This window comes from Bradyrhizobium sp. T-1 (genome assembly GCF_053592855.1).
Genome location: NZ_CM132115.1, coordinates 5514265 through 5629607, shown reverse-complemented (window position 1 = coordinate 5629607; position 115343 = coordinate 5514265). Strand labels below are relative to the sequence as shown.

The window sequence follows — 115343 nt, the reverse complement described above, 5'->3', positions numbered from 1 at the left end:
GCGATGTTGGAGGATGCGCGCGAGGCGCCGCTCTCGATCTTCTTGACTGTGCCGAGCACGGTACCGGCGACCTCGGCCGAGCTGGAGACGGCCGGCGGCGATCTCACGCCCGACAAGATCGCCGGCCTGTTCGACCGCTGGCCCGAAGCCGTCGCGCTCGGCGAGAAGATGGACTTCGTGCCTGTCACGATGGGCGACGAGCGCAGCCATGCGATCCTCGCCGCGGCCTTGAAGCGGGGGCGGCCGGTCTCCGGTCATGTCTATGGTCGCGAATTCGTCGCAGCCTATGCGGCGAGCGGCGTCACCGATACCCATGAAGCGATCGACCGCGACATCGCCGACGATCTGCTCGATGCCGGCGTCTGGATCTTCCTGCGTGGCGGGCCGCCGACCACGCCCTGGCATTCGCTGCCGCAGGCAATCCGGACGATCACCGAGCTCGGTGCGTCGCACAAGCGCACCGCGGTGTGCACTGATGATCGCGATGCCGACGATCTGCTGTTGTTCGGCCTCGACTGGGTGGTGCGCGAAGCCGTGAAGGCGGGCATGTCGCCGGAGCAGGCCTGGTCGATGGGCTCGCTGCATGGCGCCACGCGCTTCGGCATGGAAGGCGATATCGGCGGTCTCGGCGGCGGCCGCCGCGCCGATCTCGTGCTGATGGACGATCAGCTCAAGCCGCAATGCACCTGGTATGGCGGCGAGCTCGTGGTCGAGCACGGCAAGATCACGCCGCTTCTCGATCAGGCATTGTCACAGCGCTACCAATATCCCAAGGCGGCTTACGTGACCGTGAAGCTGCCGGAGACGATGAAGCTGACACCGGAGTTGCCGGCGAAAGCCTGCACCGTCAACGCGATCAAGACTGCGCTGCCCGGCATCACGCTGATCCATGAGAAGGTCAGGATCGAGCCGGCAAAGGATTGGCCATCGTTGTTTGAGCGTTACGGCCTTTGCTTTGTCGCGGTGGTCGAGCGCCACGGCAAGTCGGCCGGCAACGTTGCCCATGGCCTGCTCAAGGATTTTGGCCTGAAGCGGGGCGCGGTCGCCTCCAGCGTCGGGCATGATAGCCACAACATCATCGTCGCCGGAACCAATGAGCCGGATATGCTGGTCGCGATCTCGGCGATCAAGGAGCAGCAGGGGGGCGTCTGCGTCGTCGCAGACGGTAAGGTGAGGGCGCTGGTCCCGCTGCCCATCGCAGGCCTGCTCTCCGACAAGCGCGTCACCGAGGTGGCCGAGGAGGTCAAGGCACTGAAGAAGGAATGGGCCGAGGCCGGCTGCACCATCCCCTACATGGGTTTCAATTTGATTCCGCTATCGGTCATTCCGGAAATTCGCATCACCGACAAGGGCCTCGTGCTGGTCCCGCAGATGGAGCTGGCGCCGCTGTTCGAGTGAGGCGGCTTTCACGTTTTCCGCGATCTAACCGATTGAGACGACCACGGTTTTTCAACAGTTGCCGCATCGTGGAAAATAAAATCTGCTTCGTTGAGATCGGTCTCTGCGCACCCGATGATCTCGCTCGCTGATTTAACCAAGCGAGGTCCGATATGGCGAAGATGCGAGCTGTCGATGCAGCCGCGCGTATCCTGGAGAAGGAAGGCATCTCGACGGCCTTCGGCGTTCCCGGGGCGGCGATCAATCCGCTTTACTCGGCGCTGAAGAAGCGCGGCTCGATCCGTCACATCCTGGCGCGCCATGTCGAGGGTGCCTCGCACATGGCCGAGGGCTATACGCGGGCCAGGGCCGGCAATATCGGCGTCTGCATCGGCACCTCGGGGCCGGCCGGCACCGACATGATCACCGGGCTCTATTCGGCAATCGCCGATTCCATTCCGATCCTCTGCATCACCGGGCAGGCGCCGCGGGCGCGGCTCTACAAGGAGGATTTCCAGGCCGTCGACATCGAGTCGATTGCAAAGCCCGTAACCAAATGGGCGGTGACGGTGCGTGAGCCGGCGCTGGTGCCACGCGTGTTCAGCCAGGCTTTTCATCTGATGCGCTCGGGCCGGCCGGGGCCGGTCCTGATCGACATGCCGCTCGACGTGCAGCTCGCCGAGATCGAGTTCGACGACGAGACCTACGAGCCGCTGCCGGTCTACAAGCCGACCGCGACGCGCAAGCAAGTCGAGAGGGCGCTGGAGATGCTCAATGCCGCCGAGCGGCCGCTGATCGTGGCGGGCGGCGGAATTATCAACGCCGACGCTTCGGATCTGCTGGTGGAATTTGCCGAGATCGCCAACGTGCCGGTCGTGCCGACGCTGATGGGATGGGGCGCGATCCCCGACGATCACGTGTTGATGGCCGGCATGGTCGGACTTCAAACGAGCCATCGCTACGGCAACGCCACGCTGCTGGAGTCCGACTTCGTGCTCGGCATCGGCAATCGCTGGGCCAACAGGCACACCGGGTCGGTCGAGACCTACACCAAGGGCCGCACCTTCGTGCATGTCGATATCGAGCCGACCCAGATCGGCCGCGTGTTCAATCCCGATCTCGGCATCGTCTCGGACGCCAAGGCCGCGCTCGAGCTTTTCGTCACCGTCGCCAGGGAGTGGCGCCGTTCCGGCAGGCTCCGCGAGCGCCAGGCGTGGCCCGCGGCCTGCCGCGACCGCAAGAAGACCATGTTGCGCAAGAGTCATTTCGACAACGTTCCGATCAAGCCGCAGCGCGTCTATGAGGAGATGAACAAGGCGTTCGGCCGCGACACCACCTACGTCACCGTGATCGGCCTGTCGCAGATCGCCGGCGCGCAGTTTCTCGGCGTCTACAAGCCGCGCAACTGGATCAATGCCGGGCAGGCGGGGCCGCTCGGCTGGACACTGCCGGCGGCGCTCGGTGTGCGCGCCGCGTGTCCGGACCGCGACATCGTCGCGCTCTCAGGAGATTACGACTTCCAGTTCCTGATCGAGGAACTCGCGGTCGGCGCGCAGTTCAATCTGCCCTACATCCACGTCGTCGTGAACAATTCCTATCTTGGCCTGATCCGCCAGGCCCAGCGTGGTTTCGAGATGGACTATCACGTCCAGCTCTCGTTCGAGAACATCAACGCTCCGGAGATCGGCGTCTACGGCGTCGACCATGTCGCGGTCGCCGAAGGCCTCGGCTGCAAGGCGATCCGCGTCACCGATCCGAAGGATACCCAGGCTGCATTCGCGACGGCGCGCGAATTGATGAAGAAGCACCGCGTGCCCGTGGTGGTCGAGTTCATCCTCGAGCGCGTCACCAACATCGCGATGGGCACGGAGATCGACAACATCGTCGAGTTCGAGGAGGTGCTGGACCTGCCGCTCGACGAGGTCGGAACCGCGCGGCCCGGCGTGTTGCAGCCGGCAGAATAGGGGACCACATCATGCCGAAATTCGCCGCCAATCTCACCATGCTCTTCAACGAGATGCCGTTCATCGACCGCTTCGCTGCGGCGAAGGCGGCGGGCTTTGCCGGGGTCGAATATCTCTTTCCCTATGATTTCGACAAGGCGCAGTTGCGGGAGCAGCTGGAGGCCCACGGCCTGAAGCAGGTGCTGCATAATCTGCCGGCCGGAAACTGGGCCGGCGGCGAGCGCGGCATCGCGATCCTGCCCGATCGCACCACCGAATTCCGCGACGGAGTGTTCCGCGCCATCGACTATGCCAAGGCGCTCGATTGCGAGCAGCTCAATTGCCTCGTCGGCATCGCGCCTGTTGATGCCGATCCGCGGGAACTGCAGGAGACGCTGGTTGGAAACCTGCGCTTCGCGGCCTCGACGCTGGCGCGCGAGAACATCAAGCTGCTGGTCGAGCCGATCAACACGCTCGACATTCCCGGCTTTTTCCTCAACGGCACCGAGCAGGCGGTGCAACTGATCTCCGAGGTGCGGTCGAACAATCTGTTCGTCCAGTACGACATCTATCACATGCAGATCATGGAGGGCGATCTCGCCCGCACTATGCAGGAATACCTGCCGCAGATCGCGCACATCCAGCTCGCCGACAATCCCGGCCGCCACGAGCCGGGTACGGGTGAGATCAACTATCCGTTCCTGTTCCGCCATCTCGATGCGATCGGCTATCGCGGCTGGATCGGTTGCGAATACAAGCCGCGGACCACGACGCTGGAAGGCCTGTCCTGGCACGCCGCGCAGACTTTTGAGACCTGAGAAATCAGCCACGACGACGGCGCGCTCCCTCTCCCGCTTGCGGAGAGGGGTTGGGGAGAGGGTGTCTCCGCGACAGGATTCGGGAGATGCGGTGAAAATCCCTGGACGGATGAAGCCCTCACCCGGTGCTTCGCACCGACCTCTCCCGCAAGCGGGAGAGGCGCGCCGAGCGCGTGGATGAAACTTCGCCAACGCAACTGAGAGAAAATCAGACATGATCGACATCGGCTTCATCGGACTTGGCACCATGGGACGGCCGATGGCCGGCCATCTCTTGGCCGCGGGCCATCGCGTTCTCCTGCATGACGTCGCGCCGGTCCCGCCGGATCTGGTCACGGCGGGCGGCGTTGCCTGCAAGTCGGCCAAGGAGGTCGCGGAGGAGGCGGATGCCGTCATCATCATGGTGCCGGATACGCCGCATGTGGAAGCCGTGCTGTTCGGCAAGGATGGTGTCGCGAGCGGCATCTCCAAGGGCAAGATCGTCGTCGACATGAGCTCGATCTCGCCGCTTGCGACCAAGGAGTTCGCGAAGAAGATCGAGGCGCTGGGCGCGGACTATCTCGATGCGCCGGTGTCGGGTGGCGAGGTCGGCGCCAAGGCGGCGAGCCTCACCATCATGGTCGGCGGTCCCGAGCGGGCCTTCAACACCATGAAGCCGATCTTCGACAGGATGGGCAAGAACATCACCCATGTCGGCGCCAATGGCGACGGTCAGACGACGAAAGTCGCCAACCAGATCATCGTCGCGCTGACGATCGAGGCGGTGAGCGAGGCGCTGTTGTTCGCTTCCAAAGCGGGTGCCGATCCAGCGCTGGTGCGCAAGGCGCTGATGGGCGGCTTTGCCTCGTCGCGGATCCTCGAAGTGCATGGCGAGCGCATGGTGAAGCGCAATTTCGATCCCGGTTTCCGCATCGAGCTGCACCAGAAGGATCTCAACCTCGCGCTCGAAGGTGCGCGTTCGCTCGGCCTGTCGCTGCCGAGTACGGCGGTGGCGCAGCAATTGTTCTCGTCCTGCACTGCGCATGGCGGCAAAGGCTGGGATCATTCGGCGATGGTGCGTGCGCTGGAACTGATGGCCGGCCACGAGATCGCCGCGGCCTGAACTGTTACGCGGTAACAGTCCCCAGTGTTGATATGCGTTTCATCATGCGGAACCGGAACAATGCTCCCGCTCCGCGGTTGATGGCGCATAACAACACTGGAGAGTGTGGATATGAAGACTCGTCTTGTGATTTCGTTCGCTGCGGCGTCGCTGCTGGCGTCGAGCGCGGCCTTTGCCCAGTCGACAACCGAAGAGGGGGCGCGGAACGGCGCGCGTGCGGGCGGCGACATCGGTGGTCCTGTTGGCGCGATGGTCGGCGGCACGGTCGGTGCAGCCGTCGGCGCCGGGCTGGAGATTCCGAACGCTATTCTGGGTGGGATCCCGCGCGATGATTCCGTCGTGATCCATGAGCGTGTCGTCGTCGGCGAGCCGCTTCCTCCGACAGTGGTGCTGCGGCCTGTACCGAACTACACCGAGTACCGCTATGCGGTCGTGAACGATCGTCGCGTGATCGTCGAGCCGCGCACGCGTCGCGTCGTGAAGATCATCGACTGATCGGCGTACGAAAGCGACTGGAAACAAATGGCCCCGCGGAGCGACTCTCTGCGGGGCCATTGTCGTCAGTGACGGAGTTCAGAGTGGCTCGCGCACGCCGAGGCCGTGCATGAAGCGCTCGCGGATCTGCACGGGATCCCGGCGCGTGGTGCCGACCCCGGGCTTGTCGTCGATGCGCAGCGCGATCAGGCTGGGCTCGTCCGCTGCCATGGCTTGGTCGACCAGCCGCTCGAAATCCTCCTCGTCCGCAGCCCAGGCGCTGTTGGAGAGTCCCGAGCCCAAGGCAATCGCGACCAGATCGGCGACGCCAGATGCCGGCGTCGGCTGCGCGCCGGTGATCTGGTAGATGCCGTTGTCCATCACGATCATGATGAGGTTCTTCGGCTTCAACGCCGCAATCGTCGAGAGTGCGCCGAGCTGCATCAGCAGCGAGCCGTCGCCCTCCAGCGCGATGACGCGGCGGTCGGGCTGCGCCAGGGCGACGCCGAGCGCGATCGGGAAGGCCAGGCCCATGCTGCCGAGCATGTAAAAGTTCTGCGGGCGGTGGCCGGCGGCCCAGAGATCGAAATTGGTGTTGCCGATGCCGCCGATCACCGCTTCCTCGCGCTTGAGCTTGGCGATCAGGCGCGAGGTGACATCGAACCGGTTCATGACCTTGGTGTTACGGGCACTCATGGCGGGGCTCACTTGTCGAAGACCTTGCCGCCCGTGAGCAGCGGATTGAGGATCAGCGCCACCGGCGCCTGCGTCGTGACGGCCTGCTTGATCGAGCGGTCGGTGATGAATTCGAGTTCGTCGAGCCGGGTGATGGTGTGATGCTCGATCGCGAGCGAATCCAGCACCGGGCGCATGGTGCGGCAGACCAGCGACTGGCCATAGTTGAACTCGCCGAGCGTGCCGCGTTCGGAGACGAACATGATCAGCGGGATCTGATACGGCACCGCGAGCGAGGCGAGCGTGTTGGCGAGCGTTGCAAAGCCGGAAGTCTGCATCAGCACTGCGCCGCGTCGTCCGCCCATCCAGGCGCCCGAGATGATGCCGACAGCTTCTTCCTCGCGGGCGGTTGCAAAAGTCGTGAAGAAGGGATCTGCGTGCAAGCTCTTGATCAGCGGCGTGAGCACGCGGTCAGGCACGTAAGGGATGAGGCTGATCTCGTTCCGCTTCAGGGTTTGCAGTACGATGCTATGCCAGCTTCTGTCGCCCGACCCCGGTCCCGCCTGGGACGAGGTCTGCTGTTCCGCAATCGCCATCGCGTTCTCCCTTTGCCGCGCATGCTTCTTCTTTGTCCGTCGCGGCAGTCTGCCGAACTTGACGGAGCGGGCGGGATTGTCAACATGTCCCGGCCGGTGCCGTGATCTGCGCCAGACGGCCTGCCGTGGCCGGCACCGCCATGTCATAAGCGGGATAACGAGAAACGGGAGGGACGCTAGGTGTGGAGCGCGCATTGCGCTGACCTTGCGGGCCTCCGCGAGAGAGCCGGAAGGGTCCTGATGTCGGTCAACAGCAAGCGCGTCTTCTACGTCAAGTACCTGGCCAATCCGATCTATATCGATATCCTGAAGGCGCGGCCCGACGTCCGGCTCGACCGCATCGAGAACGAGAGTCCCGAGGATTTCTACGCGCCGATCCTGAGCGCAGCCCATGTCTACCAGATCGGCGCCGCCCGCGACGAGCTGGCACCGCATTTCCATGTCGATGCCGCCTTCCTGAAGCGCACGTCGAACCTGCTGCTGGTCTCCAGCAACGGCGCAGGCTTCGACCCCGTCGACGTCGAGGCGTGCACCGATGCGGGCGTGCTGGTCGTCAACCAGTCCGGCGGTAATGCCCATTCCGTCGCTGAGCACGCTCTCGCGATGATGCTGACGCTGTCCAAGCGCATCATCCAGTCTGACCGCCGCCTGCGCCGTGAGCCCAACGTCAACCGCAACGAGCCCGTCGGTAACGAGGTCGAGCACAAGACCGTCGGCATCGTTGGGCTCGGCAATGTCGGCCGCCGCATCGCCGCGCTGTGCAAGGGCCTGCTCGGCATGAAGGTGCTGGCCTACGATCCCTACCTCACAGCCGAGGTGATGGCCGAGCGGGGCGGCGAGAAGGTCGAGCTCGACGAGTTGCTGCGCCGTTCTGATTTCGTCTCGATCTCCTGCCCGCTCAACAAGGGCAGCCGCAACATGATCAGCATGCGCGAGTTCGGCGTGATGCAGCCGCACGCCTACTTCATCACCACGGCGCGCGGCTTCATCCACAATGAGGACGCGTTGCTCCAGGCCTTGCGCGACAAGCGCATCGCCGGTGCGGGCCTCGATGTCTGGTCCAAGGAGCCGCCGCTGCCCGAGCATCCGCTGCTGCAATTCGACAACGTGCTGGCGAGCCCGCACACCGCCGGCGTCACGATCGAGGCGCGCCAGAACATGGGCCGCATCGCCGCTGAGCAGGTGCTGGAGACGCTCGACGGCAAACGGCCACCGCGCATCATCAATCCCGAGGTCTGGCCTGTTTATGCCGAGCGCTTCAAGCAGGCTTTTGGCGTCACGCCGGGGTAGGGGTGTGCGAAGCCCTGATCGCGCGCCGATCGCTGGTTACGAGGATGAAAACAGAAAGCGGCGGATTTTACCGATGACGTGAGTGAACGCGTATCACTTGTCCTGTAGATGACGGCCCATGAGCATATATTCGATTGCGACGTCGGGACTTTCTGCGGCGAGTTTGCGCGTGAACGTGGCCGCGAGCAACATCGCCAATGTTCGCACGACCGGCCCGCTACCTGCGTCGGGCGGATCGGGCACATCGGCTGCTGCGGGCAGCTCGAGCATTGCTCCGACGTTTCCCGCGGCTTACGTGCCATTGCGGGTCGATCAGGTCGACCAATCGGGCGGGACGACGCCAGGTGGTACGATCGCGACCGTGTCGACAGTCTCGCCGAGCTATTCCGCGCAATCCGACCCAACCGCTCCCTTCGCGAACCAGGACGGCCTTGTCGCGGCGCCGAACGTCGATCTCGCCAGCGAATTCGCTGAATTGGCGACCGCAAAGTACAGCTTCATCGCCAACGCCAAGGTCATTCAAGCTTACTCCGAGACGGAAAAGTAGCTCCTCGACATAACGACGTGAAGGCGAGCCGCCGCCTGAATGGGCGGCGGGAACCTCGCCGGGCTTTGATCCGCGTCAAAATCTCCCTCCCTCGTCAGGCCTAAATGGGACTAGAGTGCTGCCGGCGCAGGAGAAGGTCCCATGTCAACTTATGTCGTCAGGTTCATGAAGGACGTGCTCGGCCAGTACGGCCGGCAGAGCGAGATCTGCCAGAGCACGCTTGAGATCGACGCCGCCGACGAGGACGAAGCGAGGGAACGGGCGAAGGCGAGGTTTTGCCAGGACCAGGCGTTGCATCACTGGTCGCTGCATGCCGACCGCATTCAGGTCAGACCGGCTGACTTTCCCTCCTAAGGCTTAACGTCCGGGTGCCGTGAGTAATGGCGGCGCGGTGACGCCGGCGCCGAGCGAACGCTGCACCATGGCGGTATCCGACCAGCGGCCGTGCCGATAGGCGACACCGCAGAGCAGGCCGACCCGCGAAAATCCAAACTTCTCGTGCAATGCTAGCGAGGGCGCGTTGTCGGCATCGATATAACCGATCATCTGGCGGAAGCCGGCCGCCGCACAGGCGTCGATCAACTCCTGGAGTAGCAGCTGTCCTATGCCGCGGCTGAGATGCTCGTGGTGGACGTAAATCGAGTGCTTGGCCGTATAGCGATAGGCCGGGCGCTTGCGAAACAGCACTGCATAGGCATAGCCGACGACCTCGCCGCGATAGGTCGCGACCAGATGCGGCAGGCGGGTTTGCTTCAAGTTCTTGCGCCGGTCGCGCAGATCGTCGGGCTCCGGTGCACCAGTTCCCTCGACATCGCGTGGCACGCCATTGCGGACGTGATGGCGGTAGATCGCCAGCATCGCCTCGATGTCGCTCTCGCGTGACGGCCGGACCAGGACCGGTTCGTCATCGGTGCGCGCAATCGCTGTTTCGGTCATCGGAGCTACTCGGCAACGACGTAGGTGTAGAGCCCGATGCGACCCTGTGCATCGACCTCTTTGTAGACGCCCTGGATTTCCACATCGAAGCCCGGGAACGTGTTGAAGCAGGTCTCGAACATCTTGAGATAGTCCACCATGGGCTTGGCCCGTTCTGTCAGCCGCTCACCCGGCACGATGGTGGCGATCCCTGGCGGATAGACCACGAAGGGCGTGGTGGCGATGCGACCGGCGATCGCCTCAATCGGCAGATAGTCGACGTCGTTCTTGAACAGGAAGCGCGCGGCATCGCGCGGCGACATCGCGATCTCAGGCATGTGCTCGGGCATGAACTGGCGGGCCTGGAGTGCTCTGACATCGGCGGCGCGGAAGAAGCGGTGCATCTCGCCGCAGAGATCGCGCAGCCGCACGCCGGCATAGCGCGCCTGCCGCCGTTGATAGAATTCCGGGATGGCGTCGGCGAGCAGCGCATTGTCGTCATGCAGTCTCTTGAAGGCGACGAGACCCGAGATCAGCGTGCCGGCCTTGCTCGCCTCCACCCCCGGCGTGAGCAGGAAGAGCAGGGAGTTGAGGTCGTTCTTTTCGGGCACGATTCGGTTTTCGCGTAAGTATTGCGCGACGACCGGGGCAGGGATGCCGTGCTCGGCGTAGCTGCCGGTGGCACGGTCGAAACCGGGGGTGAGCAGCGTCAACTTGTTTGGATCCGTCATGGCAAAGCCCTCGGCCATGCCGGGGAAGCCGTGCCAGTTGCTGTCGGGCCCGAGCTGCCAGAGCGCCGGATTGGTCGCGAGCTCGTCGGTCGACAGCGTCTCCCAAGCGACATTGTGCGCGGCGCCGGGGCGGCTGACGTCGGGGATGGCGACGCGATCGGGAACGAAGGGCTCGAAGAACCAGCGGCGGTCGGAGTTCTGTTCCTTCTCCTCGAATTCCCGGCGCATCGCGCGGATTTTCTTGCGCAACTCGATGCCGAGCCGGATCGTGTCATCCCACAGCACTTCTCCAGAGCGGCCTTTCATCATCTGTGCGCCAACGTCGAGTGAGGCGAACAACGGATAGAAAGGAGAGGTCGAGGCATGCTGCATGAAGCTCTCGTTGAAGCGACGGTGCTCGACGCGTCGCTTCTGGCCGCGGATGTGGCGGTCCTTGATGTGGATTTGGGATGCTTGCGAGAAGCTCGCGAGTTGCTTGTGGGTGGACTGCGTCGCGATGATGCCCGGCGCTTCCGGCGGAAGATTGGCGAGCCCCATCGCGAAACGGCCGGCATAGAGCGGGTGGAACTTCATGAAGCCGGCCCAGGCCTCATCGAACAGGATGTACTCGCAGAGATGGCCGATGCGCTTCAGGATCATCTCGGCATTGTGGATCGTGCCGTCATAGGTGCACTGCTCGACCACGGCGACGCGGAACGGCCGCTCCTTGCGCCAGGCGTCCTTGTCGGTGACCAGCGGATGGTTACGGATCGCCTCGCGCAGGGCCTTTTCGTCGAGGACGTCCCAGCGCATCGGGCCGATCAGCCCCCAGGCATTGCGGATCGTCGGCACGTAGACCGGGATGCCGCCATTGATCATCAGCGCGCCATGATGGGCGGCCTTGTGGTTGTTGCGGTCGAACAGCACGAGGTCGCCATCGGTGACGAGCGCGCCGAGCGCGACCTTGTTCGAGGTCGAGGTGCCGTTCAGCACGAAATAGGTCTTTTCCGCGCCGAAGATCTGCGCGGCTTCCTTCTGCGCCTTCAGCGCCGGGCCCTCGTGGGTGAGGAGGTCGCCGAGATCGAGCACGGAATTGTCGAGGTCGTCGCGGAACACGGATTCGCCGAGATGCTCGACGAAGACCCGGCCGATCGGGCTGCGGTTGTAGAATACGCCGCCATTGTGACCCGGGCAGGTCCAGAGCTGATTACCTTCCTCGGCATAATCGACCAGCGCACCGAAGAACGGCGTCTTCAGCGTCTCGGCATATTGCTTGAGCCGGCTGATCAAATTCTTGGCGATGAAGGTCGGCGTTTCCTCGGACAGGAAGACATAGCCGTCGATGAAGTCGAGCACCTCGACGGGCAAATCCTCGAAGCGCTTGCGCCGGATCAGCAGGATGATCGGGAAGTCGAGACCCCGGCGCCGCATCAGATTGATCAGCGCGGAGGTCTTTCCCTCGAGCCCCTTCTTGCCCCAGTCCACCACCATGCAACCGATCGCCGCATCGGTCTGCACCGCGATTTCGGCGTCCTCCAGCTTGCGAGCCCGGACCACCTCGAAGCCGGAGCGCTGGATCTCCTCGATGATCTGGTTGAAGCGGACGCCCTCGAGGTCGTCGGCGTCGAACACAGGTGCGGCGAACAGGAAGTTGAAGCGCTTGAAATAATCCATGGCGTGTCCCGAATATGCAGAGACGGACAGGTCTCTGCACATTCGATGACAGTTCTATGACGGCACGTCGTGCCTGACGGAGCGCTCAGCTTGCGCTGGCGATGACCATCCGTTTCCGCCCGAAATTCGCCACCGCGGCCTCTGGGACACCAAAATTGTTGGCCAGCAGGTGCCGCGGCGCCTTGGCCAGCCAGTCGCCGAGGCTGCTTTCGTGATAGGCGCCGCTGTCGAGCACACCGATCACCTCGGCGTCCTCCTTGCCGATGTTCTGGATGGAATGTCCGCAATTGGCGGGAATGTAGGCGCATTCTCCGGCCGAGAGCTCTGCGACCGCGACCCGCTTGTCGAATGCGAACAGGGTCACGCGGGTGCGCCCCTTCAGCACGTAGTGCCACTCGTTGGCGTCGGTGTGCCAATGCGGCTCATGCATCGCGCCAGGTTTGAGCTTGAGCACCGTTCCGGTCATGGTGCTCGAAACCGGAAACTCCTTGGCGGAGGCGACGTAGAGCTGCCCGCCCGCCGTGCTTACGCGCGGTTTCTGCGCCATCAGCGCGAACCGGTGGGTGCGGTCGCGATCCAGCGCGCGAGCGACCTTTGCCTGTGGACCGTCGAGCGCAAGCACCTCGCCCTGCATGATGTAAGTTTCGGCTTTCGGGTTCGGGCTGAAGGTCTCCGTGGATACGCCCAACGCTTGCGATAAGGTCGGCGCGTCGTAGCGGCTCATCCAGTCGCTGATGCCGAACGTGCCGTGCTCGGAGTAGAGACCGTCGTCGAAGGCGAGGATGGCGTGGCAGGGCGCGGGCCCCAGCGTCTGGATGGCGTGGCTGTGGCCCTTCGGGAAGAACCAGAGATCGCCCGGACCGAGATTGACGACTTCAAGCTGGCCCTCGGGATCGACCACCGTCACCTGGCAATGGCCGTCGACGACATAGGCCCATTCGGCCGAATTATGCCAATGCATTTCCCGGGCGCCGCCGGCGTTGACGAAGAGATGCGCGCCGGCAATTCCGGTTGCGAGCGGGAGGGTGCGGGTCGTGACCTCGCGCGCCCAGCCGCCGGATGTGGCCTTGATAGGTCCCTTGTCGAGGGAAGTCGTGAACACCACGGGATCTCCGGACTTCCGCGGGATCGTCTTCAGGAACTCGGATGCGGGGGCAACGTCGTAGCCGGCGGCATGTCCGTCGGGCGCTGCGAGCGCAGACTTGGCGGCGCCGAGGACGCCGGCACTGAATGCAACGGATTGAATGAAGAGACGGCGGCTGGATTTGAACATCGAGAACCCCAAGAGCCAGAAGGTTGAATGAATTGGTTGCGTGAAACGGATCGCGGTCACGTCGCGGCCTATCAATTGGGTCTGATGAACAGGTCCAAAGTGCCTCAACCGTTCGGCTGAAAGGGCAGTTCAACTTTCTTTGATGGTGGAATGAAACCGCCGGTGAAGCGGTGTGCTTGACAGCTCGGCTCGCGGAGCCGCCGACTCGGCTACCGCTTCGCCTCGCCGAACACCACTGTCGGCACCGCGCGGTTGACCACTTCGCGCAGCGCGAAGCTTGATTGTACCCGCGCCACGCGCGGCAGCCGCGACAATTCGGTGCGATGGATGCGCTCAAAATCCTGGATGTCGCGGGCGAGCACGATCAGGATGTAGTCGTCGGTGCCCGACATCAGGAAGCAGCGCACGACGGAGGGGCACTTCACCACCTCCGCCTCGAACGCCTTCAGCGCCTCGTCGCTCTGGCTCTCCAGCGCAATGCGCACCAGCACCGTCGTGGTGAGGCCGAACTGCGCCAGATCGAGCGCGGCCTGGTAGGCCTGGATGTAGCCGTCATCCTCCAGCGCCTTTTGTCGCCTCGCCAGTGCCGTGCTGGAGAGGCCGACCTTGTTGGCGAGCTCGGTGTGGCTGGCGCGCGCATTGGTCGTGAGTTCCGCGAGAATGGCGAGATCTTTCCGGTCGAGGGCCAAGGTTTCGTTTCCAGCGTGAAAGGGCATTTCCGCGCCGGAAACCGGCGCGACGAGCGCGAAACTAGCGGATATTTGCACGAAACCAAACTGGCTGCGCCGCTACGATCACCCAAGTGAATCAAAAGGAGCCCAGGATGCGCGTCGGTGTGCCCAAGGAGATCAAGGTCCAGGAATATCGCGTCGGGCTCACCCCGGGCGCCGTCCGCGAATATGTTGCGGCCGGGCATCAGGTGATGGTCGAAACCGGCGCGGGCGACGGCATCGGCGCCTCGGACGAGGTATACGGGCGGGCAGGGGCCTCCATTGCGGCGAGCGCGCGCGACATCTTCGCCAAGTCCGACATGATTGTGAAGGTGAAGGAGCCGCAGAAGAGCGAATGGGCCCAGCTCCGCGAAAGCCAGATCCTATTTACTTACCTCCATCTTGCGCCGGATCCCGAACAGGCCAAGGGCCTGCTTGCGTCCGGCTGCACCGCGATTGCCTATGAAACCGTCACCGACGCGGCTGGCCACCTCCCCCTGCTTGCGCCGATGAGCGAAGTCGCCGGCCGCCTCGCCATCGAGGCCGCCGGCGCCGCGCTCAAGAGGTCTGCTGGTGGTCGCGGACTGTTGCTGGGCGGTGTTCCAGGCGTGCAGCCGGCACGCGTTGTCGTGCTCGGCGGCGGCGTCGTGGGAACGCAGGCCGCGCGCATGGCCGCGGGCCTTGGCGCCGAGGTTACCGTGATCGACCGCTCGCTTCCGCGCCTGCGCGAACTCGACGATCTCTTCGTCGGACGCATTCGCACGCGCTTCTCGACCATCGAGTCGGTCGAGGAGGAGGTGTTTGCCGCTGACGTCGTGATCGGCGCGGTTCTGGTGCCCGGCGCCAGCGCACCGAAGCTCGTCACGCGCGCGATGCTCAAATCGATGCGGCCGGGAGCCGTGCTGGTCGACGTCGCGATCGACCAGGGCGGCTGCTTTGAGACCTCGCATGCGACGACGCATGCGGAGCCGACCTATGAGATCGATCGTGTCGTGCATTATTGCGTGGCCAACATGCCCGGCGCGGTGCCGGTGACATCCAGCGAGGCGCTGAACAATGCGACGCTGCCATTCGGCCTGATGCTCGCCAACAAGGGCTTTGCCGCAGTGCTGGAGAATCCACATCTGCGCAACGGGCTGAACGTCCATCGCGGCCGCATCACCAACAAGGCGGTGGCCGAGAGCCTCGGACTGGAATTCGCGCCGGTCGAGAGCGGGTTGGCGGCGTAGAATCGTCAGCCCTACGCTTTCGTCAGCCTGTACTGTCGCAGATCCGGATCGTGCGTCATGCGCCAATAGTCCACGAACCGCCACGGCATCGCTGAAAACACGCGGCCGCTGGCGTTGCGGTAGTAGGTGCTCATGCCCGGATGGGTCCAGATCATCGCCTCGTGCTCGGCGTCGACCTTGCGGACGTAATCGTCGAGCACCTCGCGGCGGACGTCGATGGCGGCGACGTCGTGCTCGATCATGCTGACGAGGCAAGCGGAGATGTAGCGGCTCTGGCATTCCGATTGGAAGATGACGCTGCCGCCATGCGCCGGGCCGGAATTCGGCCCGAGCATACAGAAGAAGTTGGGAAAATCGGGCACAGTGAGGCCGAGGAACGCGGTAGGATTATCGTTGGCCCAGGCCGCGCGCAAATTCTTGCCGTCGCGTCCGCTGATGTTGAGGCGGGCGGCCATCTCCGTGACCTTGAAACCGGTCGCGACCACGATGACGTCCGCGAGGCGGTGCTTGCCGTCGGTGGTGACGATGCCGCTCTGGTCAAAATGGTCGATCGCCTCGGTGACGAGCTCGACGTTGTCGCGCGTCAGCGTCTTGAACCAGTTGTTGTCGAGCAGGATGCGCTTGCCATAAGGCGGATAAGTCGGCACGCATTTTTCGATCAGGTCGGGCCGGTCCTTCAACTCGGTGAGGATGAAGTCGGTCAGCTCCTGGCGATGCCGGTCATTGCCCTTGTTGACGGCGCGCTCGGGATGCGGCCAGGCCGGGTCCTTGCGCAGGAAAGGAAGTAGTCCGTCGCCATAACGCCAGAACATGTTGAAGCGATACCACTGCGCATAGAACGGCAAATGTGCGAGCAGCCAGCGCGCGCCCTCGCTGATCGGATCCGCATAGCCCTGCACCGGCCGCGCCCATTGCGCGCTACGCTGATAGACCGTGACGGAGGCAACGCGACCGGCGATTGCCGGTACCAGCTGCATCGACGTCGCACCGGTGCCGATCACGGCGACGTGCTTGCCGTCGAACTTGATGTCGTCTGACCACAAGGCCGAATGCAGAATCGTGCCTTTGAAGTCTTCTTCACCCTTGAAGTGTGCGCGTGAGGGGTCATTGAGCTGGCCGATGGCCGACACCAGCGCGGTGGATTCGAAGATCTCTTCGCCCGCCTGCGTCTTCAGCGTGGAGATCCAGCGCCGCTTGCCCTCGTCCCAGCGCGATGACATGAGTTCGGTGTCGACACGCAAATGCTTGCGAATACCGTGTTCGTCGGCAACTTTCAGGAGATATCCGAGCAGCTCCTCGCGTTGGCAGAAATAGCGCGTCCACGCGTTGCCGGAGCCGAACGAGTACGAATAGGAATGGTTCGGCGTGTCGACCCCGCAGCCGGGATAGCGGTTGATCCACCAGGTGCCGCCGAGCTCGGCGTTCTTCTCGACGATCGTGTAGGGGATGCCGAGGTGACCGAGCGCGACGGCAAGCGCGATGGCGCAGACGCCGGCGCCGACAATGAGTACGTGTTGCTCAGCGAGCTTGTCGTCCGCAGGACGCACTGTCCAGCGCACCTCGCGCGACACAAAGCCCATCTCCTCGCGCATCAGCGGCGCATATTCCGGCGCGACGTTCTCGCCAAGGCAGGCTCGCATCATCTTGAGGAGCAGCTCTTCGCCGGGATCGGTGATGACTGGTTTGGGCGTGCCGTCGGCAAACAGCTTGACGACCGCGGCCCGGATCTCGTCCTGGATACCGCGGGGCACACCGGCTTCGGGATCGGGGATGAGGCGAATGTCGCGCTTGGGCAGGTAGGGCGGTTCGAGCCAGCGCGCGTCGCCGGTCATGTGCACCAGCACCATGAGCAGGCAGCGGATGTCGGCCTCCGCAATCGCGGAGGCAAGGTCGAGCCGCTGGTGGGGAGATGCGATGTTCATCGTCTTCTTCTGATCTCCGGCAATCCCATGCGTTCGATCTTCGAGGGAGCGAACGGAGGCCTTGCGGCATGGCACGGTAGTCGAGGAGCCCTGGATCGTCTACGCGGCCGGCATACGGCCGCCTTCCGGTGCCCGAATAGGGCGGAAGAAGAAAACTATTGCCCCGGGACCGTCCCACGGAAGGAGTTTCCCCTCCGGAGGGCAAAAACGCCAATCGCTTCCATTGCCGTTTGGGTCCGAAACGACGACATTCCATCCACAATTTGATGGAATTGACGGCCATGGAACGCACTGGATTTGAGCCCTTCGGCGAGCAGCTGGTGTCCGCAACGGACACCCAGCCGACGTCGCGTGCCTCAAAGCTCCTGCTGCGGGCCGGCACCATGCTGTTCTGGTCGCTGGTCGCAGGTATCGTGCTCGCGCGCGCGGCGTTCTTCGAGCCGGGCGTCTATGACGGCTTCAGCCGCGTCGCTTCGCTCGCCAAAAGCCTGATCTTCTGAGGCCGATTATTCCGGACCGAGGACAGAACTTCCCTCGGCCCTGATATGCCGAAAACTTATTCCCCAATCGGATCGTCGTGCGTATAAATCTTTCTCCTCTGGGAGAGATTTGTGTCGCAGAATCAAGCATCCAGCCCCGCCGACGCCAGGCCCACCACTGCCGTTAGCCGCGTCCTTGCGCTGATTCCCGGCATTCTCCTTTGCGTCCTCGTTGCCGGCGTCTCGGCCCTGCTCGAGCGGGCGGAACTCGGCGTTTTCGAGCATCCCTATGTCGAGGCACTGGTGATGGCGATCCTGCTGGGCATGGCGCTGCGCAGCTTCTGGAAACCGGCGCCCCGCTGGCAGGCTGGCATCGCCTTCAGCGCCAAGCAACTCCTCGAGGTCGCGGTCATGCTGCTCGGGGCCTCTATCAGCTTTGCCGCCATCGCAGCCTCGGGCATCGCACTGCTGGCCTCGATCGCCGCTGTGGTCGTGGTGGCCCTTTGCGTCTCCTTCGGTCTCAGCCGGATGCTCGGATTATCGACCCGGCTCTCGATCCTGATCGCCTGCGGCAACTCCATCTGCGGCAATTCCGCGATTGCGGCGGTCGCGCCGATCATCGGCGCCAACAGCGACGAGATCGCATCCTCGATCTCGTTTACGGCGATCCTCGGCGTGATGATGGTGCTGGGCCTGCCGCTGCTGATCCCGCTGTTGCAACTGTCGGCCACGCAATACGGCATCCTCGCAGGCCTCACCGTCTATGCGGTGCCGCAGGTGCTGGCGGCGACGGTGCCGGCGGGCCTGATCTCCACGCAGATCGGCACGCTGGTCAAGCTGATGCGCGTGCTGATGCTGGGGCCCGTGGTCGTCGGCCTCTCCCTGGTCGCCTCGCGCTGGCAGACCGGTGGCAAGAAGACCAATGTCGGCTTCTTCCGCCTGGTGCCGTGGTTCATCCTCGGCTTCCTCGCGCTGGCGACGTTGCGTTCGCTGGAGATCGTGCCGGGCACGGTGGTGGGGCCCGTGACGAAGATCACGAGCTTCCTCACGGTGGTGTCGATGGCCGCGCTCGGCCTCGGTGTCGACGTGCGCGTGCTAGCCAATGTTGGCGGCCGGGTGACGGCGGCGGTGACGCTGTCGCTGATGCTTCTGCTGGGGATCAGCATCGCGCTGGTGCACTGGTTCAAGTAAGGGACGCGAAGCGGCCGTAAGGGGCAAAGGCGCGAAAGCGCCGTGCCCACCAGTTCGGCTTGTAGTTAAGGTGGTGGGCACGCTTCCGCCTTCGCTCTTCGAGCTACGGCGGACAAGTCGCTTTGCCCACCCTGCGAGACCGTCATCAGCGTGAGCGGGACGGCTAGATCAGATCACATCCGCCAGCGAATGGCCGTGCAACTCGATGTTCAGCCCCTGCATGCCCATGTCGTTGATCTCGCCGCCCATCGCCTTCAGGCTTTCCTCGCGGATCAGCGACATCAGCCCGCGGCGCAGCGCCAGAAACTCCGACGACATCATCATCGCTTGCTGCCGTGGCCGTTCCAGCGGGATCGGGATCTCCGCCTTGATCGAGCCGGGACGCGCGGTCATGCAGTAGACCCGATCGGAGAGGAAGATCGCCTCGTCAATGTCATGGGTGACGAACAGCACCGAGATTTTCAGCCGTTGCCACATGTTGGTGAGGATCTGCTGCATGATGACGCGGGTCTGTGCGTCGAGCGCGCCGAACGGCTCGTCGAGTAGCAGTACCTTCGGCCCGGTCGCGAGCGCGCGGACGATGCCGACACGCTGCTTCATGCCGCCCGAGAGCTTTTCCGGATAATGCTTTTCGAATGCCTCCAGGCCAGCGAGGCCGAGCAGCGTACGCGCGGCGCGCTCGCGCTGCGAGCGCGGCATGCCGCGCATCTTCAGGCCGAACTCGACGTTCTCCCGCACCGTCTTCCAGGGAAACAGCGAATATTGCTGGAACACCATGCCGCGCTCGGCGCTCGGGCCGCTCACGCGCTCGCCGTCGACGGTGACGATGCCCGTGGTGGGTTTCAGGAAGCCCGCGACCGCGTTGAGCAGCGTCGACTTTCCGCAGCCGGACGGGCCGACGATCGAGACGAACTCTCCGGGCTTGACGTGGATCTGCGTGTCGGTGACGGCCTGAACCGGCCCCTCGATGCTGTCATAGCTCAGCGAGAAATTGCTGACCTCGATATGGCCTTTCGGCTCGCTCGCCAGACTTTCACTCATCTCGTCGACCTCCACGGCATTACCAGATGTCCCGCACCCCTGATCAGCAGGCTCGATCCGAGACCGAGGACGCCGATCGCGATCATGCCGAGCGCGATGTCGGCATACTGGACCAGCGAATAGGCTTCCCAGGTGAAGTAGCCGATGCCGTATTGGCCTGAGATCATTTCGGCCGCAATCAGCGACACCCAGGCGACGCCCATGCCGATGGTGAGGCCGGTGAAGATATGCGGCAGCGAGGCCGGAAAATACACTTCGCGGAAGATCGAGCGCTCGCGTGCGCCGAGGCATTGCGCGGCACGCACCAGCACGGGATCGACCAGCGACATGCCGTGCAGCGTATTGACCAGGATCGGGAAGAATGAGCCGAGGAAGGTAATGAAGACGATGCTCTGCTCGTTGGTTGGCCACAGCATGATCGCCATCGGCACCCAGGCGATCGCCGGAATCGGCCGCAGTACCTCCGCGACCGGGAAGATGATCTCGTGCACCAGCTTGAAGCGGCCCATGATCAGGCCGAGCGGCACGCCGACGATCGCGGCAAGCGAGAAGCCGATGAAGATGCGCCGGGAGCTCAGCACAATGTGCATCAGGAACTTGGGATCATGAATCGCCTTGGTGAAGCTCGCATAGACCGCAAGCGGCGAGGGCACGTTGGTGAAGCGCACGAAGAATACGACGCGGTAGCTCGTGAGCAGGTGCCAGACCAGCAGGAAGGCGAGCAGCGAGATGATGCCGATCGCAGTCGCGCGCAACCGGCCCTGGTTCAGGCGATACCAGCGCAGCGCGAGCGTTCCGAAGGAGGGTGGTGTTGCTGGCGGCGTGGCGGCGGGCACCGGGCCCGCTTCTGCAATTGCCGGCATGCTGTCCTCGGGATGTCTGAGGATGGCGGGACTGCTCACGTTTTGCCTCCGTTGACCGCCGCCTTCACCGCGTCGTCGAATCCGAGCACCTTGCCGCTGATCTTGGCGGCATAGGCCTCCGCGTCCTTCTTCAGCAGGAACGGTGCGACGTCGCCATTGCCGACCGCGAAGAAGGCCTGGTCGGCGAACAGCTTGATGCCGCGCGTGGTGTCGAAGACATAGGCGACGTTGATCTTCCTGCCCTTGGCCTTGAAGTCGGCGTAGGCGCCGAGGGTGCAGGCGGCCGACGAGAACGGCATGATGCCGGCATCATCGACCCAGACCTCGCCGGCCTTGCGCGGCTCGGTGATCGGCTTCTTGCAGAAGGCGTCTTCGCCCGAGATCTCGTAGTTCTTCGTGCTCGCAAGCTGCGCGTCATAGTCGAGCTTCATCTCGGCGTAGGCCTTGCGGATGTAGCTGTCGTCGACCCATTTCTTCGGATCGAACTCCTTCATGCGACCAAGATTTTGCAGCACCTTGACGTCGGCGGTAGCGGCATCGATCAGCGCCTGCTTGACGGTTGGATCGGTGGTCATGTTGCCGCTCGGGCCGAGGAAGATGTAGACGACCTCCTTGTTGATGCCGGTCCATTCCTGGATCTTCTCGGCCGCAAGCTTGGGATCGTCGCGCAGCCACTGGTTGGCGGCGATCAGCGCCTTCATGTAGGCGATGACAACCTCAGGATATTTCTCGGCGAAGTCGGTACGGACGACGATGCCGTGGAAAGTCGGTAGACCGGTTTCGACGCCGTCGAAGATCTTTCGAGCGAAGCCGCGGAAGGGCAGCAACTCGGCAAAGGGGACGAAGTCGGCGTGCGCGTCGATCTTTTTCTCCTGAAGATTGGTCGAGCCGACCTCAGGGCTCTGGCTGACGAGCTGGAAGAAATCGGATGCGTAGCCGCGGTCCTGCATCGCCTTCAGCACCATGCCGTGCGCGGCTGAGCCGAATGGCACGCTGACGAGTTTGCCCTTGAGATCGGCCAGATCGTAATAGGGTGAATCCTTATGGACGACGAGGCCGTTGCCAGAGCCGGACAGGCTGTAGGCGGCGATGCCGATCAGCCGGCTCTTGCTTTCGGGATTGCTGTCGAAGGTGAAGCCGTTCACGATCAGCGGGTAGTCGCCCATCATGCCGATCTGCAGCTTGTTCGCCATCATCGCGTTGGTGACGGGCGGGCCGGACGTGAAATTCTGCCACTCCAGCTCGAACTTGATGTTGGAATATTTGCCATCCTTTGGCAGGTATTTTTCGAGCAGATGCAACTGGCGGATGACGACGCCCGCGGTCACCGTGTTGGTCGTGGTGTCCTGCGTTCCGATGCCGAGCGTGACGGTTTCCGCCCAGGCTGGCTGCGCGAGGCTTAGCGCCAGTGACGTCACCGACATCGCGATGGAGAGCGTGGAAAGATGGCGGACCATTCTCATCCTCATTCGGTTGGATGTGCTGTGGTTGCCATGATTGGTGGAGGGCCCGGACAGGGCAAATCCGGAATGAGCGCCGCAGTCGATTAGTTGCCGGGAAAAGCTGATTGCATACTCCTTGGGCAGTCCTGCACTATAAAGCCGCTTGCCTGTGCACCGGCCTTACACGCAAATTCTCTCAGTCAGACGCGTGGCCACGCATCTCCTCCAGCACGTCGCTCCGGCAGACCACGATCTGCGAGCGCTTGGTCAGGACGATTCCCTTTTCCTGCATCCGCTTCAGGCTGATCGTGACCCATTGCCTGGTAGCGCCGACCATGTGGGCGATGTCGGCATGGGTGAAGGCTGCGGCAATCACGCGCCCGTCGGCGTCCTCGACGCCGTAGAGTTCGACGAGATGCAGGAGCAGATGCGCGAGGCGCTGCGTGATCGAGCGTGTTCCCAGCATTTGCGCCAGCGCCGAATAGCATTTGCCCTTGAAGGTGAGGCCTTCAATGAGGCCGATCGCGAGGTTCGGGATCTCTGCGGCAAGCGACCGCAATTCCTTTCCGGGCAGGTGCACGACGCTGCAATTGCTGGATGCTACACCGGACCATTGATGCACGGTGCCTTCGAACACTTCCGGTCCGCCGACGAAATTGCCGACATGCCAATAGGCCAGGGTGATCTCACGCCCGAGTGGCGAGGTGTAAAACACGCGGATGCGGCCGCTCTCGATCAGCCAGATGCCGTCATGCTTGCCGCCCTGGCTGAACAGCGTCTGGCCGCGGTTAAGCACTTTTCGCCGGCCCTGCTTCAGCACCAGCTCCCGCTCGCGCGGTGAAAGCTTATCCATCAACGGCGGTGGGCCGCCGATCCATTGCTGGTTCTCGGTGAGAAGCAGCGAGGAGCCGCCCGCAGGCCGCACTGCCGGGGGAACAGTCCCGCGAACCGCACTCGCCGCCTGCAACATCGTCTGCCTCCGGAACGTTCAAATCGTTCTAAAGAGGAGCAATGTCCGTGCCAGATGGGTAGGCAAGCGGGCGCTTTACCGTCCCGCCAAGCTCAACAAATACGGTTTCGGATAAATCCCCCTGTTATGCCCGTCCGAAAACGAGATGTTCAGCCCATAGCCGAGATCGCCGATCTCGGTGATGGCGATGCCCGGAAACCGTTCGGGAAAGCGGTCGTCGAAGCGGGCGCGGGTGCAGTGGGCGCATTTGCAGGAGAGGCGGAGTGTTTCCGCAGGGACGCTGAGCGCGTCGCCATCCGTGGTGCGGATGCGGAGCGTCGCGAGATCGGCGCTGGCTTCGCAAGCGGTCACGGTCGGTATCACCAAGGTCATGGTCATGACGAACCTCCAGCTCCTTTCTAGGTCGGCGCCGACGGGCGCGGATAGCAACTAATTGCCAGCGCGGGCGTGCAGCCGACGTGGCGATGTGCCTGCTCGTCAATCACAGCCCGCGAAATGTGAAACTAATCGACCGGGAATGTCACTTCCGCGTTGCCGGACTCTGCTCTCTCCGAAACCTTGTGCGCCATCGAGGGCCAAGGAGAGACCATGAGCGCATTTCAGAAGGAAACGGTTTTGTCGGTCAGGCACTGGACCGACTCCCTGTTCAGCTTCACCGCGACGCGCGATCCGGGCTTCCGCTTCCAGAATGGTCAATTCGCCATGATCGGGCTCGAAGTCGAAGGCAAGCCGCTGATGCGGGCCTACAGCATGGCGAGCGCCAATCATGAGGAAGCGCTCGAATTCTTCTCGATCAAGGTGCAGGACGGCCCGCTGACCACGCGGCTGCAGACGATCAGGGAAGGCGACATCATTCTGGTCGGCCGCAAGGCGACGGGCACGCTGATCACCGGTAACCTCATCCCGGGCAAGCGCCTGCTGCTGCTCTCGACTGGCACGGGCCTCGCGCCGTTCGCAAGCCTGATCAAGGATCCCGACGTCTACGAGAATTACGAGACCATCGTGCTCGCCCATGGCTGCCGCCAGGTCTCGGAGCTCGCCTATGGCGAGCACGTCGTCGACGGCCTGCGCAATCACGACCTCTTCGGCCCGCTGATCTGCGACAAGCTCATCTACTATCCGACCGTTACCCGCGAGCCATTCCGGAATCGCGGCCGCATCACCGATCTGATCGCGTCCAACCAGCTGTTCGACGACATCGGGCAACCGAGTCTCGATATCGAGACCGACCGCATCATGCTGTGCGGCAGCCCGGCGATGCTGGAGGAGCTGCACGCGATGTTACGCGCGCGCGGCTTCATCGAGGGTAACCACAGCCAGCCCGGCCATTTCGTCATCGAAAAGGCCTTCGTCGAGCGCTGAGGCGCAAATCGCGTTCCGGCGACAACTAATTGCTATCGCCGGAAGGTCACCTGAACAAATTTGATGCAAAGGCGCCGGGGATCGGCGAACCAGGAGCAAGCGATGGCACTAGATCAGATCGTCGACGGACTTTCGGAGGTTTCCTGCGATGTGCTGGTGATCGGCGGCGGCACGGCAGGCCCGATGGCGGCACTGAAAGCGAAGCTGAAGAACCCGAAGGCCAATGTCGTCCTGCTCGAAAAGGCCAACGTCAAGCGCTCCGGCGCGATCTCGATGGGCATGGACGGGCTGAACAACGCCGTCATCCCCGGTTACGCCACGCCGGAGCAGTACACCAAGGAAATTACCATCGCCAATGACGGCATCGTCGATCAGAAGGCCGTCTATAAATACGCCCAGAACTGCTACAAGATCATCGAGGAGCTCGACAGTTTTGGCATCCGCTTCCTGAAGAACGAGAACGGCGATTACGCCGTCAAGAAGGTGCACCATATCGGCACCTATGTGTTGCCGATGCCGAACGGCGAAACCGTGAAGAAGGCGCTGTACCGCCAGCTCCGCCGCGCCCGCATCCTGATCTCCAACCGCTACATGGCAACGCGGCTGCTGAAATCGTCCGACGGCCGTATCGCCGGCGCGATCAGCGTCAACACCCGCACGGCCGAGGTCCTGGTGATCAGGGCCAAGGCCGTGATCCTTTGCATGGGCGCCGCCGGCCGCCTCGGCCTGCCGACCTCAGGCTATATGTTCGGCACCTATGAGAACGCCGCCAATTCCGGCGACGGCTATGCAATGGCCTATCACGCCGGTGCCGCGCTCGCGAACCTCGAATGCTATCAGATCAATCCGCTGATCAAGGACTATAACGGCCCGGCCTGCGCCTATGTCGCCGGGCCCTTCGGCGCCTTCACGGCGAACAACGAAGGCTCGCGCTTCATCGAATGCGACTATTGGTCCGGTCAGATGATGCTGGAGTTCTACAATGAGCTTCTCTCCGGCAAGGGCCCGGTATTCCTCCAGCTCAAGCATCTGCATCCCGACACGATCTCGGAGATCGAGTCCACGCTCCACAAGGTGGAGCGGCCGACGCGCGGCTTGTTCCAGCAGGGACGCGGGGTCGACTACCGCAACGACTCGATCGAGATGCACATCTCCGAGATCGGCTTCTGCTCCGGCCACAGCGCTTCCGGTGTGTTCGTCGATGACAACGCACGCACCACCGTGCCAGGCCTCTACGCCGCCGGCGACATGGCGAGCGTGCCGCACAATTACATGCTCGGCGCCTTCACCAACGGCTCCGTTGCCGGCATCGATGCGATGGAATTTGCCGACAGCCACGATTTTGCGGAGTTCGATGCGCATGATGTGGCCAAGGAGCGCGACCGCGTGCTGGCGCCGACCAAGCGAGAGGACGGTATTCCGCCCAACCAGGTCGAGTACAAGACGCGCCGCCTCGTCAACGACTACCTTCAGCCACCGAAGGTCACGCGCAAATACGAGCTGGGCATGCGCCGTCTCGCCGAGGCGCGCGAGGACATGCAGGAGCGCATGATCGCCCGCAATGCGCACGAGCTGCTGCGCGCGCTCGAGGTGCAGTCGATCATGGACTGCGCCGACATGGCGGTGCACGCCTCGCTCTACCGCGAGGAAAGCCGCTGGGGCCTCTATCACTGGCGCACGGATTTCCCGGAGAAGGACAACGAGAACTGGTTCTGCCACACGCTGCTGTCCGAGCAGAACGGCAAGATGACCAGCGAGAAGCGCGCCGTCGAACCCTACGTCGTGCCGATCGCCGACGACGAGAAGGACCTCTACGACAAGCAGCGTATCCGCGCTTCCGCCTGATCCATCGCAACAGGAGACATCAAATGCCTCTCGCTTCCTATCAGACATCGGTTCCGGTGGTCGTCGACGACGCCAAGTGCATCGCGGACAAGGGCTGCACCGTTTGCGTCGACGTCTGCCCGCTCGACGTGCTCCGCATCAGCGACATGACCAACAAGGCCTACATGGCCTATGATGAATGCTGGTACTGCATGCCTTGCGAGGCCGATTGCCCGACCGGCGCCGTCACCGTCAACATTCCCTATCTGTTGAGGTGATCATGTCGAGCCCGTTCGAATCCTACGACGATCTCGAAGATGCCGACGAGCGGCTGCAGGCCGCCGATCCCGCCGAGCGCCGCGTTGCGATCATCGCACTCGGCCATTCCGGCGATCCGGCTGCTGTCGCGCATCTTGCCAACATGGTGGCCGACCCCGACGCCGGCGTACGCCAGCAGGTCGCGATGGCACTCGGCGAATTCGATGGGCTGGAAGCTGCGAGCGCGCTCGTGAAGCTCCTGGTCGATCCGGAGCGGATCGTGGCGGCGGCTGCGGCCGACAGCATGGCGGAGTTCAAGGATCCCGCCTGCGCCGGGATCATCCTGCCGCTGGTCAAGCATGCTCACGCCTTCGTCCGCATGGGGGCATTGCGTGCACTGAAGGAATTGCGTTGCAAGGACACGCTCAAGCCGGCGCTGGAGGCGTTGCAGGATCCCGATGCCGCCGTACGCGTGCAGGCGATCGGCGTGATCGGTTTTTTGAAGCTGGAGGAATCCATCCCGGCGCTGACCGCACTGATCAACGATCCCGATGCCCATGTGCGCCGGGCGGCGGTGAGTGCGCTAGCGTTCTCGCAGATGAAGCCTGCGGCCGAGACGATCATCCGCGCGCTGAAAGACAGCGACTGGATGGTTCGCGAGATGGCCGCGGAGACGCTCGGTCTCAACGTCAACGGCTTGCTCGCGGCTGACCAGCTCGTCAGCGCGCTCGGCGATGAGTTCTGGCAAGTACGGCTGAAGGCGATCCGCAGCCTGGGCAGGATGAAGATCGAGCGCGCGGTGCGGCCGATCGGCAATTGCGTCAATCATGATCAGGCGAACTTGAGGAAAGAGGCGGCTGCCGCCCTCGGCGAGATCGCCCATCCTGACGGCGAAGCGTTCTTGGCCGTCATCGCTGATGATGCCGATCCCGACGTCCGCAAGAACGCACGCTGGGCGCTGCAGCAGATCGCGGCCCGGAAGGCGCGGGCAGGGGCATAGAAGCGGGGCAACCTGCCGCTCTGGACTTCCCCCACCAGACGTTTATTGGTCTTCGCCAATGGGATCGGCCTCGCCAAGCGGCCGATCCGAGAACAAGCGAGGACGCCGCCATGACGACACTGACCGTGAAGGACCTTCTCCCCGAAGATGGAACGAAGGGGACGCTGGTCGGCCGGGTCTGGCTGCCGCAGGCGAACGGTCCGGCCGTCGTCGCCGTGCGCGCTGAAGGCGTCTTCGATGTCACCGCAAAGTTTCCGACCGTCAGCGCGCTTTGCGAAGAGGACAATCCGGCCAAGGCGCTTGGCTCGACCAAGGGCGAGCGTATCGGCGATCTCGAGGCCATCGTCGCCAATACGGCGCCGGATGGGCGTGATTCCGAGAAGCCATGGCTGCTGGCACCCGTCGATCTCCAGACCCTGAAGGCTGCGGGCGTCACCTTCGCGATCTCGATGCTGGAACGCGTGATCGAAGAGCGGGCCAAGGGCAATCCGGCGTCGGCCGAAGCGATCCGAAAGGAAGTCACGCGTCTGATTGGCGACGACCTGTCAAAGCTCAAGCCGGGTTCGGATCAGGCGATGCATCTGAAGCAGGTGCTGATCGACCAGAATGCCTGGAGCCAGTATCTCGAGGTCGGTATCGGGCCCGACGCCGAGGTCTTCACCAAGGCGCCGACCTTGTCTTCGGTCGGCACTGGCATGGACGCCGGCCTGCATCCGAAGTCGACCTGGAACAACCCCGAGCCTGAGCTCGTGCTATTCGTGTCGAGCCGCGGCAATATCGTCGGCGGCGCGCTCGGAAACGACGTCAACTTGCGCGACTTCGAGGGGCGCTCGGCGCTGCTGTTGTCGAAAGCCAAGGACAACAATGCGTCATGCGCGATCGGACCGCTGCTGCGGTTGTTCGACGAAACCTTCACGCTCGACGACGCGCGCAAACTCGATATCAGCCTGAACGTGAAGGGCGCCGATGGTTTTGTTCTCGACGGTCATTCCTCGATCAGCATGATCAGCCGCGATCCAACCGATCTTGTGGCGCAGACGATCGGGAAAGTGCATCAATACCCCGACGGTTTTGTGCTGTTTCTCGGCACGATGTTCGCACCCGTGAAGGATCGCGATGCGCCGGGGCAGGGGTTCACCCACAAGCGCGACGACATCGTCACGATCGCCGCACCTCAGCTGGGCAAGCTCGTCAACCGTATGCGCACCAGTGACGAGTGCGAGCCCTGGACGTTCGGCATCGGCGCGCTGATGAAGAACCTGGCGCAGCGAAAGCTGATCTAGTTTTTCTTCGCCCCTCGCCTCGTACGAAGAGATGCCTGCACCCGAGGCGTAGCGGGTGAGGTGGACTTTCCGCGAGTCCCGTTGTCATCGTCTCTGTCGACAGAGCCCTCTCACCCCAACGCTCTTCCCGCGAATAGCGGGGCGAGGGAGCGCGCCTGCGCTTGGCGGTCGTTGGCATCCGCAAAAAAAAATTCATCTAAAAATTGGATATGATAATACTATCTATCTATACGTGCCGTTTGCGCGGACGCCCTACGTGCCCCGATTTTTCGTCTGAATAGTCAAATAATATGACTATACAGCCCAGAACTTCCGTGAAATAGTCCCTCCCGCCGCCCAAAAGGCCGGCCTGAGGGTGCGATGATACCAATCGGCGCCCCGGATAACATCTTGGGAGACACGCCTGATGATCCTCAAAGCCCTTTTTGCGGCCAGTGCCACGGCCGCCTTGCTGCTCTCGCTCCCGGCCAATGCCGCCGAGCTGACGATCGGTTTCTCGCAGATCGGATCGGAATCCGGCTGGCGCGCAGCCGAAACTTCGGTCTCCAAGCAGGAAGCCGCCAAGCGTAAGGTCAATCTCAAGATCGCCGACGCGCAGCAGAAGCAGGAGAACCAGATCAAGGCGATCCGCTCCTTCATTGCGCAGAATGTCGATGCGATCTTCCTCGCGCCTGTCGTCTCGACCGGCTGGGATGCCGTGCTGAAGGAAGCCAAGGAAGCCAAGATCCCGGTGGTGCTGCTCGATCGCGACATCGACCCGTCGGGCAAAGACCTCTATCTCACCGCAGTGACGTCAGACAGCGTGCACGAAGGCGAAGTTGCCGGCGACTGGCTGGCCAAGACCGTCGGCGACAAGGCCTGCAACATCGTCGAATTGCAAGGCACGGTCGGCGCCAGCGTCGCCGCCAACCGCAAGAAAGGCTTTGATACAGCCGTCGCCAAGCACGCCAATCTGAAGGTGGTGCGCAGCCAGACCGGTGACTTCACCCGCGCCAAGGGCAAGGAAGTGATGGAGAGCTTCATCAAGGCCGAAGGCGGCGGCAAGACGATCTGCGCGGTCTATGCGCACAACGACGACATGATGGTCGGTGCGATCCAGGCGATGAAGGAAGCCGGCCTCAAGCCGGGCAAGGACATCCTCACGGTCTCCATCGACGCGGTTCCCGATATCTTCAAGGCGATGGCGGCGGGCGAGGCCAATGCGACGGTCGAGCTGACGCCGAACATGGCGGGTCCGGCTTTCGATGCCGTCGCGGCCTTCAAGAGCAAGGGTACCGTTCCGCCGAAATGGATCCAGACCGAATCCAAGCTCTACACCGCTGCCGACGATCCGCAGAAGATCTACGACAGCAAGAAGGGCCTAGGTTACTGAGGCGGGCGCATCGCCGGACCGCTTGCTGTGGTCCGGCGATTTCCCCTTCGAATCCGCCGCGCGAACGAATAGGCTGGGTGTCCGCGTCATAAGCGGGCACCGGTGGGAGTGACGTTGTCATGGAGAACGGCCTTGATCCTGCTCCTTTCCTGCTGGAGGTGCGCGGGATCAGCAAGAGCTTCGGTGCAGTGCGCGCGTTGCAGGAAGTCGACTTCACGCTTCGCGCCGGCGAGATCCATGCGCTGCTTGGCGAGAACGGCGCCGGCAAGTCGACGCTGATCAAGGTCGTCACCGGCGTGTTCCCGCGCGATGCCGGTGTTGTCCGTCTGGGCGGCGAGGAGGTCGAGCCGCGCTCGGCCAAGGCGGCGCTGCAGGCCGGCATTGCCACCGTCTACCAGGAGGTCAATCTGCTGCCGAACCTGTCGGTGGCACAAAACCTGTTCCTCGATCGCCAGCCGATGCGCTTCGGCATCGTGCGCGAAGGCGAGATGCGCCGCCGCGCCAAGGCGCTGCTCACGGAGTTCGGTCTCGATATCGACGTTGCCGCGCCGCTCGGCAATTATTCGGTGGCGATACAGCACGTTACCGCGATCGCGCGCGCCGTCGACCTGTCCGCTCGCGTGCTGATTCTGGACGAGCCGACCGCGAGCCTCGACCGTCACGAGGTCGAGATCCTCTTCGGCATCATGCGCCAGCTTGCCAAGCGCGGCATCGGCATCGTCTTCGTCAGCCATTTCCTCGACCAGGTCTACGAGATCTCCGACCGCATCACGGTCTTGCGCAATGGCCGTCTGGTCGGCGAGCGCGAGATCGCCTCGCTGCCGCGGCTCGAACTGATCCGGATGATGCTCGGGCGCGAGCTGGCCGAGACCACCAGCGCGCGGGCGGCGGCAAGCGAGCCCAGGGCGCGCGAGGTCTGCGCCAGTTTCGAGAATTACGGCAAGGCCGGCTATGTCGCGCCGTTCAATCTCGAGCTGCGCCATGGCGAGGTCGTCGGCCTCGCCGGATTGCTCGGCTCGGGTCGCACCGAGACGGCGCGGCTGGTGTTCGGCGCGGAGCGTGCCGATGGCGGGCAGGCGAAGGTGGAGGGCGCATCCGTGCGGCTCCAATCGCCGCGTGACGGCGTGCGCCACGGCTTTGGCTATTGTCCAGAGGAGCGCAAGACCGACGGCATCGTTGCCGAGCTCACCGTGCGCGAGAATATCGTGCTGGCACTTCAGGCCAAGCGCGGACTGCATCGGCCGCTGTCGCGCCGCGAGCAGGACGAGCTTGCAAGCCGTTACATCAAGATGCTCGACATCCGTCCGCCCGATCCGGAGCGGCCAGTCGGGCTGCTGTCCGGCGGCAATCAGCAAAAAGTGCTGCTGGCGCGCTGGCTCGCGACCTCGCCGCGGCTGCTGGTGCTGGACGAGCCGACCCGTGGCATCGACGTCGGTGCACATGCCGAAATCATTCGCCTGATCCGCGAGCTCTGCGACGACGGGTTGGCTTTGCTCGTGATCTCTTCGGAGCTCGATGAGATCGTGACCTATTCCGATCGGGTGGTCGTGCTCCGCGACCGCGCTCATGTCGAGGAGCTCGCGGGCGAAGCGATCGACGTCACCAACATTCTCGCGGCCATCGCCGCCGATGGTGCAGCGATGCAAGAGGCACGGGCATGACAGCGCTGTTGCCGCGCCGCGGCCTGGCCCAGATCCTTGCTTTGATCGTCATCCTCGCGGTCGACCGCGTGGTGTCGCCGCAATTCTTCGACCTGCGCCTCCAGGACGGCCGGCTGTTCGGTAGCATGATCGATGTGCTCAACCGCGGCACACCGGTGGCGCTGCTGTCACTCGGCATGGTGCTGGTGATCGCGACGCGCGGCATCGATCTCTCAGTCGGCGCGGTGATGGCGATCTGCGGCGCGATTGCCGCGAGCCTCGCCGACAGCCACGGCCTTCCGGTGGTGCTGGCGGCCGCGCTCGGCGCGGGGCTTGTCTGTGGGTTGTGGAACGGCTTCCTCGTCGCCGTTCTCGGCATGCAGCCGATCGTGGCGACGCTGATCCTGATGGTGGCGGGGCGGGGCATCGCCCAGCTCATCACGGAGGGGCGCATCGTGACCTTCACCTCGCCGGACCTGGTCTGGCTCGGTAACGGTGCCATTCTCGGCGTGCCGGTGCCGGTTGCGATTGCGCTCGGCATGCTGATCCTGACCGGCGCCGTCGTGCGTGGCTCGGCGCTTGGGCTCCTGATCGAGGCGACCGGTGGCAATGCGCGGGCAAGCGAGCTTGCCGGCGTCGGCACGCGCGCGATGATATTGGCGGTCTATGTCTGGTGCGGTGTCTGCGCCGCGCTCGCCGGCGTGATCGCCGCGGCCGACATCATGGGGGCGGATGCCAACAATTCCGGCCTCTGGCTCGAGCTCGACGCCATCCTTGCGGTGGTGATCGGCGGCACCTCGTTGTTCGGCGGGCGCTTCAGCCTGGTGCTCGCCGTGCTCGGTGCGTTGATCATCCAGACCATGAACACCGGCATTTTGCTGTCAGGCTATCCGCCGGAGTTCAACCTGCTGGTCAAGGCCGTGGTGGTGCTTGCGGTGCTGCTGCTGCAGTCGCCGAAACTATCCGGCTTTGCCGGAATCATGGCGCGGCTGCGGAGGACGAAACCATGAAAGGCCTGCCGCCGGTCCTGATCACGGCCATCGTTCTGGTCGCCGGCTTCGCGCTGTGCGCCATGCAATTTCCCAACATTGCATCCACCCGCGTGGTCGGCAACCTGCTGACCGACAACGCGTTCCTCGGCATCGTCGCAACCGGCATGACCTTCGTCATCATCTCCGGCGGCATTGATCTGTCGGTCGGCTCGGTGATCGGCTTCACAACCGTGTTCGTCGCGCTGGCCATCGAGCGTTGGGGCGTGCCGCCTCTGGTCGCCTTCGTCGCCATCCTCGCGCTATCGGCGGCTTTTGGCGCCGCGATGGGCGCCGTCATCCACGTCTTCGACCTGCCGCCTTTCATCGTCACGCTCGCCGGCATGTTCCTCGCGCGCGGCGCCGGCTTCCTGCTCTCGACGGAATCGGTGCCGATCACCGCGCCGGTCTATTCGACCGTGTCCGATTTTGCGCTGCGCATGCCCGGCGGCGGGAGGCTGACCGCGATCGCCATCATCATGCTCGTCATCGTGATCGGCGGTGCGTTGCTGCTGCAACTCACCCGGTTTGGCGCCAATGTCTATGCGCTCGGCGGCAGCCGGGCGACCGCGAGCCTGATGGGTGTCGCCGTCGGCAAGATGACGGTGAAGATCTACATGCTGTCGAGCCTGCTCGCGGGCATCGCCGGCATCGTGTTCTCGTTTTACACCAGCGCCGGCTATTCGCTCTCCGCCGTCGGCGTCGAGCTCGATAGTATCGCCGCCGTCGTGATCGGCGGCACGCTGCTCACGGGCGGGCAGGGCTCGGTGATCGGTACCTTCCTGGGCGTGCTGATCCAGGGCCTGATCCAGACCTACATCAATTTCGACGGCACGCTGTCGAGCTGGTGGACCAAGATCGCGACCGGCGTCTTGCTGTTCGCCTTCATCGCCCTGCAACAAGGGCTGGTCGCGCTGGCGCGACGGCCGGTGGCGAAGCGCGCGGGAGCTGTCTCATGACCTCGCGGATCGTCGTCATCCCGACACGTCGGGCCCATTCCAACCATGCGGAAGTGTCCCGCTCGATCGGCGTCGACATCATCGCAGGCCGCTATGCGGAAGGGGCACGGCTGCCGGGCGATGCCGAGCTGACGGCGACGTTCGGCGTGTCGCGACCGGTGCTGCGCGAGAGCGTGAAGACGCTGGTCGCCAAGGGGCTTTTGACCACCAAGGCGCGGGTCGGCACCGTCGTGCGCGAGCGTGCTGCCTGGAACATGTTCGACGCCGACGTGCTGGCCTGGCATCTCGACGCCGGCATCGACAGGCGCTTTCTCAACGACCTCGCAGAGATACGACTTGCGGTCGAGCCGCGTGCGGCGGCGCTCGCTGCCAAGCGCCGTTCGGATGAGGACATCGCCGAGCTTCAGCGCGGCATGGACCGCATGCGGCGCGAGGCGTCCGAATCCGCCGACTTTGCCGAAGCCGACCTCGCTGTGCACCTTGCGGTGGCGCGAGCGTCCGGCAATCCGTTCATGCGCTCCATCGGTCACGTGATCGAGGCCGCCTTGCGCACGGCTTTCATGATCAGTGCGCCGGCCGGGTCGGAAGACCGCGAAACGACTTTGCTCTGGCACCAGAAGATCGCCGATTCGATCGCTGCCGGTGATGCCGACGCAGCGGCCGAGGCCATGGCCTTCGTCATCAACAACGGCATGCGCCGCCACAAGGGAATGGCGGCCGAAGCAGCGCCGGCGGCACCTACAGAATTTGGAGAAAGTTCGTGACAGCCCTTCGTATCGCCATCGTCGGCTTCGGCAAGATCGCGCGCGACCAGCATGTCGGCGCGATCGCCGCGACGCCGGGCGCGGTGCTCGCCGCCGTCGCCAGCCGCAACGCGTCGCTGCCGGGCCTGCCACATTTTGCGACCATCGAGGAATTGCTGGAGAAGGGCCCGGAGATCGATGCGGTGTCGCTCTGCACGCCGCCGCAGGTACGGCGTTCCCAGGCCGTTGCGGCGCTCGCCGCCGGCAAGCACGTCATGCTGGAGAAGCCGCCCGGCATCGGCGTGGCCGAGCTCGATCCCCTGGCAGCGATGGCGGCCGATGCAAAGCGCACTCTATTTGCAACCTGGCATTCACGCCATGCACCGGCAGTCGAGCCGGCCCGCGCATGGCTGGCGACGCGCCGGATCAAGTCGGTGCACATCAACTGGAAGGAAGACGTCCGCGTCTGGCATCCCGGTCAGGCCTGGATATGGGAACCGGGCGGGCTCGGCGTGTTCGATCCCGGCATCAACGCGCTCTCGATCCTGACCCGCATCTTGCCGCGTCAGGTGTTCGTCACGGCGGCGGAATTGGCATTTCCGGCCAATTGCCAGTCGCCGATCGCCGCCAAATTGACCTTGACCGATATCGACGGCCTGCCGGTCACAGCAGAATTTGACTTTCGCCAGACCGGGCCGCAGAGCTGGGATATTCTCGTCGAAACCGACGGGGGGCGGATGACATTGTCCAAAGGTGGCCGGATCATGGAGGTCGACGGCAAGGTTGTTGCGGACGCGCCCGATGAGGAATATCGCGAGCTGTACCGGCGCTTCGTCAAGCTCGCGGCGACCGGCGCGAGCGATGTCGACCTAGCGCCGCTTCGTCTTGTCGCCGACGCTTTCCTGCTCGGTAAGCGCAACATCGTCGAACCGTTTGTGGACTAGACATGGTCGGCTCTACAATAACGAAAGACGTTTTCGGAACGCTGCCTGACGGACGCGATGTCGAGCGTATCGCGCTGCGCGGGGAGGGCGGGTTTGAGGCCCGTATCATCACCCATGGCGCGGTGATCCAGGCGCTGGTCGCACCGGACGCCAAGGGGAGTTGCGACGACGTCGTGCTCGGCCATGACAGCTTTGCCGGCTATCTCGCCGAACGGAAGTTCTTTGGTGCGACTGTCGGCCGCTACGCCAACCGCATCGCCAACGGGCAGTTCTCGCTTGATGGCGAGACCTTCCAGCTCCCCGTCAACAATGGTCCGAATGCGCTGCATGGCGGGCTCGACGGCTTCGATCGCAAGCTCTGGGACATTGCCGAGATCGACGACGGTGCCAAGCCCGCAGTCACGCTGACTTACACGAGTCCGCATGGTGAGGAGAATTATCCCGGCAAGCTCGAGGTCCGTCTGACCTACCGCGTCACCGGCCCGGCCGAGCTGTCGCTGACGATGGAGGCGCGGACCGATCGTCCGACCATCGTCAACCTGACCAACCACAGTTTCTTCAATCTGGAAGGCGCCACGTCCGGCACGCCCACCCTCGACCACAAGCTGACGGTCGCGGCCGAGCATTTCCTGGCCATCGACCCCACCGCCATTCCGCTGCCTGAACCGCCGCGTGCGGTGGCCGGCACGCCGTTCGACTTCCGCGAGGCCCATGCCGTCGGTGCGCGCATCCGCGAAGGCGATCAGCAATTGCACAACGGCAGGGGCTACGATCACACCTATTGCCTCGCGCGGGACGGTAAGCTCGCGCTTGCGGCCCGGCTGGAGGCGCCGCGCTCGGGCCGGATCATGGAGCTGTTCACCAATCAGCCCGGCCTTCAGGTCTATTCCGGCAATTATCTTGACGGCACGATTTCGGGGAAGGGCGGCAAGCTGATCCGGCAGTCGGACGCCATATGCCTGGAGCCGCACATCTGGCCGGACGCGCCGAACCGGCCGGACTTTCCGAGCCCGCGCCTCGATCCGGGCGGAATTTATCGCCATCACACCGTCTATCGCTTCGCTGCGAGGGCGCTATGATGGAAGTGGTGCCGACCTCCGTTCTCTCCACCGAGCAATGTCACCTCGGCGAAGGCCCGACCTATGACGTCTCGACCGACACCGCCTGGTGGTTTGACATTCGCGAAGCGCGCCTGTTCGAGGCGCATCTCGGCAGCGGCGCGATCCGCATCCACACGCTCGGGCGGATGGCGAGCGCGCTCGGGCGGATCGATGCCGAGCGCCAGTTGGTCGTCGCGGAGGACGGTTGTTACATCCGCACAGTCGCCGATGGCGCAATGACGCTATTCTGCCCGCTCGAAGCGGATAATCCGGCCACACGTTCCAATGATTGCCGCGTGCATCAATCCGGCACGTTCTGGATCGGCACCATGGGGCGAAAGGCCGAGCGGGGGCTGGGGGCGATCTACGCGCTCCACCGCGGCAAGATTTCGACGTTATTTCCCGGCATCAGCATTCCCAACTCGATCTGTTTCTCGCCGGATGCCGCGACAGGCTATTTCACCGACACCGCGTGCGCCGTGCTCTATGCGGTGCCGCTCAATCCGGCCACCGGCCTGCCGCGCGGCGAGCCCGAGGTGCTGTTGCGCCATACCGGCATTGGCGGGCTCGACGGTTCGGTGTGCGATGCCGACGGGCGGATCTGGAACGCCTGCTGGGGCGCCGGCCGGGTCGATGTCTATTCTCCGCAAGGCGAGCGCGTGCGCTCGTTGCGCGTGCCGGCCAGGCAGGCGAGCTGCCCGGCTTTTGTCGGCCCGGATCTGTCGCGCCTGCTCGTTACTTCTGCCTGGCAGGATATGGACGCTGAGGCGCGTGCCGCCGATCCGCAGGCCGGCTGCACTTTTCTGTTGGAGGCATCCGCACGTGGGCGTGCGGAGCCTGATGTCAAGCTTGCATAGGAGATCCGAAACCGACCTCTACTCTACCTCTGTACTCGACGACACGAAGAAACAGTCTGACACCCAAAGGGAGTGAAGCATGTTGAAATTGAAGACGACATTTCTCGCATTGGCGCTGGCCGGTGCCGCAACGATGGCTACGGGAGTCGCCGCCTCCGCGCAGGAGAAGGCCACTGTCGGCATCGCGATGCCGACGAAATCCTCGGCGCGCTGGATCGACGACGGCAACAACATGGTGAAGGTGCTGAAGGATCGCGGCTACAACACCGACCTGCAATATGCCGAGGACGACATTCCTAACCAGCTCTCGCAGGTCGAGAACATGGTGACCAAGGGCGCGAAGGCGCTGGTGATCGCCGCGATCGACGGCACCACGCTGTCCGACGTGCTCAAGCAGGCGAAAGCAAAAGGCATCACCGTGATCGCCTATGACCGCCTGATTCGCGGCACGCCGAACGTCGACTATTACGCGACCTTCGACAATTTCCAGGTCGGCGTGCTGCAGGCGGAATCGATCGAGAAGGGGCTTGGCCTGAAGGAGGGCAAGGGTCCGTTCAACATCGAGCTGTTCGGCGGTTCGCCCGACGACAACAATGCCTATTTCTTCTACAACGGCGCGATGAGCGTGCTGAAGCCGTATATCGACAGCGGCAAGCTCGTCGTCGTCTCCGGCCAGATGGGTATGGACAAGGTCGCGACCTTGCGCTGGGACGGCGCCACCGCCCAGGCCCGCATGGACAACCTGCTCAGCGCCTACTACGGCAACAAGAAGGTCAACGCGGTGCTGTCGCCCTATGACGGCCTCTCGATCGGCATCATCTCCTCGCTGAAGGGCGTGGGCTACGGCAGCGCCGACCAGCCGATGCCGATCATCTCCGGTCAGGACGCAGAAGTGCCCTCGATCAAGGCCATGCTGCGCGGCGATCAGTACTCGACCATTTTCAAGGACACCCGCGATCTCGCCAAGGTGACCGCCGACATGGTCGACGCTGCGCTTGCCGGCAAGCAGGTCACCGTCAACGACACCAAGACCTACGAGAACGGCGCCAAGACCGTGCCGTCCTACCTCCTGAAGCCGGTTGTGGTGTACAAGGACAATTGGGAGAAGGTCCTGGTTGAGAGCGGCTATTACAAGAAGTCGCAGTTCCAGTAGGACTCTCTCTATCCTTTCCCTCTCCCCGTTCTTGCGGGGGGAGGGTCGGGGTTCCCACACGGGCACTAGAGGACGTAACGACGATGACCGCCATGCTCGAGATGCGCAACGTCAGCAAGAGCTTTGCCGGTGTGCAGGCGCTGCGCGACGTCAATTTTTCAGTCGAGGCCGGTCAGATTCACGCCCTGGTCGGCGAGAACGGCGCCGGCAAGTCGACGCTGATGAAGGTGCTGAGCGGCGTCTACCCTGCAGGCAGCTACGAGGGCACCATTGTTTTTGATGGCGAGGAGCGCCGCTTCCGCGACATCAACGATTCCGAGGCGCTGGGCATCATCATCATCCACCAGGAACTGGCGCTGATCCCGCTGATGTCGATCGCGGAGAACATCTTTCTGTCGCACCCGCCGTCAAAATTCGGCGTGATCGATCGCGATGAGGTCTATCGGCGCACCCGCGAACTGCTGGCGCAGGTCGGCCTGAAGGAATCGCCGGATACGCTGATTACCGATATCGGCGTCGGCAAGCAGCAGCTGGTCGAGATTGCCAAGGCGCTCTCGAAGCGAGTCCGGATGCTGATCCTGGACGAGCCGACCGCGAGCCTGAACGAGGCCGACAGCGCCGCCTTGCTGGAACGGCTGATGGCGTTCCGCGAGCAGGGCATCGGCTCGATCCTGATCTCGCACAAGCTCAACGAGGTCGCCCGTGTCGCCGACCACATCACCGTGCTGCGCGACGGCCGCACCGTCGACGGCATCGACTGCCGCGCCGAACCGATCCAGGAAGACCGCATCATCCGCAGCATGGTCAACCGCGATCTCGCCCATCGCTTCCCCGAGCGCACCGCGAAGATTGGCGGATCCGTGCTCGAGGTCACGAACTGGTCGGTCTATCACCCTATCCATCCCGAGCGGCAGGTGATCAAGAACGTCAATTTCGGCGTCAAGCGCGGCGAGGTCGTCGGCATCGCCGGACTGATGGGCGCCGGCCGTACCGAATTCGCCATGAGCCTGTTCGGCCGGTCCTGGGGCACCAATATCAGTGGCCGCATCGCCCTGGAGGGCCATGAGATCGCTCTGCCGAGCGTCGCGGCCGCGATCGATGCCGGCCTTGCCTATGTCACCGAGGACCGCAAGCAGCTTGGCCTGATCCTGGCCGACGACGTCCGCAAGAACATTACCCTGGCAAGCCTCGACCAGGTTGCGCCGGGGCGGGTGATCGACGACATTGCCGAGCTGAAGGTCGCCAGCGACTACCGCAACCGCATGCGCATCCGCTGTTCCGACGTCTATCAGGAGACCGGCCAGCTCTCCGGCGGGAACCAGCAGAAGGTCGTGCTGTCGAAATGGCTGATGACCGACCCCAAGGTCCTGATCCTGGATGAGCCGACAAGGGGCATCGATGTCGGTGCCAAATACGAGATTTACTGTATCATCAACGAGCTTGCGGAGGCCGGCCGCGGTGTGGTGGTGATCTCCTCGGAGATGCCCGAACTGCTCGGTATCTGCGACCGCATCTGCGTCATGAACGACGGCGCCTTCGTGGGCGAGTTCCCGGGCGCTGAGGCGACACAGGAAAAGATCATGCGCGCCATCATGCGCAACGAACGAAGCAACGGAAACGGCGCGGGTGAGGCCGCGGAGATGGGAGGATCGCAGCCATGACCGACAAGACGGTGTCGCTGCCCGAGGAGCGCCGGCACGGCAGCTTCATCAAGAACAATCTGCGCAACTACGGCATGCTGATGTCGCTGATCGCGATCATGCTGTTCTTCCAGGTCATGACCGGCGGCACGCTGCTGCAGCCGCTCAATCTGACCAATCTGGTGCTCCAGAACAGCTACATCGTCATCATGGCGCTGGGCATGCTGCTGGTGATCGTCACCGGCCATATCGACCTCTCCGTCGGGTCGGTCGCGGGCTTCGTGGGCGCCGTCGCGGCTCTCCTCATGGTGACCTACAAGGTCGATTACACGCTCGCCTTCATCGCCTGCCTCGCGGTCGGCGCGGCCATCGGCGCTGCGCAGGGCTATTGGGTCGCTTATTTCAAGATTCCGTCCTTCATCGTGACGCTGGCCGGCATGCTCGTGTTCAAGGGCCTAGCGCTCGCAGTGTTGCAGGGCCAGTCGCTCGGGCCGTTCCCATCGACGTTCCAGAAGCTATCGTCGGGCTTCATTCCGGAGCTGTTGCCCGAATCCGGCACGCTACATCCGACGTCCATGCTGATCGGCGCGGTGCTGGCGCTGGGGCTGGTCTATGCCAGCGCCAGAGGCCGCGCGCGTGAGGTGTCGCACGGCATCGAGGTTGAGCCCTACGCGTTCTTCCTCGGCAAGAGCGTCGTGCTTGCCTGTGCTGTGCTCTACTTCACCTATCTGATCGCGACTTATCGCGGCCTGCCGAATGTGCTGGTGATCATGAGCGCCCTGATCGCGCTCTACGGCTTCGTCACCCGCCGCACCGTGATCGGCCGGCAGATCTATGCCGTTGGCGGCAACGCCAAGGCGGCGGGCTTGTCGGGCATCAAGACCGAACGGCTGACCTTCTTCACGTTCGTCAACATGGGCGTGCTCGCCGCGCTCGCGGGTCTCGTCTTTGCCGCGCGCCTCAATACCGCAACCCCGAAGGCGGGTCTCGGCTTCGAGCTTGACGTCATCGCGGCCTGCTTCATTGGCGGCGCCTCGGCCTATGGCGGCGTCGGGCGCGTCGGCGGCGCCGTGGTCGGCGCCATGATCATGGGCGTAATGAACAACGGCATGTCCATCCTCGGCATCGGCATCGACTATCAGCAGGTCATCAAGGGCTTGGTGCTGCTCGGCGCGGTGTGCATCGACGTGTACAATCAGCGGCGCTAGCCGCATCGGCAGTGCCGTAAGATGGGCAAAGGCGCGAAGCGCCGTGCCCACCTTGTTTCCACGATCATGATAGAGATGGTGGGCACGCGTCCGCTTGCGGCGGTCGCTTTGCCCCCTACGAATTACTGGGTCGTGAACAGCACCGTCGCGATGGCGACGGAGAGGCTGACCGCTGATACGGTCGCTACTGTCGACAGCACGCCCATGCGCCGCAGCGCGATGGCGAAGACGATGATGATTGGCGTGGCAGTCATCAGCCCGAGTTGTGCTTCGCTCATGTCGTCATTTGCCGTTGTCTGGAGCCGTTGGAATTGATCCACGGTATTGCGGAGAGGCCCGCGGGACGTTGCGTTAGCGCAAACGCCGCTCTGTCCGGTTGCACTATTTGTGCGGCGACAAAGTCGGAACCGCGCCGGTGAGATATCGATTCGGCGTCTTGATGCGGGAATCAGATGTCGGCGACGGATTGCGAGCAAGGAGAGACCGGCTGGGGCATCTTGGAAGATCTTCCCGGAGATCCCATGATCTGGGTGCTGATCTTCAGCGAGCTCGCCGCCTTCGGCCTGTTTCTTGGCGCCTTCATGGTTGCCCGGGCGATCCATCCCGCGGTGTTCGCGTCAGGGCAGGCTACTCTTGATTCGCATCTTGCCGGGCTCAACACTCTTGTTCTGGTGACCAGCGGCTGGGCCGCGGCGCGCGCCACGGCCTCCGCGCGCGCTTCCCAAAGGCAGACTGCGCGCCGTTGGCTGTTCGGAGCGATGGCGCTCGGCACTCTCTTCATCGCGATCAAGCTGTTCGAATATGCCGGCGAGATCGCTCTAGGAAATGGTCTCGAGACCAGCCCGTTCTTCACGCTGTATTTTCTCCTGACCGGCTTCCATCTTCTGCATGTCGGCCTCGGCATCGTGATTTTGGCGGTAGTTTCCCGGGGTGCCAACGTGACCGGTGTGGAGACGGGAGCCGCCTTCTGGCACATGGTCGATCTGCTGTGGGTCGTCATGTTCCCGATCATTTATCTGGTGCAGCAGTGATTCCGGATCGCATCGATATTACCTGGATCGCGCTGATCGGCCTCGCACTCGCAACCCTTCTGGTTCCACCTCTCGTCGCACGTCCATTGCTCGGGAATGCTCTTCTGCTGACCTTCGCTGCGCTCAAGGGCCGCCGTATCGTGCTCGACTTCCTCGATCTTCGCGCGGCACCGGCGCTCTGGCGCGGTCTCGTCAGCGCCTGGGTTCTCGTCGTCGTGCTGTTCGCCTGGCTCGCATCCGCGATCGTCGCGCTGGTTTGACGGCGGCGCTGCGCATCGTCGCTTTCCTTGCGCTTCGTCAAAGAGCGCCCCACGCCAATCGGCAATAAATCACAGCATCGTATTTCTCCACGGCTCAAACGGAAAGGACTGGCAATGGCTGAACGCCTGACCAAGTCGGCGGCTCGAAACGTCTTCTACGGCGGCTCGGCCTTCTTCTTCGCCATCTTCATCGGACTGACGGCGCACAGCCATTACTACATGGCCACGACCTCCACGGACGCGACGACGCTGACGTCGTCGGTCGCCCGTGGCAAGCATGTCTGGGAGCGCAACTCCTGCATCAACTGTCACACGCTGCTGGGCGAGGGCGCTTATTTCGCGCCTGAAGTCGGCAACGTCTGGGATCGTTGGGGTGGCAAGGAGGATCCGGCCGCTGCACGCGAGACGCTGAAGGCCTGGATGCAATCGCAGCCCTCGGGCGCGCCGGGCCGGCGGCAGATGCCGCAGTTCAACCTCACCGACCAGGAGCTCAATGATCTCGCCGACTTCCTACAATGGACCAGCACGATCAAGCGTCAGAGCTGGCCGCCGAACCAGGCCGGCTGAGCGCGCTGCTTTCTTCTTTCAAGACAGAGAGAACCCGAGATGAAATATCAGACCCAGAAAGTCGCGATGCTGTACTTCTACGGCGCGCTGACCTTGTTCATGGCCCAGGTCCTGTTCGGCCTGCTCGCCGGGACCATCTACGTCCTGCCCAACACGTTGTCGGTGCTGCTGCCGTTCAACATCGTCAGGATGATTCACACCAACGCGCTGATCGTGTGGTCGTTGATCGGCTTCATGGGCGCGACCTACTATCTGCTGCCGGAGGAGACCGAGACGGAGCTGTACAGCCCGCTGCTCGCAAAAATCCAGTTCTGGATGTTCTTCGGAGCCGCAGGCGTGGCGGTGGTCGGCTATCTCTTCCACTATCACGAGGGCCGCGAATTCCTCGAACAGCCTTTCATCATCAAGGTCGGCATCGTCGTCGTCTGCCTGATGTTCCTGTTCAACGTGACCATGACGGCGCTCAAGGGCCGCAAGACCACGGTGACCAACATCCTGCTGTTCGGTTTGTGGGGCGTCGCCATCTTCTTCCTGTTCGCCTTCTACAATCCGGCGAATCTCGCGGTCGACAAGATGTACTGGTGGTACGTCGTCCATCTCTGGGTCGAAGGCGTGTGGGAGCTGATCATGGCCTCCGTGCTCGCCTATCTGATGATCAAGCTCAACGGCATCGACCGCGAAGTCGTGGAGAAGTGGCTCTATGTCATCATCGGTCTTGCGCTGTTCTCCGGCATCCTCGGCACCGGCCATCACTTCTACTGGATCGGCGCACCCGGCTACTGGCAGTGGATCGGCTCGCTGTTCTCCACGCTTGAGGTCGCACCGTTCTTCACCATGGTGATCTTCACCGTGCAGATGACCTGGAAGGCCGGCCGCAAGCATCCGAACCGCGCTGCGCTATTGTGGTCGGTCGGCTGTTCGGTGATGGCGTTCCTGGGTGCGGGCGTCTGGGGTTTCCTGCACACGCTGTCGTCGGTGAACTACTACACCCACGGCACCCAGGTGACCGCCGCGCACGGGCATCTCGCTTTCTTCGGCGCCTATGTGATGCTGAACCTGTCGGTGATGGCGTACGCAATTCCCCAGATCAAGGGGCGTGCGCCCTATAACCAGTGGCTGTCCATGACGAGCTTCTGGATTATGTGCACGGCCATGATGGTGATGACGTTCGCGCTGACCTTCGCAGGAGTGGTCCAGGTCCACCTGCAGCGCGTGCTCGGCCAGGGCTATATGGACGTGCAGGACCAGCTCGCGATGTTCTATTGGGTCCGGCTCGGCTCCGGTGCGTTCGTCGCCATCTCCGCGCTGATGTTCGTCTGGGCGGTGCTCGTGCCCGGCCGCGAGAAGCAGGCGGTCATTCCGGCTGCGCTGCAACCGGCTGAGTAAACAAGAAATGGCGGCCGCGGTTCGCCGCGGCCGCCTGCTTCCTGGAACGTCCGGAGAGACATCATGAAACCTGCCCTTCACACCGTGACCTCGGCGCCCGCGCTCCCGGCCTATGTCGCAAGCGGCAACGAATGCGCGCTGTTCGAGCATGCGTGGCGGAATCAGCTTCCGGTGCTGCTGAAGGGGCCGACCGGCTGCGGCAAGACGCGGTTCGTCGCGCATATGGCCGCGCGGCTGGGCTTGCCGCTTCACACCGTCGCCTGCCACGACGACCTCACCGCGGCCGATCTCACCGGCCGCTACCTGCTGCGGGGCGGCGACACCGTATGGACCGACGGTCCGCTGACCCGCGCCGTGCGCGAGGGCGGTATCTGCTATCTCGACGAAGTCGTGGAGGCGCGCAAGGACGTCACCGTCGTGCTGCATCCGCTCACCGACGACCGTCGCATCCTGCCGCTGGAGCGCACCGGCGAGGAGCTCGTTGCGCCCAAGAGCTTCATGCTCGTGGTCTCCTACAATCCCGGCTATCAGACCTTGCTGAAAGCGCTGAAGCCGTCGACGCGGCAGCGTTTCGTCGCCATTGAGTTCGGCTTCCTGCCTGCCGAGCAGGAGATTGCTGTGGTATCCGCCGAGAGCGGGCTGCCGTTGGATCGCGTGCGGCCATTGGTCATGCTGGCCGGCCGGTTGCGTGCGCTCAAGGGGCACGATCTGGAGGAGGGCGTCTCGACCCGGCTCGTGGTCTATTGTGCGACCCTGATCGCCGCGGGTACGCCAATCGCCGACGCGGTCCTTGCCGGCATGATCGAGCCTTTGACCGATGACGCCGACGTCAAGACGGCGCTGCTGGATGTCGCGCACGCCGTGATCGGGTGAACCATGCTCGACTTCCTCGAACTGGAGGAGACGGTCGGCCGCGCCTGGCACCGGATGGTCGGCGGCACCGCGAGTTATCCGGTTCACGATGATCACGCGGTCTCGCTCACCGAGGTAAGGGGCCGGATTGCTGTCATGTTCCGCGCGCTCGGCGGTGAGACAGGCGTGCAGATCGCGAGCGCAGGCGCACGCAAGTCGGGCCACCGGCTCGGCTGGCGGCAACGCATCGGCCTCGGCGATGAGCGTCTCGAGCAGCCGGGCCGCGACGCCGCAAGCATCTTCCTGCCCGACCGCATCGCGATTTTCCCCGACCGCGCGCTGAACGCCGCGCTCTATCGCTGGCTCGCCGCGTGGTTTGCCGCCGCGCCGGTCGAGGCGATCACGGAAGACGACCCGCTGCGGCGGGATCTTCTTGTGCTGCGCCGGGCGAGCGAGACGGCGGTCTGGGTGCTCACGCAATTTCCCGGGCTCGTTACCGACTATGCGCAACTCGCCGCGGCAACCGCAGGAGCCCGGCCGCAACGCCCCTTGCCGCGCGTCGAGCAGGAGGTCGAGCAGATCGTGTTGGCCCTGCTCGGAGCCGGAAAGGCCCCCGCAGGCCGACTGTGGCCGGCGATGATGGGTACAGGCCCGCTGCCGGACAAGGCGCCACCGGGCTATCGTTCGATTCTGCCGTGTCCGCTCTGGGGCGATTGCTGGACGCGTGAGCTGTCGCCCGTGCATTCCGGAGACGACGAGTGCGCAGCCGGCTCGGAGGCTGTGGCCCAGGACAATCGCAAGCGCTTTGCCGTGCGCGAACGTGAAGACAACGCCAACCGCCGCGATCCCTTCGTGCTCAACCGTTTCGAGAAGATCCTGGCGATGGCCGAGATGGTCAATGTCGACCGCCCGGCCGACGACAGCGACGACGAGGACGCGCAGAAAGCCGCCGACGATCTCGAGGAAATCACGCTCAGCCGCCGTAGCGGCAAGCCGGCGAGCCGCTTCAAATTCGATCTCGACCTGCCGCCGGAAGCGCTCGATGCGTCACGATTGAACGCGGATCTGACCTATCCCGAATGGGATTATCGCAGCGGATCCTATCTGCCCGATCATTGCCGCGTGCTCGCGGGGGAGGCTTCCGAGCGAGGTGAAAGCTGGACGCCTGATGATGCCATGCGCCGTCGCATTCGCCAGGTGCGTCGGCGCTTCGAGGTGTTACGGCCACGTCATGAATTGTTGCGCGCCCAGGCCGACGGACACGACCTCGATCTCGATGCACTCGTGCGCGCGCGGTGCGATTTGCGCGCCGGTAGCAGCAATGGAGGCATGGATCGCGTCCACATGGCGATGCGGCCGCAGGGCCATGATCTGGCCGTCACGCTGCTTGTCGACGTCTCGCTCTCGACGGACGCCTGGGTCGATGGCTATCGCGTGCTCGACGTCGAGAAGGAGGCGCTGCTCGTGCTTGCGCACGGCCTTTCCGCCTGCGGCGACCACCACAACATTCTCACCTTCACCTCGCGCCGCCGAAACTGGGTGCGGCTCGAGACGGTCAAGGCGTTCGGTGAGCCGATGGGTGGAGCGGTGGAGCGTCGCATCGGCGCACTCAAGCCGGGCTATTACACCCGGATCGGCGCCGCGGTGCGACATGCCTCGGCTGAGCTTGCCCGCCAGCCGCAGCGCAAGAAGCTGCTGCTCGTTCTCACCGACGGCAAGCCGAACGATGTCGATCACTACGAGGGGCGCTTTGCGCTCGAGGACACCCGCAAATCCGTGCAGGAAGCGCGCCGGCTCGGCGTCGCCGTGTTCGGCGTGACGGTCGATGCCACCGCGCAGTCCTATTTCCCGACGCTGTTCGGCCGCGGCGGCTACGCCATCGTCGGCAATATCCAGCGGCTGCCGGCTGCGTTACCGGCGATCTATCGGCAGGTGGCCCATTGAACGAGCGGGCTAAAATCCCTTGGGGGCCGCGCCCCTTGTGAACTATTGCCCATCAGGTGGGTATATGATCGAATGACCGGATGGACCAGGGCCGGCCAAAACCCGATCTGATCATCTTTGATTGCGACGGCGTGCTCGTCGATAGCGAGCTGTTGAGCTGTCGTTGCCTGTCCGATGTGCTGGCGGAGTTCGGCTTTCAGCTCAGTGTGGTGCAAGCGCTCGAGCTTTTCCTCGGACGCAGTACGAAGGCGATCGAGCAGCATTATCGTGACCACGGGCAGGTACTGCCCGACGATTTCATTCCGCGCCTGAAGGGGCGCGTGCTGGAGACGTTTTCCGGAGCGCTCCAGCCGATTCCCGGCGTCGACACAGTGCTGTCCGAATTGAAGGCGCCGTGCTGCGTCGCATCGTCGAGCGACCTCGACCGCGTCTCGTTGTCACTTGATGTCACCGGCCTCGCACGGCATTTCGGTGACCGGCTCTACACCGCGCAGATGGTCCGGCATGGCAAGCCGGCGCCGGATCTCTTCCTCCACGCGGCTGAGAAGATGGGCGCCAAACCTGCGCGCACCCTGGTGATCGAGGACAGCGTCAGCGGCGTGCAGGCCGCCAGGGCGGCAGGGATGATGGTCTGGGGATTTGTCGGAGGTGGCCATTACCGTAGCCGCGATGGCCGCGCTATATTGTCCGCCGCCGGGGCCGATCGGGTCTTCGCGCAGATGAGCGATTTCTGGGGGGCGTGAGGCCGCATGGCCGCCGAGAACGAAAAATCGAGACTCGACGACGCCGCGCGTGCCGGCTGGCTCTATTTCATTGCTGGCCACACCCAGGACGAGATCGCAAAGATGCTCCAGGTGTCGCGCGCCTCGGCGCAGCGGCTGGTGTCGCTATGCCTTGCCGAGCGTCTCATCACCTTCCGGCTCGAACACCCGATCGCCGCCTGCATGGAACTGGCGGCGCAGTTGAAGGAGCGGTTTGACCTTAGCCATTGCGAGGTGGTCCCGGCCGATCCTGCAGCACCGCAGGCCACCGCCGGCATCGCCGAACGTTGCGCCAATCTGCTCGACGCGACGCTGCGCTCGGAGACGCCCGTGATCGTAGCGCTCGGCACGGGGCGCGCGGTGCGCGCCGCGGTCGAGCGCGTCACGCCGATCGACCGGCCGAACCATCAGATCGTCTCGTTGGTCGGCAACATCTCCGCGGACGGCTCGGCGAGCTTCTACGACACCGTCGGCCGGCTCGCCGACCGCACCGGCGCGCGGCATTATCCGATGCCGCTGCCGTTCCTGATGTCTTCGGAGGACGAGCGCAACAAGATGGTGCGGATCGAGCCGATCGCCAAGGTGAAGGCCGTGGCTGCCAAGGCCGATTTGCGCCTCGTCGGCATCGGGCAGATGGACCAGAAGGCGCAGATCCACGTCGACGGCTTCGTCACGCGCGATGAATTGTTCGAGATGATGCGGCAGGGCGCCATCGGCGAGATCACCGGCTGGGCCTATGATTCCAAGGGGCGCCTACTCAAGGCCGGCACCAACAAGCGCCTCACCAGCATTCCGCCGGAAGTGCCGGCGAGGACCACGACGATCGGTGCGGCCGTCGGCGCGGCCAAGGTGCCGGCGATCGCGGCGGCGCTGAACGGGGCGCTGATCAACGGCCTGATCACCGACGAGACGACCGCGCGGGCGATCCTGGAGCGCTGAGGCAGGCGGCCGTCCCTCGCCTACGACTGTCATCGTCCGCCTTGTGCGCAGCTGCGCACTGGGGCGAACGATCCAGTACGCCGCAGCCAAGCTTGGGGCAAACCAATAGACGACACGGAGTCCTGGATGCCCCGCTTTCGCGGAGCATGACAGTCGCGAGTGGGGCACGATCTCCCGCACCGCAGCACTCATAAGTTGCTGGAACGCTTGCGAGCCTGCTTGACAAGCGCTGGGCCTCGTCCGAACATACGCTCAACGCGTGGGCATATGCTCAAGAGCGCGGGCTAGGGAGGTCACCGTGAAACACGTTCTGGGCGCCGTCTGCGGCGCGTCCGTATTGCTTGCCGTCCCCGCGATGGCCGAAACGACCCTGACGATCGCCACCGTCAACAACGGCGACATGATCCGCATGCAGGGCCTGACCAGCGAATTCACCAAGGCGAATCCCGACATTTCGGTGAAATGGGTGACGCTCGAGGAGAACGTGCTGCGCCAGCGCGTTACCACCGACATCGCCACCAAAGGTGGCCAGTTCGACGTGCTGACCATCGGCACCTACGAGGTTCCGATCTGGGCCAAGAAGGGCTGGCTGGTGCCGCTCGCCAATCTCGGCGCCGATTACGACGTCGCCGACCTGCTGCCGAAGATCAGGGATGCGGTCTCGGCCGACGGCAAGCTCTATGCCGCGCCGTTCTACGGCGAGAGCTCGATGGTAATGTACCGCACCGATCTGTTCGACAAGGCCGGCCTGAAGATGCCGGAAAAGCCGACCTGGGATTTCGTCATCGACGCCGCCAAGAAGGTGACCGACAAGAGCACCGGCGTCTACGGCATCTGTCTGCGCGGCAAGGCCGGCTGGGGCGAGAACATGGCGTTCCTCTCGGCGATGGCCAATTCTTACGGCGCGCGCTGGTTTGACGAGAAATGGGAGCCGCAATTCAACACACCGGAATGGAAGACGACGCTCACCACCTACGTCAATCTGATGAAGGAGGCCGGACCTCCCGGCGCGAGCTCGAACGGCTTCAACGAGAATCTCGCGCTGTTCAACGCCGGCAAGTGCGGGATGTGGATCGACGCGACGGTCGCGGCTTCCTTTGTCACCAATCCGAAGGATTCCAAGGTCGCCGACAAGGTCGGCTTTGCGCTCGCGCCCAACACCGGGCTCGGCAAGAACGCCAACTGGCTGTGGGCCTGGAGTCTTGCGATCCCTGCCGGCTCGAAGAAAACCGAAGCGGCCGAGAAGTTCGTCGCCTGGGCAACCGGCAAGGATTACACCAAGCTCGTCGCGTCGAAGGAGGGTTGGGCCAACGTGCCGCCGGGCACGCGCACCTCGCTCTACCAGAACCCTGAGTATCTGAAGGCCGCGCCCTTCGCCAAGATGACGCTGGCCTCGATCGACGCGGCCGATCCGAACAAGCCGACCGTGAAGCCGGTGCCTTACGTCGGCGTGCAATATGCTGCGATCCCCGAATTCCAGGGCATCGGCACGCAGGTGGGGCAGCAATTCTCCGCAGCGCTTGCGGGCTCGATGACGGTCGATGCGGCGCTCGCCGCCGCGCAAACGGCGACCGAACGCGAAATGAAGCGCGCCGGTTACATCAAGTAGACCCGAGCTCTCCCTGAGCTCACACTTGCGGCCATCCTCCAACCCCGGATGGATGGCCGCCTTCTTCCTCCAAGCGGAGACGCCAAAGATGGCAACCCGGCAGACGCAATTCCTTGCGCGGTCGCTTCTGACCCCGGCCGTCGGGCTGCTGTTCATCTGGATGATCGTCCCGCTCGCGCTGACGCTCTATTTTTCGACGCTGCACTACAGCCTGCTCGATCCTGGATCGGAATCGTTCGTTGGTCTTGAGAATTTCCGCTACTTCCTCACCGATCCCGCCTTCCTCGCTTCACTCCAGAACACGCTGGTGCTGGTCGGCTCGGTGCTGGGGCTCACGATTCTGCTCGGCATTCCCCTGGCGCTGTTGCTCGATCAGCCCGTGATCGGCCGCAACTTCGTCCGGCTGATGGTGATCGCACCGTTCTTCGTGATGCCGACCGTGAGCGCGCTGGTCTGGAAGAACCTGCTGATGCACCCGGTGTCCGGACTGTTCGCCTGGCTCGCCAAGGTGGTCGGGTTGACGCCGGTCGACTGGTTCAACGACGTGCCACTATTCTCGGTGATCCTGATCGTGGCCTGGCAATGGCTGCCGTTCGCGACGCTGATTCTCCTCACCGCCCTGCAGTCCCTCGACGAGGAGCAGAAGGAGGCGGCCGAAATGGATGGCGCGAGCGCCGTCTCGACCTTCATTTACATCACGCTGCCGCACCTGGCGCGCCCGATCACCGTGGTGATCCTGATCGAGACCATCTTCCTGCTGACGGTGTTCGCGGAGATCTTCGTCACCACCGGCGGCGGGCCGGGCCTGCAAACCACCAACATCGCCTTCCTGATCTATTCACAGGCGCTGATCCAGTTCGACGTCGGCAGCGCTTCCGCAGGTGGTCTCGTCGCTGTGGTGATCGCCAACATCGTCGCCTTCTTCCTCGTCCGCATCGTCGGCCGCAACCTGGAAGCCTGAAATCATGGCGCGCAAGTCAACGACGCAGCGTGTGGTGGTCTCGACGATCGGAGCTTGGTTCTTCGGCTTCCTGATCTTCTTTCCGATCCTCTGGATGGTGCTGGCAAGCTTCAAGACCGAGCTCGAGGCCTTCGCCATTCCGCCATCGTTCCTGTTCTTCCATTGGACCACGGAGAACTACGCCACGGTGCAGGAGCGCAGCGATTACCTGCTGCATGCCATGAACTCGATCATCATCGCCGGCGGCTCAACGCTGATTGCGCTGCTGATTGCAATCCCTGCGGCCTGGTCGATGGCGTTCTCGCCGACCAAGCGCACCAAGGACATCCTGCTCTGGATGCTCTCGACCAAGATGATGCCGCCGGTCGGCGTGCTGGTGCCGATCTACCTGATCTACAAGACCTTCGGTCTGCTCGATTCCCGCATCGGGCTTGTCTTCATTCTCTGCCTCGGCAATCTGCCGATCGTGATCTGGATGCTCTTCACCTATTTCAAGGAGATCCCGCGCGACATCCTGGAAGCCGCGCGTATGGACGGCGCCACCATCGGCCGCGAGCTCGTCTATGTGCTGACGCCGATGGCGATCCCGGGCCTTGCGTCGACCTTGCTGCTCAATCTGATCCTGGCCTGGAACGAGGCGTTCTGGACGCTCAATTTGTCGACCTCGAATGCCGCGCCGCTCACCACTTTCATCGCGTCCTATTCCAGTCCGGAAGGACTGTTCTGGGCCAAGCTATCGGCGGCCTCGACGCTGGCGATCGCGCCCATTCTCGTCCTCGGTTGGTTCAGCCAGAAGCAGCTCGTGCGTGGGCTGACCTTCGGCGCGGTGAAGTAAAAGGGGCTGCCGGATCATGGGTCAGATCACACTTCAGGGCGTACAAAAATCCTTCGGCCCCGTGCACATCATCAAGGGCGCCGATCTCGAAATTGCCGACGGCTCCTTCGTCGTCTTCGTCGGTCCCTCCGGCTGCGGCAAGACCACGCTGCTACGATTGATCGCGGGGCTCGAGGACGTCACCGGCGGCAGCATCCTGATCGATGGCAAGAACGTCGTCGACACGCCGCCTGCCAAGCGCGGGCTGTCGATGGTGTTCCAGTCTTACGCGCTCTATCCGCATATGAGCGTGCGCGGCAATATCGGCTTCGGCCTGAAGATGGCGGGATTGCGCAAGGACGAGATCAACCGCAAGGTCGAGGCCGCCGCTGCAACGCTCAACCTCACGCCCTATCTCGAGCGCAAGCCACGCGAGCTCTCCGGCGGCCAGCGCCAGCGCGTCGCCATCGGCCGCGCCATCGTGCGCGAACCCAAGGCGTTCCTGTTCGACGAGCCGCTGTCCAATCTCGACGCTGCGCTGCGCGTGCAGATGCGCATCGAGGTGACACGGCTGCAGAAGCAGCTCGGCACCACCGCGATCTACGTCACCCATGACCAGGTCGAGGCCATGACCATGGCCGACAAGATCGTCGTGCTCAACGGCGGCAAGATCGAGCAATACGGTTCGCCGCTGGAGCTGTATGAGCGGCCCGCCAATCTCTTCGTCGCCGGCTTCATCGGCTCGCCCAAGATGAATCTCGTCACCGGCGACAGCGCTGCGCAGAAGGGTGCGGCCACGATCGGCGTGCGGCCGGAGCATCTCAAGATCGATCGTGACGGCACCGGCGGCTGGCAAGGCACGATCGCGGTTGCCGAGCATCTCGGTAGCGACACCTTTCTCTACGTCGATGCCGGGCCGCTCGGGATGCTGACCGCACGCTACATCGGCGAATTGAGCCTGCATGCCGGCGATCGTGTGTCGCTGGTGCCGGACCCCGCCCGCATTCACCGCTTTGACGCGAGCGGCAACGCGCTTCGGAACTAACAAGAAACGGCAAGACAACGGAAAGACGACCATGTACCTGGAAAAGTTCAAGCTGAGCGGCAAGACCGCGTTCATCACCGGCGGTGGCCAGGGCATTGGCCTGGCCTGCGCCGAAGCGCTGGCCGAAGCCGGTGCCAAGGTCATCATCGGCGACCGCGACAGCAAGGTCGCCGGCGATGCCAAGGCCAGCCTGAAGGCAAAGGGTTTTGACATCGAGACCGCGATCATGGACGTCACTGACACCAAGCGCGTGGGGGAGGTCGCGAACGACCTCATCGCCCGCCACGGCAAGGTCGATATCCTCGTCAACAATGCCGGCATTGCGCGCAGCGAGACGCCGGCCGAGACCGTCACCGACGAGCACTGGCTCAACGTCATCGACGTCAACCTCAACGGCACCTTCTGGTGCTGCCGCGAGTTCGGCAAGCACATGCTGAAGGCCAAGAGCGGCGCCATCGTCAATGTCGGCTCGATGTCCGGCTTCATCGTCAACAAGCCGCAGGAACAGTGCTTCTACAATGCCTCCAAGGCCGGCGTGCACCATCTGACCAAGTCGCTCGCCGCCGAATGGGGCGCGCGCGGCATCCGCGTCAATGCGGTAGCCCCGACTTATATCGAGACGCCGCTCAACGCATTCGTGAAGAGCAACGCCAAGATGTACGACGCCTGGATCGGTGGAACTCCGATGGCGCGGATGGGGCAGGTCGAGGAAATCGCCTCGGTGGTGCTGTTTCTGGCTTCCGAGGCCGCCAGCCTGATGACCGGCAGCATCGTGCTGGTGGATGGCGGCTACACTTGCTGGTAGGCTTGCGTCGAAATTGACGGAAGCGACCGGGAGCGACAATGCCGCGAGCGTATATCGGCGTCGACGTGGGGACCACGAGCACGCGGGCAGGGGTGTTTGACGGGGCGGGCACGCTGCTTGCGACCGCCAAGCATCCGATCCGGATCTGGCAGGAGGCCGGCGACATCGTCGAGCAGTCGTCGCAGGACATCTGGGAGGCCTGTGTCAAATCGGTGCGGGCAGCGATGGCCGAGGCGGCGATTGCGCCGGACAGCGTCGGCGGCATCGGCTTCGATGCGACCTGTTCCCTGGTGGTGCTCGATATCAAGGGTGAGCCGGTCACGGTCAGCGCCTCCGGCGACAAGCAGCGCAACGTCATCGTCTGGATGGATCATCGCGCCGTCGCGGAGGCCCGTCTCATCAACGAAACTTCCGACATTGTGCTGCGCTATGTCGGCGGTTCGATCTCGCCCGAGATGGAGATGCCAAAACTGTTGTGGCTGAAGCGGCATCTGCGCGCGAGCTTCGACGCGGCCGGACACTTTTTCGATCTGGCGGATTATCTGACCTGGCGCGCCACCGGCTCGCTCCAGCGCTCGACCTGCACCGTCACCTGCAAATGGAACTATCTCGCGCATGATGGCGGCGGCTGGAGTGCCCCGTTCTTCAAGCGCATCGGCCTGTCCGACTTCGTCAACGAGAACTACGCCCGCATCGGCACCAAGATCGTCGCGCCCGGCACGCGGCTCGGCTCGGGTCTCATCCGCACGGCCGCCGCCGATCTCGGTCTCTCTCCGGGAACGCCGGTGGGTGCGTCCTTGATCGACGCTCATGCCGGCGGCATCGGCGCGATCGGGGGGCGAGACGGATCGGGCGGAGCCGCCGATGTCAGCGATCGGCTCGCTTATATCATGGGTACGTCGGCCTGCATCATGGCGACGACGAAGGAGCCCTGCTTCGTGCCTGGCGTCTGGGGTCCCTATTATTCCGGCATGGTGCCGGACTTCTGGCTCAACGAGGGCGGCCAGTCAGCCGCGGGCGCGGCGATCGACCATCTCCTCAAGTCGCATCCCGGCCATGCGGAAGCGAGTGCCGCGGCGCGCAGCGAGGGCGTCGACCTCATCGAGTTTCTCGAGCGCCGCATCATCGCACGCGCCGGCGATGCCAGCCGCGCTGCGCTGCTGGCGCGCGATGTCCACGTGCTCCCTGAGTTCATCGGCAACCGCTCGCCCTATGCCGACCCCGATACCCGTGCGGTGATCGCGGGCCTCGATCTCGATACGGACGTCAGCTCGATGGAGCGGCTGTTCGTCGCGGGTCTGTGCGGGCTCGCCTATGGCCTCGCCGAGGTGATCGAAGCCTTTGCCGCACATGATGTGCATGCTGGCATCATGATCATGGGCGGCGGCGCGAGCCGTAGTCCCTTGGTGCGGCAGATCATGGCTGACACCACAGGCCTCACCGTCGCGCTGCCGCAGACCAAGGAGCCGGTACTGCTGGGGGGCGCGATGCTTGGCGCAGTCGCGGGCGGCGCCTATGCCTCGATCGGCGAGACCATGGCCAAGATGTCGGCGCTCGGACGCAAGAGCGAGCCGACCGCGCCCGACATGGCGGAATTTCACACCAGGAAGCGCGAGGTCTATAAGTTGTTGCGCGAGGTCGATCGCGGCAGTCGCGCGGCGATGCGCGACATCGTCAAGGGCTAAGAGATATGCTGATTTCCTGCGGCGATGCGCTGATCGATTTCGTGCCGACGAAGAACGTTGATGGACGCGAAGCCGTGATGCCGGCGGTCGGCGGCTCTTGTCTCAACGTCGCCATCGGCATCGCGCGGCTCGGCGCCCCGACCGGGTTTGTCGGCGGGATCTCGACCGACCTGTTCGGGCGCATGATCGCCGACCATGCCGCTGCCTCGAACGTCCAGCTGGGCCTCGCCACCCGCAGCGACTATCAGACCACGCTCGCCTTCGTCCGCATTGTCGCCGGCGAGTCACATTACGCCTTCTATGACGCCGAGACCGCGACGCGGAATTGGACTTTTCGGCGCGGCACCATCCCGTTCGGTGCAGTCGAAGCTGTCCATGTCGGCTCGACCACGCTGGTCAATGACCAGGGCGCCGCCGAAACAACGGCGCTGATCGCGGACGCGAAGGCCTCGTCTACGATATCCTTCGACCCGAACTGCCGCCCCAATCTCGTCAAGGACAAGCCGGCTTATCTCGCGCGCATGGCCGAATTCGCCGCCGGCGCCGATCTCATCAAGATGTCGGATGTCGACTTCGCTTATCTCTTCGGCGAGGAGCCGTATCAGCAGCGCGCAAGGGCGCTGCTGGGGCAGGGCACAAGTCTTGTCGTCATCACCCGCGGCAACGACGGCGCCATCGCTTGGCATCCAAAGGCAGGGCAGATCGAGGTTGAGGCGCCGAAAATAGAGGTCGCCGACACCATCGGCGCCGGTGACAGCTTTCAGGCGGCGTTGCTGTTTGCTCTGCACAAGCAGGGGCGTCTCGCCCGGCAGCAACTCAAGGACATCGGTACTGATGAACTCCGCCGCGCGCTGTCCTTTGCCGCCAATTGCGCTGGTCTGACCTGCACGCGACCGGGTGCTGATCCGCCCTGGAGCCGCGAGATCAGCTGGAGCTGGTAGGCGGCCTCACAGCCGCGCGACGACTTTCTCGGCGCATTTCAGAAATTTGGGGATCAGCGGGCTTTGGGAGTCCCGCCGCCAGCACACTGCGATGTCGATGCGATCGGCGGCCTCCCGCAGCGGCCGGAACACGATGCCGCGCGGGGCCCCGAGCTTGGCGCAGGCTGGCAGGATCGCAAGCCCTTCGCCGGCGAGAACCAAGCTCATCGCCGAATGCGCCGTCTCCACGCGGCTTGCGATCGGCATCACGATCTGATGCCGTCGCAGCAGGGCCGCGACGGCGGAAGAGGCTGGGTCCCGCTCCGGTGGCGGCAGCGCAATTAGCGGACGTCCCTGCAACCGTGTCATCGGCACGGCGCCGAGACGCGCGAGCGGCGAACGGTTCGGCATCGCCAGCATGAAGCGTTGCGCGCCGATCAGGGCCACCTGGATTTCAGGGTGGTGGATCGCCGGCATGCATAGCGCGACCGTGACGCTGCGGTCGAGCAGCCGCGCCTCGCGCGTCGATGCGCTGAGATCGACGAAATCGATATCGACGCCGGGAATGGATCGCCGCAGTTCGGGGATCAATCGCGGCAGCACGGCGTTCGCCAACACGAACATGTAGCCGACCGAGATCCGACCGCGCCGCCCGGCTGCGACCGCACGCGCGGCCTCGATGCCGTCGGCCGCCAGCGCCAGCGCCTCGCCGGCACGCGCCAACAGCGCCTGGCCCGCGTCCGTAAGCTCCATGCCGCGTGTGCCGCGGTGGAACAGCGGCGCGCCGACTTCGGCCTCGAGCTTGCGGATCTGGACCGAGAGCGGCGGTTGCGCCATCCGCAGCCGCTCGGCAGCCTTGCCGACGCTGCGAGCCTCGGCCACTGCGGCGAAATAGCGGAGACGGCGAAGATCTATAGGCATACCGAAACCGTATGGGTTTACGACCAAAATCGTATTGGACGGCGAGTTAACAAAACTGTCATTCTCGCTGTCAATGCATGAGGCCAATGAGGGCCGCTTCGGAGCACGATCTGACGATGAATGGCGATCCCTGCCTGCTGTCCGCGACCGAATTGCGTCCTCTGATTGCGAATAAGCAGATTTCCCCCGTCGAAATCACCCGCGCCGTGCTCGCGCGCGCCGAGGCGCTCCAGCCCGAGCTGAATTGCTTCATCACTCTCTGTGGCGACGAGGCGATGGAAGCGGCGCGCTCGGCCGAGCGCAAGGTGATGACGGGCGAGCCGCTCGGCCTGCTGCATGGGCTTCCCGTTACCGTCAAGGACATCGTCAACACCAAGGGTGTGAAGACCACATTCGGGGCCGTTCCCTACAAGGACAACGTCCCCACCGAGGACGCCGTCGCGGTCGCCAAACTGCGCAGCGAGGGCGCAATCCTGATCGGCAAGACCACGACGCCGGAATTTGGCAGCAAGTGCCTGACCGACTCGCCCTTGTTCGGCCGGACTCGTAATGCCTGGAGCGCAGAGCGTTCGTCCGGCGGCTCCAGCGGCGGAGCGGCGGTGGCCGTGGCGAGCGGCATCGCGCCGCTGGCGATCGCGACTGATGGTGGCGGCTCCACGCGCATTCCCGCTGCCTGCAACGGCGTGGTCGGGCTGAAGCAGAGCAGCGGCGTGATCGCGCACAGCCAGGCGCTGGACGCGTTCGGCAACCAGACCTATGTCACCCCGATGACGCGCACCGTCGCCGATACCGCCTTGATGATGCAGGCAATGGCCGGCGAGGATGCCTGCGATCCCTGGTCGATCGGCGTGCCCGTGCCCGATTTTATCGGCACTGCAGCTGCGCGCGGCGACCTGCGCGGGCAGAAAATCCTGTTCTGTGCTTCGCCGCCGGGACGCCCGGTGTCGTCAGACGTTGCCGCGGCCTTCAAGGCGAGTCTCGATCGGCTCGCCAATCTCGGCGCCGAGCTCGAAGAGTTCTCCGGCGAGGGCTACGATGTCGAGCCGATCTGGCGCGCCATCAACCATACCGTCTGGCGCTCGCGCTTTTCGAAGTTGGTGGCCGAACATGGCAGCGCCCTCAGCGAAGCCTTCGTCAAGCAGATCGCGCTGGCGACCAATGTCAGCGGCGTTGACTATCAGGAGGCGATGTTCGCGCGCACGGCGTTGTTCCGTCGCGTGCAATCCCTGCTTGTGCGCGGGCATCTGTTGGCGATGCCGACCATCACCCGCACCGCGCTGCCGGTCGACCAGGACCTGTTCGGCAAAATCGAGATCGATGGCCGGCAGTTCGACAGCGTCCGGCCGCATTGGTTCCCCTGGACCATGCCGTTCAACATGACCGGCCACCCCGCGATCAGTCTGCCCTGCGGCTTCGGCCGCGACGGTCTGCCGATCGGGCTCCAACTCGTCGGGCGCTTTCGCCGTGATGCGGAATTGCTGCGTGCCAGCGCGCTGTTCGAGGCCTCGCACGACCTTCTCGCCCGCCGGCCGGCTTGAGGGGATGACGATGGTCTGCAAAGGACTTGCGTCCGGCGTCCGGACATGTTGATCGTGCCGCTGATGAGCCCTGGGCCCGACCGCGCATGAGCGTATTTGTCCTCCGACGTGTCCTGACATTGCTGGCGACGCTGGTCGGCGCGTCGGTGATCATTTTCCTCGTGCTGGATGCGCTGCCGGGCAATGCTGCGCAGATGCTGATGGGTGCCGATGCGTCGGCCGACGCGGTTCGCGCGCTCACCGTCAAGCTCGGGCTCGATCAGCCGCTCGCGGTCCGCTACCTGCAATGGATCAAGGGCTTCGTGATCGGCGATCTCGGCAATTCCTATGTCTATGGCACGCCGGTCGCGAGTTTGATCGCGGAGCGGCTGGTGTTGACCATTCCGCTCGCGATCATGTCGATGCTGCTCACGGTGGTGCTGGCGCTCTCGGCCGGCATCTACACCGCGGCCAATCACAATAAGCTCGGCGACGTCGGCGTGATGTCGCTAACCCAGATTGGCATCGCACTGCCGAACTTCTGGTTCGCGATCCTGCTGGTCCTGCTGTTCGCCGTGCGGTTGCAGTGGCTCTCCGCCGGCGGCTTTGCCGGCTGGGACGACGGCATCTGGCCCGGCGTCAAATCGCTGCTGCTGCCATCGATTTCGCTCGCCGTGGTGCAGGCCGCGATTCTGGCCCGCGTCACTCGCTCGGCGGTCCTCGAGGTGCTGCGCGAAGACTTCGTCCGTACCGCGCGCGCAAAGGGGCTCGGCAAGCGAGAGGTGCTGTGGAGCCATGTGCTGCGCAACGCCATGATCCCCGTGATGACGGTCATGGGCCTGCAATTCGCCAATCTGCTCGCCGGCACCATCGTGATCGAGAACGTGTTTTATCTGCCGGGGCTCGGGCGGCTGATCTTCCAGTCGATTGCCAACCGCGACCTGATCGTGGTGCGCAATTGCGTGATGCTGCTCGCGGCCATGGTCGTCATCGTCAATTTCGTGGTCGACGTGCTCTATGCTTTCATCGATCCCCGCATCAAGGTGCACGACCTGTGAGCGCGCAGCTTTCCACTCCGGTTGACGCGCCGGCCGCAACGCGTCTCTTGCCGGCTCGGACCTTCTGGGGCCGCGCGCTGCGCCATCGCAGCTTCGTGTTGGGCGGCGCGCTCAGCCTGCTGGTGGTCGCCTCGGCGCTGCTGTCGCTGGTGTGGACGCCGTGGCCGCCTACCGAGATTGACATCGCATCGAAACTCAGGCCCCCCTCGGCGGCGCACTGGCTCGGCACTGACTCTTTCGGCCGCGACATCGTCTCGCTGCTGCTGGCGGGCGCGCGATCGACCATCCTGGTCGGCATCATCGCGGTCAGCATCGGGCTTACCTTCGGCGTCTGCCTCGGCCTGATCGCGTCGGCCAAGCGCGGCTGGACCGAAGAGATCATCATGCGCTTCTCCGATTTCACCTTCGCCTTTCCGGCGGTGCTCTCGGCGATCATGCTGGCCGCGGTCGCAGGGCCGGGCATGGTGACTTCGATCATCGCGATCGGCATTTTCCAGATCCCGACCTTGACGCGCCTGACGCGCGGCTCGGCCAATGCGATCTGGGCGCGCGAATTCGTGCTGGCTGCGCGGGCCTCGGGCAAGGGCGCCTTCCGCATCACCATCGAGCACGTCCTGCCGAACATCCTGTCGATCCTGATCGTGCAGGCGACCATCCAGTTCGCGCTCGCGATCCTCGCCGAAGCTGCGCTTTCTTATCTTGGCCTCGGCACGCAACCGCCGCAGCCGTCCTGGGGCCGCATGCTGAATGACGCGCAGACCATGCTGTTCCAGTCGCCGATGCTCGCGGTCTATCCGGGTGCGGCGATCGCGATCGCCGTACTCGGCCTCAATTTGCTCGGCGACGGACTGCGCGATTTGCTCGATCCCCGACTGGCGCGGGAGCGATGACGATGGTTGATGCCGTCCCCCTGATCGCTGTCGACAATCTCGGCATCCGCCTCAACACCAGCCGCGGCCCGGCGCACGCCGTGCGCGGCGTCAGCTTTGCGCTGAAGCGCGGCGAGACGCTCGGGCTCGTCGGCGAGTCCGGCTGCGGCAAGTCGATCACGGCGCTGTCGCTGATGGGATTGCTGCCGGACAGCGCGGTCGTCACCGGCAGCATCAAGCTCGATGGCAACGAGCTCGCGCGGCTGTCGGATGCGGACTATTGCAAGCTGCGCGGCAATCGCATCAGCATGATCTTCCAGGAGCCGATGACGGCGCTCAACCCGATGCACACGATCGGCCATCAGGTCGCCGAGCCGCTGCGGCGCCACAAGAAATACTCCGCCGCGCAGGCGCGCAGAGAAGCGATCGCCTTGCTCGACCGCGTCGGGTTGCCTGATCCGGCCAAGCGCATCGACGCCTATCCGCACCAGTTCTCCGGCGGCCAGCGCCAGCGCGTCACGATCGCGATGGCGCTTGCCTGTGAGCCGGATCTCTTGATCGCGGACGAGCCGACCACCGCACTCGACGTCACCATTCAGGGCCAGATCCTCGATCTCATCGCTGATCTCGTCGAGGAGCGCGGCATGTCGATGATTTTGATCTCGCATGATCTCGGCGTCATCGCCGAAAACGTGCAGCGCATGATGGTGATGTATGGCGGCACCGTCGTCGAAAGCGGGCCGACCGACGAGGTATTCCGCCGCATGGGCCATCCCTACACGCAAGGCCTGTTCCGCGCCCGTCCGCGGCTCGGCGCGCGCAAGGGGACGCGGCTGAAGACGATCTCGGGCACGGTGCCGGAGCTCGCCGATCTGCCGGCGGGCTGCGCCTTCGGCGATCGCTGTCCGCTGGTCCTGGAAAAATGCCGCGCGGCGCTGCCGCCGATGGTCGAAGTCGGCCCCGGTCATGTCGTGCGCTGCGTGCGCACCGATGTCTCGATCGCCGCGAATGTCGGGGCGCTGTCCGCATGAGCATGGCACCCCTTCTCGACGTCAAAGATCTCGAGCAGCGCTACACGCTGCCGCGCGAGAGCCTGTTTCGTCCGCCCGGTCAGGTACGCGCGCTCAACGGCGTCAGTGTGCAAGTTGCTGCCGGCAAGAGCCTCGGCATCGTCGGCGAATCCGGCTCAGGCAAGTCGACCTTTGCGCGAGTGGTGATGGCGCTGGAGCGGCCGACCGCGGGGCAGGTCACGCTGCTCGGCCGCGACCTCAACCGCATCTCCCCCGATGAATTGCGCCGCGCGCGGCGGGATTTCCAGATGGTCTTTCAGGACCCTTACGGATCGCTCGACCCGCGCCAGACCATCGAGCGGATCGTCGCCGAGCCGCTCACTGTGCTTGACGATGCCGACCGCAATACGTTCCGCGCCCGCGTCGCCGCGGTACTGAAGCAGGTCGGATTGCGCGAAGCGGACATGGACAAATATCCGCATGAGTTCTCGGGCGGCCAGCGCCAGCGCATCGCGATCGCGCGGGCGTTGATCACACAGCCGAAACTGATCGTCGCGGACGAACCGGTCTCCGCACTCGATGTCTCTGTGCAGGCCCAGGTGCTGAACCTGATGCAGGACCTGCAGGAGCAGTTCGGTCTCAGCTACATCCTGATCAGTCACGACCTCGCCGTGGTCGATTATCTCTGCGACGAGGTCGCGGTGATGTATCTCGGTCGTGTCGTCGAGCAGGGGCGTCCCCAAGATCTGTTCGAGCGCTGCGCCCATCCTTATACGCGCGCCCTGCTCGACGCGGTGCCGCGGGCCCGCGCCGGTGGCGGCCGGCGGCGGCGCGGGGCTCAGGCGATCGCCTCGCAATCGGCGGCCGCGACCGGATGCCCCTATGTGGCGCGTTGCCCGCTTGCCGACCAGCATTGCCGCGAGGTTCCGCCCTTGCTACGCAGGGTAGGCGAGGGGCACCTTGCCGCCTGCCACAAGGCGGAGGCCGTGATGGCATTGCCGCAGGTGGCCATGGAAGGTTAGTGTCGGCTGCAGAATTGGCGTAGTCTCAAGAAGACAGAAGAAGGCCGGGGAGTTGGGCATGTTGAAGAAGCTAACGATCGTCGCTTTCGCCGCAGCATTGGCCGCGGCGCCGCTGCCAGTGCTGGCGCAAAGCAAAAAGGACAGCGTCGTCATGGGCATGACGCTGGAGCCGCCGGGGCTCGATCCCACCAACGCCGCGGCTGCCGCGATCGCCGAGGTCACGCTCTACAACATCTACGAGACCCTGACCAAGATCAACGAGGACGGTTCGGTCTCGCCGCTGCTCGCCGAGAGCTGGACCGCCTCGCCCGACTTGAAGACCTATACGTTCAAGCTGCGCAAGGGCGTCAAATTCCAGAACGGCGAAGCCTTCGATTCCGCCGCGGTGAAGTTCTCGTTCGAGCGCAACGCGGCCGCGAACAGCACCAACAAGGACAAGAGCCTGTTCCAGGCCTTCGAGAAGGTCGATGCGCCCGACGCCGGCACGATCGTGATCAGCCTGAAATATCCCGAGCCGAACCTGCCGTTCCTGCTGGGGCAGGCGAGCGGCTCGATCGTGGAGCCGAAGAGCGCAGCGACCAATGTGACGCAGCCGGTCGGCACCGGGCCGTATCAGTTAGGGGCCTGGGTCAAGGGCTCCTCGCTCACGCTCAACAAATGGGCCGACTATCGCAACGCTTCCGCGATCAAGCTGTCCAGGGTGACGATCCGCTTCATCGGCGATCCCGCCGCGCAGATCGCCGCCCTGCTGTCCGGTGACGTCGATGCGTTCCCGCGCGTCACCACCCGCGGCGTTGCGCAGTTCAAGAACGATCCGCGCTTCACGGTGCTGGTCGGCGGCTCCAAGGCCAAGACCATCGTCGCCATCAACGAGAAGAAGAAGCCGCTCGACGACGTGCGGGTGCGCCGCGCGATCCTCGCCGCCATCGACCGCAAGGCATTGATCGACGGCGCGGTCGAAGGTTTTGGCACGCCGATCGGCAGCTTCTACACGCCGGGTTCGCTCGGCTATGTCGACACCACCGGCATCAACCCTTACGATCCCGAGAAGGCCAAGAAGCTGCTCGCCGAGGCCGGCGTTACCACGCCGCTCGAACTCAGCCTGAAGCTGCCGCCGCCCCCCTACGCGCGGCAGGGCGGCGAGATCGTCGCGGCCCAGCTCGCCAAGGTCGGCATCAACGCCAAGATCGAGAACGTCGAATGGGCGCAGTGGCTGTCGCAGGTGTTCGCTCCCAACGGGCCGCACAATTACGACCTCACCATCGTCAGCCATGTCGAGCCGTTCGACCTCGTCAAGGTGACTGAGCCGGACTACTACCTCGGCTACAACAATGAGGCGTTCAACGCGCTCTACAAGCAGATCGTGTCGACGCCTGATGAGGCCGGCCGCGCAAAGCTGCTTGGCGATGCCCAGCGCATGCTGGCCACCGACGCCGTCTCCGCCTACCTGTTCCAGCCGCAATGGCCGACCGTGATCAACAAGAAGCTGAAGGGCGTCTGGAAGGAAGTCCCGCAGTTCGAGAACGACTTCTCGGCCTGGTCCTGGGAATAGGGATCGCTCGATCAAGTCGACCTGGCGCTTCAAGATGGGCCTCTCTCCGTCGGAGAGAGGCCCGTTTTCTTGGGCAGGCCAAAACAAAAACCAGAAAACAACCCCATGCACAGTAGCCGGGGCCAGGTTTTTCAATGGCTTGCGCGATCCGCTCCAATGGCTTGCGCAAGTTCGCGGCGGCGTTGACCCGTCGGGCAAAACACCGGCATGATGCGATCGTTGCGGTCTCGTGGTTCAGGACGTGCCGTCAGGCAGTGCACGCCATGACGAAGCCATCCCGAGACGTCGATGGTTGGCCATACGCTTCGTCAAACGAAATTCACGCTCACAGGCCGAGATGAATCAGGACTGCCGGTCCGCGGCGCTGGCCAATCCGAACGCCGCTTTGGTCGTGATGGGCGGCATGGACTGGGTCTTGGTCCCGTTGCCGCCGGCGAGCCGATGGCGAAGTCGCTCCAGCGGCCTTTCTAGACCAACGACGATGAGACAAGACAGCAACAGGCTCATCGCGACCACGGCGGCATAATTGTCGCTGAGAAACTGAATGATCGGGACATGCACGAGGTAGACGGGATAGGAGAGCTCTCCGACAAACCGATCGATGGTGGCGTCCTTGAAGGCCGCGAAGGCAATCGGAACGACCGCCGCCGCCATGGTCGCCGCAACGAAGCTGTATTGTTCGGGAACGTTCAAGACAAAGCACTGTCCGAGCACGATCAAGCCTGCGATGGCGATCAGCGCCACGGGCCTTGATTTCGAGAGTGGTTGCATTTCGATTTGGTTGAATAAGCGGAAGCTCAGCATTCCCAACACAAAGAAAGGAAGCTCGAACGGGAAGAAGCGATAGAACCAGGGATCGTGATCCAGTCCGGCGCCATAGGCTGCGAGCCTTGCTCCGGTCAGGATGAGGGCGAGCGCACCCAATTGGAAGCTGCGAAGCCGCGCCAGAAAAGGCGCCAGCAGGTAAAAATACAGCTCCAGTGCCAGCGTCCACGACGGGCGCACGAGCAGATATGACGAAAGCTGAGGGGCAGTGGAATGAAAATTTGCGGTCAAGAATAGCTCGCCGCGATCCACTCCGAGGAACAGCAACGTGTCCTGAAAAAAGATCAGGGTGTTGGATGCGAACAGCAGAATGGCCGGCTGCCATCCCAGATTGGCGATGTCGTGGAAGCCGTTCGCGGGCCACAGCGCGAAAGCAAGACCAGCCACGAGCCAATAGGTCGGGAAAATTCGAAAGGCCCGGCTGAGGTAGAACGCTCCTGGCGACGCGTATCGCTGCGACAGGACCATCTGCATGTAGAAGCCGGAAACAACGAAGAAGACTTCAACTGCCATGATCCCCGTCGTGAGACGAAGCCAGGGGAATGGCGGCAGCACATGGTCGCCGACGACAGCCAGCGCCAGGAGCAATCGCAAGAGTCCCATCAGTTCACACGATCAGACGCAGCACAGCGTCAAGCGTGATGGACGAGTTGCGACTAGCCATTTGCGGCCACTCCCTGCATTGCGGGAATGTTCGTGCCACAACAACTCTTAATGGAATCACAACAAGGGCGTGTGTTCCTGGATTGGAACACGCCGATTGATACAGGTTATTGTGGAACTTTAGCCCGCTGGCGCACCGTTCGGAAACGATGCGCCGCCTGTTGGCTCATGCCGCTTTCGCCTCGACATTGCTGATCCAGTCACGAGCCAACGTCACGTCGGCCTGCGACAATTGGTGTCCTGCCGGCAGCACCTTGTGCTCGACACGCGCGCCTGCTTCCGACAACAGCTCCGCAAGCTTTGCCGAATTGCTCGCCGGCACGATCGGGTCAGCTTGCCCGGACAGCAGCAGCACCGGCTTGCCGTCGAGCTCAGCTTTGGGCGGATCCGACAGCGGCACCATGGCACGCAGCAGGATCGCGCCTGCGAGCACGTCCGGCTTCAGCAGCAACAGCGCGGCCGCGATGTTGGCGCCGTTGGAGAAGCCGACCGCGATTGGCGCGGCGATGCCGTAGCGCTGCCGTGAATCCGCGACAAAATCGCCGAGCTCGAGCGCGCGCCGTCGCACGTCCTGCTCGTCGAACACGCCTTCTGCAAGACGGCGGAAAAAGCGCGGCATGCCATGTTCGAGCACGCGGCCGCGCGGCGAGAGCAGGGCGGAGCCGGGCGAGACCATCTTGCCGAGCCCGAGCAGGTCGTTCTCGTCGCCGCCGGTGCCGTGCAAAAGCAGGAGCGGAGGGGAGCCCGCGCTGGTCGCGGGCTCGAAACGATGAATGAACGAATTCTCGATCATGATGCGGTCTCTTCCAGGCTCGGCAGCACGCTTTCGATCTGCTTGCGATGCTGTTCGAGGAAAACAGGCAGCTTCAGGTCGCGTCCGAGTGTCGCAACGGGCTCGTCCACGGCGAAGCCGGGGATGTCGGTCGCGATCTCGAACAGCACGCCGCCGGGCTCGCGGAAGTAGATCGAGCGGAAGTAGTTGCGATCCCTCTGCTCGGTCGGATGCAGGCCGTGATTGCTCACGAGCTTTTGCGCCATCTGGCCCTGCTCGGCATCGTCAGCCGCGCGGAAGGCGATGTGATGGACGGAGCCGCCACCCTGATGGCCGCGCAGAAAGCCCTTGGCCTCGTAGATGTCGACGACGCTGCCTTGGACATCCCCCGGCGCCTTGAAGCGGATCACCGAGCCCTCGCGCCCGGTCTCCTTGAAGCCGAACACGTCGGTGAGAACGGCAGCCGTCTTTGCCGCGCTGTCGAGCAGCAAGGTCACGCCGTGGAAGCCGCGGATCGCATGCTCGGCCGGCACGTCGCCATTGCTCCAGCCGGGCTCGTTCTCGGCGCCGGGAATGCCGACGAGCGCAAGCGCCATACCGTCCGGGTCGGTGAACGGCAGCACGGACTCGCCGAAGCGCTTTTCCAGCGCTTCGTAAGGAATGCCCTTCTCGGTGAAGCGCTGGGTCCAGTAGCCGAGCGAGCGCTGTGGCACGCGGAAGGCAGTCTGATGGGTTTCGCCGACGCCGCGGCGCCCGGGGGACACGCCGGCCCAGGGGAAGAAGGTGAGGATGGTGCCGGGGCGGCCGGTCTCGTCGCCATAATAGAAGTGATAGGTGCCGGGATCGTCGAAATTGACCGTCTTCTTGACGAAGCGCAGGCCGAGATCCCTGGTGTAAAGGCCGAAATTGCGGATGGGGTCGCCGGCAATCGCGGTGACATGGTGCAGTCCAGACATTGTCGTCCTCCAGAATTCGGGGAGCGGTCTTGCTCTGGCCGGAAATATTGTTCCGCTTTGGATTGGAGACAATCCATGCAAATATGACGGCTATGTCTACGATTTGGAAACAATCGACGAGGCGGGCTCTTGGATAAGGTCGCCAGCCTCCGGGCCTTCGTGAAAGTGGTCGAAAGCGGCAGCTTTGCCGAAGCGGGGCGGCAGCTGCGGCTGTCGCGCTCGGCGATCAGCAAATACGTCGCCGACCTCGAAGAGAGCCTCGGCGTCCAGCTTTTGAACCGGACCACCCGCCATGCCAGCCCGACCGAGAACGGCCAACGCTATTTCGAGCGGGCAGTCGTGATCCTCTCGGAGATCGAGGCCGCCGATCAGGCGGTGACGCAGGCCCAGTCGGCGCCGCGCGGACTGTTGCGCGTCAATGCGCCGATGTCGTTCGGCACGATGCGGCTCGGGCCCGTGCTCGCAGACTTCATGGAAGCGTACCCGGAGCTTCAGCTCCAGATGGTGCTCAGCGACGATCTGCTCGATCCCGTCCAGGACGGATTTGACGTGACGCTGCGGATTGCCGAGCTGGAATCCTCCAGCCTGATCGCGCGGAAGATCGTGCCGGTCCCGCGCATGATCTGCGTTGCGCCCGATTACCTCGCGCGCCACGGCACGCCAAAGCATCCGCAGGACCTGCGCGAGCATGCCTCGCTCACTTACGGCTTTTTGCTCACCGGCAATCAGTGGAAGCTCACCGGCCGCGACGGCGATCACTGGATCCAGCCGGCCTGGTCGCTCTGCGTCAACAATGCCGAGGTGCTGCGCGATGTCGCGATCAAGGGCAGGGGGCTCGCGCTGCTGCCCGAGTTCATCGCCGCGGAGGCTCTCCGGAAAGGCGAGTTGCGGACGGTGCTGGACGACTATTCGGCGCCGCCGCTCGCGCTCTATGCGGTCTATCCGCCGACGCGGCACCTGTCGGTGAAGGTGCGGCTGTTCATTGATTTTCTGGTCGAGCGGTTTGGGCGTGAGGAGGAGACGCGCGTGGGGACACGCCGAGACCAGGGCGTGGACTCGTCACACGGAAGCTCTGTCTGACTGCTCCGAACGGCCACCAAGAAGTGAGTTGCGGCAGGCAACGTCCATACGGTGTGAAGGTGATCGGGCAACACCACGATTGCGTCGATCGTGAATGGATGGCGTTGGCGTGTCTCACGAAACGCCGCACGCAACATCTCCACATGCTCTGTCAGCAACGATAGCTTCCGCTCCGCCAGATTGACGGTGAAGAAGAAGGATCCACCCGGAACGAAGTTGCGGCGGTACGCAGTCATGGCGCGACGTTATCACGAAACAAGTGCGATGGGTTTCGCAAGGGCTCAACCCATCCTACAGACTCGGGTTCGGAGGGGCGCCCCTGACAGGGAAGCCGTGAGGCGCGTTGCGCCAGCCCGGCTTGTCGTCTTATTTCTTCCCGTCGAGAAACTCGCGCACCGCCTTGATGGTCGCTGCCGGATCCTCTTCCATCAGCCAGTGCCCGGCACCCGGAATCACGACCTCGGTGACATCGCTCGCCGCGTTTCGCATCACGACCGCTTCCATCTTGCCGAACGACTTCTCACCGCCGATGGCCAGCACAGGCATGGCTAGTTTGGTCGCGATCGCTTTCTTGTTGTCCTCAGCGTCGGTGCGGATTGCCCTGAACTGGGCGAAGGCCGCATGCATCGCGCCCGGCCGCGCATAGAGCTCTGCGTAATGACGGCGCGTTGCTTCGGTGACTTTTGAGGGCGTGCCGGCAAATTCATTCCAGAAGCGATCGAGGTAGATGCGCTCGCGACCTTTGACCAGCCGTTCCATGTCAGGGCCGCCGAAATCGAAATGCCAGAGCTGCGGGCTGCGGACGACCTCATCCCACGGCGGGACCCCGGGCACCGGGGCATCCATGACCACCAGCTTTTCGGTCAGGTCGCGATACCGGGCCGCGTAAGCGTAGGCCACCATGGTGCCGATGTCGTGTCCGACGACGACGGCCTTCTCGATGCCGAGCGACTGCAGAACGGCGCGCATATCGGCGGCCTGGCTCCATTTGTCGTAGCCGTTCTCGGGCTTGCCTGAGAGACCCATGCCGCGCAGGTCAGGCACGACCACGGTGTGATCGCGCGAAAGGTCAGCCCCGAGCCTGGCCCACATATCGCCGGTATCGCCAAAGCCGTGGATCAGGATCACGGCGGGCCCCTTGCCGCCGACGCGCACATGAATTTGCGTGCCGTTGGCCGGGATCGTCCTGGTCTGGAAGGTGGAAGGGAAGTGTTCGACCTCGGCGTGGGCGGCGGGGGCGAGGAGCATGAGGAGAATGGCGAGATGTCGTGCGCGCACGGGCGCCCCCTATGATTCCAGATTTCAGTGCGTAACCGTACGTTCCTGGGCTGACGCGAGCATATTGTCCAGCGCGCTCATCGACACCTCGCGAAGCGCGGCCAGATCGCGGGCTGCCTCTTGGTGCTCGGCTGATGACATCGAGGCCGCTCCAGCTCGATCTCGCGGCTGCGCTCGGACATGCGGGTGAAACGCACTACGGTTTGTCGAGGCGCCACGTGATGAGTCTGCTGATGCCTGGCGGGCCATCGAACAGCCACCAAGAAGCGCAAAAGCGGCCGAGGCGCTGCATCAGGCCTTTATAATTGGGGTCGCGTCGTTGCGTGTATTCGGCTGCAGTCGCGATTGGTGCCGTCTCTGGCCGTCTTTCAAATCAGGAGGTCGTGGGATGAATGCGCCGTAGCATGATGCGAAGTATTATTGTCGTGGCCCGTTGCGTGATCCTGCAAGGCAGGTAGGCCCGCGTTGAGAATTGCCCCCGATTCGACGTCAAGGTTGAGCAGCGCGGGCGGAACGTTGGTCGCCGTCAGCTCAACGACCGCAGTGAGAGGAGAAGGGGAAGCCGGACTATCGAAGTTGAATACCAGTTCTTGGACAGCTCCGGTCTCGGACGTCGCTGCAGCGGGAGGGGCCGGGGCATTCGTTTCGATCGGATTGGCCGCTACCGTGGAGCTTGCAGAACCGGGGTCTAAGGGCTGCACCGTGACGCTTGGTTCGGTCGGCCCGTTGGCTGCGGCTGTTTCCGAACCCGCGTCGGGAGCGTGCGGCGAATTGCCGTGCTCTGCGCTCTTGCCAGGTGCGGCGTCTGGTTCGGTCGGCCCGTTGGCTGTAACTGTGTCCGAGGCCGTGTCGGCGGCGTGCGGTGAATTCCCATTCGCGGCGCTATTGCCAGATGCGGCCTCTGGTTCAGTCGACCCGCTGGCTACAACTGTGTCCGAGGCCGTGTCGGCGGCGAGCGGCGAATTGCCATGCTCTGCGCTGTTGCCAGGCGCGGTGTCTGGTTCGGTCGACCCGTTGGCTACAACCGTGTCCGAGGCCGTGTCGGCGGCGAGCGGCGAATTGCCATGCTCTGCGCTCTTGCCAGATGCGGCCTCTGGTTCAGTCGACCCGCTGGCTACAACTGTGTCCGAGGCCACGTCGGGAGCGTGCTGCGAATTGCCATGCTCTGCGCTGTTGCCAGGCGCGGTGTCTGGTTCGGTCGGCCCGTTGGCTACAACCGTGTCCGAGGCCGCGTCGGGAGCGTGCGGTGAATTGCTGTGCTCTGCGCTTTTGCCGGGCGTGGTGTCCGGTTCGGCCGTTCCGCCGGCTGCGGCTGCGTCCGCGGCCGTCGCGGCAGCGTGCTGCGAATGACCGTTGTCTGCGCTGTTGCCGGGCGCGGCGTCAGCTTCGGTCGGCCCACTGGCTGCGGCTGTGTCCGAGATCGCCGCGGCAGCGTGCTGCGAATGACCGTTGTCTGCGCTCTTGCCGGGTGTGGCGTCCGGTTCGGCCGTTCCGCTGGCTGCGGCTGTGTCCGAGATCGCCGCGGCAGCGTGCTGTGAATGACCGTTCTCTGCACTCTTGCCGGGTGTGGTGTCCGGTTCGGCCGTTCCGCTGGCTGCGGCTGTGTCCGCGGCCGCCGCGGCAGCGTGCTGTGAATGACCGTTCTCTGCACTCTTGCCGGGTGTGGCGTCCGGTTCGGCCGTTCCGCTGGCTGCGGCTGCGTCCGAGGCCGCCGCGGCAGCGTGCTGCGAATGACCGTTCGCTGCGCTCTTGCCGGGTGTGGTGTCCGGTTCGGCCGTTCCGCTGGCTGCGGCTGTGTCCGAGATCGCCGAGGCAGCGTGCTGCGAATGACCGTTGTCTGCGCTCTTGCCGGGTGTGGTGTCCGGTTCGGCCGTTCCGCTGGCTGCGGCTGCGTCCGAGGCCGCCGCGGCAGCGTGCTGTGAATGACCGTTGTCTGCGCTCTTGCCGGGCGCGGCGTCCGGTTCGGCCGTTCCGCTGGCTGCGGTTGTGTCCGCGGCCGTCGCGGCAGCGTGCTGCGAATGACCGTTGTCTGCGCTCTTGCCGGGCGTGGTGTCAGCTTCGGTCGGCCCACTGGCTGCGGCTGCGTCCGCGGCCGCCGCGGCAGCGTGCTGCGAATGACCGTTCGCTGCGCTCTTGCCGGGTGTGGTGTCCGGTTCGGCCGTTCCGCTGGCTGCGGCGGTGTCCGCGGCCGCTTCGGTAGCGTGCTGCGAATGACCGTTCTCTGCGCTCTTGCCGGGTGTGGTGTCTGGTTCGGCCGTTCCGCTGACTGCGGCTATATCTGAGGCCGCCGCGGCAGCGTGCTGCGAATGACCATTCTCCGCGCTCTTGCCGGGTGTGGTGTCCGGTTCGGCCGTTCCGCTGGCTGCGGCTGTGTCCGAGATCGCCGAGGCAGCGTGCTGCGAATGACCGTTCTCTGCGCTCTTGCCGGGTGTGGGGTCTGGTTCGGCCGGTTCGTTGGTTGCGGCTGGGTCCGAGGCCGCCGCGGCGGCGTGCTGCGAATGACCGTTCTCCGCGCTCTTGCCGGGTGTGGTGTCCGGTTCGGCCGTTCCGCCGGTTGGGTCTGTGACTAAGGCCGCCGCGGCAGCGTGCTGCGAATGACCATTCTCTGCGCTCTTGCCGGGTGCTGTGCCTGCTTCAGTCGATCCGCTGGCTGCGGCTGCGTCCGAGGCGGTCTCGGAAGCGTGCTCTGAATTGCGATGCTCTTCGCTCTTGCCGGGTGTGGGGTCTGGTTCGGCCGCTCCGCTGGCTGCGGCGGTGTCCGCGGCCGTCTCGTCAGCGTGTTGCGAATGACCATTCTCTGCGCTCTTGCCAGGTGCGGCGCTAGATTGGGCCGGCGCGGCAACTGCCGCTGCCGGGGCAAACGCCAAAACTGCAGGTTCAGCGGATGCCTGCGCTTTGCCATGATCCGTCGACGAACCGCTGTTGTTGGTATTGAGAGCTTCCTTCTTCGATGTGAGACTGTCTTCGAAAAGGCTTGTTATCTTGGTACCAGCAAGTCCGGTCGATGAAACGGGAACTGGGGCGCCAGCTGGGTCGTCGATGTCTTGCTGGGCCGCAGCAGAATCGTCACTTGAACTTATGCGCTTCGCCGAAACGTCGGAATCGCTGCGGTCGCGCCCGAAGTGAAATCTCAAGTCGTCGTCGGCAGGCATGCTCCAGACACCAGCCGCCCCGTCTGCGCTCTCGCTTGCCCCGGCTTGAATAGAGGCATGGGCGGTGTTCGTCGTCAGAAAGTCTGCGTCGCTTGCGATCGACGTGGCATCGATACCATGCAAGGCCGCAGCAACAGCCGTGGCTTGCGAACCGAAGATGGAATCCAAGTCTGCGGCGGAAACAAAACCCTGAATATGAACTTCCTGCAGGCCGGCATCCCCGATGTTCAGGCTGCGATCGGTTGAATTCACATACACGATGGTTTCGTTACGCGCGGGATCGTAAATCCACGCCAGGGTATGGGGCGGCACTGACTGGTTTGCTGACGTCAAGTGCAGGACCGCCAGAGGGCCAAAGGCTGCCAGGTTGATCGTGTTCGCCCACGACGTCGCTTTCGCGGCGCCATCTCTGGCCGCGACCATCGCAGTGTCGGCCAGCACTTCGCTCGAACCAGATGCGTGTGCCGCAGCGTGGGCGCTCTCCAGTCCATAGATCCACGCGCCGGCCAGCATCGTGAAAATACCAAAGCCGGCCTGGCCTTTTGTGGGATTGGAGCCGGGCGGCAGCAGAGCGGATTGCTGCTGCGCTGCGGGGCCTGCGATCGGGCCATTATCGATCGCTCGCAAGGATGGAGAAATAGAAGGTGGGGGAGTGCTGGATCCAATCGGACCGTCGCTTCTTTGGAGAATGGACGGGACGCTCTGCTGAGCCGCCCCAAACGTTTCCGCTGTTGCTGCCGAGGATGCCCCTTGGCCCGTCTCATCGGCAGGGCCTCTCGGGGAAGCCAGGATCTTCTCGCCGGCATCGGCGGTGTGCTGGACGATTGCTTGCTTCAGTTTGGACTCAGCGTGCTCGAGCCCAGCGTCGGCATTCCATGCGGTGCTGTCGTCATCCCCCGAGGAGTCCTTCCTGCTCGCTGCCTCGGCGTCGTCCAAGATTGCGAAGGCAAGTGCGGCGAGGAAGAGCGCGCCGAAGCCGGCCGATCGTTGCAACAACGCAATCGTCGCGAGCACGGTCCTGTTATTGACCGCAAGCTTCTGGAATATGTTGTGGAGGTGGACCTTTACCGTGCCGTGGGAAAGGTGCAGTTGCCGCGCAATCTCCTTGTTCGACAGGCCATCGGATACAAGTCGTACAATTTCGCGCTCCCGCTGAGTTAGCAATCCCAGCATCTTTTCCAGCTTGGCGCTGTCGGATTCCTTTCCGGTTGGCGATCGATCCGGGTGCGGTTCCGGCGCCGCAACACGCGCCGCTATCATCCTCAGAGATCCCAGCACGGCACCGGGATTCTCGGACTTGGAAATTGCACTGCAGGCGCCGGCTGCAACAGCCGATGCGAGCTCGTCGTCGTTTTCGTAATCGGTGAAGAACACCAGCCGCGTGGCCAGGCTTTCGGTTTTCGCAACTGCGAGGATTTCGGCGACGGTCAGGCGGGGCAGGGAGTCGGAAAGAAGCGCGACGTCCGGCGCGAAATTCCGAACTGCCTCGAGGAAACTTGTCCCATCGCTGCAGGACGCGACGATCTCGAAGTCATGCTGCGTCGCAAATAAAGATATGAGCCCCTGCAGGACGATCGGCTGCCGATCAGCGATCACTATCCGGATACAGTGCCGGAATGATCCTTCATCTTTGAACCGCTTGAGCATGAGCTAAACCTCGTCTCGGGGTTCTATGTCCTCCGGCATATGGCTGGGGCCGGGGCGTTCAATTAATATCTTTATAATGGATTAAAATAGAGGCCTTTTGGCCAATCCTTTTTAACCATTAACCGGGGAGCCGCCTAGTCCTCCATTAGTCATCGCAGGAGTATTATGATGATTTTCAATCGGGCCTTAGTTGCAGGTACGATCTTCGCAGGGGCCGTCTTTTTTGCTGGATGCGCCAACGCAGCGCCCATCGTCAATGTCACAGGCAATCTCGACGTTCAAATCGGCCCGAGCAGTGCGTTGACCGAGCAAAAGATCTATTTCGACGCCGCCCTCTCCACGGACATCACAGGCCATGTCGGTAGTCAGACCGGAACACCGTTGGTGTCCTTCACCAGTCCGTCCGTCGTCGACGCCAAGAACGGCTTCGCCTCCATTGATTTCTCCCAATCGCTGTACCACGATCTCACGATTACGATCGCGAAGGGCTTCACGTTTACCGATGTTGTTTTCGACATTCTGAGCCCTGACCCGTTCACGATCACTGCTTCGAACGGCGGCACTGCCAGCCTTAGCAACCTCAAGAATGGCCTGAACGAATTTACGGCATTCTCGATCAACGGCACCAACCTGACCTTCGTCACTCTTCACTCAACTACCGGCTTCTCGCAGATCAAGCAGTTCGAGCTGTCGGGCGTGAGTGCCGTTACCGCAGTTCCCGAGCCGACGACTTGGGCGATGATGATCCTGGGCTTCGCCGGCGTGGGCTTCCTGGCGTATCGCCGGCGCTCGGACGGAGCAACACTTCGCATCGTCTGAACGCAGTCCGGCAAGTTTTGGTCATCGGGAAGGCCGCCCTCAGGCGGCTTTCCATGCCAAGAACAGCGAGGGCGCACCGTGGATGAACGAAGCCTGATGGAAATGGCTGTCGATGAGCTTTGGGATCTGCATCAGAGCATCGTGGCCATACTAGCATCGAAACTGGAAAGTCAGAGAACCGAGCTCGACAGGCGGCTGGCTCAGTTGCAGGCAAATGCCGTGCGGGTCCAGGGAAGCGAATATTCCCGGCGTCCCTATCCTGCAGTGACACCAAAGTTCCGCAATCCGGCTCGACCCGACCAAACCTGGAGTGGCCGAGGCAAACGACCACGCTGGGTCACCGAGCTCTTGGATGCAGGCATGAGCATTCGCGATTTTCAGATCCGCGAAGTGGAAGTGACTGCGCCTCACGTCTAAACGGTCGACGTCGAATGGACGCAGGGGAATGGATCAAGATAATCGATCGCAGGAACTGGACCAAATCAGGCTGGCGCTGGCGGTGTTGTCCGTGCAGTTGGACGCATTGGCCGCTCGAAAAGACCGCAACGCCATCGCACCATCTGATGGAGCTGCTGAGGCTGATGAAGTTGCCGGGAAGGTCGACCAAAGCTTTGCTTTGCGAGCCGTGCTTGCCATGAGGCACTGCAGCACGCTGCAGAACGAATACTGATACTTCTGAAATGGCAAAGTCGTGGCGCTCGTCCTGTCTGGCGATGACGACATGTCGGTGAAGATCATGTCCTTCGACCCGTTGGCCGCCGCGGTCGATTGGCTCGATGCCTATCGCGCTGGCGATGTTGAAGCAATTCTGGAGATGTGCGCGGAAAATGCCGTGGTTCATTGTGACTGCGGCGGCGCGAAGACCTTGACCGGCAAGGAAGCCCTCCGCGCACATTGGGTTGACCGTCTCCGGGAAGATCCCGCCTCGGGTCTCGACGATCTTCGACCCTCGCACGACGGAGCAGCGATCTCGTACGTCACGAGCACCGGTGTCATAAGTGCGGTCCTCGTGTTCGACCATGCCGGCAAGATCAAGACCTTCAATTGCGGCCCTTCGCACTAGCGCTCGGGACAACCCAAGCCAAAGCGCTCGCGGCGTCTCGGGGGCTAGCTGACCGGGCGCGGCTCGGTGGGCGCAAGCAGTTCGTCCAGCGCGCCCATCGAGGCCTCGCGAAGCGCGGCGAGCTCGCGCGCTGCATCCTGGCATTCGTGGGGTGACATCGTCGGTGCCGTCAGCTCGATGTCACGGCAGCGTTCGAACAGCCGGACCAGGCCGAGCGCGCTCGCGGCGCTGCCGAGCTGGTGCGCGGATCGCGCAACCTGCTTGTGATCGCCGCTCGAGGCCGCCGCAGTGATGTCGGCGATCAGCCATTGGCCGGTCTGGTCCAGCAGATCATGAAGCTTGGTGATTTGCGCGGCGCCGAGCAACTCCTTCTGGTCGTCGAGGAAGTAGCGGTCGATCAACGCGCCGGTTTCGAGCGGCGCGTCGGCGGCGCCGTGTTCGGGCTCGTCCTCGATCGCCTCGCGAAGGGCACCGATCAGGATCGGCTTGCCGACGACCTTGGTGATGCCCGCGGCCGTGAGCCGTTCGCGGGTGCCGCGCGACACGTCGGCAGTCACGACGATGATCCGCGGCATCGGCTGCAGCGGGAGCCGTCGAATGCGCGCGGCCGCCTCCACACCATCCATGTCGGGCATGTGCAGATCCATCAGGATGATTTCGAACGCCTGGTCGCGGGCAAGCGCGACCGCCTCCGCGCCGTTCCTTGCGATCACGGCGCGGTGGCCGAGCCGTTGCAGGATCGCTTCGCCGACCTCGCAATTGATCGGATCGTCGTCGACCAGCAGCACGCGAAGCTGCCGCGATGGCAGCGGCAGCGCTCCTTGCGCGATGCCGTTGGCCGCTTGACCGAGCGGAACGAGCAGCGTGAACACGCTGCCTGCGCCCGGCGTGCTCTCCACCGTGAGCTCGCCGCGCATCAGCCGGGTGAGGCGGCGTGCGATCGCAAGTCCGAGGCCGGTGCCGCCGAACCGCCGCGCGATGCTGTCGTCGGCCTGCACGAAGTCCTCAAAAATCCGCTCGTGCATGTCGGGCGCGATGCCGATGCCGGTGTCACGCACGGTGATGCCGAGGCGCAAATGGTCGCCGTGCCGCTCGGCCGTCGCCTTCAGCGCGATCCCGCCGCTCGGCGTGAACTTGATGGCGTTGCCGATCAGGTTGAGCAGGATGCGATTGAGCCGCACGGGATCGCCGTGCACGGAGATGTTGACCGTCGCGTCGCGGTCGAGGTCGAAGGTCAGTCCCTTGCCGAAGGCCTGTGGACGCATCAGATCGGCAGCCGTCTCGATCAGCTGGCCGAGGCGGAAGTCGCGCGTCTCCAGCGCCTCAGTGCTGGCTTCCAGGCGCGCATATTCGAGAATGGCGTCGACCAGCGCGATCAGCGTTTCCCCCGACGCCGCCGCGGTCGCGAGGTGGCGGCGCTGCAGCTCACTGAGCTTGCCGTCGTCAAGCAGCTGCAGCACCCCCATGACGCCGTTGAGTGGCGTGCGCAGCTCGTGGCTGACGACGGCAAGGAAGCGCGATTTGGTTTCGTTGGCCGCAACTGCTGCGCTGCGCGCGCGCTCGGCGGCATCGTGCTCGGCAAAGGCGTGATCGCGCGCCTTCTCGAGCTCGGAGGTGCGCTCGATCACCTTGCGCTCGAGTGTCGCGTAGGATTCGCGCAAATGAGCGGCCATCCGGTTGAACTGGTCGCCGAGCGCTTCCAGCTCGTCGCCGGTCCGGATCGAAAGCCGCAATTCGAGGTCGCCGCTGCCGATCCGCCGTGCGCCCTGGCTCAACATCTGGATCGGCACCGTCATCCGGCGGCTGATCCAGAGCGACACCAGGGCAGCGAAAGCCAGGAGAAGGATCAGCAGCAGCGTCGACCGTCCGATCGAAGCGTAGATCGGTGCGTAGGCTTCGCTGAGCGGAAGCTCGACGAAGACCAGCCAGCCGAGCGAGGGAACCGTCGCATAGGTCGATAGCACCCGCTGACCCGAAAAATCCTCCTTGACGAGGCCGCCGGAGGGCGGCCCGACGCCGTCGAGCGCGGCGCGCACGTCCGGATGCCCGGAGAGATCGCTCCGTTGCAGCGCCGGCCACAAATCGGGATGCGCGATCAGCACGCCCATGCGATCGACCACATAGGCCTTGCCGGTGTTGCCGACCCTGATCCCGGCGACGAGGTCCCAGATGAACCGCAGATTGACCTCGGCAACGATCACGTTGGGCTCGCGGCCGGCCCCGCGGGTCGCGAGCGTCATGAAGGGCTCGGTGTCGCCGAAGAAGTAGACCGGTCCGTAATAGGCCCGGCTTTCATTGGCGCCGCGGAAGGCAGGCGAGGCGGACAGATCGGCGTTGCTGCCGATCCTGTCCGCGACGCGGCGCGACACGCGCACTCGCTCGCGGCCCTGTGCATCGAGCTCGGTCAGCTCGGCGATCGCGGGCGAGAGGCGCAGCAGGCGGATGGCGTTGAGACGATCGTCTTCGTTGGTCGACAGCTCCGCGGGCAGGCGCGAGAGCCATCTGATCTGGTTTTCGATCTGACCGATGAACTGGCCGATCTGAATGGCTGCGCTCGCGGCCTGCTCGCGCTGGGTCGCCGCGAGAAGCTGCTTCTGCTCGCGATAGGAGAACCAGACGTCGAAGGCAGTGTTGATCGCCAGCGCCGCGAAGGCGAGGGCGACGATCGAGTAGAGATACTTGCGGAACAGCCTGCCCGGAGGCGTCCGCAAATCTCCCTGGTCGGTCGTCTCGTTCACTCGCGGATCTCGTCGGCGCGGGCGAGCAGCGTGAACGGGATCGTCAATCCAAGCGCCTTGGCGACGGTGCGGTTGATCAACAGCTCGTATTTGCGCGGCGATTGCACCGGGAGATCGCCGGCCCTGGTGCCGCGCAGGATGAGATCGACGTAATCGGCCGATCTGACCTCCAACGTCGGCCCGTAGCTCATCAGCCCGCCCGCGTCGATGAAGTAGTGGAACGGATAGATCATGGGCACGCGATACTTCGCCGTTGCCGCGATGATCGCCTGGCGGTTCGCCACCAGGAAGCTGTCGACGAGCGAGATCATCGCCGCCTTGGGGGGCTTGGCGAAGCGGCCGATCGTGCCGTCGATTTCGGCGGCCGTGCCGACCGGCGCCTGGACGACGGTCAGGCCCGAAACGCCTGCCTCCTGCTCGATGGAGTCGAGGTAGTAGCGCCCGCCACGAGGGGTGCTCACCGGATTGAACAGGACGCCGATGCGTTCGATATCCGGCACGGCCTCCTTGATCAGCTGGAGCCATTTGCCGCCCATCTCGGCGGTGCTGCTGGTGAAGCCGGTGACGTTGCCGCCGGGGTGCGCGAGGCTTTGAACGAAGCCGTTGCCAATCGGATCGTTGGATGTCGCGAAAACGATCGGGATGGTCTTGGTGGCCGCTATGACGGCCGCAGTTTCGACAGTCGAGCCGGTCAGGATGACGTCCGGCTTGAGATCGATGAGCTCCTGCACCGCGATCTTTATCTTGTCCGGTCCGCCGAAACTGGAGCGGATCTCGAAACGGTAGTTCACCCCTTCGACCCAGCCGCGCTGCCGCAAGCCCGCGATGAGCCCGCCGAGCCGCGTGGTTGCAGCTTCGGTCATGCTCCGCTTGGTCAGCTCGTCGTCGAGCGAGAGGCTGGTGATCGTGGCGACGATTCGCATGCGATCCGGCGTTGAGCCCAGCGCAAGAAATCCCGCGGCGGTTGCGCCCGCAAGGCGAATGAAATCGCGGCGGGCGACCGCCGGCACAACGCGGGCAGAAGCTGGCCGTTCAATCATGAAATGTTTCGCAAAAATTGCCTCTGTCCCTGTGCATAACGCGAAAGCCTGGCGACCACAATTGAGGAAAAAACCCGGCCTGTGAATGTTCATTCGCAGCCATGCGCAGCCCGATACCGTATTGCTACGAGAATCGCTGTTTCGATCGATGTCTGCTCCGAGACGCTTTGCATGGCCTTCCGGCATCGCAACATTTTCCGTCTCGGTTGCGGTGACGGATCGGGGAGGCCGATCCAGTAACTGCCGATTTTTGAGCCGTTGTTTCAGGTTTGTTTCGAAGGTCTACGATGCGCAAAATCTACCTCGTCCCGGCCCTTGTCGGCCTTCTCACCAACGTTGCGGCCGGGCCGCTGGCGGCACAAGGCACCCAGCAGGGTGTAGCGCCCAAGCAGAAGGCCGCGCCGGCGCCGAAGGCGGTCGCGGCAGGGCCGTCGCCGGCCGCCGCCGCTCCGGCTGCTGCGGCACCCGCAGCAGCGGGCGAAGCAACCGCCGCTGACGACAAGACCAAGGCAATCGACGGCTTCCGCTCCGCCAGGTTCGGCATGAACGAGACCGACGTGCGCGCGGCGATCACCAAGGACTTCAACCCGAAGGCCGACGCGGTCAAGTCGCAGGACAACCCGTCCGAGCTGACCCACAGCGTGCTGCTCTCTGTTCCGGAACTGCTGCCGAACGGCGGCACCGCCGAGCTCTCCTATGTGTTCGGCTACAAGTCCAAGTCGCTGATCCAGATCGGCGCAGTCTGGTCCAAAGGCACGGATCCGGCACTGACGGCGGAGAAGCTGTTCTCCAACGCCAATATCCTGCGCGCGCACTTCCTCAGCGAAGGGTTCAAGCCCGACTCCATCGCGGTCAACATGCCCGTCAACGGCGGCATCGTGATGTTCCGTGGCAGCGACGCCAAGGATCGTTCGGTGATCCTGTTGCTCCAGGGCACGTTCGAGAACAAGGAGAACAACCAGCGCGTGCTCACGCCGACGAGCCTGCTGCTGTTCTACGTGGCCGATGCCAAGAGCCCCGACGTCTTCAAGCTTCCGCCGGGCCAGTTCTGATCACGGACGATCTCACGCCATTCTCCCACCCGGTTGTGGATCGGCGTCAATGCCGATGAAGAGGATCTGAAATGCGCGGACCATCTGCGAAGCGAGCCAACAACGAGCGGATGCTGCAGGGACTTGCAGGCTTCCGCTCGATGTCGCTGCTCTGCGCCATGCAGATGGTCTTCCTGCCGGTGTTCAGCGTCCGCCTTCAGGCGCAGACGACGAACGTCATCGTTCCTGACGGACGGACCGGTACGTCGTTGCAGACCTCGGGCAGCGTCACCAACGTTACGACGTCGACGGTCTCGGGCGTCAACGCTTTCAACTCGTTCTCGCAGTTCAGCGTCGGGCAGGGCAACACCGTCAATCTGCAACTGCCGACCGGCACGCAAAACCTCGTCAACATCGTTCGCGATGCGCCGGTCTACGTCAACGGCACGCTGAATTCCTACGTGAACGGCGCCATCGGCGGTAACGTCTATTTCGCCGATCCCAAGGGCTTCGTCGTCGGCCGTTCCGGCACGGTGAATGTCGGCAGCCTCAACGTCTCGACGCCGACGCGCGAGTTCACCGACAGCCTGATCGGCCCGGGCGGGGCGATCAACGGCACGGCGGTCGGCAATCTGATGGCGGGCTCATTCCCGGTCTCGCCGGACGGCAATGTCAGGATCTACGGCCGGATCAACGCCATCGACGGCGTCCGCCTCACCGGGCAGAACGTCCTCGTCGGCGGCGCGAGCCAGCGCGACATCGCCAATCTCGACCACGCTGCGAAGTTCGCCGCCTCCGTCAATTCGAAGGGCCTGCGCAGCGCCAGCGCCATCACCGTGAGCAACGGCTCGATCCATATCGGCGCCGTCAACAACGCCACGGTCAACGGACGTCTGACGGCGCGCAGCAAGACCACGACGCCGAGCACGATTGCGGTCGTGGCCGGCAACAACGCTGAGATCGGCAAGAATGCGAAACTGACGACTGCGAGCAGGACGGGTGATGCGGGTGGCATCCTCGTCAAGGCCGGCAACGACCTGACCGTGAAGAGCGGTGCGGCGATCAGTGCCAGCTCGAAGGCGGGCAATGCGGGCCTGGTCGAGCTCAGCGGAAACGGCGTCATCGATATCGGCAGCGGCGTCTCCATTAATCTCAGCGCGCCGATCGGCAAGGCGGGCACGCTGCTGATCGACCCGACCGATGTGGTCATCGGCGATGCGGGGCAGGGCGACACCGGCGTGACCCTGTCGAACACGTCCGTCGCCAACGCGATCGCGGCGCTGAGCGCCGGTGCGACCTATGTCGTGCAGGCGGACAATTCGATCACGCTCGCCGCGCACGCGCTGATCGATGCCCGCCGTCTCGACGTCAACGGTCATTCGACCGGTAACGCCAACAATGTCGAGCTTGACGCGAAAACGATCAACATCGTCAGCGGCGCGAAAATTCTGGCCCAGGCGGTCAATTCCGGAACAAGCTACACCGACGGCAGCGTCACCCTCGCTGCGACGGCAAGTCAGACCCTGGTGTCCGGCCACGCCTATGCGACCACCGGCATCACGGTTGACGGCATCATCACCGGCGGAAACATCAACATCGGCGCGACCTCGACGGCCGTGTCGAACATGTTGAGCTCGGTGGCCGGAGATTTCGCGATGCTCGGCGAGTCCGTTGCGGGGCTGAACCTCGGCGTCAATGCCGGCTATGTCGCCGCGAGCGCGACGGCCAACGTTGCCATCAACGGTCATGCCAACATTTCCGCGAGCGGTAACGTCCTGATCACCGCGACCGGGTCGGAAACGGCAGCGGATCCGGTGCTTGCCTCCACGATTGGCGGTGGTCTTCCGTTCGGCGCTTCGGCCGTGGTCGGCAACGTCATCGGTAACGTCTCCGCCAACGTCGCAAACGGTGCGACGATCAACGCCGGCGGGTACTTGAACATCACCTCCACCAACAACGCCACGGTGAACGTCGCTGCAATCGCAGCAACCACCAGCGCGGCCGTGGTGGCAACGTTCGCCTATTCCAACGCCTCGGTGACGACCAACGCCAATGTCGAGACCGGCGCCCATCTGAGTGCGGGAACGGCGAGCGGTTCGGCCGGCGGCCTCGCCATCTACGCGACCAACAACAACAGCTTCTCGACATCTGCGACATCTGTCGCGCTGGATAATCCCGCGCTCAACGGCAATGTCGGCGGCGCGATGGCGATGAGCAACATCAACACCTCGGCCAACGCCACGCTGGGATCATCGCTGGGAACCAGCGCCAATCCGATGACCGGTCCGGTGACGGTCAATGCCGTCTCGAACACCACGTCGAACTCGACCATGGCATCGACCATCACCGGCACGCCCACGCTGATCGCGGGCCTGCAGGGTGTCGCGGCCGTCGGCTCTGCACCGACCAGTATCATCGTGTCGCAGATGACCAGCACGTTGATCACGGCCGATTTGAACCTCAAGGCCTCCGGCGCCCTTACACTCGCCAACAGCACCGAAAACGCCACCGCGGCGATCGCGACCAATCCGAGCGGCGGCGCGCCCTCGATCTACACGACCGGCAACGTCGCCGTTGTCTCCGACGTGACCGATATCGGCGTGCGCAACAATTCGACGACGGCGGCGATCACCTCGAGCCCGATCAACGGCCAGTCCTACGCGATCAGCGCCGCCGTTGCGTGGGGCACCTACACCCACAATTCCAATGCCTATATCGGCGACGGCGTCACGATCAGCGCGCCGAACATCGGCGTCGCCGCAAACACGTCGATGCCGATCACCAACACCTGGACCCAATGGGCCGGGCTCACCGACGTGATCAGCCATCTCAACGGCAGCCTTGGCGTCAGCGGCAACATCATCACCAGCTACGCGAACGCAGGCGCGGATGCTGGCGATACGCTCGGAATTTCCGGTTCGCTGAACAATTTCATCGTCCACAACAACACCACGGCGTGGGTCGCGACCGCCGCAAACCTGACTGCGACCTGCACCGTCGCGTCGTGCGGCAGTGGCGCGTGGACGGCAAATCTCAACAACGGCACCCAGGCCTTCGACGCAACGCTCGCCGTCACGGCGAGCTCCTATACCGCCTCGATCGACGTCGCCGGCAACATCGGCACGTTCGGCTGGATCGGCAATACGTCCGGAGGCTCGTCGTTCGGCGGCTCGCTCAATCTGGTCCAGCTCTCCAACAACACGATCGCCGGTGTTGCCGCCAATGCGACGGTCTCAGCGAGCGACAACATCTCCGTCGAAGCGCTCACCACCGACCAGTTCTTCGGTGTCGCGCCGACGTCGGGCAAGGCGCAGGGTTCGCTGGCACTGAATGGCATTACGTCGATGGCGCTGGTCGACAACACGACCCATGCGTCGATCGGGGCGGGGGCCACGGTTTCGGCGCCGACCGTCAACGTCTATGCCGCGCAGGACCTGTCGATGTTGTCGATTGCCGGCGCGGTCTCGATCGGCGCCAATTCGGCGGTCGGTCTCGCCGTCGCCTATCTCGGCGCGACCGCCGACACGGCGGCCTATATCGGCGACAACAGCAACGATATCCGCGGCGGCGCGTTCAACGTCGATGATCCGTTCTCCGGAACCGGCGGGGGCACCGGCTCGGTCCATGCCGACAATCTGATCATTTCCGCGACGACGTCGGGGCGCATCACGGCGGCCTCGGTCGCGGCTGCGATCTCGGAGCCGGGCGTGTCCAGCTTCGCGACCAAGGCGCAGGCAGTCACGACGGCCGCAACCGGGGGGACTGCCGGCATTACAGCCGGTGCAAGCCAGGTCTCAGGGAAGTCCGGATCGAGCACCAGCGGTTTCAGCATCGATCTCGCCGGCAGTTCGTCGGTGAGCGACGTCTCGCTCGGCACCAGCGCTTACATCAAGAACGCCGGGACGATCGACAAATACACCACGACGAGCCTGGTCAGCACCAAGACCCTCGTCCAGGCGCTCAACGACACCATTCTTGACAACGGCTCCGGCTCGGCTGCGGCCAACATGGCCGGAAGCGAGGGATCGACCAGCGTGGCCGTCGGCGGCGCCATCGCGTCGGCGATGTCCAGCAACAACACGCTCGCTTACATCTACAACACCGCGCTGAACAATCAGGATACAGTGAAGGTTATGGCGCTCAACGGCGGCTCGGAGACCGTCGTCGCGCTCGGCATCTCGGGATCGAAGGCCAATTCCGCCTCGTTGTCGGCCTCGGTTGGCATCATCACCGACAGCGCCAATGCCTATATCGAGAACTCGACCGTCACGGGCCGGACAGGCGTTGTAAACCGCACCCTCGAGGTCGACGCCTACCAGACCACGAATATCGCGATCGGCGGCGGCGTCCTCTATTTCTCGGGTGGCAAGGCGGGTGTCGGTATCGCGCTGACCTATGCTTCGATCTCTGATCCCACGAGCGGGAAGGCAACCGACGCCCACATCCTCTCGAGCTCGATCTCCAATTACGACACGCTGCAGGTGCTCGCCGACAATGCCAGCGTGATCGCGGCCGGCGCGGCATCGGGCGGCGCATCGACGAACGGCAATTCGCTGACCGGTGCCATCGTGGTCGACGAGATCTCGCCGACCACGACGGCCTATATCGACAGCGGCGCGACGGTCAGCATCAATGTCGGGGGCGTCAGCGTTATCGCCGACAGCGGCGACGTGTCGGCGTTGGACACTGCACTCGGAAATCTGGTCAAGACGTCGAACAACGGGCTCCTCGCGTCGGACACCTGTACGACCCACGGCGGCACCGGAGGGCAGAACTGCGTCGACTTCAGCGGGGCTGCGCTCAATGGAGGTATTGGTCGCGGACCTGGCGGAGGAATCATCTCCGTTGCCGGCGTCATCGAGGCCGCCAAGAACGATATCGGCGCTTCGCTGGTCTACGATACCATCGCGACGACGCATTCGGCCTACATCGCCAACGTGCAGATGACGACGATCGGCCGCGTCAACGTGAGCGCAACTGACTCCTCGTCGATCCAGTCGGTCGCTCTCGGCATCGGCGGAGCCAGCGGGCAGTTCGCCGGTACTGCCTCCCTGACGATCAGCTCGATCACGAACACTGTCTCGGCCAACATCGGCAACAGCCTGTCGAATTCAGTGAATTCGACGGTGTCGGGCGGCAACGTGACGGTCAGCGCTGCCGACAATTCCAGCATCACCGGCTCGGCCGCGGTCGCCGCGATTGCGCCGAGCGGTGGCTCCGCTGCGGGCCTGTCGCTGGTCAACAGCAACATCGCAAACAATGTCAACGCCGGCATCACCGGCACGAAAGTGGCCTCGACCGGCACCGTTGCCGTCGACGCGAGCTCGAACGCCACCATCTCGACGGTTGCGGTCGGTATTGCTATCTCGTCGCAGGTCGGGCTTGCGGGTTCGGTTGCCACCAATTTGATGGGCACCAACGTCACCGCCAGCATCACCGGCAGCGCTGCGCTGGGCATCACCAGCGGCGCTGACGTCAAGGCGAACAACAACGTAGCGGTGATCGCTGGCAATAACGACAACGTGGTCGTGTCCGCCGGTGCGCTCTCGATCTCCAAGGGCCCGGCGGGCGGCGCCGGCTCGATGGTGACGAACCAGATCACCGGCAGCACCTCGGCCTATATCAGCGGACCCAACACCAAGGTCGATGCGCTCGGAACCAGCACCACCGACACGCTGTCGGTCAACAGCGGCACGCTGGCGCATGCGAGCGATCTCAGCGGCTTCCAGGCACCGACCGACAATACGCCCGACCTGAGCGAGACCCAGGATATTGTGAAGGGCCTCGCCGTGGTCGCGAGCTCGCACCAGGCGGTCGTCACCAACGTCATGACGGTTGCTGCGGGCACCGGCATCTCCATCATGATCAACCCGATCACTTCGGTGCTGAGCGGGTCGACCAAGGCCTACATCGACGGCGCCAGCATCGATACGCGCCTGACCAGTGCCGGTCTGTTGCCGCAGATCGACGTCGCGGCCTCGAGCTTCTCCTATTCCGGCGCGTTCGGCGCCGGCATCGTGCCGCCGACCGGCACCGGCGGCGGCGGCGCGACCGTCATCTCGACGACGATGTCGCGCACCACGATGGCCACAATCACCAACGCGACCGTGGGCAGCCTGTCGTCGACGACGACCGCAACGGCCGGCGCGGTCACGGTGAAGGCCAATGCCGAGCAGGATGCGTCCTCGATCGGCGTCGGCTTTAACACGGGCTCGGTCGCCCTGAACGTCTTCACGGCGACCACCGAGGCCTATGTCGACGGCGGAGGGATGACGGCGTCGTCGCTCACCGTGAATGCCTATGACACCACCGCGATCTACTCGGCCGGCGGCTCGGCGGCCTATGGCAGCCAGGCCGCGGTCTCCGCAGCCTTCCTGGTCCAGGTCTCGGCGAACCGGACCGAGGCTTATGTCGGCGACGAATTTGCCTATCACGGCGGCAGCTCGACCCACACGACCGCGCTCAATCTCAGCGGCGCGCTCGACGTCGAGGCCAACACGGTCGACCGTTTCCAGGCCTATTCGGTCGGGGGCTCGCTCGCGACCGGCTCGGCCGCGATCGCCGGCATGGCGAACATCGAGATCGCCAACAACACCACCATCGCCGGTGTCTACGACACCACGCTGCGCTCGCCGGCGGGTGGTTCGGCCGGCGCGGTTACCGTCGGCGCGAATGAGGACGTCGAGATCAAGGAGATCGCCGGCGCGATCGCGATCGGCGCCAGCGGCTCCGGCGTCGGTATCGGCGCGGCCGCCAACGTGCTCGTCTTCAAGAGCCAGACCACTGCGGAAATCAACAACAGCGACCTGAACTCCTCCGGCGCGATCAATGTCGGCGCGCTCAGCACCAAGGAAGTGTTGTCTTACGCGGTCACCGCGGGCGTTGGCGGCAGCGTCGGCATCGGCGCTGCGGTCGGCGTCATCATCATCGGCGCCAACACGGCCGATGCAGATACGCAGCAGCAGGAAACCGGGCAGCTCGACCAGCGCGACAGCAACGGCCACAACAACGGCACCATCACGGCCGTCAACAACAGCACCAGCAATTCGCACGGCGGCGATGCGGTCGCGAGCGGCACCGCCGGCGATCCGAACAACGCCCACGTCACGTCGACCTACGATGTCAGCACCGTGCTGGCCGGCGGCTCCGACGGTGTCACCGCGCAGATCGCGGGCGGCAGCGTCGCGACCACGCAGCAGGTCAATGTCGCCGCCACCAGCGCCAACGCGACCAAGATGTACCTGCTCGGCGCCGGTTTCGGCAAGAATGTCGGCATCGGTGCCGGCATCGGCTACACCAGTGTCAGCAGCAATGTGACGGCCAATCTGAGTTCGGCGGTCGCCGCGCCGTCCATCATGGTGGCGGCGGTGGTCAAGGACGCCAGCGGCGGTGCCTACGGCGGCCAGACCATCAACACCGAGGCGATCGCGGGCGGAGCCGGACTTTACTTCGGCGCGGATGCCGCGGTGGCGGTCGGCAATGTCTCCAATCACGTGAAGGCCGAGCTCGGCGGCTCCGTGACCGGAACGGGCGGCGCCGGCGTCGCCGTGATGGCGCAGGATTCCACGACCCAGATCGTCTTCACCGGCGGTGTCACCGCCGGCGCCGCGGCGGTCGGCGCCTCGGTCTCGACGGCAAGCCGGTCTAGCACGGTCTCGGCAGATGTGCTGCAGGGGGCCAACATCAACACCTCGACGCTCGGGGTCGGTGCGCAAGGTGCGGGCACCTTGACGACGACGGCAACGGCGCTCGGCGGCGGTATCGTCGCAGGCGTCGGTGCGGACGCCGAGGCCCACGAGAATTCGAGCGTGACCGCCGAGATCGGCGCGGGCGCCACGATCGCGACATCCGCGACCGGGGTTGGCACGCTGGTGTCGGCGTCGATCACGCCCAATTTGTCGAGCAGCGCGATCGGCGTTTCGGTCGGCGGCGGTGCGGTCGGCGTCGCCGTCGCTCAGTCGACGGTCGGGGCCCAGGTCACGGCCGATATCGGCAACGACACCATCTTCTCAGGCGGCGCGGTCTCCGTGGCCGCCATGGCGCTGGTCCCGACAGGCGGCACGACGACCTACGCCTGGGCACTCGCAGGCGGCGGCGGATCGCTGATCGGTGCCCAGGGCAGCTACGCCAAGGCTTCGGAGAACGCGACAGTCAATGCCTATGGCGGGACCGGAATTACGCTTCCCAACGCAAACGTGACCATTGCAGCCGAAAACGACAGCGCCCAGTACGCGGAGGCGACCGGCCTTTCGTCCGGCTTCCTGGCCTTGGGCGCGAGCGTCGCGCAGGTCTCGTCCAGCGCGCACACCTACGCCTATCTCGGGGCGGGCGCGATCACGTCGGCGACCAACACCGGTGTTCTCCGGATCGCCGCGACCGGCGTCGATGTCAACGCCGCAAATGCTGTCGTCGGCGCAGGCGGCACCTATGCTGGTGCCGCGGCGGTGGCGACCACCAGCTCGACTGCGACCACCCAGGCGCGGATGGATGGCAACGGGACAGACAACACGCTCTTTTTTGGTGGTCTCAACATCAGCGCCAAGCACACCGCGAATTATGGCGCCAGCGGCGATGCCTATCAGGCCTCCACCGCCGGCGTCTCCGGCGGCAGCGCGCAAAACACCGTCACCACGGATACGACCGCCGAGGTCGGTACGCACCTGATCATCAACTCCGCCGGCGGCAACATGGATGTCATCTCCAATGACATCGTCAATCAGGCCGGCGGCGGCGCGCGGTCGGGCTCAGGCGGCATGTTCGCGGGTGCCGCGGCGCTCAGCAATTCGACCGTCACCCAGACCGTCACCACCAATATCGACGCCGGGACCGTCCTGAGCCTCAACGACGATCCGCGGACATCGAGCGCGGTGATCAACATTGAGGCCTACAACACGCTGAATACGAACGACACGGTGAGCCTGGCTACGGCGAGCTTCTTTGCCGGCGGCGGCGCCGAGTCCGACATGATCGCGAACGCCACACTTCAGGTCAACATCAATGCCCGCGAGCTCTTCAGCGCCGGCAAGATCTATGTCGGCACGGCTGCGAAGATGGCGGCGGCCAACAATGCCAACGCCAGCCTCTACGGCGCGATCGCCGGCGTCGGCGCCAGCACCAACACCTGGGTCCACGCCACCCAGGCGGTCAACGTCGGCAACAACGCGAAGGTCGAGGCCTGGGGCGACATCACCATCTACGCCGGTCTCGCGGGCGACGGCAGCGCCTTCAGCAGCGTGCAGGCGACGGCGACCACCGTCGTCTACAACAACACCGTCGTTCCGATCTCCACGCTCTACCGCGGCACGGCCAATGCCGACGACACCACGAGCTTGACGCTCGCCAACACCTCGAGCGTGCTCGGCGTGCAGAACATTTACCTCGGTGCGACACAGGGGCAGGTCACGGCCGCCGGCAACGGCAGCAATTACAATCCGTATCTGGACATCTTCAGCGCCAAGAACAGCGACAACCACAGCCACACCAGCGGAACCGGTGATGTCGCACTCAATGGTCTGGTGGTGGCGGGCATCAACAACGACCTGACCGTCACGATCGAGCTCGGCGCGAGCGCGCCGACCCTGAGCACGACCAGCCCTTACTCCGAGCTGACCCTCGAGTCCGTTTCCGACGTCAATCACTTGAGCCCGGTGATGAGCTGGAACCACCAGGCGGTCCAGTACACCATCGTCGGCAACTTCAATCCCTACCAGCTGGTGGTCAACCAGCTGGCGACGCTGACCGGCCTGACCGCGGCGCAAGTTCGCTCCCAGCTCGCGGCGGCGACGCCCGCGGCGCCTGCCAGCATGTCGCCGTCCGGCACCGATCCGACCGGCGACATCCAGCGCCAGATCGACACGTTGATCAAGCAGGCGCCGTTCACCTCCGACGCGCCCGGCAACGCCTTCGCGTTCGGCGACATGCTGGTGTCCGCCGGCAACGTCTCGATCCTGGCGCAGAAGCTGACCGGAAACAGCGGCTCGAATCCCGCAGCGCCCGCCGTCATCGCGCGCAGCTCGCCCTTGATCAAGATCGAGAACAAGGGCCTCGATTTCATGAGCCTGGGCAACCTTACGGTCACCGATGTGACCGGAGGAAATATCACCTACCGCCAGATCGACCATGTCGACCCGGACTCGCATTCCAATGTGACCTTCACCGCGATGCCGAGCGCGACGCCGGTCATCGACGTCTCGGCCACCTACAACCGTTTGGATCCCGACAGCGGTCAAGGCATCGACCAGAACGGCAACGTGCTGACCCGCACGCCCGACATCTATTTCAACGGCGCCGTCAACAACGCGAACGGCCTGCTCAAGATCATCAATAATCTCGGCAGCGTCGTCGCGTCGGAGTCGCTCAGCGCGGCAACCGTCCAGATCGTGGTGCCCAAAGGCACGTTCACCTTCCTCGGGGGTATCGGGAGCTTCTACGACAGCAGCAGCGCGGTCACCTCGCAATGGGAAACGACCGAGGACCGTCCGACAGACGCGCTGACGGCGGTGATGACGGCGGCGACCTATCTCGGCGCCTACGGCGATTACGCGTCCGCTCCGCATATCGCCTCGGGCGGGGATCATCCGTATTTCTATTATTGCTGCGCCGACGGCGTCCACGGCGTGTATCAGCCGGTCGCCAACGCCGACGCCAGCACGATCTTCACCGCGCGCATGCTGATGACGTACTACGACGGCACCTCGCTCTATTCGTCGATCTTCCTGCCGGTGGGCCATGGCGCGCCCGGCAACGGCAATGAGAACGCCGGCAGCGTTCCTGACATCAATACGCTCAAGATCATCGAGGGGCAGTCGTCGACCTCGACCAATGTCGTGCTCGCGCAGTGGAAGAAAACGACTTATGACGGCCGCAACGTTTACACGGATAGCGGTCCCTACAAGACGCCGTTCAATTGTGCGTCAGCCTGCGACAGCTCGGGCTTCTTCCAGGTCATCAACATCCAGCCGGATGCGATCACGCCGAAGACCGCGGATGCGCCGGCCACCGCGACAGCCACCCGGACCATCACCGGCCAGGCGGTCATCATCTCGGCGTCGGTGATCAACATCAACGGCACCATCCAGGCCGGCTCGAGCAGCAATTACTCGGTCGACATCGGCGCCGCGGCGTATGATGCCATCTATGGCGCCAACGGCCTCAAGAACCGCAATAACGGAGCGGACTTTGCCGCGGCCCAGGCCAATGCGCGGAACGGCGTCTTTTACGACGTATCGGGCTCTGTGACGACGCAGGTCGGCGGCGACACCAAGATCGGGGTGAAGTACAACGCTCTCACTGACCAGCTCGTCATGAACAGCGTGGTGCAGGGCGCGGGCGGCTACGTCTATCTGAACGGCAAGATCATCTCGACCTCGACCGACAACACCCAGACCCAGGGCAACATCGAGATCAAGGGCGGCGCCGGCACGATCAAGGTCAACAACACCAGCGGACTCCAGCTCGTCACCAACACCATCAACACCGGCGCCAGCGCCCAGAGCGTGGTCGAGATCGTCGATCAGCTCCAGAGCAAGACGACGTGGTGGGTCTACGATCCCAAGGCTGCGAGCAACCAGCAAGTGTCGAAGTACGAGGTCAACAGCGTCACCGCGAACGCGTTCGACGCCTCGATGCTTGCAGCTCGGACCGGTACGGCAGGCATCCAGTACGCGACGCAGCAGAACATGCTCTATCAGTGGGTCGACACCGCGACAGTGGAGCGTTCGCCGACCAGCACGCAGTTCGACTACGGCTGGGCGTTCACGCCGGCGGGCTGGACCCGCGCGACCAGCCTGGTTTCGGGCACGCAGAGCAGCAACTACCAGAAGGTGACGACCGCCACCGGCAGCTATCACTGGGCGGCCGGCGTGGACGCGCAGGGCAACATCATTCCGCTCAACACCCACGCCGACAAGTGCTGCGGCGCGGACGCCCAGTTCAACTGGTACCAGGCGATCTATGATCACCTGACGCTCACGCTGACCAACACGGTCAAGGCGTCGAACCCGATCAACATCAAGTTCACCGGTGGCGGGAGCAGCGACGTCGTGGTCAATTCGACCTCCGGCATCGTCATCAACGGGTCGATCAACAACCTTCAGGGCACGACGACGTTCAACGCCACCGGCGCCAACTCGTCCATCACGGTCGCCGCGAACGCCAACAACCCGGTGATCTCGGGCACGAGCGTGACGCTGTCGGCCGATGGCGGCATCGGCACGCTCGGCACCAACAAGGCTCCCGTCCAGGTGCAGATCTATGGCGGCAGCCTGACGGCCAGTTCGATCGACCGCGACATCGCGATCTCTGCGATCGGCTCGCTGTCGATCAACCAGGTGAAGGTGAATTCGGCAGGTGCCACGCCGCAGGGCAGCGTCTTCCTGTCGGCGACCGGCGACATCAATTCGGCCTCCGCCTACAACGTCGCCAACCCCGTCGTGATCGGCAAGAACATCGAGATCAACTCCACCGCCGGGGCGATCGGCGCAACGAGCGCCGTCGTCAACGGCGCCTCCACCCTGACCAACATCAATCCGCTGGTGATCCAGGCGACGGGCACGGTGCAGGCGAGCGGCGCCGTCGACGGCGGCGTTCTCGACAGCAGTTCGGCGACCGGCACCTACATCGTCCAGTCGAAGGGTGATCTTCGCCTCGGCACGGTGCAGTCGACCGGCGGCCCGGTGTTCCTGGAGGCGGCCGGCTCCGACGGCAACCAGGCCAGCATCCTGAACGGCCGGGCGGCCGCCGGTATCACCGCGGCGGAGAGCGCGCATCTCCAGTCGGTCTGGGCCAATCTCGATCTGCTCAACGGCAACCCTGCCACCGCCGCCGTCAACAGCTACCAGTCGATGGTCACGTCGGCCTACAACGACTATTTCCAGCTCAAGAACATCGCCTTCGCGAACGGCAGCACCTACAACCCGACCTCGGTCGGCCTGACGGTGCTGCGGGCGCAGGTGGCGGCCAAGCTCGGCATCGATCCCGCCAACGTCACGACGACGCAGATGCAGGTCGAGGCGACGACGCGGTTCCTGCGGGACCAGTTCCTGCTCGGAAAGATCAACACCGACCAGCTCAAGAGCTCGCTGACGACCTTGCTCGGCACCGCGCCCGCGGATCCGCTGGCGACCGTGTTCGGCAGTTCGCTGTCGTCGACCCTGTTCGCAAAACTGTTCGACGGCGTGGCGACCTCCGATCAGCGCCTGCCGACCAATACGGCGCTGCAGACGGCGCTTGATGCCTACAACGCGCACTACAGCTACACGCTTGCGAGCACCGAGCGGGTCTACGGCGTCATCACCGCGGGCGCGCAGTGGACGCAGAGCCAGCTTGCCTACACGGTCTCGTCGTCGGCCGTCGGTGCGGCACCGCCGCCGATCGATCCGAACGTCGCCGCCAACATCAGCGCGAACCAGATCATGCTCTACGCGCCGCATGGTTCGGTCGGCAATTCGGCTGCACCGCAGACGTTCACCTTCACCAGCGTCGATTCCTCGCAGCTGACGACGGACCAGCGGGCATTGCTCTCATCGGCCGGTCCCGGCCAGCTCACCGTCGGCGCGGTCACGGACCCGACGACCCACGTCGTGACTTATACGGTCAGTCTGTCGCAGCAGAACCTCGTCGTGCTCGACAACCCGACCGCGATCTCGGCCAACGCGCTATCGAACGTCTATCTTGGCAGCAAGAACAGCCTCACGCTCGGCGGCGTCACCGCGAGCTATGGCCCGATCACGGCGGCGCAGGCCAACGGCATCCAGGTGACCGGCCGCGGCGACGTCAAGCTCGACGCGGTGACCGGCATCACCGCTGCCGCCGGCGTGACCGGCGTGCCCGTGATCTCGGGCGATATCGCCAACCTGACCCTCATTGCTGAGCACGGCAATATCGGCGCACCCGGTACCGCCGGCAGCAATCCTGCCAACAACGCGAATGCAATCCAGATCGCCTTTGCCAACCCGGGCAACGACCAACTCGACCAGGTCTCGTCCGGACAAGGCATCTATGTGAAGCAGACCACCGGCGACCTCATCCTCGGCAACATCTCGGCCGGCAACGAGATCCAGCTGGCCGCGACCGGCAGCATCTATGGCGAGGCCGGCTTTGCCGACCGCAGCGCGATCCACATTCTGGGCACCGACCTCGATCTGCGCGCCGCCGGCAACATCGGCTTCAACGGCTCGACCTTCCAGCCGCTGCAGGTGAATATCTCCGGCGCCGTCACCGGCTCCGCGGGCGGTGACTTCAGCCTTCTCGCCGTCACCGGCGATCTCGCGGTCGGCACCAGCGGTCCCTATGGCGCGCTGACGGCCGGCGGCGCGATGACGCTGAACGTGGCGCGCGGCGCGCTCACCATCAATGCCGATCTCACCAGCGGCGGCTTGATGCAACTCCTCGCCAACCGCGGCATGACCTTTGCGGCCGGCACCAGCGCGGCGCCTGTGGTTGCGACCAGCGCGTCTGACGGGGTGACCCTGGTGGCCGGGACGCTGTCGATGGGCGCCTATTCGGCTATCAACGCGGCCGGCGTGATTTCGGCGACTACCACAGGCGATGCGACGATCGGCCAGCTCAACTCGTCGCTGTCCTACGCCGCGGCCGGCAGCGCGCCGTCGATCATCGTCACCGCCGGTGGCGTCGCTTCGCTCGGCGCGATCATCGACAATGGTGACGGCCAGACCAAGTTCGTCGCGTCCGGCTCGGGCGCCGAAGTCTCGCTGAACGCATCGAACGGCATCGGCAGCACGACGAACCGGCTCGCCCTCAGCGCCGCGCGGCTGTCGGCAAGCACCGCCGACGGCGCAATCTACCTGAAGGCTCTCACCGACATCGAGGCGAGCCTGCTGTCGGCGGCGAAAGGCAACGTCGACATTCTCGGCACCGGCAACCTGACGCTCGACCAGGTGGTGGCGGGCACGGCGACGGGCGCGAGCGGCGGCTTCAGCGCCGTCACCGCCAATGGCGGCATCGTGATCGGGACGGCCAGCACCAGCGGCTCGCAGATGGTCCACGCGAGCCAAAACGTGACGTTCAACGCGCTCGCCGCCACCGGCAATGCCGGCGACGTCGGCAACATCAACGTCACCGCCGATAACGGCTTCATTCTGGCGCAAACGCTCTCGGCCAACGGCTCAGCGACGCTGCTTGCCGCCACGACCATCACCGGCAACACGCTTGCCGCGGCGACCGGCTCGGGCCTGCTGACCGCTGGCGGCCCGATCAACTGGAACGTCCTCAACGTCGCGACGACGCTGGGGATGACTGCGGGCCAGGGCAGCATCACCTTCCAGACCGCACAGAGCGGCGGCACGCAGACCATCCATGCCCACGACAACGTGATCTTCAACGCGCTGACGGCGACGGGCATCAATGGCGATGCCGGCAACATCAACGTCAATGCCGACAACGGCTTCATCCTGGCGCAAACGCTCTCGGCCAACGGCTCAGCGACGCTGCTTGCCGCCACGACCATCACCGGCAACACGCTTGCCGCGGCGACCGGCTCGGGCCTGCTGACCGCCGGCGGCCCGGTCAACTGGAACGTCCTCAACGTCGCGACGACGCTGGGGATGACTGCGGGCCAGGGCAGCATCACCTTCCAGACCGCACAGAGCGGCGGCACGCAGACCATCCATGCCCACGACAACGTGATCTTCAACGCGCTGACGGCGACGGGCATCAATGGCGATGCCGGCAACATCAACGTCAATGCCGACAACGGCTTCATCCTGGCGCAAACGCTCTCGGCCAACGGCTCAGCGACGCTGCTTGCCGCCACGACCATCACCGGCAACACGCTTGCCGCGGCGACCGGCTCGGGCCTGCTGACCGCCGGCGGCCCGGTCAACTGGAACGTCCTCAACGTCGCGACGACGCTGGGGATGACTGCGGGCCAGGGCAGCATCACCTTCCAGACCGCACAGAGCGGCGGCACGCAGACCATCCATGCCCACGACAACGTGACCTTCAACGTGCTGACGGCGACTGGCATCAATGGCGATGTCGGCAACATCAACGTCAATGCGGATAACGGTTTCATCCTCGCGCAGACCGTGATGGCCGGCGGCGTGGCGACGCTGGGCTCTGTCTCGGCCAATGGCTCGGCGAGCCTGATCGCCGCGGGCACCAACATGGGGCACAGCCTCACGGCCTCGACCGGCAATGCGCTTCTGAAGGGCACCGTCGTCACGTGGGACAATCTCAATGCCGGCGGCACGCTCGATATCACTGCGACGGCCGGAGGGATCACCCTCGGTACCGCCATCAGCGGCGGCACGCAGACCCTGCATGCGGTCAACGACATCGTCTTCAGCCAGCTCACCACGACCGGTATCCCGGGCGATGCGGGCAACCTGATCGTCAAGTCCGACACCGGCTCGCTTCGCGGCGGATCAATCTCGGCCAGTGGCGACACCCGTTTCGACGTGGCCGGACCGGTCTCGTTCGACCGGATCAGCGGCGACGTCGTCAGGATGACCTCGTCGGGCGACCTGACCATCAATTGGGTCAGCGTGGTCAGGGAGCTCGACCTCGCTGCCGACACCATCACCGTCCACGGCGAGCAAGTCCGCTCGAATCCGCAGATTCCGCTGGTCCTGAACATTACCGGCTACAATGGCGGTGTCGCGAAGTACGCCAATATCTCGATCGATCCGGACGCCATCATCGTCAACCAGTTCAAGGTGGTCGACGCGAACTTCCTGACCGACGCGCACTCCGTGACGATCCTGAACGGCTACGTGCCGGGCCAGCTCCTACTCACCACGGCGACCGAGCAGGTGCTGCTGAATAACCGCACGCCGGCGCCGAGCAATGGGCCGACGCTCCAGCTCTACCAGCCGGACGGCGTGTTCACGATGAGCCAGGTCGGCAACGCCAATGTCACCAACGCCTATGTGGTGTTCTACACCGGTGATATCTCGGCGAGCGTCACCAATTACGGTTCGAGCCACGACTGCTGCAGCGGCTACACCGGTGCCAGCATGACGCGCAACGTGGCCGTCGATGGCGAAGGCTATGAGAGGATCGACACCTGGCTGGCGCAGAAGAGCGGGGCAGGAACGTTCTACCAGCTCGGTCTCTCCGGCCACGCACGGCTCGACGCATTGCTGTCGCCGCGTCCGGTCGAGACTGTCGGGTCTGGTCCTGCCGTGAACGTTGAAGGGCTCAGCGACATCCGCAAGCTGCGCCGCCAGGGACAGCGCGCGGGTCGCCCGGGCTGGAAGGATGCGGCAATTGGCGCCATGACGAATCCGGCGATGAGTCGCCTCGCGGAGGCGTGGTAGGTCGAGATGCGTGTTCTAGGCGTAGCATTGACGATCGGGCTTGTTGCGTCGAGCATCGTAACCGCGCGCGCGCAGGTGCCCTCGATCAATCCCGGCGCGATCCAGAACGACGTCGACCGGCAGCGCCGCCAGTTCGAACAGCAGAGCGCGCCGCCCAAGCTGAACGGCCCGGCCGTGATCGGCGGAGCACGTGAGAAGTCGCCGCTCATGAAGCCGGGCGGGCCGAAATTTCACCTGCGCAAGCTCGAATTCGACTCATCCAAATTCATCACGCCGGCGGAGCTCGACGAGATCGCGAAGAAATATGTCGGCAAGAATGTCGACATCGCGGCACTGTTGCAGATCGTCGCCGACATCAATGCGATCTACACCGAGCGCGGCATCGTCACGGGCATTGCGACCCTGCCGGATCAGGATCCCAAGGACGGGACGGTCAAGATCAAGCTGACCGAGGGCCGGCTGCAGAAGACGACCGTCGAGGGTAACCAGCAGACGCGCACCGACTACATCCTCCAGCGCGTCAAGGAGCCGGAAGGCGAGGTTCTCGACGTTCCAAAGCTCAATCGCGACGTGACCTGGTTCAACCGGACCAACGACGTGCAGATCAAGGCGCTGCTCCAGCCCGGCGCGAGCTTCGGCCTGACCGACCTCCAGTTCGCGGTGATCGAGCCGCCGGTCGACACCTGGCAGCTCTTTGTCGACAATCAGGCTTCCGAAAACACCGGCCGCTGGGAAGGCGGCACTTTCTACAAGCGTCACGGCCTGTTCGGCGTTGACGACCGTCTGACTTTCTATGGCGTCCGCTCCGACGGCAATCTCAACGGCAACGTCGCCTACAGCATCCCGGTCAACCCCTGGGGTGGGCGCGCGGGCGTCAGCTATACCGAGGGCAAGATCAAGATCATCGACGGGCCGTTCGCTGCGCTCGACGTCACGGGGCGGTCGAGCCAGGCCGCTGTCAATTTCAGCCAGCCGGTCTGGGTGACGCAGAACTGGCTGATACTGCTCAACGCCGCGGAGACCGAAGGCAAGACGGTGAGCCGCTTCGCGACCGTCGCGGTGACCGACGACCATTACGACAAGGCCACGGCCGGCGTCTCCGTGACCAATTCCGGCAATACCTATTCGATCACGGTCTCGCCGGCGGTGAACTACATCGCGTGGCAAGACCACGTGCTCGGCAACAACCGTGCGTTCAACACCTATACCGGCACGCTGATCGCGAACAGTGCCGCGGGGCCGGCCAATTTCAGCGCCAACGTGCTGGCGAGCTGGCAGTACACGCAGGAGAAGCTGCTGCCGGGCGACCAGATATTCACGATCGGCGGCCCCAGCACCGTACGCGGCTACCCGACCAACGCAGCGTCCGGCGACAGCGGCTATTATTTCAACGCCGAGCTGCACTACAACTGGTCGCAATGGCTGAGGGGATTTGACACCTACGTCTTCACCGACTGGGGCGCGGTGTATTCGACATTCCCCGGCGTGACCGAAATGGCCTCGGTCGGCGTCGGGTTCTCCTGGACTTATGCGCAGTTCATGACATTGGAAGCCAATTATGCGACGCCGCTGAAGACGGCGGTCTCGACCCAGCATCATTACGAAGCCTATGGCCGTGTCATCGTCCGCCCGCTGCTGATGTTCGAGAAGCAGCCGACCACCACGCCTGTGGCGGCCGTTGCAGGCAAGACCAAGTCGTAGGCCGGCGGGCTTCTTCCTCTCCGTCATGGCCGGGCTTGGGGCTAGCGCCGCAACGTGAATTCCTCCGCACCACGCCGGTGTTCCCACTTCGCGCGTTCGAGCTCGGGCTGGTCGCACTCCGCCTCGGGGTAGCCGATGCAGAGATAGGCGATGAATTTCCAGGAGGTGGGCACGTCGAGCGTGCCATGGATACGGTCCGGATTGAGGATCGAGACCCAGCCGAGCCCGATCCCCTCGGCGCGCGCGGCGAGCCACATCGCGGTGATCGCTGCGACCACGGAATACTCCGTTGTCTCGGGCATCGTCGCGCGGCCGAGGCCATGGCCGATGTCGCTGGCTTTGTCGGCGAATATTGCGAGGTGGGCTGGCGCCTGTTCGAGGCCCGAGAGCTTGAGTGCGGCGTAGCGGCCGGCGCGCTCGCCGGAATAGCAATTCAGGGCATCGGCGTTGCAAGCTTTGAAATCATCGATCACGGCGCGCCGCCGTGCAGCATCATCGACGACGACGAAGCGCCACGGCTGACTCAGGCCGACCGACGGTGACAGACAGGCGGTCTCGATCAGCCGCTCCACGGCACCGTCGGGCAGCGCATCGGTGCGAAAGCGACGCACGTCGCGGCGCCATACGAACAGATCGCGCAGTTGCCGGCGGAAGGCGTCGTCGAATTCCACCATTGTCATCCTCCCGCGTGAAGGAAGGCTGCGGCGACCAGCATGATCAGGATTTCACCGACCTGCTCGAACGCGCCGAGGATATCGCCGGTCTGGCCGCCGATCTGACGGATGGCGAGCCGCGCCATGATCAGCCCGGCGAGTGACAGCAGGATCAGTCCGGCGAGGGCCTTGCCCGGTCCTAACGCAAGAGTGAGAACGAGCGTTCCAAGCGCGAAGGCCGCGGCCACGCTGCGTCCAGGCGGCGTTCCGGCGCTCGCCGACAGCCCGTCCGGCCGCGCCGGTGGGACCAGCGACATGAAAGCCGGCACGCCCGCGCGTGCGGCGGCATGCGCGGCGCACAGCGCGAGCGCGACGGCCCACGGATTGGCGATCGCGGCCAACGCGCTCCAGCGCAGGCCGAACGACAGGATCAGCGCGCAGACGCCATAGCTGCCGATCCGGCTGTCGCGCATGATCGCGAGCTTTCGCTCGCGCGTGCGCCCGCCGCCGAGCCCGTCGGCGGTGTCGGCAAGGCCGTCCTCATGCAGCGCGCCGGTGATGAGGGTGGTTGTGACGAGAGCGAGTAGCGCAGCCGTACCTGGCGCCAGTCCCAGTTTGCTCGCGAGCGCATGGGATGCTGCGCCAGCGAGGCCCACCAGCAATCCCGCGACCGGCAGCGCCCAGGTCGCGCGCGCGATGGCGCCGTCGCCGGCCGGTTTCGACGATGCCACCGGCACAATCGTGACGAAGGACGCTGCGATTCTGAAATCGGCGACGACGTCTTTCAGAATCTCGGTACGCGGCATCATTTCAGCTTCATCGGCAGGCCGGCGACGACGAACTCGACCTCGTCGGCGACATCAGCAATGATCTGGTTCATGATCCCCGCGGCATCGCGATAACTGCGCGCCAGCGCGTTGTCGGGGACGATGCCGAGACCGACCTCGTTGGTGACGAAGACGACGGGGCTTTTCAGGCGGGGCAGTGCGCCGGCGAGCTCGCTCACCTCGCGTTCCCAGTTGCGCTCGGCGTGCATCAGATTGGAGAGCCACAGCGTCAGGCAGTCCACCAGTCTCGCGCCGCCGCCATCGCTTGCGACCAGCGCGGGCACGAGGTCGAGCGGCACCTCGCGTTCGATCCAGTCGGTTCCGCGCCGCGCGCGGTGCTTTGCGATTCGTGCTTCCATTTCGGCATCGAGCGCCTCGGCCGTCGCGACATAGACGGGCTGCCCGGGAAAGGCGCGCGTACGTAGTTCTGCACGCTTGCTCTTGCCCGATCGCGCTCCACCCGTGATCAAGATGACGGCCATCAAAGTCTCCTATGAGCCTGACTAATCACCAAACGAGGCCAAAGACAAAGCCGAAATCAGGCGGGTAGGGGCTTGCGCTCGCCCCCGCTTTGCGCAACAGGGGCGGGACAGGAGGCGGGTGTGGGTTTTGCGGGCGCGATGGTGGTGGCAATGGCGGTGGATGCCCTCTCGGGCTGGCCGTCACCGCTGTTTGCCCGGATCGGCCACCCCGTGACCTGGCTCGGCCGGCTGATCGGCGCCATCGATGCCGGCTGGAATCGCGAGTCTGACGCGCCGGCGCTGCGCCGCGGCGCCGGCGTCGCCGGCGCGATTCTGGTGATTGCGCTCGCGGCTGCGCTTGGTTGGCTGCTGCAGTCCCTGCTTCAGTTCTTGCTTCCTTGGAGCTGGATCCAGATCACGCTGATCGGCGTCCTGGCCTGGCCGCTGGTCGCGCTACGCTCGTTGCATGATCATGTCGCGGCCGTCGCAAATCCTCTGCTGGGCGGCGACATCGCGGCTGCGCGCGTGGCGGTCTCGCGCATCGTCGGCCGCGATCCCACAGCGCTCGACGAATCCGGGATCGCGCGTGCCGCAATCGAGAGCCTCGCGGAGAACGCGTCCGACGGCATCGTCGCGCCGGTGTTCTGGGGCGCGCTGTTCGGTCTGCCCGGCATCCTCGGTTATAAGGCGATCAACACGCTGGACTCCATGATCGGCCATCGCAGCGAACGGCATGAAGCGTTTGGCTGGGCGGCTGCCCGCATCGATGATGTCGCAAACTTCATTCCGGCGCGCCTGACCGGATTTTTGTTCGTGCTGCTCGCGCCGCGGCAATCCCAAGCATTGTCGTGCATGACGCGCGATGCGCGCCGTCATCGCTCGCCCAATGCCGGCTGGCCGGAAGCGGCGATGGCCGGCGCGCTTGGCGTGCGGCTCAGCGGCCCCCGCATCTATCACGGCAGCGCGACCGACGAGCCTTGGCTCAACGAGGGCGCGCGCGATCCGCTCGCCGTGGACATTGTCGAGGGACTGACGATCTACCGCCGCGCCATGCTGTTGCTTGCCGGCCTGCTTGCGATCCTGGCTTTCGCGTGAAAGAACAGGGTATGCGCGAGCACGGTGGAAATCTCGATCTGGCCCAGCAGCGTTTCGGCGGACGCGCGGCGGACTGGATCGATCTGTCGACCGGCATCAACCGGCTGCCTTATCCCGTGGGCGAGATCGGCGCGCATCATTGGCAGGCGCTGCCATCGCGATCCGAGATCGAGGCGTTGCGTCAGGCCGCGCGGCACGCCTATGCGACAAGCGCACCGATCGTCGCGATGGGCGGCGCGCAGGCCGCCATTCAACTGTTGCCACAGCTCGCGCCGTGCGGCCGGGCGCGCATTTTGGCGCCGACCTACAATGAATATGCCGGCGTTCTCTCGGCTGCGGGCTGGGATGCAAAGGAGGTCCGCGAGCTCGATGCGCTGGCAGGCGCGGATCTTGCTGTGATCGTCAATCCTAACAATCCCGATGGCCGGAGTTTTCCGCCAAAGGATCTGCTCGCGCTGTTGCCGCGCGTCGGTCGTCTCGTCGTTGACGAGAGTTTTGCAGACGCGGTTCCACAGCTGTCGCTTGCGCCGGAGGCGGATCGGCCCGGGTTGCTGATCTTGCGCTCCTTCGGGAAGTTTTACGGTCTGGCCGGCCTGCGGCTCGGATTTGCGATCGGCAATGCGGCGGATATCGCCGGGCTCGCTGCGATGTCGGGTCCGTGGCCGGTCTCGGGAGCAGCGATCGCCATCGGCTGCCGCGCCTTGCGAGACGAGGCTTGGTCTGAGGCGACATCAGCACGGCTGGCGCGTGACGGGGCTCGTCTCGATGAAATGGCGCGGGGGCAGCGCTGGCGGCTCGTCGGCGGCGCTTCGCTGTTCCGTCTCTATGAGACGCCACATGCACTCGCTGCGCAAGAAAAGCTCGCGCGTGACCATATCTGGTCGCGCGTCTTCGTACAAAATCCAACTTGGCTCCGGCTCGGGCTTCCCGGCAGCGAAGCCGAATGGACGCGCCTCGCCGCGGTCCTAGCGCGCTAGCGCGAGCAGGCCGTCGACGTCGAGATGCTTCTCGATGTGATCGGCGAGCGCATCCAGTGCGCTCTCGACCCTGGCATGATAGGGCTCGTCGCCTGCGGCAATGTCGAGCTTTGCCAAAAACGCCTTGCGGAAATCATCCGACGTGAACAGGCCGTGCAAATAGCTGCCTTGCACGCGTCCGTCTGCTGAGATCGCGCCTTCCGGCTCGCCATCGAGCTTCGCAAACGGTCGCGCGCGATCGGGTCCGTCGGTACGGCCGATGTGGATCTCGTAGGCGGCGATCGGCTGATCCGTCGCCGCATGCACAGCCACAACACGCGTCAACGTTTTCTGCGGACTCATCACGGTCGTCACATCCAGCAGCCCGAGGCCCGGCGCGTCACCCGCGGGACCTTCGATGCCGTCGGGATCGGCGACGCTGCGCCCCAGCATCTGATAGCCGCCGCACAAGCCGAGCACATGGCCACCTCTGCGATGGTGCGCGAGCAGATCAATGTCCCAGCCCTGCGCGCGCAGAAAGGCGAGGTCGCCGCGGGTGGATTTTGAACCGGGGATGATGACGAGGCGCACATCGCCAGGGATCGCTTCGCCCGGGCGCACCATCACCAGATCGACGCCCGGTTCGAGCTTGAGCGGATCGAGATCGTCGAAATTGGCGATCCGCGACAGCGCAAGGCAGGCGATCTTGCACTGGCCGGGCCTACGCGCATCGCTGAGGCCCAGAGCGTCCTCGGCCGGCAACTCGCCGGCGCGCGAAAACCAGGGCAGCACGCCAAGGCCGCGCCAAGCTGTTTTTTGCGCGATCAGCCTGTAGCCGTCATCGAACAGCGTGGGGTCACCACGGAATTTGTTGATGACAAATCCCTGGATCATCGCGGCATCGTCAGGGTCGATCACCGTCTTGATGCCGACCAGCTGGGCGATGACGCCGCCGCGATCGATGTCACCCACCAGGACCACCGGCACGTCGGCCTTGCGGGCAAAACCCATATTGGCGATGTCGGCCTTGCGCAGATTTACCTCGGCCGGGCTGCCGGCGCCTTCCACCAGGACCAGATCGGCGCGCACCTTCAGCCGCTCAAAACTCTCCAGCACCGCGCCCATCAATGAGGGCTTCATCACCGCATAGTCGCGCGCCCGCGCGGTCGCGATGCGCCTGCCTTGCACGATCACCTGCGCACCGATATCGGTCTCGGGTTTCAGCAGCACCGGGTTCATATCGGTGTGCGGCTCGACGCCGGCGGCGAGCGCCTGCAACGCCTGGGCGCGGCCGATCTCGCCGCCGTCGACGGTGACGGCGGCATTGTTCGACATGTTCTGCGGCTTGAACGGAAGCACGCGCAAGGCCCGCCGCGTGAAGGCGCGCGCGAGGCCGGCGACGATGAGCGACTTGCCCACGTCCGAGCCGGCGCCCTGGATCATCAATGCGCGCGCCATCGTGTCTTCAGAACTCGACGCCGGCCTGCGCCTTGATACCGGAGCGGAACGGATGCTTCACCAGCGTCATCTCGGTGACGAGATCGGCGATCTCGATCAGCTCATCCTTGGCGTTGCGCCCGGTGAGCACGACATGCGTCATCGGCGGCTTCGAGGTCTTCAGGAAATCGACGACCTCCGCAATGTCGAGATAGTCGTAGCGCAGCGCGATGTTGATCTCGTCGAGCACGACCATGCGCAGGCTTTCATCTGCTATCAGCTCCTTCGCCTTCTCCCAGCCGGCGCGCGCGGCGGCGATGTCGCGGGCGCGGTCCTGCGTCTCCCAGGTGAAGCCTTCGCCCATCGCGTGGAACTGGCAGAGCTCGCCGAAATGGCCGGTGAGCAGGCGCCGCTCGCCGGTATCCCAGGCGCCCTTGATGAACTGCACCACGGCGCAGGGAAAGCCATGGGCGACGCAGCGCACGATCATGCCGAAGGCGGAAGACGACTTGCCCTTGCCGGCGCCGGTGTGGACGATGATGAGGCCCTTTTCGCCGCTCTTGGTCGTCATGATCTTGTCGCGGGCGACCTTGATCTTAGCCATTTTCGCGGCGTGCTTGGCGTCGGTCTTGGCGTCGGTTTCTTGGGCCGTTTGGGTATCCGGTTCAGGCGTCATCGGATGGGGTCCTTCGGCTTGACAAGAGGCGGCCGGGGGCAAATGGTGGCCCGGCGTTGGTTCCTGTCCTATGACAGGCGAAGAGGGAATGCGATAGGGTCCGAATCGGCAAGATTTGGGTCCAAAATGCAGCCGCCCCCGCGACCGTGACCGGAGAGATGCCCGAAGCCACTGATCCATCTTGCGGATCGGGAAGGCGGGGATCGAAGGGGAAACCCTGCTCCGCAAGCCGGGAGACCTGCCAACGCGGACGATTTTTGGACCGGCGGACGGGGTGTTCCGCGACGGGGAAACGGGCCTTCGCAAGAACGGTCCGTGGGCCTCTTCGCCTCCCGCTCAATATTCTGGAAGAGGCGATGACCGTCACACTGCACGTCTGCATCACCTGCCGCGCCGGCCAGACGCTCGGCGAGGGCGAGACGACGCCCGGCAAGCGCCTGCATGGGGCGATCCTCGAGGCCGGCGTACCCGACGGCGTTACTGTGGTTCCCGTGGAATGCCTGTCCGCATGCAACCAGGGCTGCTCGGTCGCCCTCAGTGCGCCCGGCCGCTGGTCCTACGTCTATGGCCGCCTCTCGGATGCCAACGCGCAGGACGTCGTCGCCGGCGCCGCCGCCTATGCCGCCGCGCCCGATGGCCTCGTGCCCTGGCGCAGTCGTCCCGAAATCTTCCGCAAGCAATCGCTTGCCCGCATTCCCCCCATTGCCACGTTGCCGGAGGCCGCTGAATGAACTCGCTCGCAAAAGTCCCGGTGACGGTGGTCACCGGCTTTCTCGGCTCCGGCAAGACGACGCTGATCCAGCACCTGCTCAGCAATGCGGGCGGCAAGAAGCTCGCCGTGCTCGTCAACGAGTTCGGCAGCGAGGGTGTCGACGGCGAGATCCTGAAATCGTGCGCAGACGCGAACTGCCCGGAGGAGAACATCGTCGAGCTCGCCAATGGCTGCATCTGCTGCACCGTCGCCGACGATTTCATTCCGACCATGGAGAAGCTTTTGGCGCGTCCGGTGCGGCCCGATCACATCCTGATCGAGACCTCGGGCCTCGCGCTGCCGAAGCCTTTGCTGAAGGCGTTCGACTGGCCGGAGATCCGCTCGCGCATCACGGTGGACGGCGTGATCGCGCTCGCCGATGCCGAGGCCGTCGCCGCCGGCCGCTTCGCGCCGGATCCGGATGCGGTGGAAGCACAGCGCGCGGCGGACGAGAATCTCGATCACGAGACGCCGCTGTCCGAAGTGTTCGAGGACCAGATCGCCTGCGCCGATATCGTGCTGCTGACCAAGGCCGATCTCGCCGGCGCCGCCGGCATCGAAGCCGCCAAGACCGCGATCAGCGCCGAGATGCCGCGCCGCGTGCCGATGCTGCCCATCACCGACGGCGCGATCGATGCGCGCGTCATCCTCGGCCTCGGCGCCGCCGCGGAGAATGATCTCGCCGCGCGTCCCTCGCATCATGATGGGGAGGAGGAGCACGAGCATGATGATTTCGCCTCCGTCGTGATCGATCTTCCTGAGGTCACCAATATCGATGCGCTGGTCGCATCGGTCCAGAAGCTGGCGCGCGAGCAGAACGTGCTGCGTGCCAAGGGCTATCTCGCGGTCGCGGGCAAGCCGATGCGCCTGTTGCTTCAGGCTGTCGGCGAACGCGTGCGCCACCAGTTCGACAAGCCGTGGGGTGCAGGCGGCAGGCAGTCGAAGCTCGTCGTGATCGGCGAGCACGGCGATATCGACGAGGCCGCGATCCGAGCGGGATTGGGAGTCTGATGCACGTCGTCTTCCGCGAGAGCCGCGGTCTGGAGGAGACCGCGACGCCAAGAGACATCGGCCAGGATCCGGCCGATCTCGTGGTGCTCTCGTTCTCGGACTCCGATCTCGCGGCGTTTGCCGCCGGCTGGCGGCGTGGCCGCGACAGTCTGCCGTCGCTGCGGCTCGCCAATCTTGCGGAGCTGCGTCATCCGCTGTCGGTCGATACCTATGTCGAACGCACGCTGACGCAGGCACGCGGCATTCTGGTGCGCCTGATCGGCGGAGAGTCCTATTGGCCTTACGGCCTCGCGGCGCTCCAGCAGCTCGCGAAGGATCGCGGCATCGTGCTCGCCGTCCTGCCGGCCGATGGCCGCGACGACATCAGGCTCGATGCGTACTCGACCCTGCCGGTCTCGACGCTGCGCCGGCTCAAGGTGCTGTGCGACACCGGCGGCCCGGTCGCCGCGCAAGCCGCGATCGCGCAGCTCGCGCTGGCCTCCGGTCTTTATGCAGGCCCGGTCGTTGGCGAGATGAACGTGCCCGAGATGGGCTTTTACGATCCGGCGCGTGGCGTCATTGCTGCGCCGGCGGCGAGCGAGGAGAAGCCGCGCGCTCTGGTGGCGTTCTATCGCTCCTATCTCACCGCCGCGGACACGAGGCCGGTCGATGCGTTGATCGCCGCGCTACGCGAGAAAGGCTTTGACGCGTATGGCGTGTTCGTGACGTCGCTGAAAGCCGCAGGCGTCGGGGATTGGTTGCGGGCACATCTCGTAGAGAAGCCTCCGGCCGCAATCGTCAACGCGACGGCGTTCTCTGCGATGGGCGAGGACGGCACCACACCGTTCGATGTCGCATCGTGTCCCGTGTTCCAGGTCGCGCTGTCGTCGGCGCGGCGCGAGGACTGGGCGGACTCGCTGCGCGGCCTGTCGCCCGGCGATCTCGCGATGCATGTGGTGCTGCCCGAGGTCGACGGCCGCCTGTTCGCGGGCGTGGTGAGTTTCAAGTCAGCGGCGGAGCGTGATCCCGATCTCCAGTTCTCGCACCTGGCGCATCGGCCGGATCAGGAGCGTGTGGAGGCCGTCGCTGCACGCGTTGCGGCCTGGCTTCGTATCGCTGAGACACCGGTCGCCGAGAAACGGCTGGCCATCGTGCTCTCGAACTATCCCGGCCGTCTGCACCAGATCGCGCATGCCGTTGGTCTCGATGCACTCGCTTCGGTCGAAGCATTGGTATCCGACCTCGGGGATGCCGGCTTCAATGTTGAACCAGTTGGGGCGCTCGGCGAGACGCTGCTCAAGCAGAACCTGACCTGGAGCGTCGCCGACTATGGTGCCGCACTCCCGCGTCTTCCGCAAAGTTTGCAAGACGATCTCGCGCAAGCCTGGGGCACGCCTGAGAGCGATCCGAACTGCCGTGATGGTGTGTTCCACTTCGCTGCGATCCAGTCCGGCCAGTCGATCATCGCAGTTCAGCCCGAGCGCGGCGACGCGATGACGCGCGATTCCGATTATCACGATCTCGCCCGCACGCCGCGCCACGCCTATGTCGCGTTCTATCTCTGGCTCCGCGAGCAGGGGATTGATGCCGTCGTCCACATGGGCGCGCATGGCACGCTGGAATGGCTGCCGGGGAAATCCGTCGCGCTGTCCTCGCAATGCTGGCCGGAAGCGCTGATCGGCGATTTACCCGTGGTCTATCCCTTCATCGTCAATGATCCCGGCGAGGCCGCACAGGCCAAGCGGCGCACCGGCGCCGTCACGATCGGCCATCTGCCGCCGCCGCTCGAACAATCCGCGGTGCCCGAAGGCCTCCGCCGGCTCGAACGCCTGCTTGACGAATATTCGACTGCCGACGGTCTCGACCCCGCCCGCCGCCAGCGCCTGATCGCCGCGATCCGCGACGAGGCGCGCGCTGCGGGCCTCGAAGACGATCTCGGCCTCGACGCGTCGGCGGCGCCCGCCGAAGCGATCCCGCGCATCGATCGCTTCGTCTGCGATCTCAAGGAAAGCCAGTTCGGCGACGGCCTGCACGTGTTCGGCCGTGGCGCTTGTGGCGAAGCGGAGCGGGATGCGCTGCGGGCCGGGCTTGCGGGCTTGCGCGTTGCGCCGGGGCCATCGGGCTCGCCCTATCGCGGGCGGCAAGACGTGCTGCCGACGGGACGCAACCTTTTCGCCGTCGATCCGCGTGCGGTGCCGACGCCGTCGGCGCATGCGCAAGGGATAAAACTCGCCGAAGAGCTGCTGCGTCGTCATTTGCAGGATCACGGCGACTGGCCGAAAGGCCTCATCGTCGATCTCTGGGGCTCGGCGACGATGCGCACCGCAGGCGAGGAGTTTGCGATGGCGCTGCATCTCGCCGGACTTTCGCCACGCTGGGATCACGCCTCCGGCCGCGTTACCGGCTATGACATCATCGCACCGGCCGAGCTTGGTCGTCCCCGCATCGACGTCACGCTGCGCGTGTCGGGCCTGTTCCGCGATGTCTTCGCAGGACTTGCGCAATTGTTCGAAGCCGCCACGGAAGCGCTTGCATCGTGCGACGATGAAGGCGACGAGAATCCTTATCGTCACCGTGCCTCGCGCGTGTTCGCACCGCGCCCCGGACAATATGGTGTTGGCCTCTCGGCGATCCCCGATGCTTTCACGCCAGAGACGCGCCATGCGGCCGGCGAGGCCTGGCTGTCGGCGTCGTCCTGGGCATTCTCCGCCGATGGCGCCATCAAGCCCGATCGCGCCGGGATCGAGCAGCGGCTCGCGTCGGCCGATGCTTTCGTCCACCTCCAGGATCTGCCGGAAACCGATCTTCTGCTCGCCGCCGACTATGCCGCGCATGAAGCCGGCGTCGCGGCGGCGGCCGCGCATCTCGGCGCGTCGGAGCCGTCGCTTTATCACCTCGACACGACGCGGCCCGACGAGCCGCATGCGCGTACGCTCACCGAAGAAATCGCGCGTGTCGTCCGTGCCCGCGCGGCCAACCCGGCCTGGATCGCCGGCATGATGCGCCACGGCTTTCGCGGGGCTGCCGAGATCACCGCGACGCTGGAGCACATGGCCGCCTTTGCGCATCTCGCCGGTGCGGTGCCGCCGCATCTGTTCGATCTCTATTATGACGCAACCCTCGGCGATGCCGACGTCCGCGCTTTCATGGCCCGCGAAAATCCGGCGGCGCTTGCCGCAATGGAGGCCAGTTTTGCGCGTCTGCACGAAGCCTCGCTCTGGCGAACGCGCCGCAATTCGATCGCGGCTGCGTTGAAGGAGGCATCATGAGCGCGTCCAAGGTCAAGGGCTGGTGCCCCGGCGCGTTGCGACCGATGCAATCGGGCGACGGGCTCGTGGTTCGAGTGCGTCCGTTCGGAGGCCGGCTCGATGCGGCGCAGGCCGCCGGGCTCGCGCATCTCGCCGAGCGCCATGGCAATGGTCTGATTGACGTGACCAGCCGCGCCAATTTTCAGATCAGGGGCGTCAGCGAGAGCAGCCACCGGCTGTTGCTTGACGGTCTTGCGCAACTGACGTTGCTCGATCCGGATGCCGACACCGAATCCCGGCGCAACATCCTGGTCACGCCGTTTTGGCGCGATGGCGACGAAACCCAGGCGCTTGCCGCCGAGCTAGAGGAGGCGCTGGCGGACTGCATGCTCGAGCTGCCCGCGAAGTTCGGCTTCGCCATTGACGACGGCAAGTCACGCGTGCTTGCCGGCAATTCCGCCGATGTGCGGATCGAGCGAGATGCTGCTGGCGGCCTTCTGGTGCGTGCGGACGGGGCCAGGCTCGGCCGCAGCGTCGCGCGCGGCGAGGCCGTGGCGACCGCACTTGCTGTCGCTCGCTGGTTCGTCGGGTCCGGCGTCAGGGATGGGCGAGGGCGGATGGCAACGCATCTTGCGGCCGGCGCGGAATTGCCGGCGGCCCTGCGCGGCGATGCAGAGCCTGCGCCCATCATGGCCGCCGCGCGTCCCGGTCTTTATCCACAAGGTGCCATGATCGGTGTCGCCTTCGGACAGATGCCACATGCGACACTCAATCAGCTCTCCGGTTACGGACATGCGCTGCGGACGACGCCGTGGCGGATGGTTTTGAGCGAGGGGAAGCGGACGATGCCGTCCGCATCCGACCTGATCACCGAGGCCTTCGATCCCGCGTTGCGCGTCATTGCCTGTAGCGGCGCGCCGCGCTGCCGCGAGGCCCATGCCGATACCCGCGCCCTGGCCGCGACGCTTGCGCCGAACATCGGCTCAGCGGCGCGGCTTCACGTCTCGGGCTGTGCCAAGGGGTGTGCCCATTCCGGCGCTGCCGCAATCACACTGGTCGCGACGGCTTCGGGCTTCGATCTCGTGCGCGGCGGATCGACGCGCGACGAGCCCGTCCTGCGCGGCCTGGATCGCGACGACATCGTCAAGAATCCCTCCATCCTGATGGGAGGGCACTGATGCCGCACACTTACGAGACCAATGGCGCGAAGATCTATCGCCAATCCTTTGCGACCATCCGCGCCGAGGCCGATCTGGTGCGTTTCACGCCCGACGAGGAGCCGGTCGTGGTGCGCATGATCCACGCCGCTGGCATGGTCGGTCTCGAAGCGCATATCCGCTTCACATCGGGCATGGCGACCGCCGCGCGGGCCGCGCTGCAGAAGGGCGCGCCCATCCTGTGCGACGCCCGCATGGTCTCGGAAGGGATTACGCGCGCGCGGCTGCCCGCGGCCAATGCCGTGATCTGCACGCTCGGCGACGAGGCCGTTCCCGCGCTGGCGCAATCCATGCACAACACGCGCTCGGCCGCGGCACTGGAATTGTGGCGGCCGCATCTCAATGGCGCGATCGTTGCAATCGGCAATGCGCCGACCGCGCTGTTTCATCTGCTTAACATGCTGGAGGATCGCGACTGTCCGCGGCCCGCGGCAATCATCGGCTGTCCCGTCGGCTTTGTCGGTGCCGCCGAATCCAAGGCCGCGCTGATGGCCGATCCGCCGACGCCGGCGTTGACGGTCGAAGGCCGCCTCGGCGGCTCCGCGATCACGGTTGCCGCCGTGAACGCGCTGGCGAGCCGGAGCGAGTAGCCATGGGGCACATCATCTGCTGCGGTCTCGGCCCCGGCGATCCTGACCTGATGAGTGTGCGCGCCGATCGCACGGTGCGCGGTGCGAAGCACGTAGCCTTTTTCCGCAAGAAGGGCAGGCCCGGCCAGGCACGTCGCATCGTCGAGGGCATGCTGGCGGCCGACGTCATCGAATACCCCATGGAATATCCGGTTACGACCGAGATTGCGTTCGACAGCGCTGAATACGTCGAGCTGCTGGCCGGCTTCTACGACGAATGGGCGGAGCGCCTGGCGCGACTGGCGCGCGCTGTCGATGTGGTCGTGCTCTGCGAAGGTGATCCTTATTTTTACGGCTCCTTCATGCATCTGCACACGCGCTTGCAAGGCCGTGTCGAGATCGAGGTGATCGCGGGAATTCCCGGCATGGTCGGCTGCTGGAATGGCGTCGGCCAGCCGATCGCGCTTGGCGACGACGTGACGACGGTGCTGATGGGCACGCTTCCCGAAGCCGAGCTCGAGCGCCGCATGCGCGATTCCGATGCACTCGTCATCATGAAGACCGGCCGCAATCTCGCAAAGGTGCGCCGTGCGCTTGCGTCCGCAGGCAGGCTCGACGATGCCTGGCTGGTCGAGCGCGGCACCATGCCGGGCGAACGCGTGGCGCGGCTTGCCGAGATCGACGCCGCCGACTGTCCTTACTTTGCGATCGTGCTCGTCCATGGCAAGGGCCGGCTTCCGGACGCCGCCGAATGACGGGCACGCTGACCATCGCAGGCCTCGGCCCCGGCAGTGAGACGCTGGTGACGCCGGAGGTTTCCGCCGCGCTCGCCGCCGCGACCGACGTTCTCGGCTATACGCCCTATGTCGCGCGCATCCCACAGCGATCGGGACTCACGCTGCATCCTTCGGACAATCGCGAAGAGCTGCAGCGCGCAGCCAAGGCCTTGCGGCTTGCTGCGGAGGGTGGGCAAGTGGTGGTCGTCTCATCCGGCGATCCCGGGGTCTTCGCGATGGCCTCGGCCGTGTTCGAGGCGCTCGAACAGGCGCCGCAATGGCAGGACCTGCCGATCCGCGTGCTGCCCGGCATCACCGCGATGCTGGCGGCGGCTGCGCGCGCCGGTGCGCCGCTCGGTCATGATTTCTGCGCGATCAATCTCTCGGATAATCTCAAGCCCTGGGCGGTGATCGAGAAGCGCTTGCGGCTCGCTGCGGAGGCTGATTTTTCGATTGCGATGTACAATCCGCGCTCGGCAAGCCGGCCGGAGGGATTTGGCCGC

Annotated in this window: 91 protein-coding genes, 1 pseudogene and 1 riboswitch (2 of these 93 only partly in view); of the genes and pseudogenes, 65 read left to right on the top strand and 27 right to left on the bottom strand. The window is 64.4% G+C overall.

Annotation, left to right across the window (positions count from 1 at the left end; translation table 11 throughout):
* From ACWAT4_RS27160 to ACWAT4_RS27140, 5 genes are all read left to right on the top strand, one after another.
* A protein-coding gene (locus ACWAT4_RS27160) for an adenine deaminase (RefSeq protein WP_449728525.1) crosses the window boundary here: on the top strand, positions 1-1398 show its 3' portion. The gene continues 405 nt to the left of window position 1, outside the view; the window shows 1398 of its 1803 coding nt (coding positions 406-1803); its start codon lies beyond the left edge, outside the window; its stop codon occupies positions 1396-1398.
* A 152-nt stretch (positions 1399-1550) separates the two neighbouring features.
* Positions 1551-3341: a glyoxylate carboligase gene (gcl, locus tag ACWAT4_RS27155; RefSeq protein ID WP_449728524.1), complete on the top strand. Its 1791-nt coding sequence runs from the start codon at positions 1551-1553 to the stop codon at positions 3339-3341.
* Positions 3342-3352: 11 nt separating this feature from the next.
* Positions 3353-4138, top strand: a complete 786-nt coding sequence (gene hyi, locus ACWAT4_RS27150) for a hydroxypyruvate isomerase (protein ID WP_449728523.1) — start codon at positions 3353-3355, stop codon at positions 4136-4138.
* Between the two features lie 214 nt (positions 4139-4352).
* Entirely contained in the window at positions 4353-5240 is an 888-nt protein-coding gene (locus tag ACWAT4_RS27145) for a 2-hydroxy-3-oxopropionate reductase (RefSeq protein ID WP_449728522.1), read from the top strand.
* Between the two features lie 111 nt (positions 5241-5351).
* Complete coding sequence (locus ACWAT4_RS27140) at positions 5352-5735, top strand: DUF1236 domain-containing protein (protein ID WP_212300472.1); 384 nt, start codon at positions 5352-5354, stop codon at positions 5733-5735.
* A gap of 78 nt (positions 5736-5813) precedes the next feature.
* On the opposite strand, the gene ACWAT4_RS27135 is transcribed toward ACWAT4_RS27140, so the two are convergent.
* Entirely contained in the window at positions 5814-6410 is a 597-nt protein-coding gene (locus ACWAT4_RS27135; protein WP_449728521.1) for a thiamine pyrophosphate-dependent enzyme, read from the bottom strand.
* Positions 6411-6418: 8 nt separating this feature from the next.
* Entirely contained in the window at positions 6419-6985 is a 567-nt protein-coding gene (locus ACWAT4_RS27130; RefSeq protein ID WP_449728520.1) for a thiamine pyrophosphate-binding protein, read from the bottom strand.
* A 240-nt stretch (positions 6986-7225) separates the two neighbouring features.
* Here ACWAT4_RS27130 and ACWAT4_RS27125 point away from each other — a divergent pair, with 240 nt between their 5' ends.
* The 3 genes from ACWAT4_RS27125 to ACWAT4_RS27115 all read left to right on the top strand — a co-directional run bounded on the left by ACWAT4_RS27125 (position 7226) and on the right by ACWAT4_RS27115 (position 9176).
* Positions 7226-8275, top strand: a complete 1050-nt coding sequence (locus ACWAT4_RS27125) for a hydroxyacid dehydrogenase (protein ID WP_449728519.1) — start codon at positions 7226-7228, stop codon at positions 8273-8275.
* Positions 8276-8393: 118 nt separating this feature from the next.
* Positions 8394-8822 carry a flagellar basal body rod protein FlgC gene (locus ACWAT4_RS27120; RefSeq protein WP_449728518.1) on the top strand — a complete coding sequence of 143 codons (429 nt, stop codon included), beginning with the start codon at positions 8394-8396 and terminating at the stop codon, positions 8820-8822.
* Positions 8823-8963: 141 nt separating this feature from the next.
* Complete coding sequence (locus ACWAT4_RS27115) at positions 8964-9176, top strand: hypothetical protein (RefSeq protein WP_212300477.1); 213 nt, start codon at positions 8964-8966, stop codon at positions 9174-9176.
* Positions 9177-9179: 3 nt separating this feature from the next.
* Here ACWAT4_RS27115 and ACWAT4_RS27110 read toward each other — a convergent pair whose 3' ends face one another.
* From ACWAT4_RS27110 to ACWAT4_RS27095, 4 genes are all read right to left on the bottom strand, one after another.
* On the bottom strand, positions 9180-9758 hold the full coding sequence (locus ACWAT4_RS27110) for a GNAT family N-acetyltransferase (protein ID WP_449728517.1): 579 nt from the start codon (positions 9756-9758) through the stop codon (positions 9180-9182).
* 5 nt (positions 9759-9763) lie between these two features.
* Entirely contained in the window at positions 9764-12121 is a 2358-nt protein-coding gene (locus ACWAT4_RS27105; RefSeq protein WP_212444089.1) for an Orn/Lys/Arg family decarboxylase, read from the bottom strand.
* Positions 12122-12206: 85 nt separating this feature from the next.
* Entirely contained in the window at positions 12207-13394 is a 1188-nt protein-coding gene (locus ACWAT4_RS27100) for a cupin domain-containing protein (RefSeq protein WP_212300480.1), read from the bottom strand.
* A gap of 209 nt (positions 13395-13603) precedes the next feature.
* Complete coding sequence (locus ACWAT4_RS27095) at positions 13604-14083, bottom strand: Lrp/AsnC family transcriptional regulator (RefSeq protein WP_212300481.1); 480 nt, start codon at positions 14081-14083, stop codon at positions 13604-13606.
* 134 nt (positions 14084-14217) lie between these two features.
* On the opposite strand from ACWAT4_RS27095, the gene ald reads away from it, so the two are divergent.
* Positions 14218-15333 (top strand): alanine dehydrogenase, encoded by a 1116-nt coding sequence (gene ald / locus ACWAT4_RS27090; protein WP_212300482.1) that lies wholly within the window; start codon positions 14218-14220, stop codon positions 15331-15333.
* Between the two features lie 11 nt (positions 15334-15344).
* On the opposite strand, the gene ACWAT4_RS27085 is transcribed toward ald, so the two are convergent.
* Positions 15345-17255 carry a flavin-containing monooxygenase gene (locus tag ACWAT4_RS27085; RefSeq protein ID WP_212300483.1) on the bottom strand — a complete coding sequence of 637 codons (1911 nt, stop codon included), beginning with the start codon at positions 17253-17255 and terminating at the stop codon, positions 15345-15347.
* Positions 17256-17536: 281 nt separating this feature from the next.
* Between ACWAT4_RS27085 and ACWAT4_RS27080 the strand changes: the two genes are divergently transcribed.
* Entirely contained in the window at positions 17537-17755 is a 219-nt protein-coding gene (locus ACWAT4_RS27080) for a hypothetical protein (RefSeq protein ID WP_212300484.1), read from the top strand.
* A 111-nt stretch (positions 17756-17866) separates the two neighbouring features.
* Complete coding sequence (locus ACWAT4_RS27075; protein ID WP_212300485.1) at positions 17867-18925, top strand: YeiH family protein; 1059 nt, start codon at positions 17867-17869, stop codon at positions 18923-18925.
* Between the two features lie 168 nt (positions 18926-19093).
* Here the strand turns inward: ACWAT4_RS27075 and ACWAT4_RS27070 are convergent, their stop codons facing one another.
* The 5 genes from ACWAT4_RS27070 to ACWAT4_RS27050 all read right to left on the bottom strand — a co-directional run bounded on the left by ACWAT4_RS27070 (position 19094) and on the right by ACWAT4_RS27050 (position 23613).
* Complete coding sequence (locus tag ACWAT4_RS27070; protein WP_212300486.1) at positions 19094-19966, bottom strand: ABC transporter ATP-binding protein; 873 nt, start codon at positions 19964-19966, stop codon at positions 19094-19096.
* A complete protein-coding gene (locus ACWAT4_RS27065) occupies positions 19963-20868 on the bottom strand; it encodes an ABC transporter permease (RefSeq protein ID WP_449728516.1) in 906 nt (301 codons plus the stop codon). Before ACWAT4_RS27065 ends, ACWAT4_RS27070 begins: the two co-directional genes overlap by 4 nt.
* Positions 20865-22286, bottom strand: a complete 1422-nt coding sequence (locus ACWAT4_RS27060; protein ID WP_449728515.1) for an ABC transporter substrate-binding protein — start codon at positions 22284-22286, stop codon at positions 20865-20867. The genes ACWAT4_RS27065 and ACWAT4_RS27060 overlap by 4 nt, the downstream gene beginning before the upstream one ends.
* Positions 22287-22467: 181 nt before the next feature.
* Positions 22468-23241 (bottom strand): Crp/Fnr family transcriptional regulator, encoded by a 774-nt coding sequence (locus tag ACWAT4_RS27055; protein WP_212300489.1) that lies wholly within the window; start codon positions 23239-23241, stop codon positions 22468-22470.
* A gap of 75 nt (positions 23242-23316) precedes the next feature.
* The gene (locus ACWAT4_RS27050) at positions 23317-23613 is read right to left on the bottom strand and encodes a DUF971 domain-containing protein (protein ID WP_212300719.1); all 297 of its coding nucleotides are present in this window, start codon (positions 23611-23613) and stop codon (positions 23317-23319) included.
* Between the two features lie 216 nt (positions 23614-23829).
* On the opposite strand from ACWAT4_RS27050, the gene ACWAT4_RS27045 reads away from it, so the two are divergent.
* The 16 genes from ACWAT4_RS27045 (at position 23830) to mmsB (ending at position 41612) form a co-directional block, all read left to right on the top strand.
* Positions 23830-24603 carry a ferredoxin--NADP reductase gene (locus ACWAT4_RS27045; RefSeq protein ID WP_449728514.1) on the top strand — a complete coding sequence of 258 codons (774 nt, stop codon included), beginning with the start codon at positions 23830-23832 and terminating at the stop codon, positions 24601-24603.
* A gap of 102 nt (positions 24604-24705) precedes the next feature.
* Positions 24706-26448, top strand: a complete 1743-nt coding sequence (locus tag ACWAT4_RS27040; protein ID WP_449728513.1) for a fumarate reductase/succinate dehydrogenase flavoprotein subunit — start codon at positions 24706-24708, stop codon at positions 26446-26448.
* 23 nt (positions 26449-26471) lie between these two features.
* Entirely contained in the window at positions 26472-26705 is a 234-nt protein-coding gene (locus tag ACWAT4_RS27035; protein ID WP_007593252.1) for a 4Fe-4S dicluster domain-containing protein, read from the top strand.
* A gap of 2 nt (positions 26706-26707) precedes the next feature.
* Entirely contained in the window at positions 26708-27685 is a 978-nt protein-coding gene (locus ACWAT4_RS27030) for a HEAT repeat domain-containing protein (protein WP_449728512.1), read from the top strand.
* Positions 27686-27795: 110 nt separating this feature from the next.
* On the top strand, positions 27796-28968 hold the full coding sequence (locus ACWAT4_RS27025) for a fumarylacetoacetate hydrolase family protein (RefSeq protein ID WP_449728511.1): 1173 nt from the start codon (positions 27796-27798) through the stop codon (positions 28966-28968).
* A gap of 406 nt (positions 28969-29374) precedes the next feature.
* Positions 29375-30340, top strand: coding sequence for a galactofuranose ABC transporter, galactofuranose-binding protein YtfQ (gene ytfQ / locus ACWAT4_RS27020; RefSeq protein WP_212300494.1), 966 nt, complete (start codon positions 29375-29377; stop codon positions 30338-30340).
* Positions 30341-30459: 119 nt separating this feature from the next.
* Entirely contained in the window at positions 30460-32001 is a 1542-nt protein-coding gene (locus tag ACWAT4_RS27015; RefSeq protein WP_212426870.1) for a sugar ABC transporter ATP-binding protein, read from the top strand.
* Complete coding sequence (locus ACWAT4_RS27010) at positions 31998-32990, top strand: ABC transporter permease (protein ID WP_212300496.1); 993 nt, start codon at positions 31998-32000, stop codon at positions 32988-32990. Before ACWAT4_RS27015 ends, ACWAT4_RS27010 begins: the two co-directional genes overlap by 4 nt.
* Positions 32987-33967: a galactofuranose ABC transporter, permease protein YjfF gene (gene yjfF / locus ACWAT4_RS27005; RefSeq protein WP_212300497.1), complete on the top strand. Its 981-nt coding sequence runs from the start codon at positions 32987-32989 to the stop codon at positions 33965-33967. The genes ACWAT4_RS27010 and yjfF overlap by 4 nt, the downstream gene beginning before the upstream one ends.
* A complete protein-coding gene (locus ACWAT4_RS27000) occupies positions 33964-34731 on the top strand; it encodes a FadR/GntR family transcriptional regulator (protein ID WP_212426871.1) in 768 nt (255 codons plus the stop codon). The genes yjfF and ACWAT4_RS27000 overlap by 4 nt, the downstream gene beginning before the upstream one ends.
* Positions 34728-35654, top strand: a complete 927-nt coding sequence (locus tag ACWAT4_RS26995) for a Gfo/Idh/MocA family protein (RefSeq protein ID WP_449728510.1) — start codon at positions 34728-34730, stop codon at positions 35652-35654. Before ACWAT4_RS27000 ends, ACWAT4_RS26995 begins: the two co-directional genes overlap by 4 nt.
* A 2-nt stretch (positions 35655-35656) precedes the next feature.
* Positions 35657-36733, top strand: a complete 1077-nt coding sequence (locus ACWAT4_RS26990) for an aldose epimerase family protein (RefSeq protein ID WP_449728509.1) — start codon at positions 35657-35659, stop codon at positions 36731-36733.
* On the top strand, positions 36733-37611 hold the full coding sequence (locus tag ACWAT4_RS26985; protein WP_449731270.1) for an SMP-30/gluconolactonase/LRE family protein: 879 nt from the start codon (positions 36733-36735) through the stop codon (positions 37609-37611). Before ACWAT4_RS26990 ends, ACWAT4_RS26985 begins: the two co-directional genes overlap by 1 nt.
* Before the next feature lie 79 nt (positions 37612-37690).
* Entirely contained in the window at positions 37691-38764 is a 1074-nt protein-coding gene (gene chvE, locus ACWAT4_RS26980) for a multiple monosaccharide ABC transporter substrate-binding protein (RefSeq protein WP_212300501.1), read from the top strand.
* A gap of 83 nt (positions 38765-38847) precedes the next feature.
* Positions 38848-40425 carry a multiple monosaccharide ABC transporter ATP-binding protein gene (mmsA, locus tag ACWAT4_RS26975; protein WP_449728508.1) on the top strand — a complete coding sequence of 526 codons (1578 nt, stop codon included), beginning with the start codon at positions 38848-38850 and terminating at the stop codon, positions 40423-40425.
* Positions 40422-41612 (top strand): multiple monosaccharide ABC transporter permease, encoded by a 1191-nt coding sequence (gene mmsB / locus ACWAT4_RS26970; protein WP_212300503.1) that lies wholly within the window; start codon positions 40422-40424, stop codon positions 41610-41612. Before mmsA ends, mmsB begins: the two co-directional genes overlap by 4 nt.
* Before the next feature lie 122 nt (positions 41613-41734).
* Here the strand turns inward: mmsB and ACWAT4_RS26965 are convergent, their stop codons facing one another.
* The gene (locus tag ACWAT4_RS26965; RefSeq protein ID WP_167561242.1) at positions 41735-41890 is read right to left on the bottom strand and encodes a hypothetical protein; all 156 of its coding nucleotides are present in this window, start codon (positions 41888-41890) and stop codon (positions 41735-41737) included.
* 174 nt (positions 41891-42064) lie between these two features.
* Between ACWAT4_RS26965 and ACWAT4_RS26960 the strand changes: the two genes are divergently transcribed.
* The 15 genes from ACWAT4_RS26960 (at position 42065) to ACWAT4_RS26890 (ending at position 57212) form a co-directional block, all read left to right on the top strand.
* A complete protein-coding gene (locus ACWAT4_RS26960; RefSeq protein WP_212300504.1) occupies positions 42065-42643 on the top strand; it encodes a cytochrome c oxidase subunit 3 family protein in 579 nt (192 codons plus the stop codon).
* The gene (locus tag ACWAT4_RS26955; protein WP_449731269.1) at positions 42643-42903 is read left to right on the top strand and encodes a cytochrome C oxidase subunit IV family protein; all 261 of its coding nucleotides are present in this window, start codon (positions 42643-42645) and stop codon (positions 42901-42903) included. The genes ACWAT4_RS26960 and ACWAT4_RS26955 overlap by 1 nt, the downstream gene beginning before the upstream one ends.
* 114 nt (positions 42904-43017) lie before the next feature.
* On the top strand, positions 43018-43470 hold the full coding sequence (locus ACWAT4_RS26950; RefSeq protein ID WP_212300505.1) for a c-type cytochrome: 453 nt from the start codon (positions 43018-43020) through the stop codon (positions 43468-43470).
* 39 nt (positions 43471-43509) lie between these two features.
* The gene (locus ACWAT4_RS26945; RefSeq protein WP_212300506.1) at positions 43510-44856 is read left to right on the top strand and encodes a cbb3-type cytochrome c oxidase subunit I; all 1347 of its coding nucleotides are present in this window, start codon (positions 43510-43512) and stop codon (positions 44854-44856) included.
* Positions 44857-44919: 63 nt separating this feature from the next.
* Positions 44920-45729: a CbbQ/NirQ/NorQ/GpvN family protein gene (locus ACWAT4_RS26940; protein WP_449728507.1), complete on the top strand. Its 810-nt coding sequence runs from the start codon at positions 44920-44922 to the stop codon at positions 45727-45729.
* 3 nt (positions 45730-45732) lie between these two features.
* On the top strand, positions 45733-47652 hold the full coding sequence (locus ACWAT4_RS26935) for a nitric oxide reductase activation protein NorD (protein ID WP_449728506.1): 1920 nt from the start codon (positions 45733-45735) through the stop codon (positions 47650-47652).
* A gap of 80 nt (positions 47653-47732) precedes the next feature.
* Positions 47733-48395, top strand: coding sequence for an HAD family hydrolase (locus ACWAT4_RS26930; protein WP_212300509.1), 663 nt, complete (start codon positions 47733-47735; stop codon positions 48393-48395).
* A 6-nt stretch (positions 48396-48401) separates the two neighbouring features.
* Entirely contained in the window at positions 48402-49352 is a 951-nt protein-coding gene (locus tag ACWAT4_RS26925; protein WP_212300510.1) for a sugar-binding transcriptional regulator, read from the top strand.
* A 355-nt stretch (positions 49353-49707) separates the two neighbouring features.
* Positions 49708-50961: an ABC transporter substrate-binding protein gene (locus tag ACWAT4_RS26920; protein ID WP_249148870.1), complete on the top strand. Its 1254-nt coding sequence runs from the start codon at positions 49708-49710 to the stop codon at positions 50959-50961.
* 88 nt (positions 50962-51049) lie between these two features.
* Positions 51050-51922 carry a carbohydrate ABC transporter permease gene (locus tag ACWAT4_RS26915; protein ID WP_212300512.1) on the top strand — a complete coding sequence of 291 codons (873 nt, stop codon included), beginning with the start codon at positions 51050-51052 and terminating at the stop codon, positions 51920-51922.
* Between the two features lie 4 nt (positions 51923-51926).
* A complete protein-coding gene (locus tag ACWAT4_RS26910) occupies positions 51927-52757 on the top strand; it encodes a carbohydrate ABC transporter permease (protein WP_212426879.1) in 831 nt (276 codons plus the stop codon).
* Between the two features lie 16 nt (positions 52758-52773).
* Positions 52774-53781, top strand: coding sequence for an ABC transporter ATP-binding protein (locus ACWAT4_RS26905; RefSeq protein ID WP_212300514.1), 1008 nt, complete (start codon positions 52774-52776; stop codon positions 53779-53781).
* Between the two features lie 31 nt (positions 53782-53812).
* Positions 53813-54586, top strand: coding sequence for an SDR family NAD(P)-dependent oxidoreductase (locus ACWAT4_RS26900; RefSeq protein WP_212300515.1), 774 nt, complete (start codon positions 53813-53815; stop codon positions 54584-54586).
* 38 nt (positions 54587-54624) lie between these two features.
* Positions 54625-56271, top strand: a complete 1647-nt coding sequence (locus tag ACWAT4_RS26895; RefSeq protein ID WP_449728505.1) for an FGGY-family carbohydrate kinase — start codon at positions 54625-54627, stop codon at positions 56269-56271.
* A gap of 5 nt (positions 56272-56276) precedes the next feature.
* The gene (locus ACWAT4_RS26890; RefSeq protein ID WP_449728504.1) at positions 56277-57212 is read left to right on the top strand and encodes a carbohydrate kinase family protein; all 936 of its coding nucleotides are present in this window, start codon (positions 56277-56279) and stop codon (positions 57210-57212) included.
* A 6-nt stretch (positions 57213-57218) separates the two neighbouring features.
* Here ACWAT4_RS26890 and ACWAT4_RS26885 read toward each other — a convergent pair whose 3' ends face one another.
* Positions 57219-58106: a LysR family transcriptional regulator gene (locus ACWAT4_RS26885; RefSeq protein WP_212426897.1), complete on the bottom strand. Its 888-nt coding sequence runs from the start codon at positions 58104-58106 to the stop codon at positions 57219-57221.
* 122 nt (positions 58107-58228) lie between these two features.
* Here ACWAT4_RS26885 and ACWAT4_RS26880 point away from each other — a divergent pair, with 122 nt between their 5' ends.
* The 6 genes from ACWAT4_RS26880 to ACWAT4_RS26855 all read left to right on the top strand — a co-directional run bounded on the left by ACWAT4_RS26880 (position 58229) and on the right by ACWAT4_RS26855 (position 65140).
* On the top strand, positions 58229-59650 hold the full coding sequence (locus tag ACWAT4_RS26880; protein ID WP_449731268.1) for an amidase: 1422 nt from the start codon (positions 58229-58231) through the stop codon (positions 59648-59650).
* Positions 59651-59736: 86 nt separating this feature from the next.
* Positions 59737-60687 (top strand): ABC transporter permease, encoded by a 951-nt coding sequence (locus ACWAT4_RS26875; RefSeq protein ID WP_212300518.1) that lies wholly within the window; start codon positions 59737-59739, stop codon positions 60685-60687.
* Positions 60684-61577: an ABC transporter permease gene (locus ACWAT4_RS26870; RefSeq protein ID WP_212444067.1), complete on the top strand. Its 894-nt coding sequence runs from the start codon at positions 60684-60686 to the stop codon at positions 61575-61577. The genes ACWAT4_RS26875 and ACWAT4_RS26870 overlap by 4 nt, the downstream gene beginning before the upstream one ends.
* A 2-nt stretch (positions 61578-61579) precedes the next feature.
* On the top strand, positions 61580-62587 hold the full coding sequence (locus tag ACWAT4_RS26865; RefSeq protein WP_449728503.1) for an ABC transporter ATP-binding protein: 1008 nt from the start codon (positions 61580-61582) through the stop codon (positions 62585-62587).
* The gene (locus ACWAT4_RS26860; RefSeq protein ID WP_212300520.1) at positions 62584-63588 is read left to right on the top strand and encodes an ABC transporter ATP-binding protein; all 1005 of its coding nucleotides are present in this window, start codon (positions 62584-62586) and stop codon (positions 63586-63588) included. The genes ACWAT4_RS26865 and ACWAT4_RS26860 overlap by 4 nt, the downstream gene beginning before the upstream one ends.
* A 58-nt stretch (positions 63589-63646) precedes the next feature.
* Positions 63647-65140 carry an ABC transporter substrate-binding protein gene (locus tag ACWAT4_RS26855; RefSeq protein WP_449728502.1) on the top strand — a complete coding sequence of 498 codons (1494 nt, stop codon included), beginning with the start codon at positions 63647-63649 and terminating at the stop codon, positions 65138-65140.
* Positions 65141-65482: 342 nt separating this feature from the next.
* Here the strand turns inward: ACWAT4_RS26855 and ACWAT4_RS26850 are convergent, their stop codons facing one another.
* From ACWAT4_RS26850 to ACWAT4_RS26840, 3 genes are all read right to left on the bottom strand, one after another.
* Positions 65483-66553 (bottom strand): acyltransferase family protein, encoded by a 1071-nt coding sequence (locus ACWAT4_RS26850; RefSeq protein ID WP_449728501.1) that lies wholly within the window; start codon positions 66551-66553, stop codon positions 65483-65485.
* Positions 66554-66794: 241 nt separating this feature from the next.
* On the bottom strand, positions 66795-67421 hold the full coding sequence (locus ACWAT4_RS26845) for an alpha/beta hydrolase (protein ID WP_449728500.1): 627 nt from the start codon (positions 67419-67421) through the stop codon (positions 66795-66797).
* Positions 67418-68356, bottom strand: a complete 939-nt coding sequence (locus ACWAT4_RS26840; protein ID WP_449728499.1) for a ring-cleaving dioxygenase — start codon at positions 68354-68356, stop codon at positions 67418-67420. Before ACWAT4_RS26840 ends, ACWAT4_RS26845 begins: the two co-directional genes overlap by 4 nt.
* 129 nt (positions 68357-68485) lie before the next feature.
* Between ACWAT4_RS26840 and ACWAT4_RS26835 the strand changes: the two genes are divergently transcribed.
* Positions 68486-69436, top strand: a complete 951-nt coding sequence (locus ACWAT4_RS26835; RefSeq protein WP_449728498.1) for a LysR family transcriptional regulator — start codon at positions 68486-68488, stop codon at positions 69434-69436.
* Positions 69437-69471: 35 nt separating this feature from the next.
* Here the strand turns inward: ACWAT4_RS26835 and ACWAT4_RS26830 are convergent.
* The 3 genes and pseudogenes from ACWAT4_RS26830 to ACWAT4_RS26820 form a co-directional block, all read right to left on the bottom strand.
* Positions 69472-69672 (bottom strand): annotated as a pseudogene (locus ACWAT4_RS26830) (transposase); the annotation flags it as partial.
* A gap of 130 nt (positions 69673-69802) precedes the next feature.
* Positions 69803-70684 (bottom strand): alpha/beta fold hydrolase, encoded by an 882-nt coding sequence (locus tag ACWAT4_RS26825; RefSeq protein ID WP_449731267.1) that lies wholly within the window; start codon positions 70682-70684, stop codon positions 69803-69805.
* A gap of 398 nt (positions 70685-71082) precedes the next feature.
* Positions 71083-75513 carry a LuxR C-terminal-related transcriptional regulator gene (locus ACWAT4_RS26820; protein ID WP_449728497.1) on the bottom strand — a complete coding sequence of 1477 codons (4431 nt, stop codon included), beginning with the start codon at positions 75511-75513 and terminating at the stop codon, positions 71083-71085.
* Positions 75514-75678: 165 nt separating this feature from the next.
* On the opposite strand from ACWAT4_RS26820, the gene ACWAT4_RS26815 reads away from it, so the two are divergent.
* From ACWAT4_RS26815 to ACWAT4_RS26800, 4 genes are all read left to right on the top strand, one after another.
* A complete protein-coding gene (locus ACWAT4_RS26815; RefSeq protein ID WP_212300528.1) occupies positions 75679-76332 on the top strand; it encodes a PEPxxWA-CTERM sorting domain-containing protein in 654 nt (217 codons plus the stop codon).
* 78 nt (positions 76333-76410) lie between these two features.
* Positions 76411-76749, top strand: a complete 339-nt coding sequence (locus ACWAT4_RS26810) for an H-NS histone family protein (RefSeq protein ID WP_212300529.1) — start codon at positions 76411-76413, stop codon at positions 76747-76749.
* A 28-nt stretch (positions 76750-76777) separates the two neighbouring features.
* The gene (locus tag ACWAT4_RS26805) at positions 76778-77002 is read left to right on the top strand and encodes a hypothetical protein (protein ID WP_212300530.1); all 225 of its coding nucleotides are present in this window, start codon (positions 76778-76780) and stop codon (positions 77000-77002) included.
* A 51-nt stretch (positions 77003-77053) separates the two neighbouring features.
* A complete protein-coding gene (locus tag ACWAT4_RS26800) occupies positions 77054-77395 on the top strand; it encodes a nuclear transport factor 2 family protein (RefSeq protein ID WP_249148787.1) in 342 nt (113 codons plus the stop codon).
* A 44-nt stretch (positions 77396-77439) separates the two neighbouring features.
* Here ACWAT4_RS26800 and ACWAT4_RS26795 read toward each other — a convergent pair whose 3' ends face one another.
* On the bottom strand, positions 77440-80133 hold the full coding sequence (locus tag ACWAT4_RS26795; RefSeq protein ID WP_449728496.1) for a hybrid sensor histidine kinase/response regulator: 2694 nt from the start codon (positions 80131-80133) through the stop codon (positions 77440-77442).
* Positions 80130-81173: an ABC transporter substrate-binding protein gene (locus tag ACWAT4_RS26790; RefSeq protein ID WP_212444056.1), complete on the bottom strand. Its 1044-nt coding sequence runs from the start codon at positions 81171-81173 to the stop codon at positions 80130-80132. Before ACWAT4_RS26790 ends, ACWAT4_RS26795 begins: the two co-directional genes overlap by 4 nt.
* Positions 81174-81460: 287 nt before the next feature.
* Between ACWAT4_RS26790 and ACWAT4_RS26785 the strand changes: the two genes are divergently transcribed.
* The 3 genes from ACWAT4_RS26785 (at position 81461) to ACWAT4_RS26775 (ending at position 101184) form a co-directional block, all read left to right on the top strand.
* Entirely contained in the window at positions 81461-82225 is a 765-nt protein-coding gene (locus ACWAT4_RS26785; RefSeq protein ID WP_212300533.1) for a hypothetical protein, read from the top strand.
* Between the two features lie 71 nt (positions 82226-82296).
* Positions 82297-99483, top strand: a complete 17187-nt coding sequence (locus ACWAT4_RS26780) for a leukotoxin LktA family filamentous adhesin (protein ID WP_449728495.1) — start codon at positions 82297-82299, stop codon at positions 99481-99483.
* Between the two features lie 6 nt (positions 99484-99489).
* Entirely contained in the window at positions 99490-101184 is a 1695-nt protein-coding gene (locus tag ACWAT4_RS26775) for a ShlB/FhaC/HecB family hemolysin secretion/activation protein (RefSeq protein WP_212426688.1), read from the top strand.
* A gap of 41 nt (positions 101185-101225) precedes the next feature.
* Here ACWAT4_RS26775 and bluB read toward each other — a convergent pair whose 3' ends face one another.
* From bluB to cobU, 3 genes are read right to left on the bottom strand one after another with little or no spacing between them, the layout of a single operon-like run.
* Complete coding sequence (gene bluB, locus ACWAT4_RS26770) at positions 101226-101858, bottom strand: 5,6-dimethylbenzimidazole synthase (RefSeq protein WP_212300536.1); 633 nt, start codon at positions 101856-101858, stop codon at positions 101226-101228.
* A gap of 2 nt (positions 101859-101860) precedes the next feature.
* Positions 101861-102646, bottom strand: a complete 786-nt coding sequence (gene cobS, locus ACWAT4_RS26765) for an adenosylcobinamide-GDP ribazoletransferase (protein ID WP_212426689.1) — start codon at positions 102644-102646, stop codon at positions 101861-101863.
* Positions 102643-103146: a bifunctional adenosylcobinamide kinase/adenosylcobinamide-phosphate guanylyltransferase gene (gene cobU, locus ACWAT4_RS26760; protein WP_212426690.1), complete on the bottom strand. Its 504-nt coding sequence runs from the start codon at positions 103144-103146 to the stop codon at positions 102643-102645. Before cobU ends, cobS begins: the two co-directional genes overlap by 4 nt.
* Before the next feature lie 120 nt (positions 103147-103266).
* Here cobU and cbiB point away from each other — a divergent pair, with 120 nt between their 5' ends.
* The gene (gene cbiB / locus ACWAT4_RS26755; protein ID WP_349629526.1) at positions 103267-104220 is read left to right on the top strand and encodes an adenosylcobinamide-phosphate synthase CbiB; all 954 of its coding nucleotides are present in this window, start codon (positions 103267-103269) and stop codon (positions 104218-104220) included.
* A gap of 11 nt (positions 104221-104231) precedes the next feature.
* The gene (gene cobD / locus ACWAT4_RS26750) at positions 104232-105197 is read left to right on the top strand and encodes a threonine-phosphate decarboxylase CobD (RefSeq protein WP_212426789.1); all 966 of its coding nucleotides are present in this window, start codon (positions 104232-104234) and stop codon (positions 105195-105197) included.
* Here cobD and ACWAT4_RS26745 read toward each other — a convergent pair.
* Positions 105186-106634 (bottom strand): cobyric acid synthase, encoded by a 1449-nt coding sequence (locus ACWAT4_RS26745; protein WP_212426691.1) that lies wholly within the window; start codon positions 106632-106634, stop codon positions 105186-105188. The two genes, cobD and ACWAT4_RS26745, sit on opposite strands and share 12 nt — an antisense overlap.
* Positions 106635-106641: 7 nt before the next feature.
* Positions 106642-107289, bottom strand: a complete 648-nt coding sequence (gene cobO / locus ACWAT4_RS26740) for a cob(I)yrinic acid a,c-diamide adenosyltransferase (RefSeq protein WP_449728494.1) — start codon at positions 107287-107289, stop codon at positions 106642-106644.
* 40 nt (positions 107290-107329) lie between these two features.
* Positions 107330-107549, top strand: a riboswitch (cobalamin riboswitch).
* Positions 107550-107645: 96 nt separating this feature from the next.
* On the opposite strand from cobO, the gene ACWAT4_RS26735 reads away from it, so the two are divergent.
* The 7 genes in view from ACWAT4_RS26735 to cobJ are tightly spaced (at most 2 nt apart) and all read left to right on the top strand, a layout consistent with a single transcriptional unit that may run on beyond the window.
* A complete protein-coding gene (locus ACWAT4_RS26735; protein WP_212444047.1) occupies positions 107646-108020 on the top strand; it encodes a DUF1636 family protein in 375 nt (124 codons plus the stop codon).
* A complete protein-coding gene (gene cobW, locus ACWAT4_RS26730; protein ID WP_449728493.1) occupies positions 108017-109051 on the top strand; it encodes a cobalamin biosynthesis protein CobW in 1035 nt (344 codons plus the stop codon). The genes ACWAT4_RS26735 and cobW overlap by 4 nt, the downstream gene beginning before the upstream one ends.
* Entirely contained in the window at positions 109051-112299 is a 3249-nt protein-coding gene (cobN, locus tag ACWAT4_RS26725; RefSeq protein ID WP_449728492.1) for a cobaltochelatase subunit CobN, read from the top strand. Before cobW ends, cobN begins: the two co-directional genes overlap by 1 nt.
* Positions 112296-113456, top strand: coding sequence for a precorrin-3B synthase (cobG, locus tag ACWAT4_RS26720; RefSeq protein ID WP_449728491.1), 1161 nt, complete (start codon positions 112296-112298; stop codon positions 113454-113456). The genes cobN and cobG overlap by 4 nt, the downstream gene beginning before the upstream one ends.
* Positions 113456-114085: a precorrin-8X methylmutase gene (locus ACWAT4_RS26715; protein WP_449728490.1), complete on the top strand. Its 630-nt coding sequence runs from the start codon at positions 113456-113458 to the stop codon at positions 114083-114085. The genes cobG and ACWAT4_RS26715 overlap by 1 nt, the downstream gene beginning before the upstream one ends.
* Positions 114086-114087: 2 nt before the next feature.
* Complete coding sequence (locus tag ACWAT4_RS26710; protein ID WP_449728489.1) at positions 114088-114819, top strand: precorrin-2 C(20)-methyltransferase; 732 nt, start codon at positions 114088-114090, stop codon at positions 114817-114819.
* On the top strand, positions 114816-115343 hold the 5' portion of the coding sequence (gene cobJ, locus ACWAT4_RS26705) for a precorrin-3B C(17)-methyltransferase (protein WP_449728488.1). Its footprint extends 207 nt past the window's final position; only the first 528 of its 735 coding nucleotides appear in the window; its start codon is at positions 114816-114818; the stop codon falls past the right edge of the window. The genes ACWAT4_RS26710 and cobJ overlap by 4 nt, the downstream gene beginning before the upstream one ends.

Excerpts from the sequence above, each read along its gene's own strand:
- gcl (WP_449728524.1), top strand. The coding sequence starts at position 1,551 with ATGGCGAAGATGCGAGCTGTCGATGCAGCCGCGCGTATCCTGGAGAAG.
- hyi (WP_449728523.1), top strand. The coding sequence starts at position 3,353 with ATGCCGAAATTCGCCGCCAATCTCACCATGCTCTTCAACGAGATGCCG.
- ACWAT4_RS27145 (WP_449728522.1), top strand. The coding sequence starts at position 4,353 with ATGATCGACATCGGCTTCATCGGACTTGGCACCATGGGACGGCCGATG.
- ACWAT4_RS27140 (WP_212300472.1), top strand. The coding sequence starts at position 5,352 with ATGAAGACTCGTCTTGTGATTTCGTTCGCTGCGGCGTCGCTGCTGGCG.
- ACWAT4_RS27135 (WP_449728521.1), bottom strand. The coding sequence starts at position 6,410 with ATGAGTGCCCGTAACACCAAGGTCATGAACCGGTTCGATGTCACCTCG.
- ACWAT4_RS27130 (WP_449728520.1), bottom strand. The coding sequence starts at position 6,985 with ATGGCGATTGCGGAACAGCAGACCTCGTCCCAGGCGGGACCGGGGTCG.
- ACWAT4_RS27125 (WP_449728519.1), top strand. The coding sequence starts at position 7,226 with ATGTCGGTCAACAGCAAGCGCGTCTTCTACGTCAAGTACCTGGCCAAT.
- ACWAT4_RS27120 (WP_449728518.1), top strand. The coding sequence starts at position 8,394 with ATGAGCATATATTCGATTGCGACGTCGGGACTTTCTGCGGCGAGTTTG.
- ACWAT4_RS27115 (WP_212300477.1), top strand. The coding sequence starts at position 8,964 with ATGTCAACTTATGTCGTCAGGTTCATGAAGGACGTGCTCGGCCAGTAC.
- ACWAT4_RS27110 (WP_449728517.1), bottom strand. The coding sequence starts at position 9,758 with ATGACCGAAACAGCGATTGCGCGCACCGATGACGAACCGGTCCTGGTC.
- ACWAT4_RS27105 (WP_212444089.1), bottom strand. The coding sequence starts at position 12,121 with ATGGATTATTTCAAGCGCTTCAACTTCCTGTTCGCCGCACCTGTGTTC.
- ACWAT4_RS27100 (WP_212300480.1), bottom strand. The coding sequence starts at position 13,394 with ATGTTCAAATCCAGCCGCCGTCTCTTCATTCAATCCGTTGCATTCAGT.
- ald (WP_212300482.1), top strand. The coding sequence starts at position 14,218 with ATGCGCGTCGGTGTGCCCAAGGAGATCAAGGTCCAGGAATATCGCGTC.
- ACWAT4_RS27085 (WP_212300483.1), bottom strand. The coding sequence starts at position 17,255 with ATGAACATCGCATCTCCCCACCAGCGGCTCGACCTTGCCTCCGCGATT.
- ACWAT4_RS27080 (WP_212300484.1), top strand. The coding sequence starts at position 17,537 with ATGGAACGCACTGGATTTGAGCCCTTCGGCGAGCAGCTGGTGTCCGCA.
- ACWAT4_RS27070 (WP_212300486.1), bottom strand. The coding sequence starts at position 19,966 with ATGAGTGAAAGTCTGGCGAGCGAGCCGAAAGGCCATATCGAGGTCAGC.
- ACWAT4_RS27060 (WP_449728515.1), bottom strand. The coding sequence starts at position 22,286 with ATGGTCCGCCATCTTTCCACGCTCTCCATCGCGATGTCGGTGACGTCA.
- ACWAT4_RS27055 (WP_212300489.1), bottom strand. The coding sequence starts at position 23,241 with ATGTTGCAGGCGGCGAGTGCGGTTCGCGGGACTGTTCCCCCGGCAGTG.
- ACWAT4_RS27050 (WP_212300719.1), bottom strand. The coding sequence starts at position 23,613 with ATGACCTTGGTGATACCGACCGTGACCGCTTGCGAAGCCAGCGCCGAT.
- ACWAT4_RS27045 (WP_449728514.1), top strand. The coding sequence starts at position 23,830 with ATGAGCGCATTTCAGAAGGAAACGGTTTTGTCGGTCAGGCACTGGACC.
- ACWAT4_RS27040 (WP_449728513.1), top strand. The coding sequence starts at position 24,706 with ATGGCACTAGATCAGATCGTCGACGGACTTTCGGAGGTTTCCTGCGAT.
- ACWAT4_RS27035 (WP_007593252.1), top strand. The coding sequence starts at position 26,472 with ATGCCTCTCGCTTCCTATCAGACATCGGTTCCGGTGGTCGTCGACGAC.
- ACWAT4_RS27030 (WP_449728512.1), top strand. The coding sequence starts at position 26,708 with ATGTCGAGCCCGTTCGAATCCTACGACGATCTCGAAGATGCCGACGAG.
- ACWAT4_RS27025 (WP_449728511.1), top strand. The coding sequence starts at position 27,796 with ATGACGACACTGACCGTGAAGGACCTTCTCCCCGAAGATGGAACGAAG.
- ytfQ (WP_212300494.1), top strand. The coding sequence starts at position 29,375 with ATGATCCTCAAAGCCCTTTTTGCGGCCAGTGCCACGGCCGCCTTGCTG.
- ACWAT4_RS27015 (WP_212426870.1), top strand. The coding sequence starts at position 30,460 with ATGGAGAACGGCCTTGATCCTGCTCCTTTCCTGCTGGAGGTGCGCGGG.
- ACWAT4_RS27010 (WP_212300496.1), top strand. The coding sequence starts at position 31,998 with ATGACAGCGCTGTTGCCGCGCCGCGGCCTGGCCCAGATCCTTGCTTTG.
- yjfF (WP_212300497.1), top strand. The coding sequence starts at position 32,987 with ATGAAAGGCCTGCCGCCGGTCCTGATCACGGCCATCGTTCTGGTCGCC.
- ACWAT4_RS27000 (WP_212426871.1), top strand. The coding sequence starts at position 33,964 with ATGACCTCGCGGATCGTCGTCATCCCGACACGTCGGGCCCATTCCAAC.
- ACWAT4_RS26990 (WP_449728509.1), top strand. The coding sequence starts at position 35,657 with ATGGTCGGCTCTACAATAACGAAAGACGTTTTCGGAACGCTGCCTGAC.
- ACWAT4_RS26985 (WP_449731270.1), top strand. The coding sequence starts at position 36,733 with ATGGAAGTGGTGCCGACCTCCGTTCTCTCCACCGAGCAATGTCACCTC.
- chvE (WP_212300501.1), top strand. The coding sequence starts at position 37,691 with ATGTTGAAATTGAAGACGACATTTCTCGCATTGGCGCTGGCCGGTGCC.
- mmsA (WP_449728508.1), top strand. The coding sequence starts at position 38,848 with ATGACCGCCATGCTCGAGATGCGCAACGTCAGCAAGAGCTTTGCCGGT.
- mmsB (WP_212300503.1), top strand. The coding sequence starts at position 40,422 with ATGACCGACAAGACGGTGTCGCTGCCCGAGGAGCGCCGGCACGGCAGC.
- ACWAT4_RS26965 (WP_167561242.1), bottom strand. The coding sequence starts at position 41,890 with ATGAGCGAAGCACAACTCGGGCTGATGACTGCCACGCCAATCATCATC.
- ACWAT4_RS26960 (WP_212300504.1), top strand. The coding sequence starts at position 42,065 with ATGTCGGCGACGGATTGCGAGCAAGGAGAGACCGGCTGGGGCATCTTG.
- ACWAT4_RS26950 (WP_212300505.1), top strand. The coding sequence starts at position 43,018 with ATGGCTGAACGCCTGACCAAGTCGGCGGCTCGAAACGTCTTCTACGGC.
- ACWAT4_RS26945 (WP_212300506.1), top strand. The coding sequence starts at position 43,510 with ATGAAATATCAGACCCAGAAAGTCGCGATGCTGTACTTCTACGGCGCG.
- ACWAT4_RS26940 (WP_449728507.1), top strand. The coding sequence starts at position 44,920 with ATGAAACCTGCCCTTCACACCGTGACCTCGGCGCCCGCGCTCCCGGCC.
- ACWAT4_RS26935 (WP_449728506.1), top strand. The coding sequence starts at position 45,733 with ATGCTCGACTTCCTCGAACTGGAGGAGACGGTCGGCCGCGCCTGGCAC.
- ACWAT4_RS26930 (WP_212300509.1), top strand. The coding sequence starts at position 47,733 with ATGGACCAGGGCCGGCCAAAACCCGATCTGATCATCTTTGATTGCGAC.
- ACWAT4_RS26925 (WP_212300510.1), top strand. The coding sequence starts at position 48,402 with ATGGCCGCCGAGAACGAAAAATCGAGACTCGACGACGCCGCGCGTGCC.
- ACWAT4_RS26920 (WP_249148870.1), top strand. The coding sequence starts at position 49,708 with ATGGCCGAAACGACCCTGACGATCGCCACCGTCAACAACGGCGACATG.
- ACWAT4_RS26915 (WP_212300512.1), top strand. The coding sequence starts at position 51,050 with ATGGCAACCCGGCAGACGCAATTCCTTGCGCGGTCGCTTCTGACCCCG.
- ACWAT4_RS26910 (WP_212426879.1), top strand. The coding sequence starts at position 51,927 with ATGGCGCGCAAGTCAACGACGCAGCGTGTGGTGGTCTCGACGATCGGA.
- ACWAT4_RS26905 (WP_212300514.1), top strand. The coding sequence starts at position 52,774 with ATGGGTCAGATCACACTTCAGGGCGTACAAAAATCCTTCGGCCCCGTG.
- ACWAT4_RS26900 (WP_212300515.1), top strand. The coding sequence starts at position 53,813 with ATGTACCTGGAAAAGTTCAAGCTGAGCGGCAAGACCGCGTTCATCACC.
- ACWAT4_RS26895 (WP_449728505.1), top strand. The coding sequence starts at position 54,625 with ATGCCGCGAGCGTATATCGGCGTCGACGTGGGGACCACGAGCACGCGG.
- ACWAT4_RS26890 (WP_449728504.1), top strand. The coding sequence starts at position 56,277 with ATGCTGATTTCCTGCGGCGATGCGCTGATCGATTTCGTGCCGACGAAG.
- ACWAT4_RS26880 (WP_449731268.1), top strand. The coding sequence starts at position 58,229 with ATGAATGGCGATCCCTGCCTGCTGTCCGCGACCGAATTGCGTCCTCTG.
- ACWAT4_RS26875 (WP_212300518.1), top strand. The coding sequence starts at position 59,737 with ATGAGCGTATTTGTCCTCCGACGTGTCCTGACATTGCTGGCGACGCTG.
- ACWAT4_RS26865 (WP_449728503.1), top strand. The coding sequence starts at position 61,580 with ATGGTTGATGCCGTCCCCCTGATCGCTGTCGACAATCTCGGCATCCGC.
- ACWAT4_RS26860 (WP_212300520.1), top strand. The coding sequence starts at position 62,584 with ATGAGCATGGCACCCCTTCTCGACGTCAAAGATCTCGAGCAGCGCTAC.
- ACWAT4_RS26855 (WP_449728502.1), top strand. The coding sequence starts at position 63,647 with ATGTTGAAGAAGCTAACGATCGTCGCTTTCGCCGCAGCATTGGCCGCG.
- ACWAT4_RS26845 (WP_449728500.1), bottom strand. The coding sequence starts at position 67,421 with ATGATCGAGAATTCGTTCATTCATCGTTTCGAGCCCGCGACCAGCGCG.
- ACWAT4_RS26840 (WP_449728499.1), bottom strand. The coding sequence starts at position 68,356 with ATGTCTGGACTGCACCATGTCACCGCGATTGCCGGCGACCCCATCCGC.
- ACWAT4_RS26825 (WP_449731267.1), bottom strand. The coding sequence starts at position 70,684 with ATGCTCCTCGCCCCCGCCGCCCACGCCGAGGTCGAACACTTCCCTTCC.
- ACWAT4_RS26820 (WP_449728497.1), bottom strand. The coding sequence starts at position 75,513 with ATGCTCAAGCGGTTCAAAGATGAAGGATCATTCCGGCACTGTATCCGG.
- ACWAT4_RS26815 (WP_212300528.1), top strand. The coding sequence starts at position 75,679 with ATGATGATTTTCAATCGGGCCTTAGTTGCAGGTACGATCTTCGCAGGG.
- ACWAT4_RS26805 (WP_212300530.1), top strand. The coding sequence starts at position 76,778 with ATGGATCAAGATAATCGATCGCAGGAACTGGACCAAATCAGGCTGGCG.
- ACWAT4_RS26800 (WP_249148787.1), top strand. The coding sequence starts at position 77,054 with ATGTCGGTGAAGATCATGTCCTTCGACCCGTTGGCCGCCGCGGTCGAT.
- ACWAT4_RS26790 (WP_212444056.1), bottom strand. The coding sequence starts at position 81,173 with ATGATTGAACGGCCAGCTTCTGCCCGCGTTGTGCCGGCGGTCGCCCGC.
- ACWAT4_RS26785 (WP_212300533.1), top strand. The coding sequence starts at position 81,461 with ATGCGCAAAATCTACCTCGTCCCGGCCCTTGTCGGCCTTCTCACCAAC.
- ACWAT4_RS26780 (WP_449728495.1), top strand. The coding sequence starts at position 82,297 with ATGCGCGGACCATCTGCGAAGCGAGCCAACAACGAGCGGATGCTGCAG.
- ACWAT4_RS26775 (WP_212426688.1), top strand. The coding sequence starts at position 99,490 with ATGCGTGTTCTAGGCGTAGCATTGACGATCGGGCTTGTTGCGTCGAGC.
- bluB (WP_212300536.1), bottom strand. The coding sequence starts at position 101,858 with ATGGTGGAATTCGACGACGCCTTCCGCCGGCAACTGCGCGATCTGTTC.
- cobS (WP_212426689.1), bottom strand. The coding sequence starts at position 102,646 with ATGATGCCGCGTACCGAGATTCTGAAAGACGTCGTCGCCGATTTCAGA.
- cobU (WP_212426690.1), bottom strand. The coding sequence starts at position 103,146 with ATGGCCGTCATCTTGATCACGGGTGGAGCGCGATCGGGCAAGAGCAAG.
- cobD (WP_212426789.1), top strand. The coding sequence starts at position 104,232 with ATGCGCGAGCACGGTGGAAATCTCGATCTGGCCCAGCAGCGTTTCGGC.
- ACWAT4_RS26745 (WP_212426691.1), bottom strand. The coding sequence starts at position 106,634 with ATGGCGCGCGCATTGATGATCCAGGGCGCCGGCTCGGACGTGGGCAAG.
- cobO (WP_449728494.1), bottom strand. The coding sequence starts at position 107,289 with ATGACGCCTGAACCGGATACCCAAACGGCCCAAGAAACCGACGCCAAG.
- ACWAT4_RS26735 (WP_212444047.1), top strand. The coding sequence starts at position 107,646 with ATGACCGTCACACTGCACGTCTGCATCACCTGCCGCGCCGGCCAGACG.
- cobW (WP_449728493.1), top strand. The coding sequence starts at position 108,017 with ATGAACTCGCTCGCAAAAGTCCCGGTGACGGTGGTCACCGGCTTTCTC.
- cobN (WP_449728492.1), top strand. The coding sequence starts at position 109,051 with ATGCACGTCGTCTTCCGCGAGAGCCGCGGTCTGGAGGAGACCGCGACG.
- cobG (WP_449728491.1), top strand. The coding sequence starts at position 112,296 with ATGAGCGCGTCCAAGGTCAAGGGCTGGTGCCCCGGCGCGTTGCGACCG.
- ACWAT4_RS26715 (WP_449728490.1), top strand. The coding sequence starts at position 113,456 with ATGCCGCACACTTACGAGACCAATGGCGCGAAGATCTATCGCCAATCC.
- ACWAT4_RS26710 (WP_449728489.1), top strand. The coding sequence starts at position 114,088 with ATGGGGCACATCATCTGCTGCGGTCTCGGCCCCGGCGATCCTGACCTG.